Here is a 115,343-nt window from a genome sequence, read left to right on the forward strand (position 1 = left end):
ATTATAAATTTTTAGTTGTGGGGATGCAATATAGAAGTAGTGATCTTGAACTTATAGCTAAAAAATTTTCCGAAATTTCACCAACTCATATAATATTAACAAAGATGGATGAGACGTCTTCTTTAGGACATTTTCTAAACACAAGTCATTTTATAAACAAACCTATAATTTATATTACAAATGGACAACGTGTACCAGATGACATAATCGAAGCAAGTAACAAAGAACTCTCCATTTTATTGTCTAGAGAGGTGCTAAAATATGTTAAATCAAGCTAGAAATCTGTTAAATCTTGGAAATGTTATCCTTGTTGGTAGTGGAAAGGGCGGAGTAGGTAAAACACTAATAACTGTTAATTTGTCTATTATACTTAAAACTTTGGGATTTAAAGTATTAATTTTTGACTTAGATGTAGGATTTACAAATTCAGATGTTTTACTAAATGTTCATCCAAAATTTTCATTAAGTGACCTTATAATGAAAAAATGCGAAAAAAAAGATGTAATTTATCCAACAGAGTATGGTGTTGATCTTGTAAATGTTGGAAATGACCTTGAAACTATCTTCTTATTTAACGAAAATAATGTAAAAGAATTTTATATAAATTTTGCTCAAATTGCGCAGAATTATGATTTTATTTTAATTGATCTACCACCAGGTTATAACGACAATTTTGCTCCATTTTTTAATTGTGCAAATAGTACGTTAGTTATTACAACAACTCAACCAACATCATTGGTTAATTCGTATACGTTTGTAAAAATATTAATTCACAAAGGTGTTTCATCAAACAACATACATCTTGTGGGAAATCTTATTGAACAATACAGAGATTCACTTCAAAATCTGAATAGATTTTCTGCAGTACTTGAGAAGTTTACAGGGGAAAAAATAGGTTCATTAACACTAATAAAGAAACATCCAACTGTGGAAAAAAGTGTATACGATAGAAAACCATTTGTAATAGATAGTCCCAAAATACAACCCACCTTTGCTTTATACAGAATTGCTTCGATATTGACAAAAAAAGAAATCCCTCAAAAAGAAACAATATTAGAAAAATTATTATCATTCTTTAAGGGAGTGAAACAAAGTTGACAATAATAGAATATATAAATAAAAATTTAAGTGGTATATATTTGATTGTTAAAGATAGTGAAAAACGAGAATATCAAGTAAGATTGATAGCTATCAAAAAGAATGGAATAATAGAAATAGAAAGTATTGAATTGTTTACTATAGGTAAGAGATTGTTGTTAAATATTCCAGTTAAGGAAGCGCTATTAGCACTAGTAGGTGAAATAATAGATAATGAAGAAAAAAGATATTTTTTAAAAACAGATGAAAAAATAGGTGTGATTCAAAGAAGAAAAGAAAAAAGATTTCCCTTTTTCAAACGTGGGAAGTGTAATAATGAAAAACTTGTGATTGTAGATGTCTCAAAATCTGGACTTCAATTTTTTTCAGAAAATGATTTGGAATTGGAGAAAGAAGTTGAAATACTAATTGATGAATATAAAATTAAAATTACTCCCATATGGAAAATTTTCGAAGAAGAAATATACAGAATAGGAGGGAAGGTTTCAAAAGAATCTATTAATAACTGGCAAACAATAATCAAAAATAACGAAAGGGTGTAGATATGTCATACGTAACAAAGACTCCTTCTACTAAGGTTTTAAGAATAGGACTACCTGGTATAATAGAAATTACAATGGTTAAAGAATTGGAAGGAACATATAAAACTTCAATTTCTGATATTGATTTTAGTAAAAATTTAATTTTTTTTTCTATCCCTACTTACAAGGGACGTTTTATACCAATTCCTAAAGGAACAAGAATGAATGTAAAAGTATTTGATAGAAGTTCTATGTATTCTTTTTCTACTGTATCATTAGGTGTTCTGAAAAAAGATAATTTGTATTTTATCCCTGCACCAATTCCAGAATATGTAAACAAAACTGAAAGAAGAAGATTCAAGAGAATTCCGTTATTTTTGTATGGAACATTTAAAATGTCGCCTGAGCAAGATACAGAATCTATTCAATTTATGACAAAAGACTTTAGCGCCGGAGGAATAAAATTAATAACAAATGTAATTTTAAAATTAAGTGATATAATATATATAAACTTAAAATTAGATGAAAATCTTAAACTTGAAAACCAAAAATCTAAAGTAGTGAGAATAGATAAAAAAACAGAAGATGGATTTCAGTATGGTGCAGAATTTATAGATGTGCCTGTTAACCTTGAAAACAAACTTGTAAGGTTTGTTTTTCAAAGAGAATTAAAAACGAAGAAATAGGAGGGAAGAAAAATGCTTGAAAAATTAAGTGAAAAACAATTGGATCTTTTAAACGAAATAGGTAATATTGGCACAGGTAATGCAGCTACTGCACTTTCTATGATGGTTGGAAGAAAGGTTGAAATTTCTGTACCTGCTACAAGAGTATTACCTATTTCCAATATTCCATTTATTTTTGAAAAGCCTGAGGAAATTGTTTGTGCTGTGAAAATGAGAATGAAAGAAGATGTTGAAGGTGAGATTTTATTAATTCTTAATTCTACAACTGTAAAAGAAATCGCAAGACTTTTAACAGGCATGGAAATAGAGGACATTACAACATTAAATGAATTTTCAATATCCATGTTAAAAGAAATAGGAAATATAATGTGCGGTTCCTATGTAACCGCATTGTCTGGTTTTACTAATTTTTTCATCAATCCTGAACCACCTGAAATAGCGGTGGATATGATTAGTGCTATACTATCAGAAGTATCCATTTCTGTTACACAAACAGAAGATTATATACTATTGATAGAAACTACTATTGAAATAGAAGGGATAGATAAGAAACTAACAGGTTATTTATTATTATTACCTAATGAAGAATCGTTAAAAAAGATACTTGAAAAATTGGGGATGTGGAATTAATGTCACAAAAGTCCAAAAAAATAATTGGTATTGGTGAATATGCAGTAGGAGATAAAAATACAATACTTGTTACTCTGGGCTTAGGTTCATGTGTTGGAGTTTGTATAAGAGACAAGTCAAAACTAGTAGGTGGTATGGTGCATGTAATGTTACCTGATAGTGGAGGAAAAGAAGTTGCAAAACCCGGAAAATATGCTGACACAGGTATAAAGATTGTAGTTGAAGAACTTAAAAAAATTGGTGGAAGAAATTTTGAAGCTAAAATTGCAGGTGGAGCTGCAATGTTTAACAATTCAGCAATGAATGTTGGTCAAAGAAATGTTGAAGCGGTAAAAAGTATGTTAAGAAAATTGGGAATTAAAATTGTTTCCGAAGATACCGGTGGAAATAGGGCAAGAAGTATAGAATACGATGTTGAATCTGGGAAACTAATGATTAGAAAGGTAAAAACAGGAGAAAGTGTGGAGGTAATAGAAATTTGATAGATAAAGATAAAATAGTTTTAGAATACCTGCCATATGTAAGGAGAATAGCTTACGATTTAAAAAAAAATTTACCCCATAACGTTGAAGTAGATGATTTAATACAAGAAGGTCTTATAGGCTTGCTTCAAGCAGTGGAAAGGTTTGATCCAAAAAAAGGGTCAAAATTAAGATCATATTTATTAACAAGGGTAAAAGGTGCTATGTACGACTATCTTAGAAAAATTGACTGGATGCCCAAAAATTTAAGACATGAAGTTAAAATTGTCGAAAATGCAATTTCAAAAACTGAGAATTCTGGAAGTAAAATTGATTTTGAAGAACTTTCAAAACTTACTAATCTCCCATTGGAAAATGTGAGAAGAGCATATAACGAAATGGTAAGAAAGCAATTTTTAATGCTTGATGATTATTTGATTGAAGATATTGAAATAAAAGAAACTATTTCTTCTGATGACAATCCTGAAGAAAATGCATTAAAAGAGATTATAAAGGAGGAATTAATAAAGGCGATAAGTAAATTGAGCGAAAAAGAACAATTGGTATTAAGCTTAAGGTATGAACAAGAACTTTCACTCAAAGAAATAGGGAAAGTCCTTGATTTGACTGAATCAAGAGTTTCTCAGATACTCAGTTCAACGATTTTGAAGCTAAAGAAGATGTTGGGGGGATAAATAATGGAACCTATTGAGCTTCATCCAATTTATTTAAGAAGTAGCTTAGAAAAGTCAAATCAATTTAGTCATCTACAAAACTATTCTAACTTAGCTTCTGAAATATCTGCTCAACAACTAAATGAGAGGATAAAGAGAGAACGTTCATCCCCAAAAAGTATAGAAAAATCATCCGGAAAACAAATTAAAGATTCAATGGAAAGTAAAAGTGACAATAAAAGAAACTTTTATAATAAAAAAGGAAATAAAAAGAAAAATCAAATCGTTGTGGAAAATAGTTCGCATATATTGGATGTGAGAATTTGATAGGATATTTTTCTGTAAAAAAAATTAATGAAAAATATTTAGGGGGAATTCTTGTAGTTGATGAAAGAGGTATACCAGTTGAATTTAAATATACCGAGCCTATAACCCCCACACCTTTACAAAAAATTATCTATGGTTCTTCTTTAGAAGAATATCTGAGTGTGGAAATTATTGGAAAAAATCTTGTGGAGAAGCTTGAAAACAAACCAGAGCTTATTCTTGTTAATGATCCTTCTCTTACATTTAAGGAAAATATTGTGTTGCTTCTTGAAACAAAATCATCCTTTAATGTAGAGTTGAATAATAGATATTTCAAAGTTACACCTTTTAATGAAACAATTAAGGATAAATTATTGCAAATTTCTGAAAAAATAGATATTACCGAACCTTTTTCAAGACTTGAAAAGGCGCTGAATTACATATGCGAATCATAAAAAATATAGTAGAAACCTTAAAACAAGAATTGGGATTTATTAAAATTTACAAAGTAGAGAATAATATTAAAGTGCTGGTAAAATCGGAGAAATCTAGTTTACAAACAAATACTTTTGATGAAACATTGAAAATAAAAATAAATAACAAGGAATTTAATATAGCACCCAATGTTGTATCACTTTTTGATTTAAATGAGATTACAATGGTAAAAAACACTCTTATTGAAGCTAGTGAGGTAAACATTAAAAGCTTATTCCCAAAAGCAATTGAAATTAAAGAAAACCCAGTTTTCTTAAATTTAGGTGACAAAAAAGTTAAGAACCAAAGACTTAAAATCACGACAAGAGTAAAAAAAGTAGAAAGAATAGTTCCGAAGGTACACTCAAAAATTTTACCTTCCTTATTGAAATTGACAATTTATCCATCAAAAGTTGTTGAAAAAGATAAGATCTTAAATATACTAAAAAAATATATTCAAACTTATAAAACAAGTGAAATAAGGTTTATAGGTTTTTTTAAAAATGTTCCTTTAGGGAAAGCAGAAAAAATTTTTATTTCAGATGAGAAAATTAGTGTGCTTATAAACAGTAAAAGAAAAGATTTTTTTGCAGATATTGTAATCTTTAAAATAAATGATATGTATAAAATGGAGGTAATCAAATGATATACGATCCAGAAATATATACAAGACTAATCGAACTTAAAGGAAAGAGAAAAGTAATATTTGGAATTTTAAAATCTATTGAAAAAATTAGTGAAAGCAAATATAAAATACTAATTAGAAATCTTGAAAATAAAGGTTTAAAAAAAAATTAAAAAATACAGATCTTGATTTGTTTTCACAATATACATATCAACTTATCCACGGAAAAGGAAGTCTTTTCAAGAGAATTAAACTTTTTGAAGAATTAGGAATTAAAAGTAATGAAATTGCAGAAATTCTGTTTTGGGCAAATCCTTATAAGTTCCCATTTCCAATGTTAAATGAAGAATACACAAAAGATTTTGTCGAAAAAAGGAAAAAAATATTATCTAAGTTAAAACTTAAAGATTTTTTAGAATTATATGCATATGAAACAGTTAAAGAACAAACCTTTTTAAAAGATATAGTATTTGAAATAAATGAAATAACGTTTTTTGATTTAAAAAAAATTAATTGGATAAAAGATTTAGTGCGTGAACTTGATCCAATATCTAAAGAAAAAATTAAAGAACTTTCAAAAATACATCCTTATTTACTAAGGGCTCTTTTTGTTAAACCAGAGTGTCCTGTAATACTAGATGGGAATAACATTGCGCATTGGACTTTTCCGGCGAATATAAATAATATTATTGATGTTTTTGATAAGCTTTCAACAACTAAAAAATTTTATTTTCCGTTTTACATAGTTTTCGATAGAAATGCCAAATATATGTTTAAAAATAATGAAATTTTAAAATTTCAAAATGTATATTTTTATTCTCCAGCGGATGAAATGATTCTGACGCTTGCAAAAAAATTAAAAGCCAAGATTATTTCAAAAGACAAATTTAGAGATTGGGATAAGAATATAAAAAAACATATTTTAAAAATCTAATTTTTTTACAAATATATCGGGTTCTTCATTATCTTTATATACAGAGAAAAACAATAATCCATCTGCGACTGTCGGATAGAAAACGTCGTAATTTATATCTTTAGTTAAACACGTAATACTAGATGTTTTTAAGTCTTTCATCCAAATTCTGTAAGTTCCATCACGATTGGAGGTAAAAATTAACTTTTCTTTATAAATAACTGGATCATGTTCGTTGTAAAATGTATCCTCTACTTTTTCATTTTTTCCATTTACATATTTATATATTCCAAAATTAGCTCCATTAAGAGAAGTATAATAAATTTCTGTTCCACTTGCAAATGGTGTAAAAACCATATCTCCATATGTTTTTAGCTCTTTGTATTTTGCTTTTTTTAAATCATATATCATCATTAAATTTCCCTTTTCTAAGTCCTGAATATATATAATTTTGTCATTACCGTACCATACAGGTGTATAAGAAGACAACTTACCAGATGAGATTTTCTTGATTTTTTTTGAATAATCAGAAGAAAACGGCATTATATATATATTCCAATTTCCATGTAACGAACCTTGAAAAATTATTTGTTTTAAATCATTTGAAAACTTAGGATAGTATTCGCTACTTCCCCAAATGGGGAGTATATTCATCTGTTCATTTAAAATGTCGATATACGCAATATTTCTATTTCCTCCTAGCCTATCAGTTATAAATAAAAACTTTCCATCTTTAAAATCTCCATACTCATCTACTCCTGGATGAAATGTTAAATGAAGATAATTATTAAATTCCCTTGTTCTTAGTTTGTGAAAAGAAATTTTTTCTAAAGGATAATAGATAATTTCCTTTAAAAATGTATTATAACTTTTATAACCTTTGAATGAGAAGCGACTACTTATTTTATAATTTCCGTCTTCGTAAGTAGCTATATAAATATCATTTGTTGCATCATATGTTAAATATAAATTTACAAAATAATCTGCAGAAGCATAATTATCCAAAAAAAGTACTTTGTAATCTTTATAATTATTTAAAAGATTACTTGCGTCCAATAAAATTTGATAAGTTTCTGTGCTATAATGGGTGATTACTCCAACTGTATAGGAAAAAAGATTTGTAGTTATTATCAAAATTAATAACAATAATTTTTTCATTCAATTGTCCCTCCCAGTAGTTCCTTTAATTTCTCCATTTCATTAATATTTGGATTATCTAATTTATAACAAAAAATACTGTTCATAATTTTACCAATTTCTGGACTAGATTTAATATTAAATTTGTCTTTTAAAATGTTTCCTTTGATGTTGAGTTTAGTACTAAAAACCCTTTCAAGATATTTTTTAAAATATTCCCTTGAATTATTATCATCCAAATAAGCCATAATATGTGCTGCTGTTTCAAAAATTGGCTTTCCAATAACTTTATAGATATCAGAAAATTTAATCCTTGTTTTTATCATTTCAATAACAGGTATTAACCTTCTTTCAGTTTTTTTTAGCTCGTCGACGAATTTTTTTGGAATTCCATATCTTTCCTCAACATTTTTTAAAGATTCCATATCGTAAAACTCAAGTAGTATTCTTAAAAATGCGTAAAAAATATTTCTTTTGGTGTAAATATTTTTTAATAAATCAAAAGATACAAGCATGTTTTTCAATTTTTTTTCCATAGTTGTTGTAAAATATGTTTTTGGAAAAATATGCATTAAAATTTTTAATTCAGCTAGCCTTTTTATACCTTTTACTGGATCTTTTTCTTTAATGATTTTTTCCAGTTCTTGCCTTATGCGTTGGCCTGTTACTTTTTCTAAATAGTTTCCTTCTAACGTCTCTTTCAAAATTTCCAATGTTTCATCTTCAATTTTAAAATCAAATCTTTGTTCAAATCTTACTGCTCTTATTATCCTAGTCGGATCTTCAATAAAACTCAATTTGTGTAAAACTCTGATAATTTTATTTTCTAAATCTTTTCTAGAACCAAAAAAATCATATAATGTGCCAAACTCGCCGGAATTTAATTTTATTGCCATGGCATTTATCGTGAAATCTCTTCTGTATAAATCTTTCTTTATAGTACTTACATCTACTTTTGGTAATTCTGCAGGTTTATCATAATATTCTGTTCGTGCAGTTGCAATATCTATTCTAAACCCATCTTTAAAAAATAACGAAGCAGTCAAAAATTTTTCATGTTCTACCATCTTTACACCTAGTTGTTTACTAGCATAACGTGCAAATTCTATACCATTTCCTTCAACTACTAAATCTATATCAAAATTTTTTATTCCTAGGAATAGATCCCTTACAAAACCGCCAACAACATACACGGGTGTTTTATTATCATCTCCATATGTTCCTAGAAGTCTCAAGAGATTTAAAACTTTATTTGGAATATTTTTGATCATAATGGATTTAGCATCTTCAAAAAAGTCTATATTTACTTTTTTATTTTTTGCTTTTTCTATATCTGCATTCAATAAATCTGTTCTAGTAATTATTCCTACTAAAATATTATTTTTATTTAAAACTGGAATTCTTCCAATATCATTTTCTAACATTATCTTTTTTACCTTTAATATGGACTCATCTTCATACACAGTAATCAATTTTGTGTTCATTATTGATTTTACTGGTCTATTTGAAAGCCCATGTCTTATTGCTTTATCAACTGCCTTCCTAGTTACTATTCCAACTAATTTATTTCCTTCAATTATTGGAAATCCACCATGGCCTGTTAAATTCATTAATTCGTTAACCTTGCCAATAGTTTCATGGCTAAGTACAGTTCTCACTGGTGAAGTCATTATGTCTTTTGCTTTTCTGGAACTTTCAATTGCTTGAGAAAGTACATGTTTTAATTTATAAATAACTTCATCAATAGAAACATTTTGTAAAGTTGCAGAACCAGCTTTAAAATGTCCTCCACCACCAAAAACTTCCATTAATTTCTTTATATTTACTTCTTCACTTTTAGTTCTACCAACAATGAATATTTTTTTCCCCATTCTGACAACGGATATTAAGGTATCATAATTTTCAAATTCCCAAAGTTTCGTAGTTATTATATTTAAACCGCCAATGAACTTTTCTATTTCAGCACTGGCTATTGATATTTCATTATTATCTAATTTAATTATTTCAATATTTTCACCTAACATGTGCATTAAATTTTTTTGTTCTGTATTAATTTCCAAACTGGTAAATTCTTGTATATATTCCAACATTGCGCCTTTTTCTAGTAAAAATTTTGCAGCTTCTAAGTCTTCTGGTTTAGTGGTATCATACAAGAAATTTCCCGTATCTTCATATATTGCAATGGCAAATAATGTTGCTTCATTTTCATTTATTTCTATATTTTTTTTCTTAATCTTTAGTACAAAATAAGTAGTTATAGAACCTATCTCGAAAACATCAATATCCAATTTTTTCTCATGAATTTTAATTGCAGGGTGGTGATCATAAACTTTTATTTTTGAGGATAATTTAAGTTTTTCTTTAATTTTATTCCCAACTCTATCTAAAGTTCCTGTATCTACCACTACCAATTTTTCAATATCTTCGTCAATTGATTTTTCATTAATATACTCAAAGTCAAATAAGCGTAAAAATTCTTCCAAATTTTGTTGGAATCTTCCACTAACAACTAACTTAAAATCTGGATTTAATTTTTTAAATGCATATGCTGCGGCAAATCCATCAAAATCCGGTGATTTGTGTGGTGTAACAACTTTCAAAATATCACTTCCCGACTTTTTAGCATATTTACAGTGGAAGTAATTATCTCAATATCTTTTCCCACATTCAAAACAGCGTAAAATAGTTCATTTTTTTTATGAAATACTCTACCTTTTATTTTTTCCACAACAGGTTTCCAAGAACCGCAATTAATGTAAAATTTAGGAGAATTTGACGCAGTAAAAACCTTGAAATTATGTTTGTGAATGTGTCCCATTACTATTCCATCAACCTTTCCAATATCATTTTGAAAGTCATATCCCACCATATATTTACCTAAATCCAATTTTTCACTTAGAATTTTTTTTGCTTTTTTAGATAAATAATCTGTCTTTTTTAAAGTTCTAAAATGCATCACCATACGGATAATAAACTCTCCAAATTTTATTCCTCCAAAATCATTTAAAAACACCTTTGAAAATTTACTCCAAAATGGATAGTTTACTTTCATCCATTTTTTTGCCTCTGATGTTTTCATCATATCCAAAAATTCATCGATCCAAAATTTTAGTAAATCTATTCCTAAATCGTATTTTTTGGAGATAACGTTAAACCAATCAAATAAATCAAGCGTTGGTCTTACGTTGTCATAATCTTTTACTATTTGTTTTGGAAGATCAATTTTTGAATCAAAATTTTTCATCATGTACTTTACAATATATTCACCAAGCGGTGGAACCAACTCCCCAGTATTAGAATTTACTGAAAATCTATTTACTGGATCAAATTGATTTCCATGAATAACAAGTAGTTTCAACCTTTCATCGTAATAATAAGGTTTAATGTATAAATTGGGAATTTTTTCCAATAATCTTTCGGATAATTTTTTGTTTTTCAATAAATAGTAATCATGATTACCAACAATATAATATATCTTTCCATTTTTTCCTATCTTTCTTAATGCAGAAAAAACAAAAGGATGATTTTTTTCATATTCATCGATTATATTCTCTGGAATTGATTTTATAGCTTTTTCGTAATTAGATAAATCTATTTCTAAAGTTAATTTACTTTCAACAAATTCAAAAACATCTCCTACAATAAAAAGGGAAATGTTAGAATTATCTGAAAAATCTTTTAACAGTTTTTCAAAATAATAATCTTGCTCAAAATCGTCTTTTTCTTTACCATCACCAACGTGCAAATCACTTAAAAACAAATATTTTTCCATATATACACCTTCATAATCTAAATATTTTTTCGGGTTTTACAAGATAAATTTCCATATTTAAATTATTTACATACTCTTCCAAATACTTTTCCGGTCTTCTACCGTATCTTCCTGAAATGTGGTATAAAATTAATTTTTTTACATTGGTGTCTTTCACAAGTTCTAAAACATCTTCTAAAACAGCATGATTTTTATACTTTCTATCTTCTTTTTTGAGAAAAGTACATTCGTGAAATAGTATCTCCGTATCTTTTATATCTTCTTTTTTCAGAAGATATGTGTCTCCAGAAACTGTTAATATTTTCTTTTCAAAATTTTCCGAAATATAATCTCCACCATATTTTTTTGCAAGTTCTGCTAATTTAGATTGTTCCAATTCTTGAAATTCTCTTTTTAATTTTTTTCTTACTTCAAAGATATGATATCCGAAACTTTTTTCACTATATGTATGTGTCACTCTAAATGGTACTATATATTTTTTAGGGCTCTTTTCCCTTAAAATTATTTTTTTACCTTCTTCTAAAGGAAATATACCCAATTTAAATTTTAAGTCAGAGTTCATCTTTTTAATAAATTCTAAATATTCTTTTATTCCTTTATTTCCCTTTGGATAATAAATATTTAATTCCTTTTCTCTATCTCCCATTGCATTATTTCTTGTGTTAATCAAAGACCATAATCCGGATATATGATCCACATGACCATGGGTCAAAAAAATGTGTTTTATAGCATAGATTTTATTATTTAGGAGCGTAGAAACAGACTCTCCTGAATCAAAAAGTATCCGTTCAGGAGAATAATAAATCCAAGTTGTATATAAAGCTTTGGAATAAGCGATTATATTCAATTTTTACCCTCCTGAACAACTTCAACTTTAATTTTTCCAGAAACCCCTTCTGGAAATTTTATTAAAATATCGTAAATTCCAACATTTTTTATAGGTTTGTCTAATATTATATGCTTTTTATCTATTTTTATACCCGAAAATTTTAAAATAGCATCCGCAATATCTGAACTAGTTAAAGCGCCAAATAACTTACCACTTTCCCCTGCTTTTACCAGAATTTTATAGAAATACTTTTGTAAATTTTTTAAAATTTCTTCATTTTCTTTCTTTTTCCTTGCTTTTTCTTCTTCTGCTTTTTTTCTTTCGTCTTCTAATCTTTTTAAAACTTTTGGAGTTGCTTCAAGAGCCAATCCCTTTGGTATAAGAAAATTTCTTGCATATCCATCTGAAACATTTTTAATTTCTCCCTTTTTCCCAATTTTTGGAACATCTCTTAACAAGACTACTTTCATAAAATTTCACCTCCGAAAATCTTTCATTACTATTCTGTCGTTCCCCGAATAATCTTTTATAACAGTCCAATCTTTTTTCCTGAAAAATTCTCCTTGATCATGACCTATTTCCATTACTACAATTTTATCAGAAAAATCATACAAATCTAAGAATTTTCTGTAAAAATCTAGTCCATCTTCACCTGAAAACAAAGCTTCTTTTGGTTCATAGTGGACTTCCGAAGAAAGAATTGCGTCTTTTCTTACATAAGGTGGATTAGATACAATAAGTTCAATTTCACTAAATTTTTTGTTGAAAGGCTCAAGATATTTTCCCTTTTGTATTTTTAACCTTTTTTCAAGGTTGTACCTTTTTAAGTTTATGGTTGCTACTTTTATTGCCTTATCAGATATGTCAGTTGCATAACCAATACAATTTGTGTTTAAAAGAATTGAAATAATTAACGCACCACTTCCAACACCAACTTCTGCAATCTTTTTTATTTTATTTTTTTCTATTATATCGATTGCAATCTCTGCTAAAAGTTCAGTTTCGGGTCTTGGAATTAAAACTCCTTCTTCAATATAAAATTTGTATTTGAAAAATTCCTTTTCTTTAACTATATAAGCTAAGGGATAACCTTTTAATCTCAAATTTATCCATTTTTCAAATTCAGTTCCATCAAATTCATACTCTGGATGTGCGATAAGATATTCTTTTGATTTTTTGGTAAAATATTTCAATAGAATATAGGCTTCCAATTCTGGAAGCCTTTTTTTTCTAAAGATATCAATTACGTCTAAAACCTTCATATACCAAGTTGTGACCTGACGTTTGGATCTACCCTTTCAGGTGTCCAAGGTGGGTCAAAGGTCAATTCCACTTTTACATCATTTACCCCATCTAATTCTCTTAATTTTGCTTCTGCATCTTGCAAAATCATACCGGCGAGTGGACACATTGGTGTTGTCATAGTCATCAATACAAATATATTGTTTTTGTCATCCACTTTAACTTCATATACTAATCCCAAAGAAACAACGTCTAAACCTATTTCAAAATCAATAACCTCTTTAAGCTTATTCCAAACCATTTCTTCAGTTATATTTGCCATGCTTTTCACTCCTTATCCAATTTTTCAATTAAATTTGAAAATTCATTTGCTACATGGTTAATTTCATCGAATTCAGGACCTTCAACTAAAATCCTAATAACTGGTTCTGTACCAGATGGTCTAATAATAACTCTACAATTCTTTGTTTCTTTCATAAGATCAAAAACGCTCTTGTTTTTATAAACTTCTTTATTTTTTACTTCTACGTTTATCATAACTTGTGGATAATCAGGCACCAATTTTGATAACTCAGATAAAGTACTTTGTTGCCATACAAGATGAGACAAAACCTCCAATGTTGTTATTAATCCGTCACCAGTTGTGTTTCTATCTTTATAAATTATATGCCCACTTCTTTCTCCGCCTAAAACGTAATTATTTTTTAACATTTCTTCTAAGACATATCTATCTCCAACTTTGGTTCTTACAGTATTAATTTTATTGTTTTTTAAAAATTCTTCAACTCCCATATTTGAAAGTATTGTTAACACAACTGTGTTATTTGCCAATCTTTGTTCGCTTTTCAATTTGAGTGCTGTAACGCCTAAAATTTTATCGCCGTGAAATTCATTTCCATTTTCATCTACAAATATACATCTATCTCCATCACCATCATACAAAACCGAAATTTTACCACCTGTAATATATTTTTTAACCGCTTCAGGATGTGTAGAACCACATTCTTTGTTTATGTTAAACCCATCTGGTTTATCATTAATTACTTCTACTTTTGCTCCAAAAAATTCTAAAATTTTAGGATTTAAATCATATGTGGCACCATTTGCTACATCAACTATTAATTTTATCCCTCGTAAATCTAAACCTTCGTATGTCTTTTTTATGTATTCAAAATATTCTTCATGCGCAAAACTGTAGTTTATTACTCTTCCAATATTTTTATAATTACAATATTTTATATTTTCCATTTCAAATTCTATTCTTTCTTCAATTTCATCTGGAAGCTTATAACCTTTCATTAAAACTTTTAAACCATTGTACTTTGGTGGATTATGTGAAGCGGAGATCATAACACCAGCGGCATTTTCTATTCTAGTAATAAGTGCAAGAGCAGGAGTTGGCAAAATTCCGCATTTATACGCATCTACACCAGCAGATGTAATTCCTGCAACCAAAGCTTCTTCTAACATATCACCAGATGCCCTTGTATCTTTTGCGATAAATATTTTTTTATCTACCATATTTCCCAATACATTTCCTAATTTGAATGCAAGTTCTGGAGTCAAGAATTCATTTACAACTCCTCTGATTCCATCGGTCCCAAAAAGTTTCACCATTACGCCTCCTTATTGAAAATATATACTGCATCTTCGTCGTCAATTTCTTTTATTTTTACTTTTACTATTTCCTTATCCTTCGAGCTAGGAATGTTTTTTCCTACATAATCAGGTCTTATTGGAAATTCTCTATGTCCTCTATCTACAAGAACGGATAATTGTATAAGTTTTGGTCTTCCTCTATGTGTTACTGCATCCATAGCTGCTCTTGCTGTTCTACCGGTAAATAACACATCATCTACTAGTATAACTATTTTATCTTTTACATCAAAGTTTATTTCACTTTTATCTATGTTTGTTTTTTTATCATCATCCCTAAATGGTCCTACATCTAATCCTCCTACATTTACCTCAACATTTTCTATTTTCTTTATATTCTCAGCTATTCTTTTAGCTAAATAATATCCTCTTGTAAATATACCAATCAAAACAATATCCTTTGCGCCTTTATTTTTTTCAAGTATTTCATGCGAAATTCTCATTAGGGACCTTCTAATATCGTCTTTTTCCAAAATTTTTTTCATTTAAAACCCCACCTCAAAAGATAGATTGTAACCGTACAGTGTGTTTTCATAGTGCATTGGTAAATCAGAAACTGTATTTCTGTCAATTGCATAAAATGCATCAAGTAATACCATAAGTTTTTCTATTCTTAATGCAAAATAACCACTGATTTTATTGAAAAACGATTTGTTAATAGTATATCCTGGATTCCAAAAAGCACCTAATTCCAATGTTTTAAAGTTAAGTACAGGACCTACATTAAACTGAAAGTACTCTTGTTTTATAAATTGAAAATTTGCAACAAGACTATATGTTTCATTCCCAATTATCAAATCTACACCAACATCTGGTTTAAAAAATTCAAATGGACTTTGGGCAAAAAGTGTTAGTTCTTCAACAAAAGCTCCCAACTTTACGTAATCTATGATTTTACTCATAAAACCTACGCCTAAGCAAAAAGAATATCCCTCATTTGTGCTATTAGTATATTTTTTAACGAGAAAGTTTATACCCCATTGAAATTCATCGCCCACTGATTTCAAGATATAACCAACCCTATTGAGATTTTCTGGGCTTGCATTTTCGGTAAAAAGATATAATTTGCCGATTAAATTATCCTCTTTTTCACTATAAAACAATCCAAATTTAGTGATCCATATATCTGAAAAATAAGTAGAATATGAAAACCCCAAGCTTGTATAAGTTTCTCTAAAATTTGCAGGATTTTCAATATTTCTCATGGAAAATAAAAAAACACTTAGAATACTTAATAAAATTACTAAAATTTTTTTAAGCATAATATTTTAAAACCTCCCCCCTTAGATCCTCAAAGGTGTTGTTATCAATACTTTCACGAATCCTTTTACTTAAATCCATCATAAAATGCAAATTATGTATCGTTAGAAGTATTTGCCCTAAAGCTTCACCTCTATCAAAAAGATGTCTCAAATAAGATCTAGAATAATTTCTACATGTATAGCACTTACATTCTTTGTCAATAGGTGTCTTGTCGAATTTATGTTTTGCAGCTCTTATATTTATTTTCCCTTTCCACGTCAAAGCCTGACCATGCCTTGCCACCCTTGTTGGTAGTACACTATCAAAAACATCCACACCAAGATTAACTAGATCAACTATTAATTTTGGTGCTCCTGCTCCCATAAAATACCTAGGTTTATTTTCAGGCAAAAGAGGAACTGTAAATTCAGTCATTTCTAAAGTTAAGTTATATTCTTCCCCCACGCTTAATCCGCCTATGGCAAATCCATCAAAATTCATACTGGTAATTTCTTTTGCACTTCTTTCCCTCAAATCTTTAAAAAATGCTCCTTGAACTATACCAAATATTGCTTGATCCGACAAACTTCTTATTTTTTTTAAACTTCTTTCAGCCCACTGAGTTGTAAGTTCCAGTGCATATACTGCTTCTTGATGAGTAATTCCAGGTTCAGCACAATAATCAAAGGCCATAACTATATCTGAACCAATGGCATTTTGAATTTCCATAGAGAGTTCTGGGGTAATCATATGCATACTTCCATCTAGTGGAGACTTTATTAATACTCCATCTTTTGTTATCTTTCTACCCTTTCTTAAACTAAATACTTGAAACCCTCCACTATCAGTTAAAACCGGTCTATCCCAATTCATAAAATTGTGTATTCCATCATGATGTTTTAAAACTTCTATACCTGGTTTTAAATACAAATGGAATGCGTTGGCAAGTATAATTTGTGCACCTACATTCTTTAAGTTTTCAGGTGTCATTAATTTTACATTTGCATTAGTGCCCACTGGCATAAAAGTTGGAGTTTCTACAACTCCGTGTGGTAGATATATTCTACCTCTTCTGGCGTTTTTAGTTGTTTTTAAAAGCTCAAATTTCAAACCCATTTTCCTTTATCAACTCCCTAATATTTTTGTATAATCCATCGACTTCATTCTTTAGATCTTCCAGTTCTTCTTTATATTCTTTTACAAAATCCTCATCCTTTATACTTGAAAGATTAATTAACACGTTGTACATAGCTATTCTGAAAGAAGAATAGGCAAGTTCTGCTGAAGAATATGCATCTGATATAGCATTTTTATTTCCAAATTTACTTGTGATTTGTGAATATTTTAATATATTCCTAGTTTCCCTTGCAAGCTCAAATGGAACATCAGCTGCTTTTTTTAATGCTTCTTGTAAAATTTTTCCTCTTTCTGGATTGTCTTTTGGAATTTTAATTGCTTTCATAACTTCGTTGAATGCTTCCATATCTTTTGTGGCTATATCTTGTAATTTATTTCTTGAATATTCCATGTGTTCTAAAACTTCTTCCATGCTTTCTTCATATTCAGCATATTTTTTCTTACCGATGGTTAAATTTGCAACCATTTGATTTAGTGCAGCAGAAAAAGCTGCAACAATCGCCCCCACTGCTCCTCCACCAGGTACTGGTGATTTATCAGAAACCATATCACAAAATTCCTTTAATGTGGTTTTTTCAACGTTCATAAGAAACTCCCCCTTTTTTAATTTTTATTTGAAATTATAATGTTTTTTTACTGGAACTTTTACTCTCCAGATGCAAGATAATCCCTTTGGAAATTCAACGAGATCACCTTTTCCAATTTTGTAAACTTTGCCATCTTTTGTTTCAACTTCAACTTCCCCTTCTAAAAAATAACAAATTTCTGTTTCATCATAGTACCAATCAAATTCAGAAATCTCCTTTGTCCAAATAGGCCATTGGAAAACATTTAACTCTTCTAATTCTTTTTTGGAAAGCCTTTTTATTTTTACTTCCATCTATCTCACCTCCGAAAATATTATATCATATGTAGCCTAATTTTCTTGACAAAAATGAATAAAAATGAAAGTGTTAAAAAATAAAATGGGAGACGATAAAATTTAAGTCATTACCATGTGGAGCTCTATTTTAAAGTAGATATCTTATTGATGAAATTACTATCATTACAAATACTATTAACCTTACAAATTTTGTACTACTTTTTAGTGCAGTAGTTGTTCCAAGCTTTGCACCAATCATTGTTCCAAATGCTAGAATTGTGCCCTTTAATATATCTATCTTTCCATTTAGTAAAAATATGAGAAATGAGAAAGAAGTATAACATAAGACTATAAATACTTTTAGAGCATTTGCTTTTTTAATATTATTCCCTTCTATGAAGATTAGACTTGTAATTAGAAAGAAACCAACACCTGCTTGTATAAATCCACCATAAAAGCCTATTATTAGAAAGATTAAAAAACTTAAAGGATAGTTTTTTTTAACTTTTTTTCCTTCCTCCCAAACTTTTGGTTTGTATAAGATAAAAACACTTATTATAAGAAAAATAATTCCAATTATTTTTTCTAGAATGTATTTATCTATATTTAACACGGTGAAAGTTCCAAAGATAGCACCTATTGTAGTTGGGATGGAAAGTAACAAGCCTTCTTTAACTGAAAAGGCCTTGTTTTTCTTAAAATTTGTAGTTGCAATTATATTCTGCAAAAGTATGCCTATTCTGTTTGTGCCATTAGCTACTGAAATATCTAGCCCAAGAAGTGTAAGGATAGGTAGTGTTAGCATAGAGCCACCACCTGCAAGAACATTTACAAAACCTGCACCAATACCTGACAAAAAAAGTAGTATATACAGCATTATAATCCCTCCTTTGATAGATCCACGAATAAAATTCTTCAAAAAGCTGCTTTTATTCTTTTCAAATCCAAGTGATGCAGATTGAATAGGAGTAATGTGTTTTGTATAATTTTTTTGGATTCAAAATTAACAAATCAGTGCCTGAATTGTCGAAAGATCTGATTATTGTTCTTTTTTCGTGTTTGATCTATTGGGGGTAATATAACCAATATTTAAAAAAGTTGTTGTCAATTACTCTTTTTTCTTGTACTGTTGAAAGTTTGATAGTTAAAATTTGGGAAATAACTTTTTCAAGAACAAACCCTCTAAATCTGTCGTCTAAAGAACGACCAAAAATATGATTATTGATAACACTAAATTCTTTTTGGAAAATGGTATGTTATTTCATTTTCATTTTTTCTAAATCTGTATCAACTTTAAGGTAATTATACGATATTTTGTTTGCAATACAAAATATTTTTTGAATTCTTCATATTTTATTTCATGGTATAATTATTTGAGAGAAAAAAAGGAGGAATAAATATGGGATTAGTTGCAGAAGTATATGGTGTGGAATTGATGCCTATTGGTCCGATAATTTATTATACAGATAATGGGGAAGATATAAAGCTTGGTGACAAAGTAGTTGTAATGAGTGAATTTGGTTTAGATTATGGAATTGTGCGAATTGGCAAAAGACAAATGAGTATAGATGAAATAGGATACGACTTAAAACCAATATTTAGAAAGGCAACTTCTGAAGATTTGGTAAAAATAGAGGAAAACAGAAAAATTGCCGATGAAGCTATTAATGTTACTAAGAAATTGGTAAAAAAGCATGGATTAAATATGAAAATACTTGATGCAAGATTGATGCTGGATGATTCAAGATTGGTTATTTATTTTAGTTCAAAAAATAGGGTAGACTTTAGAGAACTTGTAAAGGATATTGCAAAAGAGTTTAAGACGAGAATTGAGTTGAGGCAAGTAGGTGCGAGAGATGAAATGAAATTTGTTAAAGGACTTGGATTGTGTGGAAAAAAAGCTTGTTGTACGTACTGGTTGAGGAATTTTGATAGTATTACGTTAAAACATGCCAAAAAACAACAAATGATGATTAATACTGCCAAAATAACAGGTCCTTGTGGTAGATTACTATGTTGTTTGAAATTTGAATATGATTTTTATATCGATGCATTGAAAAATATACCAGATGAAGGAAGTACTATTAAGTATGAAGGAAAAGATGCAAAAGTAATAACGGTTAATGTATTTTTATCGAGGGTGACTATATATACAAGGGATGGAGAAACTGTTGCTTTACCTTTTGAATATTTTAGAGGTGATAAAGATGTGGAAAGTACTAATTTGGATGGGAACTCTTCTGATAATGATTGGAATAATAGCAATGATTTTAGAGAAGATTAAAATATTTCCATTACCTGGAGATATTGTTATAAAGAAAGGTAATTTTGTGATAATTATTCCTATAACTTCTATGATTTTATTTAGTTTAGTGCTGACTCTTATGTTAAATCTTATCTTTAAAAGGTGATATTGTGAAGATAGAAAATGTATCATTAGAGGATTTAAAAAGTTTAACTAAAATAATTTCCAAAAATATTGATGATTTAAATTTTATATATTTAAATGGAGATTTGGGTTCAGGAAAAACCACTTTTACGAAGTATTTATGTTACTATCTTGGAGTGGATTGGTTACAAGTGAGTAGTCCTACATTTTCTATAATTAACGTTTATGAAGGAAAAAGAACAATTTATCATGTGGATCTTTATAGAATATCTGATTTTGACGAAGTTTTTTACGTATTAGAAGAGAATTTTGAAGATAAAGAAGGAATTTTTATAATAGAATGGAGTGATTTATTTAAGGATTATTTTACTGAAGAAGGGCTTAAAATAAACTTTTATCATAGGGATGAAAAGACAAGAGATCTTGAATTTTTTACTGACTTGGAGAAACTAACTATTAGTTTAAGGAGGTGGATGAATGAAAGAAAAAAAGTTTGAGAAGTTAGAACAGAAGGTTGCAAAATTAAATGAGGAAGAAATAGAAATTCCGGGAGAGTTACCCGTCATTGCAATGAGAAGTAATGTTGTTGTATATCCAAATACTGTTGTACCATTTTATGTAGGGCGTGAAAAGTCGTTATATGCTTTAGAGGATTCAATGGAAAATTACAATCAATTGTTGTTTGTAGTTAATCAGAAAGATCCAAAGATTGAAGAACCCAAAGAGATTGATTTATTTAAAATTGGAACAGTTGTAAAAATAATGCAAATTGGTAAACTTCCAGATGGAACTTTTAAGGTTTTGGTAGAGGGAATTTCGCGGGCGGAATGGATTAAATCAATTGAAAAAAAATACTTTAAATTTAAGATAAAGCTTTTAAAATCAAAATATCGGAAGACAAAAAAATTAATTGCTTTAATGAGAGTTGTGAGAGATGAAATGCAAAAATACATACAATATTCTAGAAAGCTCCCCACAGAAGCTTTAATGTTTTTGGAGGATATGGAAGATCCCGATGTATTTGCAGATTTAGCTGCATCAATTTGCCCTGGAAGTTTAGAAGAAAAGCAAGAATTACTTGAAATATTACATCCTGCAAGACGTTTAGAGAAAATTTTGGAATTAATATCTAAAGAAACGGAATTACTTGAAATAGAACACCAATTAGATCAAAAGGTAAAGAAAAGAATTGAAAAATCGCAAAAAGAATACTTTTTAAGAGAAAAACTAAGGGTTATTAGAGAAGAGCTTGGTGGAGAAGAAGATGCTGAAATTAGGGAATTAGAAGAAAAAATAGAAAATGATGATTTGCCGGATTATGTTAAAGAAAAAGCAAGATTTGAATTGAAAAGACTTGAAAAGATGTCTCCCTATTCACCTGAAGCAAATGTTATAAGGAATTATTTAGATTGGATTTTAAATTTACCTTGGAATAAAAAGACAGAGGAATTATCTGATTTGAAGATTGCTAAAAATGTTTTGGAAAAGCATCATTTTGGTCTTGAAGAACCCAAGCAAAGAATTTTGGAATTTTTGGCTACACGTAGTGTTTCAAAGTCGATGAAAGCACCTATTATTTGTTTTGTTGGACCACCAGGTGTGGGGAAAACTTCTTTGGGACGTTCTATTGCAGAGGCTTTGGGAAGGAAATTTTTAAGGATGTCTTTAGGAGGTTTAAGAGATGAAGCAGAAATTAGAGGCCACAGACGGACTTATGTTGGGGCATTACCTGGGAGAATTATTCAACTTATTAGAAAAGCAGGTGTTAAAAATCCGGTATTGTTATTAGATGAAATTGATAAAATGGGAATAAGTTTTCAAGGTGATCCTGCATCTGCATTGCTTGAGGTCTTGGATCCAGAGCAGAATAAAGATTTTGTTGATCTATATCTGGAGTTACCTTTTGATTTGTCAGAGGTTTTATTCATTACTACAGCAAATACTTTATACAATATACCAGAACCACTAAAAGATAGAATGGAAATTATTGAAATTCCAAGTTATACTAACGTTGAAAAATTTCATATAGCAAAAGATTATATTCTCCCTAAAATATTCAATGAGTTAAATTTTGAAAGAAAAAAGATAGTATTTAGGAATGATTCAATTAAGCAAATTATTTTAGAATATACGCTTGAACCTGGAGTTAGGGAACTTGAACGAAAGTTGAGGACTATTGTTAGAAAATCTATTTTGGAAATTGTGGAAGGGAAAGAAAAAGTAATCATAACTACCAAAAAAGTAAAGGATTACCTTGGGGCTCCAAGGATAAAAGAAGAAAACAGATTAAAAAAACCAACAATTGGTGTATCAACTGGACTTGCTTGGACGGCATATGGCGGGACGACTTTGTTTATAGAAAGCATATTATTTCCGGGAAAGGGAAGATTAATATTAACAGGTAAATTGGGAGAAGTGATGAAAGAATCTGCACAAATTGCCTTTAGTTTAGTGAAAAAGCTTTGTGGAGAGGAGTTTACAGAATTTTTTGAAAAGAATGATATACATATCCATGTTCCAGAAGGTGCAGTGCCAAAAGATGGACCAAGTGCAGGCGTTACTTTGGTAACTAGTTTGTTCTCATCTGTTAAGAAAGTTCCTGTTGATAACAATATTGCAATGACGGGTGAAATAACATTGAGGGGAAGAGTTTTGCCCGTTGGAGGAATAAAGGAAAAAGTTTTAGCTGCGTATAGAAAAGGAATAAAGAAAATTATTTTACCATATCAAAATAGATATGATATTGAAAAAATACCAGGAGAAGTTAGAAAAGATATCAAATTTGTTTTCGTAAATACAATTGACGAAGTGTTAAGGGAGGCATTGATTTGTGAAGATAAAGAGTGTTGAATTGGTAAAAACTATATATAGTAAAAAAGAAAGATATCCTGAGCCGTTAAATGGTGAGTTTGTTTTTGTTGGAAGATCGAATGTTGGAAAGTCAACTTTATTGAATACATTAACAGAGAGAAACATTGCAAAGACAAGTAAAAAGCCAGGAAAAACTGCTTCTGTTAATTTTTATAAAATAAATGATTTACTTTATTTTGTAGATTTACCTGGTTATGGTTTTGCCAAAGTTTCTGAAAAAGAAAGGCTTAGGTGGAAGCAAATAATAGAATTTTATTTTGAAAGTAGATTTTGGAATATAAAGATGATTTTTTTGCTTGTTGATGGAAGACATGAATTGCAAAAAAACGATGAAATGATGATTGATTGGTTAAAAGAAATGGATTTACCTTTTTCCATTGTTTTAACTAAAATAGACAAGTTAAAGATGTCTGAAAAATCTAAAATGATTAGGTATTACAGAAATTTATTTGGTGAAAACTATATTGTTATACCTTATTCAGCTGTGACTAAAGAAGGGGTATCGGAAATTTTAAAATTAGTTGAGGATCTTGGAGGTGCAAAGGTTTGATACGAGATATAATTGATGAAAAAATAAAAAGTATACTTTTGGAAGAAGGTTTTGATTATTCTTATAACATAGAAATTCCAGATGAACGATTTGGGGATTTTTCAACGAATGTAGCTTTAATTGGAGCTAAGTATTTCAGGAAACCTCCTCTTGAGATAGCAAAGATATTCGTTGCAAAATTGGAAAGTGACCCTTTATTCTTAGAAGTTAATATTGCTGGGCCGGGTTTTATAAATTTTAGAATTTCAAAGGCATTTTATATCAGTATTTTGGAAGAAATGTTAAAAAAGGGTGCAAATTATTGGAGACCAAAACCGAAACAATTGAAAGTACAGCTGGAATATGGTAGTGCAAATCCTACAGGTCCTTTTACAGTAGGACACGGAAGACAGCTAGTGATAGGTGATGTTCTAGGTAATGTTTTGGAGTTTTTGGGGTATGATGTTGAAAAAGAAATGTATTTAAACGATGCAGGAAGACAAATAAGACTTTTGGCGCGTTCTTTATGGGTGAGGTACAATGAGTTATTCGGAAAAGAATATGATTTACCTGAGGATGGTTATAAAGGTACGTATTTAATGGATATTGCAAGAAGTTTGAGTGAAAGGGAAGGAAATAAGTTTGTAGATAAATGGGATGAGAAAGTGGAGAAGTTTTTCATGAAGGAAGCCGTATCTAGTATATTAGATAATATGGAGGGGACACTTAGCAAAATAGGTTGTAAATTTGATAGTAAAATAAGGGAAAGTTTTGTAATAGAAAAAGGATATGTTGACAGGGTATTGGAAATTTTTAAAGTGAAAAATTTAGTATATGAAAAGGATAACGCGCTTTGGTTTAAAGTGTCAAAGTTTCTCAACGAAGACGATAAAGTTTTAATTAGGAGTGATGGTACTTATACTTATTTTTTGACGGATATTGCGTATCATTTGTATAAATTTGAGAGAGAATATAACAAAGTTTATGATATTTTTGGCAGTGACCATCATGGGCATATTCCTAGAATGAAAGCTGCTATGAGCGCTCTTGATATTTCTAATGAATTTTTAAATTTCATACTCCATCAATTTGTTACTTTAAAACGTGGAAAAGAAGTTGTAAAAATGAGTACGAGGGCAGGTAATTTTGTAACTTTGGAAGAACTTTTAGATGAAGCAGGAAAAGATGCAACAAGATATTTCTTTGTTATGAATGATGTAAATACACATTTAGTTTTCGATTTAGAACTTGCAAAGTCTAAAACTAATGAAAATCCTGTGTATTATGTACAATATGCATATGCGAGGATAAATAGCATTTTTGAGAAAGCCTCTGAAAAAGGGATAAAAGGCGATTATTTGGATAATATAGAACTTTTGGAAAATCCGGAAGAAATGAGTATAATTAAATTGTTGGATGAATTTGTTAATTCCCTTAAACAAGTTGAAGAAAAATTATCACCTCACTTTTTAACAAATTATATTTATTTAGTTTCCGAAAAATTCCACAGTTATTATTCAAAATATAAAATAGTTGATGAAACAAATATTTCTCTAAGTTTGGCAAGATTAGGTTTATTGAGTGTTATTAAAAATGTTTATGAGATAGTGTTCAATCTTTTGGGAGTTAAAGCACCAGAAAGAATGTAGAAGGTGAGAATTTGAATATTGATACGTTATTTTCTAGTTTTATTCATGAAATAGGTAAAGCAAAAACTGAGGAAGAAGTTTATAGAACACTTTTAAAATCATTGAAGGCAATGTTAAAGTATAACGGTGCTTTGGTTTTAAAGCAAAATAAAGTGGTTTTTTTTGATCCAGAAGTGTTTGATATTTCAAAATATTCTGATTATATGGCCTGGATTGAAGAAAGATTATTGCCTTCGTTTTTTTTGGAATCAGATGAATTTATTGGAATAATTCCCATAGTTAAACAAGGGAAAATGTTGGGAAGTATAATTGTAAGAACTAATAAAGAACCTAATAACGAATTAATGGTTTTTTTACAAATTTTTTCTTTTTTAACGGGAATTACTTTAGAAAATTTGGTATTAATTGAAAAAATAAAGAATTCTGAAAAGTTTATGTTTGAGGTTTTAAATTCTATTAGCGAAGGTATTTTTGTTTTGGATGAAAAAGGTGAACTAGAGTTTTCAAACAAGTTTGGTAAAGAAATAATAGAGAAGTATGATATAAAGGATTATTTTAAATTTTTAATTTTAGATGATGCAAATATACATTCTAAGGAATTTGGTGAAAATTATTTTACTATTGTAAAAACAAAATTTGATTTTTTAGGTAGTACCAAGTATATTATCACTTTCAACAATGTTACATATGAAATGGAATTGGAAAAACTAAAACAATTAGATAAGATGAAGACGGAATTTGTTGCAAATATTTCTCACGAGCTTCGAACTCCTCTATCTGCTGTAAAGGCATATACCGAGACCTTATTGAATATGGAGGTTGATCCTGAAAGTCAAAGAGAATTCCTTTCTATTATATACGAACAAAGCGAGAGACTAGAAGCTCTATTAAATGACTTGTTGGACTTTACATTAATAGAATCAGGTACAATGGAGTTAGAATATAGTGAGTTTAATATTTGTGAGGTTTTACAAAGTGTTTTGGAGAAAGTATCTCCATTTGCGGAAAAATTTGGGGTAAAATTAGAACATAGTTGTAGTGAAGTTACTATATTTGCGGATAGAAAAAGGATTTTTCAGGTGGTGTACAATTTACTCGATAATGCGATAAAGTTCAACGATAAAGAGAAAGATGAAAGATTTGCGAAGGTTAACATAAAAAATGAAGACAATGAATTAATTATTGAAGTGGAGGATAACGGTATAGGAATTTCTGAAGAAGAGAAAAATAAAATTTTTGAGAAGTTTTACAAAGGGGATAGAAGTTTAACTTATGAAGTTTCTGGTACCGGGTTAGGCCTTGCAATTGTAAAAGAAATTGTAAGATTGCACGGAGGAAATATTGATGTAGAATCTGAAGTAAAGAAGGGGACAAGATTTATAGTGAGAATTCCATTGGGGAAGTGAGTAAATGTTGGTAAAATTTATAAAAGAAATAGAAGAAATTCCAACGCCAGATTTTCAAGTTCAGCAGATAATAAATATAGCATCTAATCCGGATTCGTCTATAAAAGATCTTGAAAAGGCTATTTCAATGGATGCTTCATTATCTCTAAAGGTTTTAAAATTGGTAAATTCCGCGTATTATGGGCTTCCAAGAAAAATAACAAAGATAAGTGAAGCTGTAATGATTTTAGGATTTAAAACTGTAAGAAATTTGGCGTTGTCGATTTTTACGTATTCTTCTTTAAATAAAGGGGCTTCAAATGTTGATAAGAAGAAGCTTTGGCAACATTTTATGTCAACTGCTATAATTTCAGAGGTGGTTTCAAAAATTATCGGTTATCCTGAACAGGAAGAAGCGTTTATGGCGGGGCTTTTGCATGATATTGGAAAAATTGTATTGGATATTGCGTTTCCAAAGTATATTACTAGTTTGGTTGAAAAATCAAAGTCTAATAAGGTGTGTTTTTACACTTTGGAAAAGAAGTTAGGTGAAGAGACTCATGGTGAACTTGGGGCGTTTTTAATTGAGCAATGGAAGCTTCCAGAACTGTTTCAAATAGTTTCTCTTTACCATGATGAACCAGAAAATAACGATCAAGAAGCTTTTGATACGATTTTATACATTGTACATCTTGCAAATTATTTTTCGAATTTGATGTACAATGGATATTCTGGTTCATATTGTGAACCTACATTATCTGCCAAAACATTTAAAGTTTTAGGTATAAAACCGTCGGATTTGATTGATATCTCAATTAAAATAAGAAACGCTTTGGCAAAAGCGAAAGCTCTTTTAGAAGGAGGAGAAGAAAATGAATCCTGAGTATAGAAATATGAAAATAGAAAATCGTATAAGAGAACTTATTTCTGAAGGGTTACGAAAAATTAAGGTTCCGGAGTTTGATGCAATAAGAAGTTACATAGTAATCTCAAGGGTTATTATTTCAAAAGATAAAAAATATGCAGATGTTTATGTAAGTTATATTGGTAATGCAGAAGATAGAAAAAAGGCAGTTGAGCTTTTGGTAAAATATAAAGGTTTCTTTAGAAAATATATTGCAAAAAATCTAAGAATCTATACTACACCAGAGCTTAGATTCAAAGAAGATATAGGGATAGAAGAAAGTGTAAAAATAAATAAACTTTTAGATGAAATTTCATCTAAAAATAATGAAAATACTTCCGATAATTAATATAGGTAGCTTTTTTTAGGAGGGATAACCATGGATGGTGTTAAAGGGGTGAGTAATGGCAAAATAGAAATTTTTGAAAATAACCTAAAAAATCCAAATTTAGATCAAAAAAAAGAGATAGATCAACAAAATAGAAATGTTGATTTGAATGTCGTTGCGAAAGAGTTTAAAGAAAATTTAGAAAAATTAAAGAAAATTTTTAGAGGTGAAGCGGAATTTAATATTGACAAGGATACAGGGATGATAGTTGTGAAAATAAAAGATAAGGATACAGGAGAAATTATTAGACAAATTCCTCCAGAGGTTGCTTTGAGACTTGCAAAAAATCTTGAAGAATTGATTGGTGTTATATTTGATGAAAGAGCTTAAGGAGGTAATATTATGGATTATAGTTCTATTGCTCAGAATATCAACTATAGATATACCTCCAATGCTCCAATGTTTCAATTTGGTGGTTTATCTTCTGGGTTAGATACAGCTTCTATAATTGATAAAATAATGGAAGTAGAATCCCGGCCTTTAAATAGGCTTAATGAGAAGTTTAAGATTTTAGATTATCAACAGAAAGCATATAATAACGTTTCTGATAAGTTGCGAGATTTTATGAATTATTTAACAGATTTTAAGTTACAATCTAATCTAATTCCAAAGAGTGCAACGGTTTCTGATGCAACGGTTTTAACTGCCAATGCTAGTGCTACTGTTTTGGATGGTAATTATTCGATTTCTATCGATAAATTGGCTTCAAGAAGCATTTATAATGGTGGAAAAGTTGGTGTTGATATAACTTCTACAGATACATATTCTAGTTTGAACCATAAATATGTACCACAAGATTCGACATTAGTTTTAACTGTTAATAATACAGATGTAAATATTAGTATATCTTCAACGGATACGATCAATGATATTGTAAATAAAATTTCAAGTGCTTTTACAACTGCGGGTGCTTCTGCCACCGTTACTTTTGATGATGTAGAAAATAAATTGGTGATACAATCTTCTGATATTTTTTCAATTTCACAATCAAGTGGTAATTTTTTAAGTATTTTTAGGTTAGATGATGCAAATTTGATAAACAATTCAGGAACTTATACGTTGCAAAGTTCGGGAGATATTGGTGCATATTCAACAAGCAAAACTTTAGCAGATTTAGGAATATCGGGAAGTGGAACTTTTACAATAAATGATGTTTCAATCTCTTATTCAGATACTGACACAATTTTTGATCTAATTTCAAGAATTAACAATAATGTTAGTGATGTTACAGCATCGTATGATGAGAATAATAACAAAATAGTTATAACAGCAAATGAAATGGGTGATGTTATTATAAATATATCTGGAGCACCTTCTGGGCTTGGACTTGATACTGGGACATTTACATTGGGAGATGTAGCCCATGCAACATTAACAACTGATTCTGGTCTAACTTATGATCTTTATTCTGATAATAATACATTTACTTACAATGGTTTAGAATTTACTGCATACAATTTAGGAAATGTAACTATAAGTGTTAATACTGATACTGATGCTATAGTGGAAAAAGTTAAAGAATTTGTCGATAAATGGAATGAAATGACCGATTATCTATACACTAAATTAACTGAAGATAAGGTTAAAGGTAAAGATGAAAGTGAAATGTCTGAAGAAGAAAAGATACAAGGTTATTTAAAAAATGATCAATATTTAAGAAGAATTTTTGACAAAATGAGAGGATTTTTATATGATTCGTACAATGGTAATTATTTATGGGAACTTGGAATAACTTCAGGAGATAGCGGTATAGGTTTTGAAAATACGATGAAAGGTCATATTGAATTAGATGAAGATAAATTAAAAGAGTATATTTCGAAAAATGGTGTAGATTCTGTTTGGAAATTTTTTGGAGGTTCTGAAACAAGTTTTGCAAGTCAAGTGAAAGATTATCTTTATGATTTAACAAAATTCAATGGAGAAATAGATCAAGTTGCAGGAGTAAGTGGAAGGTTAGGGAGAGAAAAGAGAGTCCTTGCAAAAGAAATGGCAAATTGGATTGATATTTTGCAGAAAAAAGAACAAGATTTGTGGGCGAAATTTTCTGCAATGGAAGAAGCACTTGCAAAATTAAATTCTCAAGGTATGTATATTGCACAGGCACTTTCAAAAAGATGAAAAAGCAGGTGAAATAGGCTTGCTTTTTGGTGTGTGACAAACAAAAAAATTAATTTATTAATTTTTTTTGAATGCATGGCTTTGGTAAAATACCAAAGCCATGTTATTTAGTCTTTTTTGTATCTCTTGAGCATAGTCAAAAGAGTATTTCTCTTTTTTTGTGTTCTTGAATAGTTATTTTCCTATTTAATTTCTTCAAGCTTTGCCTTTTGGCAGTAATTCCTGTACGAACAATGTCTCATACACTCATTAATATAAATAATTGATATCTTATTAATGTAAATAAATTCAAAAGTACACATAATACTCCGGGGTCACTTAATACTATTCCGCGGTATATAACAAAGAGATAAAATATTATTGAAATTAAGTAGTGGAACATAAAACTAAGGATAAAATCGTTAAAATATAATCTCTTTTTGTATTTTCAAAATGAATCAGTCTCTTTTCTATAAAGATTTATTTCAAAGTTATGAACCTCAAACAATTGTATTTACTCTATACCCTTTCTAAAAAATTATATTCAACTATTTTTGAGTAATAATTTTGCAAGTACTATTCTTGTTTTCTCATTGCCAGAAATATTGTTTCCATTACTCACGAGAAATGTATCTAGATTTCTTTTATAAATTTTTTCAAACCGGCCAAAATTTTCCGTTGTGTAGTGATATATACTTAAAAACAAGTCTTATAAAAGCTTCCCCCATTCTTTAATTGAACTTATAGTGGTCACTTTTTCATCACGCGTTACTGCAAGATTAAAATTGTCTAATATGTTTTTTCTTTAAAATGAGCAAATACTCCATATTTATAAAGTTTCAAAGACAAGTTCTTTATAAATTTTGAGTGTTTTAGAAACTGCTCTAGCTGTACTTTCATCAAATGGCATATTTTCTTTTTCTGACCTTTATTTACCTAAAACACCCCCTGTTGGTTTTATTTTACCACTTAGGGGGTGCCTTTTTATTGTTTCATTTTTGAGGTTCACTGCAAGCCGAAGATTTCTTTAATAACTAACATTTTCAAGTTTTTTGTAACCTTTTAGGCTTTCATGATCTATAAATACTTCTATTGTATGCGTTGCATTTGGAGAGTCACTTTCAAATGCAATTATCCAACTTGAAGAAATGTATTCTAAAAGACCTATATTTGTCAAATTAACATTGCCAGATGAATCAGTATAATTTACAATTCCTCCTGTTTTTTCTATAATTTCTCTTGGATCTTCAGGGTTGCTAAAATCAGTATCAGTGATATTGTAGTAATATAATGGTACAAAAGCACCATGTATTGTCACGTATCCTGTTATAGCGCTAATTACTTCACTTTTATCATATAAAGTTTCACCTTCGGCATCTCCAGGATATGATTCTGATTTATAATGTGCAGATGCATCTGTAATGAGTATCATAATTTTTTGTGAAGAAGTTCTCCAAGATGCGTTATTAAATGCATACATGATACCTGCGTATGGATTTTCAGGGAAATCTCCTCCACCGTATGCAGATAAACTAGAAACAAAATTTTTAGCGCTACTTGCATCTGAAAGATCCAACCAGGCGGGTGATACCGTTATATTTTTAGAAGGTGCAGCATCATCAAATGGAACAATTCCTATTCTTGCATCTAAGCCACTTGCTTCTAGAGTGATAATCAAATTTTGAATGCTGTTTTTAACCCCTTCAATTGCGTTATACATGCTTCCTGTTGTGTCTAATACAATCATTATATCAATTTGTGTTCTTTTTTCAGCTTCTTTAAATAAAAGAAATCCTTGAGCGTTATTGTCTTCGAAGACTTTTATTTTGCTATCAGAAAGATTTGAAATATCGGGAACATTTAATTTTAACCTTACATAATCTGGAACGGAAAGTGGTACTAAAAACGGTGTTTTATCAGTTGTAAGGTATAACGTAAGATCAGTGTACAAACTTGTTGAAGGTTTAAGCACTCCTTCTGGATCTTTTGGAATTAATTTGGGCAACGTTGGAATGTTAACACATCCGAATATAAATATTAAGACTATAAATGATAAAAGTATAATTTTTTTCATAATTATCCCTCCTTTAGAATGTAAGACCTATACCAAGATTTAGGGTATAGATTCCGGTGCTTAAAAATTGAAGATTAAATGTAGTAATTGCTTCGAGTGATAGCGTTATTGGTGCTCCAGTTTTTAATCCCAATTTTCCATGGAATATTTCTTGCGAATAAAGTCCAATTTCTGTGTTTTGTAGATTTACAATAAGAATTGGTGCAACTCCAACGTAAATAGAAGTGCTAGAGATTTTTAGATTAAAAAGTAAGTATGGATCAAATTCAACTAATTTTATTTCTGAGAAATTGGTGTTTTCTAAATCCAAATTAGTTCCTGAGATTGGATAGTAAATGTTTAAGGAAAAACCTATAATGCTTGAGTAAGTACCTAATTCTGCTCCTAAAACAAATCGGTTTTTTCCACTCATTTCTTTTCCAATGCTTGCTCCTAAAAACATGGAAAAATAAATACTCGAAAACAAGAAAAGAAGTATCAATAATGTTATTCTTTTCATTTTAATCACCTCCTAAATATATCATATCACTTTACTATATAAAAATAATATAACATTAATTGGTTATATTAAGTTGTTTAGTGTAATAATACTATGTTAAATTAATAATTCTTTGTTTTTCAAAGTATAGTATTAATTTTTGGACATTTGTGTTAGAATAATATTAGAAAAAATTTGGAGGGGAATAATATGAAGAATATTTTGGACTTTAAGTATGATAAATTGGTTGGAGAATTTAAAAAAATAAATTTAGAAAGATATAGGGTGGATCAAGTTTTGGATTGGATCTATAAGAAAAAAATTTTTGATTTTAACGATATGACAAATCTTTCTAATGAACACCGAAGGATACTTTCAGAAAGATTTACAATAGATATTCCAGAACTATTAGATATGCAGGTTTCTAAAATTGATAAAACTACAAAGTTTCTGTGGAAATTAAAAGATGGTAACACAATTGAGTCTGTTGCGTTATTTCATTCAGGTAGGGTTACTTCTTGTATATCTACGCAAGTAGGATGTCCGGTAAAATGTAGTTTTTGTGCAACGGGACAAAGTGGTTTTGTGAGAAATTTAACTGTTGGTGAAATTGTAGGTCAAATTTTGGCTATTGAATTGAATAGAAAAGTTAAAGTGGGAAATGTAGTTTATATGGGAATGGGTGAACCACTATTAAATTTTGGAAATGTGCTGGATAGTATTAAAATATTAAATCACAAAAAGATGTTGAATATAGGGATTAGAAGAATTACTATTTCTACCGTTGGAATTCCAGAAAAAATCGTAGAACTTGCAAAATCAGGTTTAGATGTGAAATTGGCATTATCTTTACATGCCCCCACAGATTTTAAAAGAGATCAGATAATTCCGTTAAATAAAAAATACAGTGTTGAAGAGTTAATATATGCATTAAAAAAGTATCAAGAAATCACAGGTAATAGAATTACAATTGAGTATATTTTAATAAGAGAGTTTAATGATTATCCAGATGATGCTGTTAAATTAGCAGAATTATTAAGAAGATTGAGTGTATTTGTCAATCTCATTCCGGTTAATCCAGTAAATCCTGAATTTCATAGGCCAAGCAAATGGGCAATTGAGAGATTTAAAGAGGTATTAGAGAAAAATGGTATAGAGTGTGAAATTAGGCAAGAAAAAGGTACGGATATAGATGCTGCTTGTGGGCAACTAAGAAGGAGGAATATAAAATAAGGTTTTTAAAATCTTTGATAATATTTTTATTTGGAATATATTTTGGGGCGTTGGCATTTATAGGTATAAATTATTATTTCCAAAGAACAAATTTCTTGACGTTTTCAATTGATGAGTTGAAGGGTAAAAAAATTGAAGATATAGAAAAAGATCTAAGTAGTTCTGGATTTAAGGTGGAGTTTTTTAACAAAGGACAAATTGTTGATGTTATTCCAAAGTTTAGTGTGTTAAAAAAGGGAAGAACTATAAAAATAATATTGAGAGATGAAAAATTTAAATTACCTAATTTGTATGGTGTTTTTTATCTTGAAGGTATAAGCTTTTTGAAAAAACGTGAATTTGATGTTGAAATAGTAAAAATAAAATTTCCCGGCCCAGATGGAAGGATATTGGCATCTTATCCAAGTTTTGGAAGTGAGATTTCTAAGAATTCCAAAATAAGATTATTAGTTGATTTTGGTGAAACAGGAGGTATGGAATGAGAAAAAAAGGTTTGGTATTAAAATTTATGTCAAATATGGCGTTGGTTGAAGATATAGAAACAGGGAAAGTATTCATTTGTAAGCTTAGGGGAAAATTTAAGGAACAAGGAATTAGGCCAATAGTTGGTGATTTTGTAGAATATCGCCATATAGTAGGTAATGAAGGAGTTATAGAAAACATTTTAAATAGGAAGAACGAATTAAAACGTCCGAGGATTGCAAATATTGATCAAGTAGTGATTGTTACTTCTTTAAAAAGACCTGAAGTGCCTCTAAAAATATTGGATAGGTATTTAGTTTTGGTAGAAAATGTAAAAATACCCGCTGTCATCGTTTTAAATAAATGTGATTTGTTAAGTAGAGAGGAAATTGATGTGTTTTTAAGTATTTATAGTAAAATGTATCCTGTTTTTTTGGTGAGTGCTAAAAATAGAATGGGAATTGATAAGCTTGTAGAAGTCTTTAAAGACAAAGTGTCTACTATGGCAGGTATGTCTGGAGTAGGAAAGAGTAGTATATTAAACGCTATTAATCCTGGTTTATCGTTAAAAGTAGGTGAAATTTCAAAAAAGTTAGATAGAGGTAAACATACAACTACTGTTATTGAATTGTTGAAATTTGATTTTGGTGGATGGATTGCTGATACACCTGGATTTGCCAGTTTAGATATTAGTGAAGTTGAAAGTGAAGAACTTAAAAATTATTTCCCGGAATTTAGTAATTTTTTATGTTTGTATCCTGGTTGTAATCATATACACGAACCAGAATGTGGAATCAAAAGAGCGGTTGAAGATGGATTAATTGCAAAGTCACGATATGAAAGTTATTTTGAAATGTTTCATGAGCTTTTGGAGGGAAATTAGATGTTTTTACCTACTACAAGATATGATATGGAAAAATTAGGGTGGAAATATTTAGATATAATATTAATTACAGGGGATGCTTATATTGACCATCCCTCAATAGGTGTTTCTTTGTTGGGGCATTATCTTGTTTCAAAAGGATTTAAAGTAGGGATTATTGGACAACCTGATGTAAGGAATGGAAAAGATGTAACGAGGTTGGGAAGACCTCGTTTATTTTTTGGAATAACCGGCGGAAATGTTGATTCAATGGTTGCAAATTATACAGCATCTATGAAGAAAAGAAAAAAAGATGATTATACTCCGGAAAAACTTGGCAATAAAAGACCAGATAGGGCAGTAATAGTGTATTCAAATTTAGTTAGAAGATTTTTTAAGGGTGTGCCAATTGTAATTGGTGGTATTGAAGCAAGTTTAAGAAGATTTGCACATTATGACTGGTGGTCTGATAAACTTAGAAAATCTATATTGTTAGATGCAAAAGCGGATCTTTTGGTATACGGAATGGGCGAAAAAGCGATTTTGGAGATTGCAAAGTGTTTGCAAAAATATGGAGATACAAGTAAATGTAATGATATCAGGGGTGTAGTTTGGTGGACGTCAAAAAGGGTTGAAAAAGCAATTGAAATTCCCTCTTATGAGGAAATATTGAATGATAAATTGAAATATAATGAGGCATTTAAAAAGGTTAGTTTTTTAACTGATCCAAATAGGGATATTTTAATTGTTCAAAAGCAAGACAATAGATATGTTGTGCAAAATCCACCTCAGTTTCCTTTAGATAGAAATGAATTTGATAATTTGTATTTGTTACCTTTTGAAAGGGAAGTTCATCCTTTTTATTTAAAGAATGGGAAGGTCAAAGCTATTGAAACAGTTAGATTTTCCATTACTACTGTTAGAGGTTGTTATGGTATGTGTGCATTTTGCGCACTAACCCAGCATCAAACAACGCATGTTATTTCTAGAAGTAAAGAGTCAATTTTGGAAGAGGTGAAGATTTTAAAAAAAATGAAAAATTTTAGGGGAACAATTTTTGATGTTGGTGGTCCTACAGCAAATATGTATGGAGCTCAGTGTAATATTCGTGCCTTAAAAGGACAGTGTAATAGATTTTGTCTTTTTAAAGAACCTTGTAAAAACTCATTAGTTGATCATAGTAAATTGTTGGATTTGTTATATACTATAAAAGAGGTAGATGGAGTGAAAAATGTTTTTATTTCATCTGGAATAAGGCATGATTTGGTTTTGGAAGATAAAAAATACGGTGAAATTTTTATTAGAGAGCTTCCAAAATTCACCCCCGGGCAATTGAAGCTGGCACCGGAACACTCTCATGAAAATGTTTTAAAGATTATGAGAAAACCGAATATTAATAAGTTTTTGGAATTTAAAAGGAAATATGAAAGTAACTCCAAGAAAAAATATGTAGTTGCTTATTTTATTGTTGGTCATCCTGGAGAATCTTTTAAAGAAAATAGTCATTTGAAAAGATTTATTAGAGAAAAATTGGGATATAGACCTCAGCAAATTCAAATCTTTACACCTACACCTGGTACCTTAAGCACGGCTATATATTTTACTGGTGTTGATCCGTATACAAATGAAAAAATATTTGTTGAAAGGAAATTGAGTAAACGTAATCAGATGAAGAAAAATATTATTCACATGTGATATAATCTTTTGTGGAGGTGGGTTATAGAATGGAAGATCCTTTAAGTTACTTTTGGTCATTTATATTTTTGATATTTTTGTTGTATTTGTCATCTGTTTTTTCGGCTTCAGAAACAGCTTTAACATCTGTAAGTAGATTGAAATTAAGAGAGTCTTTGAGAAAAGGTGATATGAAAGAGGAAGAAAATGAATTACATCTTTTTAATAAGTTACTTACCGTTATTTTGATTATGAATAATTTGGTAAATATTTTGGCTTCATCCGTTGCAACTTTGTTGGTTGTTGGTCTATTTGAAAATATACTTCCGAGTAGTGTTTCTGCACTTTTAAGTACTTTAGTCTTAACCTTTTTTATACTTATCTTTGGTGAAATTACTCCTAAGATATACGCACGACAAAACAATGAGAAAATTTTTAATAAGATGATCAAAGTACTTTTATTCCTTTCAAAAGTTTTTTCTCCTATAATTAAAATGTTAGTGGGAATTTCAAATTTTGTTATAAAGTTAATTGGTGGAAAATTGGTAGAAGAAGCGCCATTTATTACTACTGAAGATATTTTAATGTATGTGGAAGTTGGAATGGAAGAAGGAACTTTACGCCATGAGGAAAGTTTTATGTTAAAAAGGACTTTGGAAATGGAAGAATCAATGGTTAAAGAAATTATGATTCCCCGAGTGGATATCATAGCAATTGAGGAATCTGAGACATTGGATAAAGTAATGGAGATTATAAAGGAAGAAGAATATTCAAGAATTCCTGTTTATAAAGAAACTATAGATAATATTGTAGGAATTTGTTATGCAAAGGATGTTCTTGTTTTTATTAGTGAGAGAGGAACGGATGTTTCAACCAAAGTAAAGGCAAAAGAGCTTATGAGGGAACCTTTGTTTGTTCCAGAAACAATGAAAGTTTCTGAACTTTTGAAAATTTTTAAGGAACAGAAAATACATATGGCAATAGTGGTAGATGAGTATGGAGGAACAGCAGGTCTTGTAACAATGGAAGATATATTAGAAGAGATTTTTGGTGAAATAATGGATGAATATGATCAAAATGAAAATATTGGTATAAAAAGGCTTGAAAATGGGGCGTATATAGTTGATGCGACAGTGCCAATAAATGATTTGGAAAGGGAATTGGGTGTTGACTTTCCTGAAACGGATTACGAAACACTGGCCGGTTATATATTAGAGCATCTTCAAAGAATTCCAAAGGTTGGTGAAGAAATTCTTATCGATGGTTTTTCGTTTAAGATTATTGCAGCATCTAAGAACCGAATTGAAAAAGTTTTAGTAAAGGTGGTGGAAAAAAATGAGTAATAAGTTAATTACATTGGCAAAAGATGCAATGAAAAGAGCTTATGCACCTTATTCCAATTTTAAGGTAGGAGCGGCACTATTGACAAAAACTGGTAAAGTCTTTACAGGTTCAAATGTGGAAAACGCTTCTTATGGATTAACGTGTTGCGCTGAACGTATAGCCATTTTTAAAGCTGTGAGTGAAGGTGAAAAAGAATTTGATACATTAGTTGTAGTTGGAGATACAGAAGATCCAATATCACCATGTGGTGCTTGTAGACAGGTTATGGCTGAATTTGGAGACTTCAAAGTTATTTTAGTTGGAAAAAATGGTGCAGTAAAGGAAACAACTGTGGGGGAATTGTTACCCGATTATTTTAAAAAGGAGCATTTGAACAAATGAACAGGGCGCAGATTGTCTCCGTGCATTTACATGATTATTTGTATTTTAGAGATATTGATATATTTTTTGATTCGGGACTGAATGTTATAACTGGGGAGACTGGTGTTGGAAAAAGTTTAATATTAGATGTATTTGGGATTTTGTTGGGGATTTCTAATGGAAGAGTGGATAATTATAACGCAGAGATGGTAATGGATATTCCTGTAGATTATCCTGAATATGACGTTTTTTCCGGAGAGAATGTTTTTTCTATAACAAAGAAAGGGAATAGAACTGTTTTTAAAATTAATGGAAAAGTTTTTCCAAAGAAGGTTGTAAGTAAATTACTCTCAGAATTTATAACTTTGCACAGGCAAAATTCACATATAAAGATTTTAGAACCAAATTTTATTTTAAATTTTCTAGATGAAACTTCAGATAATTTTGAAGATTTGAAGAAATATAGAGAGTATTTTGAAAGATATAAAAAAATTAGAAAATTATTAACCGAAGAATCGTTAAGTGATTTAAGGGAAAACTTGGCGGAATTAGAAGAAAAAATAATTGAAATTGAAAAGATTAGTCCTTCAATAGAAGAAGAAGAGAAGTTGAAGAGAGAATATGATATTGCTTTGAAAGCACAAGAAACTATTGAAAAGTATAATTATATATTAAATTCAAGTGAGGAAATTACGGAAAAGCTCTGGGAAATAAAAAAGATGTTGAGTGAAAAACATGAAGAATCTTTGAATACCGCGTTAGATATAATAGAAACTTTAAAGTTGGATTTGCAGAAAGAAATTGATGAAATAGAAAGCTACGATATAAAGGAACTGGAAGAAAGAATATGGGATTATAACCTTTTAAAGAGAAAGTATGGACCTACAATAGAAGATGTAATAGATAATTATGAGAACTTTATAAAAGATTCTAAAAAATTAAAAGAAAGAATTAAAATTTTAGAAAATTCAAATAATGAACTTGAGCAAGTTTTGAATAAAATGAGGAAATATGCAAGTTTGTTGTCGGAAAGTAGAAAAAATGCTGCAAAGAAAGTTTTGGAAAGGTTTTATAGACATTCAAGAGATTTGAATTTGTCTTTTGAATTGAAATTTCAATTTGAAGCCGTGGATTTTAATTATTTTGGAATGGATAAAGTAGAATTACTTGGTAATGCAATAAAGGGAGAAAAATTAAAACCGGTAAAGAGTATAGCATCGGGTGGAGAGTTATCGAGACTTATGCTTGCTTTGGAACTTTCTGTTGTTTCAGAGGGAATTTTGATTTTTGACGAAATTGATGCGGGAATTAGTGGTATTACTGGGAATAAACTTGCAGAAAAGTTGAAAGAAGTTTCTAAAAATTATCAAGTAATTGTAGTGACACACTTACCACAAGTTGCAATTAAGGCTGATAAACACTTTGTTGTGAATAAAACAGATAACGGAGGGAAAGTTTGTGAATTGGATGAAGAAAAAAGAGCACAAGAGATAAAAAGAATGTTAGGTTCCGATACTGTTTTAAAGTTTATTGAGGAGTGATGTTCGTGAAAAAAGTATTTATTTTATTTTTTCTACTTTTATTGTTTTTTGGGTGTAATAATACCGATGAAAATTGTATTTTTATTGGAAAAAATAAAATTTGTCTACAACCTAATGATGAAATTATCAGTATAAATACGGGATATTATAATGTTTTACTTAAGAATAGTGACTTGTTATATTTTGAAGGAATTTCTCAAACTGGTGGGATTGATTTGGAAAAAGCATTAATTTTGGCTAGAATAGATGCAGCTTTAAAAATGAAAGATTTTTTAGGAATAGATATTAAGTCGGAAAACGGAGAAATCACCTTAAATTATGGTGATATAAAGCATCTATCGTATGACTTGATCTATCTTTTGAATAGATCTTTGGAATATATTGTTTTTAGAAGAAATCGCGGAAATTTTTATGAAATACATACAATTTTATTTTTTATTCCATCTTTAAAGAGATTTGTCCCTATATATGAGGATGATTTTTCAAGAAAGATTTGGAAATTAAGTAATCATTTTTAGAAAGTCTTCTTCCGATAGAATTTTTACACCTAATTGTTGTGCTTTTTTTAACTTTGAGCCTGGATTTTCACCGACTATCAGGTAATTTGTTTTGGTACTTACGGAATTTGATACTTTGCCACCGTTTAATTCTATTAGTTCTATAGCTTTATCCCTTGAGAGAGAGTTTAATTTACCTGTAATTACAAATGTTAGTCCTTTTAATATATCCGATTTTTTCATTTCCTTTTCTTCAAGATTTACTCCAGCCTTTTTCAATTTTTCAATAATTTCTTTTGTTTTTTCGTTTTTGAAATAATTTATTATACTTTTGGCAATTTCAGGACCTATATTTTCAATTTCAACTAGTTCTTCATAGGAAGCATTGGATAGGTTTTCTAAGCTTTTAAATCTTTTTGCTAGTATTTTTGCAGTTTTTTCACCAACTAATGGTATGCCAAGACCAATAATGACTCTGTTTAGTGGAGTATGTTTTGCTTTATTTGTTTGTTCTAGAATTTTTGCGATGGATTTTTGACCTAATCCGCTTATTTGTGCTAGCTCAAAGGGAGTTAGGTAAAATATATCGGCTACATCATCTACCAATTTTGCGTCAACTATTTTATCGATAATTTTTTCACCGATACCAGAAATATCAAAAGCAGATTTAGATACAAATATTTCTAAATGTCTTTTAAGTTTCTGAGGACAATGTGGATTGAGACATCTAATGGCGGTTTCATCATCAGATAATTTTCCAATTTCGCCATTGCAAATGGGACATTTTTTTGGAATTTCAATATCTTTTTCGGAACCTGTTCTTTTTTCTTTGATTATGTTTACAACTTGTGGAATTATACCTCCCGCTTTTTCAACGAGGACGTGATCACCGATTTTAATGTCTTTTTCTTTTATGTAATCAAAGTTATGTAATGATGCACGTTTTACGATACTGCCATCTAAATCTATTGGTTCAAAGATTGCAACAGGAGTAATAACTCCGCTTCTTCCAACATTTAATTCTACGTCTAATATTTTTGTTTCTTTTTGAATAGCAGGGAATTTAAAAGCAATAGCCCATCTTGGTGATTTTGTGGTTTCTCCCAAAATTTTTTGATACTCAAAGTTATTAACCTTTATTACCAATCCATCGATCCAATAATCTAATTTTTTCCTACCATCGGTCCATTTTTTCCAAAAATTTACAACACATTCTATATCTTGGCACAGTTTTGAGTGCGGATTAACTTTAAACCCTATTTCTTTCAAGAAGTTTAAAGCTTCCCATTGAGTAGTTAATCCGTATTTTTCAGGATTTACTATATGATAAATAAATGAATCAAGGTTTCTTCTTGCAACAATTGAAGAATTCAATTGGCGAATTGTCCCAGCTGCTGCATTACGTGGATTTGCAAAAGGTTGTAAGCCTTCTTTTTCGGCTAATTTGTTGTATTTTTCAAATTCTTTAATAGGCATATAAATCTCGCCTCGAACTTCTATATCAATATTTTTGAATAATCGCAAAGGTATTGATTTTATTTTTTTTACATTTTCTGAAATGTCATCGCCAATTATTCCATTGCCACGACTGATTGCAGTTTTAAAATATCCATTTTCATACCTTATTGCAACGGAGATACCATCTATTTTTAATTCACATACATATTGTACTATGTTTGTCTTTAACATTTTTTTTATTCTATTATCAAATTCTCTCATTTCTAGTTCGTTGTATGTATTGTCTAAACTTAGCATGGGAATTGAATGTTCCACTTTTTTAAATCCTTGAATTAATCCTCCTCCCACTTTTTGTGTTGGAGAATTTGATGAATAGTATTCCGGATATTTTTTTTCCAGATCTATTAATTTTTTTAAAAGTTTATCGTATTCTTCATCACTTATTACCGGATCAGCCAAAACATAATATCTGTAATTATGATATTCAATTTCTTTTCGTAATTTTTCAATTTCATCTTTGATTTTATCCATATTACTTTCCTCCAAATTATTTTTGTAAATTTGCAAAAAATTTGATTGTATGATAAAATATTTTTCGGTAATTAATATATTTTTTTGGGGGAGGTATAAATATGATAAACTTTCTTGCTATTTTAGGTGTTATATTTTTAATAATTTTAGGGATTTTATTTTTTCCGTTTTTATCCCCTATTTTATCTATAGTTCTTGGGGTTCTTTTAATTGTTTTGATTTTTATTGGATTAGTAACAATAGTACTTCCAGTAGTTCTTGTCTTAATAGCAATCGCTCTTATTGTAAAAGGTGTCAGATATTTAACAAACAAAAGGTGAGGCTTATGCCTCACTTATTTCAAAATCAATCTGCATTCTAGTTTTGTTAGCATTTACAACTTTTGCCCTTAATTTATCTCCTATTTTGTACACTTTTCCTGTATGTTGACCAATTAAGATACTTTTTTCGGGATCATATAAGAAATAATCATCCAGTGTAGAAACATGAATTAATCCTGATATGTTTTTATCTATTATTTCTACGAACATTCCAAATTTTGTGACGGAAGTTACAACTACATCGAAAACTTCACCAATGTGATTTGATATATAGTCAATTTTTTTCAAGGCAATATAATCCCACTCAGCTTCATCTGCTATTCTTTCTCTTTTACTTGAATGTATGGCAACTTTTGATAGCTTCTCATTTAATTTTTTGAGTTGCTTTTTTGATATTTTTTTGTTGTCAGTTAAGAATTTTTTAATAAGTCTGTGGACAATAAGATCTGGATATCTCCTTATCGGAGAGGTAAAATGTGTGTATGCATATGAGGCAAGTCCAAAATGTCCAATGTTTGTAGCTGAATAGATTGCACGTTTCATTGAACGGACAAGGAGTTTTTCTATACTCCCCCTTAATGGATGTCCTTCGGTTTTTTCGAGTAATGTTTGTAATACTTTGGGTTGTATCTTTTTTGGAACTTTAAATTCTATCCCTAAAGCTGCTAAATAATTTTTTAATTGGATAATTGTATCTGGATCAGGTTGTTCATGTACTCTATATACAAATGGCAAATCAAGATGATGAAAAATTTCTGCGATGGTTTCATTTGCTTTTATCATAAATTCTTCTATGATAACTTCTGCTTCTCCCCTTTTCCTTGGGATAATATCAACTGCGTGCCCTTTTTCATCTAGAATAATCTTAACTTCTCCACCTTCTATGTCTAAAATTGCCCCTCTTTCTTTTCGAGCTTTTCTTAAAATATCTTTTAATTCTTTCATTAGCAATAATTCTTTTCTTAAGTCTCCAATTTTTTTTATTGCTTCTTCTTTTCCTTCGAAAAGAGCGTTTACATCGTCGTATACAAGTCTTCTATTGCTTCTTATTACTCCTTTTGTAACTTCAAAATCAACTACTTTACCATCTTTGTTGATTTCCATTGTTAACGACATTACCAAACGATCTTCGCCTTGGACCAAACTACAAATTCCATGTGATAATTTAAAAGGTAACATTGGAATGACTCTATCGATTAAATAAATACTTGTTCCGCGTTTAAACGCTTCTTTGTCTAGAAAGCTATCTTCTTTTACATAGTGTGAAACATCTGCAATATGTACTCCAAGTAGGTAGTTTCCATTTTTTAATTTTTTTACACTTACAGCATCATCAAAATCCTTTGCATCTGGTCCATCAATTGTTACTACTAATTCATTTCTAAAATCTTTTCTATTTTTAATGTCTCTTGAAAAGACTTTATCAGGAATTTTTGATGCTTCTTGCATAACTTCGTTTGGAAAAGATATATTTATGTCATGTTTTACGATTACAGTTGGAAAATCAGTTGCAGGATCATCGGCATAACCTAATACTTCTACAATTTTTGCAACGGGATTTTTCGTAGGGGTAGGATATTTTAAAATCTTTCCTACTACTTTTTGACCAGGTTTTGCATTATTAAAAAATTCTATGGGGATATAAAAATCATATTGAATTTTTGGATCATCTGGGATTAAAAATGCAGCTCTTCCAATAGGTTGAAATGTTCCCACTACCTTTTTTAACCCGTGATCAATTATTTTTATTACTCTTCCTTCAGGTATGTCATACCATTTTCCCTCTATTTCTACTATTACCTTGTCTTTATGTATAGCTCTCCCTGCTTTTTCGGCGGGAATAGCAATTTCTTCTCCAGATTCTGTCCAAACAAATGCCATTGTACCATTTCTTGTGAATTCTATAGTACCAATAACCATATTTTTGCTTATTGGTTTGTATCTTCCTTTACTGTCTTTGAATAATTTTCCTTCGTATAAAAGATCATTTAGTATTTTTCTTAGTTCTTTTTTTTCGGTTTTATTTTTTAAGCCTAGTGCTTTATATAATTCTTTTTGAAGCATAGGTTTATAATTTTTTGAATTGATAAAATTTAATACTTTTCTTTTGGTAATCATTTCTTCACTCCTTTATTTTTCTAATGATTGAAACATAAAATGGTGTTAGAGTTTCATCTGGATAAAATAGCGCTCCATAGCCATCCCATATATATTTTATACCAAATTGTTCTAATTGGTTTCTTATATCCAAAAATTCACCGAGAGATTTTAGTTGATTTACAGTGTTTTTGTTTTCCTCGATAGTTACTGTACATGTAGAATAAACCATTAATCCATGTTTTTTTAGATTTTTCCATAAATTTGATATGATCTTTTGTTGAATTTTGGAAAGTTTCTGGAAATTTTCCTTAGATTGTCTTCTTAAAACCTCTGGATTTCTTCTTGCTGTTCCTAGACTGCTGCAGGGTACATCAACAAAGATTTTATCAAAAAAGTCATTTAATTTTATTTTTTGAGCATCGTAATTTAAGATTTTTTTTGGTTTTAAATTTAATCTTTTGAATTGTTCTTCTAGGATTTTTATCCTTTCTTTTTCGATATCGTTTACATATAAGTTTACATCTTGCAGTTCTAAAATATGTGTGGCTTTTCCACCTGGAGCAGCACATGCATCTAAAACATATTCATCTTTTTTGAAGTCTACAAGTAAAGGTATTATCTGTGATGATTCACTTTGATATGTAATTAGACCTTTTTTGTATTCTTCAAATTCCCATGGATTTTTTTCAATTTTTTCAAAGACTATTCCTACAGGAGAATGGGAGGTAAATAATGAATTGCTTATTTTTATATTGTCTCTTTCTATCTTTCTAATATTTACCCTTGCAGTAGTTTTGAGGGGGGTTTGATTTAATTCTAACATTTTAATTATATAATCTGTTGGCAAAAAGCTTTTCCAATATTCAACTAACCATTTTGGATGGGAGAATTTTAAGTGTATTTCTTTTGGTTCTATATATCCAATTTTTGATATTTTTCTTAAAACAGCGTTGACAAGTCCTTTGAATGACTTTTTTTCAACTAAATCCACCATTTCATTTACAATTAAATAATTTGGTTTATTTGTGAATAATATTTGAAAAGTTCCCATTCTTAAGATAGTTCGAATTGACGGAGGTATCTCTTTGTTTTTCAAAAAAGAATTTATTATCCAATCTAGATAATCTTGATATCTTAAAACGCCAAATATCAAGTTTTTAAAAAAAGCTTTCTCCTCCACATAGGAGAAAGCACTATAAAATTCAGTGGAGAATATTCCGGACTTAAACTTTTTTCTTAATAGTCTGTATGCAATGATTAAATCACTTTTCAATCTCTGTTTCCTCCTAGAAATCCTGCAATTAGCAACATTCTTAAAAGTTGTAAGAATGCCATTAGCGTACTTGCAACATAAGTCATAGCTGCTGCACCTAGTACACTTTTTACACCAGATAGTTCATTTTTTGGCATCATTAAGTTGTTTTCCAAAATCTTAACGGCCCTTCTGCTTGCGTCAAATTCTACAGGAAGAGTAATTAATGAGAATATAACCGCTAATGAGAATAAAAGAATTCCAATTCTTACCAATGCCATATTCATAAAGATAAATCCAAGTATAAATAAGATCCATGAAAGATTTGAAGAAAAGGATACAACTGGAGCAATACTATTTCTCAAAATTAATGGCACATATTTTCTTGCGTGTTGGATTGCATGACCAATTTCATGTGCAACTACTCCGAGTGCAGCTACAGAATTTGAATTGTATGTAGCATCGGATAGTCTAACAACTTTTTTTATTGGATCATAGTGATCTGTTAAATTTCCAGGAACTCTTTCTACTTTTACATTATAAATCCCTGAAGATTCCAACATAAATTTTGCAAGTTCAGCACCTGTCATATTTAGGCTAGATGGAATTCTAGAGTATTTTGAAAATCTTTCTTGAACGTACATTTGCGCAATAAGTGCTAAAAGGATACCAGGTATTAGAATTATAAAGGTTGGGTCAAAGAAAAACACCTTTTCACCTCCAATTTATTGTATAGCCCACTCCTCTAATAGTTTTTATTAAATCCGGTGAGATTTTTTTTCTTAGATAGTTTATATATACTTCAACTATATTTTCAGAACCTTCATACGAAATTCCCCAAACTGCGTTTAAAATTTCTTCTTTTGAAACTGTCCTATTTGAATTTTTAACAAGATAAAAAAGTAAATCAAACTCTGTTTTAGAAAGATTTACAGGTTTTGATTTGTGTAATACTTCTCGTTTTTGTAAGTTTATTTTTAGTTCTCCTATTTTAATTTCTTTTTCAAAAGTTATTCCTTTTCTCCTTGCAAGTGCTTTGGTTCTTGCAAACAATTCTTCAAAATCGAAAGGTTTTACTACATAATCGTCTGCACCACTTTCAAATCCTTCTAATTTATCTTTTTTTTGAGAAAGAGCTGTTAGCATTATTATACCAGCTGTTGGATCCATTTTTCTTATTTTTTTGGCAACTTCTGTACCATCTATATCTGGCAGCATAACATCCAAAATTACGACATCAGGTTTGAATTTATCATACAAAAGTATGGCATCTTCACCAAATTCACAAGTTTCAACTGTACAATTTTCGTGTTTATATTCTAATTCTAATAATCTTCTTAATTTCTCATCATCTTCAACTATTAATATCTTCATTTTTTCTAAACACCTCGTATAATAATATTCCAGCACTTACAGATACATTTAAAGATTCTACTTTATTTTTCATGGGAATTGAAATTAAATCGTCGCATTTATTTTTTACATTTTCTCTAATGCCACTTCCTTCGTTTCCCAATACTAAAGCTACGGGTTTTTTTAGATCTACTTTATGATACGCTTTTCCTTCCATTGCAGCACCATATACCCATACACCTAACTTTTTTATTTTTTCTATAAATCTTGAAAGGTTTGTTACTTGAACTATATTTGTTTTAAATATTGTTCCTACAGAAACTTTCACAACAGCTGGTGTTACCTTTACTGAGTTGTTTTTTGGTATTACTATTGCATCAACACCACTTGCAACAGAAGTCCTAATGATTGCACCAAAATTATGTGGATCTTGTATTTGATCTAGAATAACAATAAATGGGTTGGTTATTTCTTCGATTATTAATTCATCTTTATATTCAAACTTCCCAATGTCGATTACAACCCCTTGGTGTTTTTTTTCATTTGAAATCCTTTCTAGTATTTTATCATTAGCTATTGTATATGGCATGTTTCTTTGTTTGACACTTTCGATTAATTTTTCTAAATCTCTTGATTTTGAATTTGAAAAGTAAACCATTTTTACAGATACATCATTTTCCAATATTTCTTTTAGAACATTTCTACCATACACTTTCACTTTTTTGACTCCTTCCAATATTGTTCTAGTTCGTTAATTGATAGATCTTCCATTCTTCCTCCATCCTTTTCGATTAATTCTTCCATCTTTTTAAACCTATTTACAAATTTTTGTGTTGCGTTTCTTAATGAGACTTCTGGATCAACTTTTAAAAATCTTGAAAGATTTACTATTGAAAATAATAAATCACCAAATTCTTCTTCTATTTCATTTGCGTTTTTGGAGTTTTTAAGTTCTTCAAGTTCTTCGTATACTTTTTCGTATACATCTTCTATGTTATCCCAGTCAAAACCAACGTTTGCAGCGTTTTCTTGTATTCTTCTTGCAAGCGAAAGGGCAGGAAGTGATTTGTTTACTTTTCCAATTTTTGAGAAGTGTTTTTCTCCCTTTTCAAGTGCTTTTATTTTTTCCCAGCGTTCATATGAAAAATCTTTTTCGTTTCCAAAGACATGTGGATGTCTTCTAATTAATTTGTTAATCAAAGTGTTGATTATATCTTCGATTGTAAATTCTTTTTTTTCTTTTCCAATTTGTGCATGAAAGATTACTTGTAAGAGAATATCCCCTAATTCCTCAACCATATTTTTGTAATTTTGATTTTTAACTTCTTCAACAAATTCATAGGTTTCTTCGATTAAATACGGAATTAGCGATTCATGAGTCTGTTTTCTATCCCACGAACAACCATTTTCTCCCCTAAGGGTTTCCATAATTTGGAGTAATTCTTCAAACTTTTCACCTATTTTTCCCATAATTACCTCCCAAAATGTATTCAAGCCAATATCTTTTTATAAACAAAAGAGAAGGAATAGCTATTAGGATTCCTATGAATCCAAGTATATCCCCAAAAATGAGCAGAGAAATTATTAATATAAACCAATGTATGTTAAAATTCTCGCTTTGGATTTTTGGGGCAAATACCCAACTTTCCAATTGATTTGCCAATGCCAAAATTAAGATACTAATTATTATACCTTTTATACCTAATGATGAATATCCAAGCATTAACATGGGAATTGATACAATTACAACTCCTAGAAACGGTATAAAATCCGTTATAAATGAAATTACTCCAAGAAAAAACGCTCCCTTAATTTTAAAGACCCATGCAAGAATTCCAACTATAAGTCCTACAAGCATTGCAATAATTACCTGTCCACTTACAAATTTTTCAAAGTCTTTGTAAAATTTCTTTATAAAATTGTATCCTTTTTCTGGATCTTTTATGAAAAAATTTTTTACGCGTTTTTTTAAATATTCTTTTAAATTTGCAACTGCAACTGTGGTGGTTGTTATTAAAATTACCATTGTTATTAAAGATGGAGTAAAACTGATGATTTTATTAAAAATATTTAACGCGAAATTTGAAATTTGTCGATTAGAGTTGTTTATAAAATCTAGGAGCCATTTCGGAAGTGTTGTATTGTTTGGAATAGAAAGTTTGGTTAATTCTGAAAATATTTTTTTCCCTTCTAAGAAGATTATTGGAAAAAAATTTATAGAAGAGTAAAAAATCAAAGATAAGAGTAATGAGTATGAGATAACCTTTGAAAGTTTTGGATTTAACTTTCTTGAAAGATATTTTGCAGGAACGTCAAGTACAATAGAAATATAAAAACCAATTACTACTGCTCCTAAAACAAATGGTGAAATTTTTAATATGATTAGGAATATAACAAAATAAAATAAGAGTATAAAACTATCTAACATCTTTTTCACCATCTTTTTTTTTGAATTTGTTAAGAAATTTATTGATAATTGATTCTTTTTGATTTATTTTAGAGACATGTGTAAATTTATTTTGCTTATCTTTTAAAAATTTGACAAATAGGTTTAAGATTGCTCGATTAGCATCTACTTCTGGATAAAGTATTCTTCCAATACCTTCGATTGCATTTTCTAAAGTAGTGTCAATGTTAGATAAAATTTCTTTTTTTAATACAAGAGTTCTGTTTTTGACATGATACTTTTTATTCTTTGTTTCCAACATATTTGTTGATATTTTTATTTCTAATTCTACTGCTAAGTCTTTGAGTAGGTTTTCGACTATTTTTAAGTTTTCTTTTTCTACATCGGTTAGCTGATCTTTATTTATGTAAGCAAATTCAAAATTTTTTGAGTATTTTTCAAGAAAAACATTAATAGTGTTTATATTTTTTCCTAAAAAATCTTTTTCACTTTCTACTATATCTTTTATATTTTGCGAAATATAAACTGGTTTATAGCCACTTTCAATTGCCGTATCTATTAAGTAATAATATTTTACATAGTCACTCTTTGTTATAAACAAGTATTTGTTGAGGGCATTAAGCAATTTTACCGCGTGTAATTGTACATCTTTCCAGTTTATCTCATCATGTGCTTGCCCTCCATCAAGTTTTTCCAAATCTTTTGCAAGATACATTGCAATTTCCGCTTTTTCACAATTTAATAAGATAGTCTTTATCTTATGAACATACGCTGTTCTTTTAAATGGCAATTCTAATTTTTCGATTTTTTTTATAATAGTTTTTGTTGGTTTTTTTATATTATAGCTAAATAGAAAATTCTTTTCTGTGGCAACTAAAAAGCCGTTTATATAAATTTTTGAATTGTTATTTTCGTTTAGAAAGACTTCACCTTCGTTGTTTGACTCTAGTACCGTTACGTTATTTAAAAACATAGATTTTAACTTGTCGAGCGATTCATCTGGAATATTATAAAATAAAATTGTTGCATTTTCAATTACAGGAGAATCAATCTTATTATCTGCTTTTAATATTTTAAAATCGACATCTTTAAGAAATTTAGTAACTATGCGATCTGCAGAGAATAGTATTTCATTTTTGTTAAATTTAATTTTGTATTTTGAGATTATAGCAAGGTTTGCAAGTGAGAATACAAGCGACTTTTCTGTTTTGGAAAAATCAAACATAAAATCCCCCCTAGATTCAAAATAAATTATACCATAACTGTGGTATAATAAAATTACGAAGAATTATGTGGAGGTGATATTATGAGAAAATTTTTAATTACGTTATTAATTTTTACGTTTACATTGTTTGTATTTTCAAATATTCCCCTTAGTATTGGTACAATTGAAAAAAATAATGAAAAGTATTTTGTGTATGAATTAACCCCTGAATTTTCTTTTGGACCTTTAACTTTGGGAATTGGATTTACAGCTTATGCCACTGATGTAGTTTATGGAGAGCTTTATTATGGAATTCCTTCTTCTACACCGAGTACTAACATAATTAATGCATTTGTTTTAAATACTCTGGGAATAAAAACGGATAATTTTGAGTTTAGGTACGGTTTAGTTAAACCTACTACTTTGGCTTTAGGATTTAATATGAGGAAGTACATTAACAGAAATACTAGGGCATTTGATTTAAAATTTAATTTATCTAATTTTGGGCTTTATACACATATACCATACGAGATTACTAAATTTGTACCTTTTGAAGTTTTACAATCTGATAGTGTATTTTTTGGTGACTTTGTGTATAAAGCAGGATTTGTGGAATTACAAGTATATGGTATAACTGACCCTGAAGCAACGGATACTTTTGTAATTGACAATTCTACACCTGTTAAATATGCGGGTGGTGTTGCAATATACGTACCATTAGTTAATGTTGTAAAATTGGGAGTTGAATTTGCTTTACAATCAGATGAAAGCTTTTCTTCTATAGGAAATGGTGTCTTTGTAGGAGTTTATGGAGATTTTGGAGTTTTAGAACCAGTTGGTGGAGTATATTATTTTAGAAATGGCTATGTTCCATTTTTGTTTGATAGAAACTATAACTATTTAAAATCAAATCAAAGTTTAAATGGTTTAGAAAACGTTGAGGATAAATCTGGATATTTGGTAGGGATGTCAGTGGATTTGATGCCGTATGGTAATGGTGAGTTTTACGTTTATGGTGCTTTAGATGGTGTTACACCAGTTGCTGAGGGAAATGTAAGAATTATATTACCGGAAATAGCTAGCTTTCCAGGATTGTTTATTGATGGATATTATTACGATTCCACACCATTTGAGAATGGTTTCTTAGATGAAAATACAGAAGTGTATTTAAAAATTTCATATCCTATACTCGGTGAAAGTTTCGTTGCAGGGATTGTTTATAGCTGGGAAGAAAACCAATGGGCAAAGAGTTTGTTTATAGGTGGATTGACAACGTTTTAAGAAAAAGACCTCTCTGATAAATCAGAGAGGTCTTTTTTTATTTTTTGTGAAATTTAATAGAAATGGCTGTATTATCAGTGTAAAGTAAAGACCGGTAGATATACCAAGTATTAACAATAACGCTATTGATTTGAAGAGTTTTAAAGAAGAGAAAAGTAGAACAGAAAATCCCAGTATCAATCCTATACCATTTGCAAGAATTGGAGGACCGACGTTTATTATCGATTGTTTTGAAGATTTTGTTAAACTTCTGTCATTTGCAAGATGTATCGAATAGTCTATAACTAAGCCCATTAAAATACTAGAGGTTATGGATGTTGAAATATCTAGGTTAATTTTAAAAATTGCCATAAAGATAAAATTGAAAATTGTGGTAAAGCTTATTGGGATTATTACACTTAAGGTTATTTTGATTGATTTAAAAGTAATTAAAACCATGAGAAAGATTATGATACTTGCAAATAAGATAGTCTGTAATTGTGCATTTAATATACTGTTATTTATATCATGCCATATTAAAGAAGAACCGGCCACATAGAAGTTATCATAAGGTATGTATTTTTTTATTAATTTGACTACTTTGTCGACGTTGTTATAACCATCTTGAGTTAAGTAGATTAATAATCTGATCTTATTTTTATTGGCAATGTAATATTTTAAAACGGGATTTGTCTTTGAAAAATTGTATAATAGTGGTATAGGAATATTGAGTGGAAAATTGGCATTGGAGATAAGTTCAGACTTTTCAAGTTCTCTTGTAAATTTCTTTAATTTTGTATTATCAGAGGCAAGGAATACTTTTTCATTTTCTATGACCAATGATATAGGTTCTCTAAAGTTAAAAACATTTTGCATAATTTTTGTTGCTTTTCCAAGTTGCGAGTTTTCTGAAAAATACGATAACATGTCAGATTTTATTGAGATATTTTTAAGAATTAATGGGGAAAATATTATTAAAACAACAAAAGTTATTAGAGAGAAAATAGCAACTTTGTCTCCTAAGTATTTTATACCAAATTTTTCAGGTTCTTTTTTTCCGAGTGATAGAATTAATGGTGAAAGTTCAAAAATTATTATTACATTTATTGCAAGCCCTATAGAGACCAAAACACCTAGTTCCTTAAAAGATTCAATCTTTACAAAAATGAAAGATAAGAATCCAGCAGCGGTTGTTAACATTGAAAACAGAATAGGAGCTAAAATATGAGATTTTGTCTTTTTGAAATCCTTGTTTTTGTAAAAAGAATTATAATAGTGTAAACCATACCCGGAACCTATTATTAAAAGAAATGAAAAAATCATTACGGTTAACGTATTTAAAGGTCTTCCCGTGAGGAAGAGCATAGCAATTGTTATTAACGTAGAAAGTATGGGAGATAAAAGTATAAATAGTGAAGATTTAAATGATTTTGTTTGGTAGTAAAAAAACAATAGTATTAAAGAGAACATTATAACAGGATAGAAATACATTTGTTTTAGTAATTCTTTAAAGAGATAGCTATCAATAACTGGTTCCCCAAATAAATAAAAGTTTTTAAAGTAATTTGTTACTATGTTTTCAATTTTTGAGATATCTTTTCTTGAATCTACATTTGGTCTGAAAATTACGTTAATTATGCAGTATTTTCCATCTTTGCTTATTAAATTTTGTGCCATTTTGTCTTTTAGAATATCTTTTTGTAGAGTGTTATTTTTTACATAGTTTTGTGATAAAAAATTTGCTTTTGGAATATTTGTAGGACTTAAGATTGTAGTTATGTTTTTCATTTTTAAGAGAGCTTTTTCTAACTTTATTAATTTTGTTGTTTGTTCACTGTTAAAAAATGTTTTTTCAGAATAAAGTATAACAAAGATTGTGTTGCCATCGTTAAAGTCTTTGCCAAGTCTTATAAAATTTTTAATGTTTACATTGTTTATTTCTTCTATATTTTGTCCATGTTTAAAACCAGGAAGAAATACTTCTGGACCTGTATATACCTTTCCTTTAGAGATTATTATTAAGATAGATAGTAAAATAACGATAGAAAAAATTATAAGTTTTTTCATAATTTATCACCTTCAAATTTTTCCGCTTCAACAGCAGCATTAATTAAAATATCATGAAATTTTTTCCATTCATTTATGACTTTTTGTTTTTTTAGATGTTGGACACATTTTTCATTTTCCTTTGGTTCTAAAAGTAAACATCCACTGGGGCGTTTTTCTTTTGTAAGTTTACATCCTCTTTCCGTTAAAAAAGTGCATTCGCCTGATATGGAATGATCAAAAACTTGAAATTCTTTTCCTTTTATAGAAGGCCTTACAAAATATTCATCTTTTTTCTCCCAATCTATGCACCAATTTCCGGATTTGAAAGCATCGATTAGATTTTTGTAAATTTCTTCTTTTGTATTACCAAAATCATTTGGAAGGGTAAGTCCTGGATAATTCTTGCAACATTTACCTTTGCATTTACTACAAATTTCAAAATTAATATACATCTCTTTCACCTTCTATCATTATTTTATAATCGTCAAAGAGAGGTCTTGCACCTTTTATTTTTAGATTATTATTTTTAACGTAGAGGTATTCATTGGTGTTTCCTTTTTCTAAAAAGTTTTTTGGTGGGAGATTGTTTACACTGTAAGTTACTTTTCTATAACCTGGAATTATTTTTAATTCTCTATCATATATCAACGTGTAAATTCCATCGGGAATATTTATTTTAATTGTAGAAATACCATCACTTGCATATCCGGCGATTGATTTAACATTAATTGCTAATTTTTGATCCCTTGAAAAAGCTATTGAAAGCGGGGCAAGTTGGTTTTCTAATTCGTTATCTGTAAATGGTTTTGAAATACAAAATCCCAAAGTATTGTATTCCATATCGCAGCGTTCCCATGCTTTTTCTTCTTTTATTTCTTCACTAATCTTTTTACCAAATAGTTTATTAGATAATTCCAAAATTTTTTCATTTATTCCATTCCTAATTTCTTTTAATTTAAATAAAAGTTCCCTTCTATTATTTGAAAGATAATCAAAACTTCCAACTTTGATTAAGGATTCAATTACCGAGTAATTTAAATTTGGATTTTTTTGAATAAACTCTTCTAAGGAATTGTATGGAGAGTTTTCAAGTATTTTTCTTTCAAGATTTTCGTTTATACCTTTTATTAAAAATAGAGGGATATAAAAAGTATTTTCATCTTTTCTATTTTCGATATTAGGGGAAGAAATTTTGAATCCCCTTGATTGAATTTCAAAAATTATCTTTTCTATTTTTGAAGTATCGTATTTTAAAAATATTGTATAAAATTCTTTTGGATAGTGTTTTTTGAAATATGAAAGATAATACGATATATGAGAATATGCAACGGCGTGAGATTTGTTAAATGCATATTCTGAAAATTCTAAAATAATTTCAACTAATTCGTTTACTTCATTTTCGGAGAATTTTTTTAGAAGGTTATTTCTAAATTTTTCCATTAAAGGTTTCATTATGTTTTTATCTTTTTTTGAAACTGCTTTTCTCAAAATATCTGCTTCTTCGTCGGAAAATTCCGCGTAGTTTTTTGCAATTTTCATTATTTGTTCTTGAAATATCAATATTCCATATGTTTCATCAAGTATATCTAATTTGCCTTTTTGATTTTTCCATTTGGCACTTGCCAATTTTTTATCTAGATTAGATTTTAAAGGTCCGGGCCTGTTAAGGGAAATAACTATTGAAAGTTCGTTTATGGATTTTGGTTTAATCAATCTAATAATTTTTTTTGCGATATTACTTTCAAGTTGAAAAATTCCGTTGGTATAGCCTTTAGATATGAATTTGAACGTTTCACTATCCAATTTTGGCTTTCCAAGTACATTTTCAAGTTCAGAAAGAATTGTCAAAGTTTTTAAGCCTAGAATATCAAATTTTATATATCCAATTTTTTGTAAAGAGTCCATATCCCATTCAATTATATTATCTTTTATTGGAAGTTTTAAAGGTGATGTAGATATAATTATGCCTGCAGCGTGAATACTTTTATGAATAGGTAACCCCAAAAGATCATTTAGTTCTAAATAAGATACATTGGTTTCGAATGCAATTTTTTTTAGTGTTTTTAATCCGATATTAGAGAATGTACTTATGTGGTACACATATTTGAATTCTTCTTTAAGTAGTTCTATAAGTTTTTTCCGTTTTTCATCTTCAACATCTAAATCTATATCCGGTGGTTCTTTTCTTCCTATGTTTAGAAATCTTTCAAATAACAGATTGTATTTTAGAGGGTCAATTTTTGTTATTCCGAGCATGTACGACAGCAAAGAGCCTACAGCACTTCCCCTTCCAGGACCAATTTTAATGTTATTTTTTTTTGCAATATTTGTTATTTTGTGGACTGTGTAGAAGTAATCTAAGAAATTTTTGGCTTTTATGATTTCTAACTCATATTTTAACCTTTCTTTATATGCGGGATTGTTGATTTTTTCCAGGTTTATAAAATTTGATGGTGCTTTTGGAAGTGTTTGAAAAGATGTAATTTTATAATCTGAAACATCTAAATTGCAATAAATTTTTTTTAATACACCTTTTTCAACGGGTGAGATACCCAAGAATTTAGAAAATGTTTCATAGACCTTTCTTTTTCCGGGCAAGTAATATGCAAAGTAAACTTGATCTTTATCTATGTAATTAAGATCTAATTTTTGAAAAGAATTGTTGGAATATGCATTAAATAACGAATACAACTCATCCGTGTTTTTCGCATAAAATACCTTGTCATTGTATGGATATGCAATTATAGGTTTAATGTGGTATTTTTTGCAAGTTTCTATAAATTTTACAGTTGCATGAAAGTTATTATCACACAATACCAAAACCTTTGCCTCTTGACTTGAAGCATATCTTACAGTGTCTTCAATTTTCAGGATAGATCCTTTAAAAGAATAAGGAGAAACTATTGCGGTGATCATTTTCCCCTTAATTGGCTGCTCAGATTTTCAAGATCAGGATTTTTGAAAATACCATATCCCATTATTAAAATATTCGCACCAGCGGATACTACAACATCGGCATTTGAGGAATTTACCCCACCATCTACTGCAATTGAATAGTTCATTCCGTATTTTTGTTTCCAGTTGTTTAGAGTTTTAATTTTTTCAATAGATTTTGCTATAAATTTTTGACCGGAAAACCCTGGGTTTACACTCATTACCAGTACGCCATCCACATAAGGAATAACTTCTTCTATTAATACAAGGGGAGTTCCTGGATTTAGTGTGACAAAGGCCTCTATGTTATTTTCTTTTATTTTTGTAATTGCCCTATGGATGTGTACAGTGCTTTCAATGTGGACTGTGATTCTTTGAATATCGAAATCTAATAGTTTATCAATGTGAAATTCTGGATTTGTAACCATTAAATGTACGTCTATGGGTAAATTCGTAATATTTTTAACTGCTTTGATCAATGGAAAACCAAAGGTTAAATTTGGAACAAAATGACCGTCCATAACGTCTATATGGAGTTCGTCAATGTAATTTTCCACTCTTTTTATTTCAGACTTCAAATTTGAAAAATCTGCCGCAAGGATTGAACCACTTAATTTAGTCATTTTTCATTCCCCCTAACAAATTTATGTTATAATAATTATAACATGAGGAGGTGGAAATAGTGAAGGAAAAAATTTTGCAAACAGTTGAATATATTAGAGCAAAAGTTGATTTTAAACCGGATATAGGATTAATTTTAGGATCCGGTCTTGGTTTTTTAGCGGATAAAATAGAAGATTCAAATGAAATAGCATATGAAGAAATTCCGAATTTTCCACATTCTACGGTTGCAGGTCATGAAGGAAAATTGGTTTTTGGTAAATTATCCGGGAAACGTGTAGTTGTACTAAAGGGAAGGTTCCATTTGTATGAAGGATGGTCTCCTGAAGTGATAAAATTTGTGATTTATGTTTTAAACAAATTAGGTGTAAAAAAATTAATAATTACAAACGCAGCAGGAGGAATAAATAAGTTATTAAAACCTGGAGATATTGTTTTGGTAAAAGATATTATTAATTTCCAATTTAAAAATCCGTTGCGTGGTCCAAATTACGAAGAGTTTGGACCGAGATTTCCAGATATGTCGACTATTTTAGATAAAGAATGGACTGAAAGGTTAAAAGAAAGTTTTGATTTACCACAAAGAGTTTATATGGCCGTTTTAGGCCCAAGCTATGAAACACCCGCCGAGATAAGGGCGTTTAGAAAATTAGGGGCTGATGTAGTGGGAATGTCAACGGTTCCTGAAATAATTGCTGCAAAGCACTGTGGAATAGATTGTCTTGTGTTGTCTTGTGTAACAAATATGGCAGCAGGTGTTTTGGATCAGCCATTATCACATAAAGAAGTTGTAGAAGTTGCAAATAGAGTAAAAGATAAATTCTCAAAAATAGTTTTAAAGTCTTTGGAGGTGGCTTGATTGGTTGCAAATGAGTTTTTGAATATTGTTGGAACCTTAAATGAAACAAAAAAAATAGTTGTAATTGGTCATATAATGCCAGATGGTGATGATATAAGCTCAGTGTTATCTCTTTCATTAGGGCTAAAAAAATTAGGGAAAGAAATTCTATCTTCAATTGATTGGAAAATTCCAGGTTATTTTCACGAGATTGATGAAGTAAAACATATTAGAAATTATGATGAAATAGATGTATATGGGTTTAATCCAGATGTTATAGTAGTAGTTGATGCCTCTAGTCCAGATAGAGTTGGAAGATTTTCAGAAGTGTTAAAAGATTTTAAAGTCATAGTTATTGATCATCATGCTACTAACACTTATTTTGGAGATATAAATTGGGTGGATCCTACTTTTGGAGCTACAGCCCAAATGGTTTTAAGGATTAACAAAGAACTTCAAGTTGAATATGATGAAAGACTTGCATTAGTAAATTTAATGGGAATAGAAACTGATACGGGATTTTTTAAATATTCAAATGCAGATGAAAGAGTTTTTAATGATGCGGCATATTTGATCTCACTAGGTGCAAGACCAGATGTTATTGCAAGAATGATATTGGAAAACAAAAGGCTTGAACAGTTTAAATTATTATCTAGAATGATTGATAATTTAAAATTAGAATGTGATGGGAAAATTGCATATTCATTTTTATCAAAAGAAGATTATGAAGAGTTTAATTGTACAGATGAAGATAGTGGAGGATTTGTAAGCGAGATTAGAGCTATTAAAGGAGTAGAAATTGCCATATTTTTCTATGAATATGTAAAGGGAGAAGTTCATATAAGTTTTCGGTCGAAAGAGTGGTTTGATGTAAGCAAGATTGCGTTTTCTCTGGGGGGAGGAGGCCATCCAAGGGCGGCTGGTGTGACCATAAATGGGAATATAGAAGATATAATTAAGGAGGTAATTAAGTTAACTAAGGCTACTTTTTCAGCGCAAAGGTAGCCAAGTAAGTTTCAAGGGGGAAATATATGAAAATTTTAAAATTTTTTAGGAAGACTTATAATGGAGAGGAATATATCATTGAAGAAGAAGGAAATATAAAAAGAATGAAAGTTATAGACAAAGATTTAGTTGGAAATTTTATGGAATTTTCCAACTATTTGAGTTTGTTAAATTATGTAATGGGTTTTTTAAAGCCTGAAAGATACGAAATAGAAAATGAAAAGGTAGTTTTGTATTTTGCATATAACAACGAGCAACCTGTTGAAATTGAAAAACTCTCTTTAAGCTCTAAGAGAGCACTTTTTTTGATTTTGCTAAATTTGCTTCAAGAAATTTATCATGTACCAAATTTATTTTTTCCAATTTTTTCTGTTGACGATATTTTGTTACAGGAAAATACTTTTGTTGTACAGCCACCAATTTGGTTATCCAGAAACATGGTTCCTGAGATAAAAGATAGAGTTTTTGTTGCGCCTGAATTTTTGAAAAAACAGCAAATTGTTGAAAAATCTACGGTTTACGTTATTGGAAAATTTTTAGAAAAACTAAACTTGGAAAATGACGAGATAAATAAAGTAATAAAAGAAATGGTAAGAGAGGATGTTACCAAAAGAAATTTTCATTTTGGAATGCCAAGTGTTTATAAGAGTTTTTTGGAAATGAATTTTGTTGTTCCTACTATCCAAAGACCTGAACTTGATATTATTTTAAAAGTTGTAGATTATCCTGAAAGATTTATTGGAGTTGTAGGAGAACAAAGAATGGGTAAAACCACCTTAATTAATATATTGCAAGACAGGTTTATGGTAGAAGGGAAAAATGTTATCCGTGCAAATAGTATTAAACAATTTGCATTGCAACTTTTACAATTGGCAGCAGATAAAGGTTCAGAAAATGTACTGAGTGAGATCAGTGATATTATAAAAAATGGCGGGAAAGTAGATACGCTTGTACCTTTAGTTGGAAGTGTAATGGAGGAATTTGATCAGATTATAATATTAGTTGATGATTATCAAGAAAAATTCGATAATTTTAAAGTTTTTTTGAAAGAATTATCTAAGTTGAGTTTTTCTGGAAATCATAAGATTATAGCTTTTTCAACGGAAGAATTTGAGGATTTTGAAAAAGTAATAACGTTGAATCCTTTTAGTGTAGAAAAGGTAAGAGAATTAGTGGAAAAATCATTTGGTAAAATTGAGAAATTAGATATTTTGGTTGATTTTTTGCATAAGGTAAGTAGTGGACTTCCTGGAATCTTAGTTGAAGTTTTGGGTTCCCTTGTTGAGAAAAAAATATTAAGAAAAGATATAGAAAAAAATTGTTGGATTTGCGATTTTGAAAGACTAGAAAATTTTAGTTTTGAAAATATTTTTGATGTTCTATCTACGCTAAATGCAGAAGATGTATATTCTTTGAGGTGTTTATCTGTTTTGGGACAGAAGTTTACTGTAGAAGAAATAAAATTACTTGAAAAAATATTAAATAAAGATTTTTCAAAAATTATAGAGTTATCTGAAAAAAGGGGAATTTTATATAGAGAGTATTCTATTTGGAGATTTACACTGAAACAATATTGGCAGAAGTTATATTCTCAAGCGGAAAGAAAAAAAGAAATTCATCAAAAACTTATCTGTGAGTATTTGAAGTTTGATTTTTTTGGAGTTTACCAAAAAGTAGCGTGGCATTTTAAAATGTTAGGAGAGGAAAGAAAAGCCGTAATTTTTTACTTAAAAGCAATAAGAAGGGGACTTGAAAAATACTATTCACCTAATATATTACTTAAAATTATTTCTGAAGCGGAAGATCTTGCCCCTGGAAAGGTTTTGTATTCGTTGATTAGATTTAAAATAGAAGTATATTACCGTACATTTAAAAAGATTAACTTTGAAGTTTCAGATAAGGAAATCTTTTTGTATTGGAGGATGGTTTCAAAATTTGTTAATCAAAAAAATAGAGAAGTTGTGGAATTTTTTGAGGAAAATAAAGAAAAATTACAAGGATTTGGAAAGATAGGGACTTATAGGAGGATATTGTTATATTATTCGGCACTTTATAATTTAGGATTATACGATAGAATAGATATTTCCGTTTTAAAAGAAATCTCATCAATTAAAGATGTAGATTCGAAATTTGTCGTGGATTTAAAAATAAGGGCTCTTATTTTATTGGGAAATCTCTTATCTAGTAGAGATAAGCTTTCTTCGGATTATTTTTATAATACAGCAGAGATGATAGCAAAAGAAAAGGAATTATACCACTTTTTACCCACTATATATAACAATAAATCGTTTAACATTGGTAATTTTGTCATATTAAGACAATTGCTTGATAAGTCTATTTATTATGCAGAAAAGGTTGGACTGACTAATCTTTCTATAGTTTCCAAGATAAATAAGATTTATACAATGCTATATATAGGAAATATTAGAGAGTTTTTTATGGAACTTTCAAAATTAAGGAAGATAATTAAATTAAAAAATATGGATTATGAACTTGCTGAGACTTATAAATTGGAAGTGTTATATCATATCTACAATAGAGAATTTGAAGAAGGGTACAAAGATTTGATGATAATAAATAAGATTTCACAAAAGTTTGAAATTAGTGATTCTTATCTTAAATCTTTGTTTATGTTATATATTTTTACTGGAAAAGTTGAACTTGCAAGAGCACTATACGAAGAACATAAAAATGAAAAGTCATTTTTGGAATGGGGATTTAACTATTTTGTTAAATTAAGTCTTGCAGAAGATGAAGATAAATTTAAAAGAGTTTGGAATGAGTATAAAGATTCAGACGTGTTTTTGTGGAGGGAGGAAATTTTCTCATTATTTGGCGAGAAAATAGCCAAAGTTGATCCTGAAGGTTTCTTTGAACAATTGAGATTTTTTGAAAAAGATTATGCAAGTCAAGATTTGAAGTTGTCATTGGCGCTTTTGTATGAAGGATTTGCCAAATATTACAAGGTTTTAGGAAAGAGTTATAGGTATAGCCTGTATATTTCAAAAGCATATTCATTGTATAGAGAAATTGGGTTGGAGAATTACGTGAGAATTTTGGAGAAAAACGAAAGTGCAGGTATAAATTCTTATTTTAAGAAGGGGCAAAATATTTCCGATATGCTTCAAAAACAAAATATTTCTAAGGGATTGAAAGATTACTTTTTAAAATCTAATTTTGCATTGGAAGTTTTAGAAGAACTAAAGGCTATAGAAGAAATAGAAGAACCGCAAAATATCATAAATTATTTTGCAAGTAAAATTATTCAAATATTGCCTGTTAATGAAGTTGCTATTTATGTTGAAGATAAGCAAATTGAAGAAAAGTTTGAATTTTCTAACGCAGATGATATATTGAAAGAAGATTCTATAGAAAAATCACCACTGAGAATTAGAATTTCAGATAAGATTGATAAATACTTAGAATATTATATATACATTTCAAATAAAAATTTGAGGATTAGTGACGAGGAATTATTATATATCTTAGATTTATTAAAGATTGTAGAATATGGTTTTGTTACTGCACTTAAGTCATCTATATTAAGAATTAGAAGTCTTTTAGATCCTTTGACAAAATTGTATACAAGATATTACTTTGCAGAAAAGATAGAACAATATTTTATAAGGGCCAAAAAATTTAGAGAAAAAATGTCGATAATAATGTGTGATTTGGATTACTTCAAACAGATAAATGATAAATATGGACATTTAGTAGGGGATAGAGTTCTAAAGGAAGTGGCTCATATCTTAAAAGGTGGGTTACGACATAAAAATGATATAGTTGGAAGATATGGTGGTGAAGAATTTATAATTTTGCTTTCAAATACTTCTTCCAAAGAGGCTGAACAAATTGCAGAGAGATTGAGAAGTGAAATTGAATTGATTGATAAATTTCCATTTAAAATAACGATGAGTTTTGGGGTAGCGTGCTATCCTGAAGTGGAAGTAAATACTTCCGACGAGCTTGTTGGTTATGCCGATGATGCATTGTATAAGGCAAAAGATTTAGGAAGAAATAGGGTGGTAGTATTTGAAGTATTTAAAGAAAATAATTAATATATTATTGGAATTGGGAAATGATGTATATACCAATGAAAAATTAAAATGCCATGTAAGTTTTAGAATAGGTGGGCCAGTTAGGTTATTTGTAGTTCCCTATTCATTGGAATCATTTGTTAAAACAGTAGAACTATTTAAAGGTAATGTTAGAATTCTTGGAAATGGTACTAATGTTTTACCCAAAGATGAGTTTATGGATTATAACGTTCTTTCTACAGAAAATTTGACGGGGATTATTTTTGAAAAAGATTTGCTGGTATGTGAAAGTGGTTTGAATTTAAAGAGATTGTGTCTTTATGCATTACAACATGGTTTTTCTGGATTTGAAAAAGCATATGGGATACCGGGAAGTGTTGGTGGAGCTGTATATATGAATGCAGGAGCTTTTGGTTGGGAAACAGCAAATTTGGTTGAATTTGTCGATGTATATGATGGAAATAAGATCAGAAGATTAAGTAAATCAGAATTGGATTTTTCATACAGAAATAGTATTTTCAAAAAAAACAAAGGATTATTTATTTTGAGAGTGGGATTTAAAATATTTGAAGGAGATAAGCAAAAAATATTTTTGGAAATGAACAATATTATAAAAAAAAGAGTTGAAAAGCAACCATTAGAGTTCCCAAGCGCAGGTAGTGTATTTAAAAGACCAAAGGAGAACTTTTATGTTGGTAGCGCTATAGAAAAAATTGGATTGAAAGGTTTTAAGATAGGAGGAGCTATGATATCTGAGAAACATGCAGGGTTTATAATAAATTACAACAATGCAACATCAAAAGATGTAAAAGATATTATTAATCACGTAAAAAATAAAGTTTATGAAGCATATAAAGTTAATTTGGAAACTGAAATAGAAATTTGGTAAAGGAGGAAAAGTTATGAAAAATCTTTGGAAATTGAGGGATATTAACGAGGTAGAAAGTTTTGGAAAAAGTTATAGAGAATTTATAGATACTGCTGTAACCGAAAGACTTGCGGTGGAATTTTTTGAAAAAATGCTTCTTAAAAATGGATTTATACCATTGGAAAAATATACTGGAAATGAAGAAAAAATATACTATATCAATGCAAACAAGTCTTTGGTTGCCGCAAGAATTGTCGGTGAACCAAGGGATGGATTTAACATTATAGCTGCTCATATTGATGCGCCGCGTTTTGATCTTAAACCTAATCCATTATTTGAGGACGAATCTATTGCAATGTTAAAGACACATTACTATGGAGGAGTAAAGCTTTACCAATGGTACAATATTCCTTTAGCACTTGTTGGAGTGGTTTATAAATTAGATGGTACAAAAATTGATATAAATATAGGTTTAAGTGAAGAAGATCCTGTGTTTTTATTTGCTGACTTATTACCACATTTAGATAAGGAAGATAAAAAAGTAAGTGAAAAATTTCAGGGAGAAAAAATGAATTTAATCGTTGGATCTATTCCTTTAGATGGTTCTGAGAAAGATGCAATAAAGAAAAATATATTAAAGATTTTAAAGGAAAAGTACGATATTGAGGAAGAAGATTTTGTAAGCGCTGATATTGAAGTTGTTCCTGCAATTAAGTCAAGAGAAGTGGGATTTGATAGAAGTATGATTGCGGCATATGGGCAAGATGATAGAATTTGTTCATATCAAGCTATTATGGCATTGATTGACGCAAAAAAATTGGAAAAATCTGCAGCGGTTATTTTATTTGATAGGGAAGAAATTGGAAGTGAGGGTAATGCAGGTGCCAAAGCAAGGTTTTACAAGAAATTTTTTAGAAGTATTTTAAAAGCCAAGGGAGAAAGCGATGTAGAATTTGCATTAGATGAATTATTTGAAAATTCTTTTGTTGTTTCTGCAGATGTTGCCGCATTAATAAATCCCAACTTTAAAGACGTACATGATAAATTCAACGCTCCAAAGATTGGGAATGGAGTTGTTGTAGTAAAGTATACTGGAGTACGCGGTAAAGCTGGTGCAAGTGAAGCACATGCGGAAACATTGTTGCACGTAAGAAGAGTATTAAACAGTGCAAAAATAAGGTGGCAAGTTGGAACTTTGGGAAGAATTGGAGTAGGTGGTGGAGGAACAGTTGCAAAATTTTTGGCTCAAGAAGGTTTTAATGTTATTGATATGGGTCCAGGATTATTAAGTATGCATTCACCGTATGAAATTGTGTCAAAGATTGATTTATTTGAAACATATCTAGCGTACAAAGAATTAGTTTCAAAGAGGTGAAATTGTGTCGAAAAATGTTGAAAATCTTTTGAGGGAGATTTGTTTTAGAATTAAAATAAAAGGAAGAGAAGTATTAAAGGATTTTCCTATAACTCCTGCGCAATTTGATTTGATGCAAAAGCTTTATTTTACCGGTGAAAAAACAATGACAGATTTAAGTAAAATGTTAGGAATAGCTAAAAGTACAACTACAGGTTTAGTCTCAAGATTGGAAGCTGAAGGTTTTGCAGAAAGAAAGAGAAAAAATGATGATAAAAGGGTTATTACTGTGGACTTAACAGAAAAAGGTAAAGCGGTAATTGATAAGGTTATTTTAAAAAGGATAGAATTTGTGGAAAAAGTAATAGAGGATTTTGATGATAAGTCCAAGAAACAGCTTATTGTTCTTTTGGTGAAATTGAATGAATCAATGAAAGATTACGGGTGATAGTTATGAGAAAAACTTTTGTTATTTTGATTTTACTTTTTACAAGTATGTTTTTTTCTGAGTTGGTAATTATAACTGAGCCAAGCGCAATGGTGTATTGGAATGATAAATTAATTGATGTTGTTCCGTTAAATGGTGTTTTAAAGATTTCCAATTTGACGTATCCAGGAAAATTAAAGATTGTTAAACCCGGTTATTCAATATATGAAACACTGGTTTCAACAGAAAGCACTTTAAATGTTTCATTATCATTGCCTTCTTACGTTGAAATAACCACAGATCCTGAAAATGTCAAGGTTTATATCAACGGTAAATTTTACGGTTTATCACCTTCTGTTTTTGAAGTTCCGGCTGGTTTTTTGGAAATTCACTTGGAAAAGGAAGGGTTTATTTCGAAAACTTTAAATTTGCATGTGGGAGCTTCAAAAATTGAGAAAATAAACGTAAAACTTAAAAGATTTGTCAAATTGAGGATTAATGCTTCTGAAAAGTTAAATGTGATTTTTAATGGAAAATATTTAACTATTCCTACAGAATTGGAAATTTTACCTGGAAAATATGTTTTAGAATTACTAGATCCCGAATTTGTTAAATTGAAACAAGAAATAGATGTTCCAAATGCAGAAGAATATGAGTTTAACGTAGATGAGACGAAATTTTCCAAGCTTTACGTTTATGGTTTTCCAGAAAATGCCGAAATTATTTTTAACAGCATTTCAAAGGTAAGCCCAGCAAATTTTAAAGTAATGCCAGGAGATTATGAAATTACAATTAGAAGCGAAGGTTATAAGGAGTTAAAAAAGAAAATAAATTTAAAGTCTGGAAATAATACTTATGTTTATAATTTAAAGAGAAATGTAATTTCAAAAATAAACGAAAATTTATTGGTATTTCTTGACGGTATAAAAGCATCTAATCTTTTTGTTGCAAAAAGGTTGTATTTTACAAAGATAGTAGGAAAAAACAGGGAGTGGTATGGTTTTACAGATGGATCTATTGAAAAGATGCCAGAAAGTTATAGTATAATTTTAGGTAGAGAGGGTGCAGTAGAATATAAGGGGATAAGGTATAACTCTCCAGCGATTATAAATGCAAGATTTGGTGAGATTTTAACCTTTATTTCAGATGATGATTCTACAAATTTTACAGTTGTAAATAACTTGATTATTGATGATGAAGAACATTGTGTAGTAAATGTCTATTCTAAGGATAAATTAGATGTTTATGTTGATGATAAGTTTATTGGTAGAACTCCCATTTATTTTTTGGTTTTGCCAAAGGGGATGCATAAGTTTAGATTTCAAAAAGAAGGTATTATTGTGTCTGAAAATAAAGTGATAATTCAAAATGGCATATTAAATGAGGTGTTTGGAGGGGATTAAATGAAAAAATTAGTATTAGGTTTAATATTATTTCTCAGTATAGCGTTTTCTGCTGAGATAACTATAACGGATTTGTCTCCAATTGTGCCAGAATATTCTGCAGTTGAATTTTTGGTTAGAAACCAAATAATGGAATTAGATATTAATGGTAATTTTAAACCTTCATTGCTTATTACAAGACTTGATATTGCAAAAATATTGTATACCGTTATACAAAAATACAGTTTGGATAAGTTATCTGAATTAGAAAATGTTCTTTTAAATATTAACGAAGATTTAAAAACATATAAAGCAGCTTTAAATGGAGTAGATAAAAGGATGTCGCTACTTGAAGATTCTTTTTCCAAAACAAAGATGAGGTTTGAAGAGATAGAACGTTTTGTAAAAAAAGCATCTGAAACTGTTTTATCCGAAGGAGCAATTGAAAAAATTTATGAAAAGTTAAATAATTTAGATAAAGAATATGCAAAAAAGGAAGATTTAAACACACTTTCTGCACAAATTTCTATGATATCTGAAATATTCAATACTCAGATAAAAAAGTTTGATGAAAAAATTGCGTCTATTGAAAAAATTGGAGAACTTGAAAAAAAAGTAAATATTTTGAATACCGAACTAGATGAGTTAAAGACTAATTTTTTAGAAGAACAGGCGAGAAATTTGGCAAAGTTTTCAAAATTAAACGAGCAATTGGGGAATATACCTTCTGATGTAACTAATTTGAATCTAATGGTTTCGCAGCTTTCAAAAAAAATAACGGCTATTGAAGATTTGTATAATAAATTAGGAGATTTAAAACCTAGTGATTTTGAAAAACTATCTAAGATTTCGGAAATGGAAACAAAAATTAATGAATTATACACTATGTTATCTGATTTAAAGTCTTTTTCTGGTGATTTGGATACTTTAAGACAAAGGTTGGAAGGTATAGATATTTTAACGGTTAGAAATGTGGTAAATAAATTTGGGATTATTGAAAATAGGTACCAACAATTGGAAGTAAGGATACAAAATTTGGAGGATTCTTTCGGGAAATTTGATGTATATGATCAGAAAATCAAAGAATTTGAGGCGAAATTATCTGAAATAGAAAATAAAAAGATTGCTTTAGACAATATTTCAAAGATTTCCAATGATGTGGAAGACTTAAAAAAATACAAAGGTGAATCTGAAAAAGTTTTAAACGTAATGACGGATAAGATCCTAGAAGCGGAAAATAAAATTAATACTCTTCAAATTGTTTCCATTGTTTCTGTGGTTATTTCCGTTTTATCATTGGTAGTGGTATTTACAAAGTAAGAGGGGGGGATTTATGTTAATAAATGTGAAGATTTCTGAAGATAAAATGAGTGCTAGTGTTATACTTGAAGAAACTTCAGATAATGAAAAAGTTAATCAAAAAGATATAATGGATGCATTAAAGGAAAATGGGGTAGTTTTTGGAATTGATACTGATGTAATAAATAGAATATGTGAAAATCCAGAATTTAATGTACCTATAAAAGTTGCCTTTGGAAAACCAGCTGGTATTGGATTAGATGGAAGTATAGAATTTGTAGATTTCGAAAAAGGTGTGGAAAATAAAAGTGATAAAGTGGATTTTAGGGAGTTTCCAACACACAGAAGGATTATTGTTAAGAAGGGGCAAAAAATAGCTTCAATTTTCCCACCTACTAAAGGGGAAGATGGAATAAATGTTTTAGGAGAACCTGTTTTGGGAAAAAATGGAAAAGAAATTGAGCTTAAGTTAGGGAAAAATGTTGAAAAAATTGATGATGAAATATATGCAAAAGTTGATGGGATTTTAAAAGTAGACAATGATACGAATTTTATAGATGTTGAAGAGACTTTGGAAATAGATGGTAATGTGGATTATTCCGTTGGAAATATTGATTTTCCCGGAACTGTTATAGTTAAAGGAGATGTTAAATCAGGATTTGTTGTAAGGGCAAAAGGAGATATTGAAGTTGGAGGATTAATCGAAGCAGCTACTGTAATTTCGTTAGAAGGGAATATTACTGCGACAGGTATTAAAGGACGTGAAAAAGGTATTGTAAAATGTAAAGGTACTTTGAAGATAAAATTTGCGGAAAATGCCACTATTGAAGCTGGAGTGGTTGTCTTTAATGAACAATTGAGTAATTGTAAAGTGAAAGCCAGAAAATCGATTACTTCAGAAAATGGAAAAGGGGTAATAGTTGGAGGAGATTATGTAGCTGAATTTGAAATTGTAGTTGAAGAAGCAGGTTCAGAAATTGCAACTCCTACACATCTTGAGGTGGGAATTTTACCTGAACTTATCGAAGAAAGAAATTTATTAAAAACTCAAATAATGCTTGATAAACAAAATGCAGAAAAATTATTGCAAATATTAAAGCAGTATAAAATACTAAAGGAAAAAGGTGTAAAAATACCTGAAGATAAAAAGAAATTATTTTTGAAGACCTCTAATACTTTGATGGTAATCAAAGAGCAACTTGAAAAAAACACAAAAAGGTTTCATGAAATAGAAGAAAAAATAAACAAAACTAAGGTAAATGCTAGGATAGTTATAAAAAGGATTGTACATCCAGGTGTAGAAGTTTCTATACAAGGAATAAAGTATTATATTAATAAAGGAATGCCTAAGGTTATTTTGAAACTTTCAGAAGGAAAAGTGGTTGTAGGAGGTTATAGTGAATGATAAAAGTTAGACCGCAATTTAGAAACCAGATTTGGGGAAATAAAAAGATAAATGAGATCTTTGGAATAAAAGAAGGAAAAATTGGTGAAATTTGGTTAGTTTCCGGGCATCCACTTTTTACAACGTTAGTAGATGGAAAAGATATTAATGAGATTTCAGAGAGTTTGTGTGGAGAAAGATTTGAAAGATTCCCACTTTTGGTAAAACTTATTTCCACTTCTGATTGGCTTTCTCTTCAAGTTCATCCCGACGATGAATATGCAAAGATTGTGGAAAATGAACCTTGGGGAAAAAATGAAGCGTGGTATTTTTTAAGTGATGGAGAAATAGCAATTTGTGAAGAACCATCACTTATACCAAGAGCCGTAAAAGAAGGAAATTGGCAGGGCATTTTAAAAATTTTAAAAGTAAAAAAAGGGACTTTTGTTAATATCCCAGCAGGGATAATCCATGCACTTGGTCCCAACTCAACGGTGATTGAAGTTCAACAATCATCAGACCTTACATATAGAATATACGATTGGGGTAGACCTAGAGAGACACACTTAAAAAAAGCTTTAGAAGTTGCAAAATCTGTTAAATTTAAAGATTTATTTTTTGATAGGATTGATACAAAATATTTTAAAATGGATGTAGTTAAGAATTGTAAAATAGATGGGTTTAGTATAGTTGTGCCAGAAAAAATAGATAAAAACTTCGGAGCCTCAATAATTCCAAGAGGCTCCAAAGAAGATATATATGATTCTATAGTAATCAGACTTGGTGAATTCTTTTTGAATTCATAAATATTTTAGAGCCTTTTTCTACTCCTATGTAATCGGATATAACTTGGCATTTTGCAACGAGGGCAAAATAAAGGTTTTTTCTGGAAACTTCAGACAAACCTTCAAAATTTCCTTGTCCTTTTGCAATTACAATATCGTGCATGAAAAATGCTTCCCTAAACAATTGTGAGGATTTTTCTAGACAAGTTCCTGCTGTTTTTAATTCGGTATTTATTAATGTAGCAAACTTATTTAACCCAATGGCATAACCGTCCTCGACAGTTGCGTCGTTAATAATAGGATGTCCTTTTAGCGCAACTGATATGTTTAATTTAGGATGAAATTCTTTTAAAATTTCAATAAATAACATATCAAAAACTATTTCTCCTGTATTATCAGCGATATAAAGCAATGTATTAGAATTTGAGATATTGCTTTTAAAGAGTTCGAAATCATCAATCGAGAATGGTTGTTGCCAAATTTCGTTAATTCTATCAAATAGTTCCTCGGGAGAGTTACTTAAAGCGCCAAAATCGATTAAATTTCCGGATACTGCAAGCTTGGCTGCTTCATACAATGGATCCGCACAATCAAGTACTTTAAACTTAAAATTTTCGTACAAGGATAGCGCAATTTTATTTGACTTTTCCTTTTCTGTTTTGTATAAATCTTCTTTATCTAATAACTCTTCAAGTTTTTTGTATAAAAATTCCGCAATTTCAATAGGCTTTAATCCAAACCTTGTTTTGGAGAGCTCTTTTAGAATTTCTTTTAGAAATTCAAATTTTTCTTGTTCTGAAGAAACAAATTTATCAAGTATCCTTTGTGCTTGCTCGACATGGCAAGTTAAACATTTACTAATTGATTTCATGTTAATCCTCTCTGTCTTTTAATTTGGGTTCAAGAATATTTAAAAGGTCTTCGATTGTGACAATTCTTTCAAGTTCATCGTCTTCTATCTTTACGCCATACTCATCTTCTAAAATCATTACAAGGTCGACTACATCAAGTGAATCTGCACCCAGATCGTCGATTATATTAGAAGATTCATCTATATCTTCAATGGGAACGTCAAGCTTTTCGGCTAAAATTTTACTTACTTGTCTTAAAAGTTCTTCTCTCTTCATTTTATCCCTCCTTAACAGATTAATTACATTAAAGATTAAACACAATTTTTTTAACTTGTCAAGTATATTATATACCAAAATGGTATTTGTTAATACAAATTTTTATGGTATCATTTCAATAAGGAGGTGTGATTATTTCTGAAAGGATAATTGATCCGGAAAAGATGCCAAATGATGTACAAACAATACGACCACAAAAATTAAATGAGTATATTGGGCAAGAAAATATAAAAAAAAGACTAGGACTTGCGATAAAAGCATCAAAGATGAGAAGTGAGGCACTTGACCACGTTTTGTTAGTGGGACCTCCTGGGCTTGGAAAGACTACATTAGCACATATAATTTCAAATGAACTTGGAACTAATATACATGTTACAAGTGGACCAATACTTGAAAAACAAGGGGATGTGGCTGCAATACTTACTAATTTAGAATATAGTGATGTTTTGTTTATTGATGAAATACACAGAATGAATAAATCTGTCGAAGAAATTTTGTATACGGCAATGGAGGATTTTCAGATTGATATTTTAATAGGGAAGGGTCCTTCTGCTAGGTCAATACGGATAGATTTACAACCTTTTACTTTGGTTGGTGCAACAACGCGTAGTGGTTTGTTAAGTGCCCCTTTGCGTAATAGATTTGGTTTAATAATGGAATTGGATTTTTATTCAATAGAGGAATTAAGCAAGATAATTGAAAGAGCGGCTTCAGTGTTAAATGTTGAGATTAAAAAAGATGCTGCAATTTTGCTTGCAAGAAGATCAAGGGGAACTCCTAGAATAGCTCTAAGACTTTTAAGAAGGGTCAGAGATATGAGTACAATACGTGGAAAAGTTACAATAGATATGCATATGGTTGGAGAAATAATGGAACTTTTGGGAATAGATGAAGAAGGATTAGATGAGCTTGATAGAAGAATTTTAAAAACAATAATAGAGGTGTATAATGGAGGACCAGTTGGTGTGAAATCACTAGCTGCATCTGTTGGTATCTCAGAAGATAGTATTTCAGAAGTTTATGAACCTTACCTTTTGCAAAGTGGATTTATTGCACGTACTCACAGGGGAAGAATAGCTACACAAAAAGCGTATAAACATCTGGGAATAAATGTAAAAAGGGGGCTTTTTGATGAGTAATGAATTAAAGGAAAGATATGAGGTAGTAGTAAATAGCATAAATAGTAAAATGTTGGAAGTTGGAAGAAAGGATGAAATAAAACTTGTTGCGGTGAGCAAGACTTTTCCAGTAGATGTAATTAAAAATGCGTATGAAATTGGAGTTAGGATATTTGGTGAAAACTACGCGCAAGAATTACGCGATAAATCGAAAATTTTGAAAGATTATGATATAGAGTGGCATTTTATTGGAAGAATACAGTTAAATAAATTAAAATACATAGTCCCGATAGCAGAATTAATCCATTCTGTTACAAGATTAGAGGAAATAAAAGAAATCAATAAATTAAGCACGAAATTTAACAAGGTTCAAAAGGTTTTAGTACAGGTGAATTTATCAGGTGAAACAACCAAAGCAGGATTAAGAAGTGAAGAAGTAGAAGATTTTATAAAAAAGGCATATGAATTTGAAAATGTAAAGATTATTGGTTTAATGACTATGGCCCCTTTTACTAATGATGTTGAGGCTATAAGGCGTGTATTTAGGAGTGCAAAGTTTTTAAAAGAAAAACTCCTTAAAAAATTTCCAGAGATTAAGGAACTTTCAATGGGGATGTCAAATGATTATCTAATTGCCATTGAAGAAGGTGCGACTATATTAAGAATTGGTAGTAAGATTTTTGGAGAAAGAAATGGGAGGTTGAAATAATGTTTATTTTAGGTAATTTTTTGATAGGATTGGGGGTAGCTTTGCGAATTTTAATAGATATTGAGATGTTTTTTGTTATTATCTCTGCTATTTTAAGTTGGTTTCCATTACCTTCAAGGATATATTATTATTTTCAAGCAATTGCCGATATTGTGGAAAAACCTGTAAGAAGATTAATTCCAAGAATTGGACCTGTGGATATTTCGCCGTTAATAAGTATAGTAATATTGGTGTTTTTGGATAGATTTTTAATACAGAGTATTATAGATTTGGGGTATATGTTGAAATGAAAACTATAGGAATATTTTATAAACCTACGTTAAAGGATATTGCCGAAAAATTTAAGAAAGATCTTCTTTTTGAAGGATTTGATGTTGTTTATTGTAATGAGAAATTGCTAAATATTGAAGTGGATTTGACGTTGGTCTTAGGTGGAGATGGAACATTTTTGAAAGCGGCGCATAAAGTAAAAAATCCATTAGTAGGATTTAAAGGTGGGCGATTGGGATTTTTATCCAGTTATACGTTGGAAGATTTTGAAAAATTTTTGTTTGATTTAAAGGAAAATAATTTTGTAAAGGATAGAAGATTTTTTTTGAAAGTTGAAAAGTTTTACAGTTTAAATGAACTTTTGTTGATAAAGGATCCTACTCAAAAGATGTTGGATATACAAGTTTTTTTTCAAGATGGTAGCTTTTACTTTCACGCGGATGGGCTTATAGTTAGTACTCCAACCGGTTCAACTGGGTATTCATTATCATTGGGAGGACCTATTTTGCTCCCAAATGTGAGTTCTTTTGTAATTACACCAGTTGCTCCACAATTTTTGGCATCACGAAGTATTATTATACCAGATAGTGAGGAAGTGTTAATTAAGTTAAATCAGAAGTCAAATCTTGTTTTAGATGGAATGGGATTTGGTAAAGTAAGTGAAGTTAAGATAAAAAAGTCGAAGAAAAAGATAATAATTTTAAGACCAAAGGATTATGATTTTTCAAAATCTATAAAGGAAAAGTTGGGGTACGGTAAAAAATTTTTGTAGGGTGGTTGGTATGGATTGGATATTAAAAGAACATGTGGAAGATTTGAAGAAAATGGTTTTGAAAGAAGGATGGTTAATTGAGTCTTTGTTAAATCAAGTGTTGAATGCTTTGAAGGAAAGGGATAAAGATGCAGCATTTAGTGCTTTAAAAAATGAGAATGATATCAATGTAATGGATATGAAAATAAGGGAGAAGGCTTTAATAATATTATCTACCATGATGCCTATGTCTAGAGAGCTGAGAATGGTTACGGGAAGCTTTGTTATTTCAAGCTATTTTCAAGAGATTGCGGAAAAAACACTTGATATTGCAAAAAAAGTTTTAGAACTTATTAAAGAACCGCAGTTAAAACCGTTGATCACGATTCCAGAAATGACTAAAATTTCTTTAATTATGTTAAGAGAGAGTATGAGAATGTTTGCAGATCAAAATGTATCTGGAGCAGAATCGATTTGTGAAAAGGATGCGGAAATAGATAATTTCTTTGAAGATATTAGAAAAGAATTAATGGTTTATATGATGGAAGATTCAAAATATGTAAAAAGGGCATTGATATTATTAGAGATATCACAAAGAATAGAAGAAATAGCGGATCTTGCTACAAAAATTGTAGAAACAACATCGTATATAATTACCGGTAGACAATATAAATGTTACGAGGATAAATTGCATACTATCGAGTCTTTGGAGGATAAAGCTTGAAGGTTTTAACAAAGTATGTTTCAAAACTTTCAATAGGTCCTTTTTTAATGGGAGTTGGGGCTTTTGTTTTGTTTGCAAGTGTTGAGCTTTTGTATCAACTCTCTGATATTATTGTTAGACATAGAGTTAGTATATTAAAGCTTTTTGAGCTTGTATATTATAACTTGCCGTATTTTGTCTCTATGGGAATTCCAGTAGGGGTTTTATTTTCCATTTTCTGGGTTTTATCTCAGTTATACAATTCTAAGGAGATTACAGCGCTACTTGTTCATGGTATTCCCTCTCGAAAATTAGTATATCCTTTTTTCATGTTATCAATTTTATTTGGTATTTTTGCATTTTATTTAAATGATCAAGTAGTTCCATCTTTTAATCATAAGGCTATGGAAACTATATCTAGGTATGTTTACAAAAAGCCAGAAATTTCCATTAGGGAAAATGTCTTAACTAAGATAGATGATTCTCAATATTTTTTTGTTAAGAGATATGATCAGTCTAACGGCATTTTATACAATGTTGTTCTTTTTCAAAATGTAAAAAATGAAGAGAGAATAATTACCGCGCAAAAAGTTATAAAGGAAGACTCAAAGTGGTTTTTAATCAATGGTAGAATGTATATTACCGATAATGATGGTTTTTTGAAATTAGATGTTAATTTTTCAAAGATAAAGTTGAATTTAAAAGAAGATTTGGAAAGTCTTATGAGGTTTGGAAAGTCGCCTAGAGATATGACAGGTGAAGAATTAAAAAATAAAATAAGAACTTTTAAAAAGTTGGGTATTGATCCTGCTCCGTGGATTGTGGAATTACATAGTAGGTATGCAAATTCAATTGGCCCTTTTATAATAGCCATCCTTGGTGTTCCGTTGTCTTTATTGTTTGGATTAAAAAGTAAGTCTTGGAGTGTTATTTTTACCTTTTCTATTGTTGTGTTGTACCAAGGTTCTGGTGCTTGGATTTCCGCAATGGGGAAGGAAAATCTAATGGAGCCCGTTTTAGCAGCTTGGTTCCCGAATTTAATTTTTGCAACTGTTGGTGTATTTTTGTTTTTTTTGCTTGACACACCTTTTGCTTACAAAATTAGAGAATTATTCTCAAAGTTCTTGGTGTTGTTTTTCGTAGCATTTATTTCTGGAAATATGTTTTCAGAAACTGTGAATATGGAAGCTTCTAGTTTGATTTATAATGAAGGATCAGTTTATGCAATGGGTAATGTGCATATAAGTTGGGATGAGAATCTTTTAATATCTGATGAAGCAACTATTTTTGTGGAAAATTTAAAGGCAAAGGTAATAGAAGCATATGGAAATGTGCAATATGTTAAGGAAGGAAAAAAGTATAACGCACGGTATGTAAAGTATTTTTTTTCTGAAAAAAATTCCTATGCTTTAAAGGTAAGAGGAATAGAAAAGTATAAATCAAAAGAAAAGAAAATAGATTTATATTTTGGTGCGGAAAATTTTACGGATAATTCAAGTATGGTTTTGTTAAATGAAGCGTATGTAACAACTTGTGAGCTTAAAGAACCACATTACAAGGTGGAATCGTTGGACGTTTATATTTACGAGGGAAAATATTTAGTTGCGGAAAATTCTGTTTTGTTAATATTAAATTTTCCCGTTTTCCCATATCCAATTTATTTTTGGAATTTGGATAAAAATTATAAATCACCTTTTTCTTTTTCCTTTTCTTTAGATAATGGTTTTAATTTATCTACTAAGCAAGAATATAATATGTATGTTGATAATTATCTTTTGAGTACAAAATTAGAGACGGGTGAAAGCTCAAATTTGATTTTCGAGATACAAGATGAGAAAAGAAGCATTTTATATGTGGACTATAAGAAACAATATCTGACTTTAAATTTTAGAAATTTTAATTATATTACCAGATGGGATGAAAAATATACTAACCTAAAGTTCCAGTTTTATCCCTTTTATTACAATGGACTTTTAAATTATAATACATGGAGTAAAAAGTTTGGTTTGAATTTTAAAGGAAAAAGTTTTTGGTATGATATAGGTTTAATCTTAAACGTTAATAGTATAGTACTTAATAATTTTTTTTCAGTCAAAAATATAGATGAAAAGTTATATTTTTTTAATTTTCATATCAATAATGTGAATTTTAATACGCAAATGAAAAAGGAAATTGCAAATTCGACTTTTACAATTTCAGAAACGGGAATTTTCGATTTTTATTTTAAAGATAAATTGTACACTACAAGGTTTAGTGGAAGTTTAAGAGACGATAATTATATAAGCAGGGTTAGTCATTCTTTTAAATTACCATTTGAGTACAAGAGTGAGTTTTTGGATTCAAAGTTTAAATATTCTTTTGAGTTAAATTACTATAATGCACTTACTGATAAATATTATTTAAATTTAGAATTAAGTGATATATATGAATTAAGTTCAAAGCTAAAATTAAAAGTTTTAGAGATCCAACCAAAATATTCGTACAAAAAAAGTTTCAGGTCAGAAAGAGAAGGGTACAACAAATTTAATTTGGATATATCTGTTAAGGGAAATTATATGACTTTTTCATTAATTCAAGGATATGATTTTTTAGAAAAAAGGAGTTTGAATGATAAAATTTCATTAAAGTATTTTTTAGGAAAGTATTTTTCTATGAGTTTTAGTTCCGAATACGACTTTGGGACACAAAAGCTTTTACCTACTACTGTGAAAGTTAATTACTTTAATTCTAAATTTTCATTAAAGTATAGCCTTATTTTTAAATATTATCACAATGATAACGTTCCAATTAAGGAAATAACACATTTTATCACTTTTCAAAAGTTAAAGGGTCGTTTATTACAATCTGTAGAAGAAAATTATATAAAAAATGCATATTTTAAGGGGAGTTTTAAATTAAATGATATGTTAAATATCTTGGAATTTAATTACGTAAAAAATGATATTACAAAACATTCTGTTTATTCTATAAAGTATAATTTAAAGAAGGGAAAGGATTCATTTGGAATAACCTACAAGTTGGATAATTTGTACTTAAATTTAGCTTTAAAATCTTTTGATCCAGGTTTGAAATTTGAGGTAAATTATGATTTTAACGAAGAAAGGGTTAAAGATTTAAAATTAACCTTTTTAAAAAAGTTACACCATTGGATGTTTGAATTTTCATCATGTTTTAATTTTAATAATGATGGGAACTTTGATTTTGAAGATGTAGAAAAGTTTTCTGTATTGTTTTATATCGTAGAATTTGATGAAAAATTCTTGGGATGGGATTTTAAAGAAAATGCCCCGAGTATTGGAATATTTTGATTTTGGAGGTTTTAATTATGGGAGAAATGGTATATATTGAAAAAATGGCATATGGTGGAAGTGGAATTGGAAAATTGCCAGGTGGGAAGGTTGTGTTTGTTGAAAATGCGTATCCGGGTGAACTTGTTGAGGTTAAGGTGTTAAAGGATAAAAATGACTATGCGATTGCCAGGGTATTAAATGTTTTAGAACGTGTTCCTGAAAGAAGAGCTGTAAAATGTCCATATTTTAAAAGATGTGGTGGTTGTAACTTTTTGGATTTAAGATATGAAAAACAAATAGAATTAAAAAAACAGGTTTTTCTTGAACAGCTTTTTAGAATTTCAAAAGTAGAGTTGGATGATATTGGTGTTGAACAAAGCAATCAGGAGTACGGATACAGGTTAAAGATGGAGTTTTCTATTACAAAGGATAGAAAACTTGGTTTGAAAATGAAAAATTCGAATAGAATAATAGAGATAAAAAGTTGTTTAATTGCTCCAAAGCCAGTCAATGATTTGTTAAAGCTTATTCCTGAAGTTTTGGAAATGTTTAAGGTTGATGTATATGATGGCAAAAGAGGTACATTGAAAAATGTGGTTATAAGATATTCTCCTAATGGTGAATTGATGGTAATTTTCGTGACTAAAACGGAATTTTTTAAAGATGGTAAAAAAATCGCGGCAATTTTAGCTAAAAAAGTACCTTTGCTGAAATCAGTGGTACATGTGATGAACAGCAACGATAAAGTCGTGTTGAGAGGACCTTACCGTATTTTAAAAGGTGAGGGAGTAATTACATACGATTTTAGTTGGGAAAAATTTCAGATCCCACCTACCGCTTTTTTTCAAAATAATTACTATATAACGGAAAAAATGATGGAGTATTTAACAAAACAATTAGATTTAAAAGATAATGAGGTAGTTTTAGATCTCTTTAGTGGTCTTGGAACTTTTTCGATAAGGTTAGCTCTTTTATCAAAATTTGTAATTTCTGTAGAATCAAATCATGTTTCGGTAAAGGCAGGAAGGGCAAACGCTAATATAAATAATGTCAGAAATATAAGATTTGTTGAATCAGATGCCTATGAATTTTTGAAGGAATATAACAGAAATTTTGATGTTTTGGTTTTAGATCCACCAAGGAGTGGGTTGGAAAAGGGCTTGGTATTGGAAATTTTAAAACGTAATCCTGAAAAAATTGCTTACATTTCCTGTAACCCCACTACCTTTTCAAGGGATTTAAGTATTTTATTAGAAAAGTACAAGTTAAAAAGTATAAGGTTATTTGATATGTTCCCACAAACATATCATACAGAATCAGTTGCTATATTAGTTAGAAAGTAAAAATATGTTAAAATAAAAAGGGGGAGTGTAGAAAATGAATATTAAAAGGGCTTTAATTAGTGTTTCAGACAAGAGAGGGATTGTCGAATTTTCAAAAAAATTAAGGGAGTTTGGTGTTGAAATAATAAGTACTGGTGGAACTGCAAAGCTTTTGGAAGAAAATGGCATATCTGTTAAAAAAGTTTCTGAAATAACCGGTTTTCCAGAGATTTTGGGGGGGAGGGTAAAAACTCTTCATCCAAAGATTTTTGGTGCTATTTTGGCGAGGTTTGATAACAAAGAACATTTGAATGATTTGGCAAAGAATGATATTATGCCTATTGATATGGTAGTAGTGAACTTATATCCTTTTGAGGAAGTTGCAAAGAGAACTAGAAATGAAGAAAAGCTAATTGAAAATATAGATATAGGAGGAGTTGCATTATTAAGAGCATCTGCGAAGAATTATAGAGATGTTGTTGTAATTTCTGATCCTGATGATTATGGGAAAGTTATAAAAAGTCTTGAAGAATGTGGGGATGTACCACTTCAAAAGAGAAGGATATTTGCATTGAAAGCTTTTTATAGAACAATGAGGTATGATTCTGAAATTCACAGTGTGCTTTCTGAGCTCTTTGCCTCTGGGAATTTTTAAGGTGAAAAGTAATGTACGGAATAGTTTCAGATTCTTACAAAAATTTGGTAAAATTAAAAACCAAAAAGGGTGAGTTAGTATTAAAATCAAATAAAAAGATTCCAAAAGGATTGAGAATTGAAGTAAAAAAAATAGGACAAGGGGATTATGAAGGAAAGATTTTATTAGGTCCTAAGAGTTGTTTACCACCTATAAAGTATATATTTTTAGCAAATAGAATCACAGATGATCCTAGATTTATCGAAAGACTTTCCGTTATATTTGAAGAATTGGAAAGAAGGATAAAAATTAATAGGAATTTTTTGGAGAGGTTTGAAAAGTATTTTAAAAGTAATATGAAGGATGAAGAAAATTTGGAATTTGAGGTGTATTTAAACGCACTGTCAGGAAGATATGGATTACGCTCTTTTGGCGATATTAAGGTATTTTTTGATAGGGTGTCTGAAAAATTTGAAATTTTTTACGAAAAAGAAGTGATAGTTGGATATGTAAATGGTGAGCAAATTTCTTTGAGTACATCTTCGGTGATAGAAAATGTAGAAGAATTAAAGAGTAGATTGAGTAAATATTTTAAGAATGTTTTTATTAAATTTGAAGGATTTAAAGGAGGAGTTTACGTTTAGGAAAAAGATTGCCGTTGCACTGAAGTATAATCCAGATACGGATTATATACCTTTTGTTATTGCAAAGGGAAAGGAAGAGATAGCACAAAGAATTATAGATATTGCAGAAAAAAGTGGAGTCGCTATTGTTAAATCTCCGAAGCTTGTTAGTGAATTGTATAAATTAGAAGTGTTACATGAAATCCCAGAAAAATTGTATGTTGCAGTTGCGGAAATAATAGCTTTTATTGAAACTCAGAAAGGAAGCGATTGAAATGAGAAAGACTTTAATTTGTGTTTTTCTAGTATTTGGTTTAATGATATTTTCAGAGTTTTCTATAAATTTTGGGATAATGTTTGGAAATTATGATGTTGAACCTTACACATTGATTTTAATTACCGAACCATTTTTAGATGTGTATATAGATGGTGACTATATTGGACAAACGGATGTTTTTGGACAGTTGGAAATATCTTTTGGACGTGAAGGTTATCATTTTGTTGAAATTAAATCGGATAGTTATATGGTAGTATCAAAAAATGTGTTTATTAGTGCAAATGGGGTAATTTTAAAAATTCGTCCCCAAAAAGCGGGAAGTATTGTGATTTTTTCAAATGTTTATCCGGTAAATGTTTATCTTGATAATGCTTTTTATGGAGTATTTAAAGACAAGAAAGATGAACTTAAAATTCCAATTGGTGCACATAAATTGAAGTTTTTATCACCAGGATACAAGGTTATTGAAAAGGATATTTTGATTAGTTTTAAAGAAAAAGTGCCTGTTGAATTAAATTTTCACAAGAAAAATTTAGATTTGTATCTGAGAAATAGTTATGATGAATTTTCACCTAATGGTGATTGGTACAGAGATAAATGGGATTTGGAGATTTTTTTAACAACATTTGCAACTATTACCATTGATATTTTCAGCGAAAATGAAAAGGTGGAGAGTTATAGGTTTTCTGGAGTACCTGGTGAGAATATTTTCAAATGGAACGGAATTAAGAAGACAGGTGAATATTTGGTTGTGGTAACTGCATATAATGAAAGTGAAAAAGTAATGAAGGATACTAATGTAAAAATAAATATGGAAAAATACACTTATCTAAAAGAAATTACTATTTTAAGTCTTTTTGTGATATTTTCCGGAATAGTTTATGTGATTTTAAAATAGAGGAGGGTTTATATGATCGATTATGAATTAAAACAAAGAATAGATGAAGTTAAGAAAAAATACGAAGATATTGTAAAGGTATTTCACCCACAAGATAAATTGGAAGAACTTAAAGAATTGGAAAGTTTAATGGGAGCTTCGGATTTTTGGAGTGATCAAAAAAAAGCAAAGGAAATTTCTCAAAAAGCGCAAAGAATAAGAAAGATAATAGAAGATATGAAAGATATAGAAAATAAAATGGAAGATTTAGAAGCCGGATTGGAACTTGTAGAAGAAGATGTAACTTTTTGGGAGACTGTAAAACAATTGATTGAGGAAATAGAAAAGAAGGTTAAAATTTTTGAACTTGAGTTGATATTAAACGAAAAATTTGATGCAAGTAATGCGTATTTGACAATTCATCCTGGTGCGGGTGGAACGGAGTCTCAAGACTGGGCATCTATGTTGCTTAGAATGTATATGAGGTGGGCAGAAAGAAGAGGATTTAATGTGCAGGTTGTTGATTATCAACCAGGTGAAGAGGCGGGGATAAAAAGTGCAACACTTTACATAAAGGGTGAGTATGCTTATGGTTATTTAAAGTATGAAAGAGGAGTTCATAGATTGGTGAGAATTTCCCCATTTGATGCAAACAAAAGACGTCATACGTCTTTTGCATCTGTGAATGTAATGCCGGAGATAGAAGATGATATTGACATTGATATTAATCCAGAAGATTTGAGAATAGATACGTATAGGGCATCAGGTGCAGGTGGACAGTATGTAAATAAGACGGAATCTGCTGTGAGAATTACCCATATACCAACGGGAATTGTCGTGACTTGTCAGACAGAGAGATCTCAATTGCAGAATAAAGAAACGGCAATGAAAGTGTTAAAAGCTAGACTATATCAATTAGAACTTGAAAAAAGGCAAAAACAACTTGAGGAAATACAAGGTGAGTTAAAAGATATTTCATGGGGAAATCAAATTAGATCATATGTCTTTCAACCTTATACTATGGTAAAGGATCACAGAACAAATATTGAAACTGGAAATATAGATGCTGTTATGGATGGAGATATCGATTTATTTATTGAAAGTGAGTTAATTTATTTTGCAAAAAACCGGAATAAGAAGTAGAGGTGGTTTTATGGCAAAAGTTTATGTGTTAACTTCGGGAAAGGGTGGGGTTGGAAAAACAACGGTAACGGCAAATTTAGGATGTGCATTGGCAAAAGATGGAAATAGAGTATGTCTTATAGATGCAGATGTAGGTTTAAAAAATTTAGATGTCGTGTTAGGACTTGAAAATAGGATAATATATACCATTTTAGATGTGGTAAATGGTAATGTTTCACCTAAGGATGCTTTAGTAAGACACAAAAATTTGAAAAATCTTTTTTTACTTCCAGCTTCACAAATTGCAACAAAAGAGATGATTACACCTGAGGATATGATAAAGATAGTTGAAGAATTAAATGGAGATTTTGATTACATATTGATTGATTCGCCTGCTGGAATCGAAAGGGGATTTAGAAATGCAATTGCCCCGGCAAATTTTGCGATAATTGTTACAACACCAGAATTGCCGGCTATTTCAGATGCCGATAGGGTGATAGGATTATTGGAAAACAACGGTTTTGATGACAAGAATATAATACTAATATTAAATAAGTTTAAAGTTAATATGGCTCGTAAAGGAGAAATGTTATCTGAAATGGATGTCCAAAAAGCACTTGCAATTGAGTTAATTGGTGTTATTCCTGAATCTGATGATGTTATTATTTCAACAAATAGGGGAATGCCAGTTGTGTTGGAAAGTGAATATGGTATTTCTAAGAATTTTGTAAACATAGTAAGACGGTTAAAGGGAGAAGAAATTCCATTAGAAAGTGATCTTCCTTCTGCAAGTAATTTTTTAGCAAAGTTTTTTTCTTTCTTTAAAAAGAGGTGAAGTCTATGTGGATACTGGATATTTTTAAAAAACATGAAAAGAAGAATTCGAGAGAAGAGGCATTAAAAAGATTGGATAATATGATGAGTAGGAGAAGGGAAATTATTCAAAAGATTCCACAAGATGTTTTTGAAAAAAACTCTGAGGAAATAAAAAAAGAGGTTATTAGGGTTATTTCGGCTAAATTTAATGTACCTGTTGAAAGGGTGAAGGTAGATTGTCAAGAGGAAGATGGATACGTGGTAATAGTTACAAATATAAATTTCAAATAGTTTTAGTAATTATGTTTTTTCTTTTATCAAGTTGTGCGTTGACGTTGGATAAGATATTGCCTAATACTACAAATAAGCAAATTATTAATTTGAATGCTTATTTTCAGGCATTTTATTCAGATAATTTAAAACGTATTTTTTTAGAAAAACTTGGTATTTCCGAAGATGATTTTGTGTTGGATAATATAAAGAGTGTTAATGTAAAAATTACATTAAATGGCGAAGAGATGGAAAAAAATGTGATTTCTTCAGGAATTTTAATAAAACCAATGGTTACCGTTGAAAAGAACATTTCAAGTATTAATATGGACGTTGAAGTTATCTATACTTTAATCGATGGAATCTATGAAAAAACTTATACTTTAACTGCACAATTTAACGAGAATTTGGATTTATCAAAAACAAACAATTTGTATTTTATAATTTATTTAGAAGATGAAGGTACTGGTGTAAAGTTAAATATAGATCCTGCGTTTGAAATTAAATTTGTTGAGACAGATGAAAAAGAAAAAATTTATTATGTAACACCTGATAATAAGAAGTATTATTCTATATTAAAAAATGAAAATATTGAAAATAAAATTATATTAAAAGACGTTTACGATGAGGTCCAAGTTTTTTCTTTTCCATAAGGGGTGGTCTTAGTGAAAAAAAATAGAAAAAAAGATTTTTTTAAATATTTTTACATAAGCTTTGTGGGATTTTTATTGCTTTTTTTAATTGTGAATGTTGTTACTTCTATAATAAGGTATAATGTTAATTTCAAAGAGTATAAGAAGGTAAAATCTGAGTATGAAGAAACAAAGAAAAAATACGAAAAGATGTTGAATTTGTACGATAATCTGAAAAATTTAAAAGAGGGCAGGGAAAAGGAATGAATTTTGTAGTGACAACGTCGTATAATCCAAGTAAGGAGCTTATAGAAATTGCAAAAAAACTTGCCACAGAATACGATGTAAGGTATTTAAATAGAAATCATTTGCCGAAATATTTAAAAAAAGGTTTGATTGATTTTTATTATGTTATAGATAAAAAAAAGATGTTGAGTATAAAATGGAGGGATGGGGAGTTTTTTTTTCATCAAGGAATTGCAAAAATTAGAATGGAAAATATAAGGCATGGAGAAAGAGATTACTTAATAGAATCTATTAATCCAAGTGAAAATGATGTAGTATATGATGCAACTTGTGGTTTGGGATCGGATGCGCTTCTAATTGCAAATTATGCAAAAAAAGTAATTGCAACGGAAGGATCAGTGCATATATATAGAGTAGTAAAGTGGGGACTTTCAAATTATGTTTCTGAGGAAGAATGGATAAATAAGTCAAAAGAAAAAATAGAATTATTAAACGAAAATTATAAAGATTTTATTCGAAAAGTAGAAGATCGAGCGTTTGATGTGGTATACTGTGATCCTATGTTTGAAAATCCAATATATGAGAGTAATTCGTTAAATCCTTTGCGCTCCTTTGCTTTGTATGAGCCTCTGACAAAGGATGATTTAGAAGAAATGTTGAGGATTTCAAAGAAAAAAGTGGTAATTAAGACTCTAAAAAAAGATAATTTGTACAAGGAAATAAGGAAATATTTTGATGAAGAGTATGTTTCTAGAAAAAGTGGAGTAGTATATGGAGTAATAAATAAGGTGGAGGTGTAGTATGGGATTTTTTGAGAAATTTAGGAAAGGTCTTCAAAAAACAAGAGAAACTTTTTTTGGAAAGATAAAAAATATTTTAAAAGGTAAAAAGTTGAATGAGGAAACAAAAGAGGAAATAGAAGAACTTTTAATCTTGTCAGATGTCGGATATGAGGCAACTGAATATATTTTAGAAAGGATAGAGGAAGCCGATGAAGATGATGCATATGAGGCATTGAAAAAAGTATTAATTGATATTTTGAGAGGAAATAATGATCTTATAATAAGCGATTTGCCATTTGTTATAAGCATGGTTGGAGTTAATGGTTCTGGAAAAACAACAACTGCGGGGAAGCTAGCTTCATACTTTTCAAAAAATGGCAAGTCTGTTGTTTTGGCTGCTTGTGATACTTTTAGGGCTGCAGCAATTGATCAATTAAAGGTGTGGGGAGATAAGACAAATGCAACAATTATTGCACATCAAGAAGGTGCAGATTCTGCCGCAGTAGCTTTTGATGCAGTAAATCATGCAATTTCCAAGAAAAAAGATGTTGTAATACTGGACACTGCAGGAAGGTTGCACACAAAGAAGAATTTGATGGAAGAGTTGAGAAAGATTAACAGGGTTATTAAGAAAAAGATTGAAAATGCGCCACATGAAGTTTTATTGGTAATTGATGCGGTTACAGGTCAAAATGGATTGCAACAGGCAAAGGTCTTTAAAGAATTTGTGGATATTACTGGAATAGTTTTGACCAAATTGGATGGTACAGCAAAAGGTGGAATCGCAATTGCTATTGCAAAGGAACTTGGTATTCCAATAAAGTTTGTAGGTTTAGGGGAAGGAATTGATGATTTAAAACCGTTTGATGCAGAAGATTTTGTTAATGCACTTTTGGAAGGTGAATAATATGAATAGTTTATGGGATAAGGATTATAAGTGCCCTGTATGTGGTAAAGAATTTAAAAGTAAAAAGGTAAGGATAGATTCAGTGAAAATCTCAAGTTATGATGAAGACTTGAAACCTAACTTTTTGGAAGTTAATCCCTTTTTATATGAAGTTGTTGTATGTCCGTATTGTCTTTACGCAGAGTATGAACCAAAATTTGAAAATACTGTAACTGTTGTTGAAAAAGATAAGATAATTGAAGCATTGGATAAATTAAAAGAGAAACTTTCAGAAATGAAAAGTAAGTTTGTAGAGAAGAGAAATATAGATATTGCCTTAAAGGCATATGGGATAGTTATAATTTTATCAACTGTTACTAAAAAATATTGTAAATTAGCAGATGCATATTTAAAGGTTGCGTGGTTACTTAGAGAAAAAGGTGATAAAAATCAAGAAGATATAGCGCTTGCGCATGCGCTAAAAAATTTTGAAGATTGTTATATGAAATCTGATATTCCAGAAGGAAAACCCGAAGAGAAAGTTTTATTTTATCTTGGAGAGTTAAATAGGTATTTTAACAAAAAAGATGAATCTATAAAGTGGTTTTCTGTACTTATTAAAAAGTATGGAAGAAGCTCTTCGTATTATGCAAAGGTGGGAAGAGATAGATGGCAAAGTATGCGGCAATAGTAGTTCTTTTATTATTCTTGTTTTCTTGTAATTATGTAACATATGAACAGTTTAATCAATTGGAAAATAGAGTATTTACTATGGAAAATGTTGTGGAAAAACATGAAAAACAGATAGAAGAGCTTGAGAAAAATTATATTAGTCTTTCAAAGAGTTTGAAAAAGGATATTGAAAGATTAGATAAAGAATTAAAAAGCATTAATTTAAAAAATAAAGTAGATTATCTTGAGGATTTTACCCATAAATTAGCGTTTCAAATTTCTAGTATGGAAAATCAATTGAATAAAGTAACTGCTGATTTAACATCGTATAATATTCGTGGAATTATTTACAGGATAAACGAGGTAGAAGGCTTGGTCCAAAGTTTAGATTTGAATTCTGTAAATACGCTTTTAAATGATGCCATTGAGAAATATAACAATGGATATGCGGAAATTTATAATTTAGCAGATAAGGTAAGGAAGTTAGAGTTGGAAATTCAGGCTCTAAGTGAAACATTGTCGGAGATAGATAATGTAAAAAGCAAAAATGACGAGAAGAGTATACCCGCAATTCAAATAATAAATCAGGTTGAAAAGATAAACAAATTGGAAAGTGTGGTTAATGATTTGATACTAAAAGTTGATAAGTTTTCATCTAAGGAAGGATTGGAAAAGGAATTGGCATTGGTGAAACAGATTAGTTCTGAAATTAGTTTTTTAAGGAAAAATTTTAGTCGAGAAGATATTATTGATATATTGAAGTTGAGGCAGGGGTATATTTCTTATATTGTAAGAAGTGGAGATTCATTGTACAGTATAAGTAAAAGATTTAATCTGGGAAATGGGGGAATTGAAAAGCTAATATCATTTAATGCAATAGTGAATCCGAGGAAGATTATTCCAGGTCAAATAATAAAAATTCCGGTGGATGATTTTAAGAAATTTTTGAGAATTCCGATAGATGTGAATCCTGAGAGTATTTTGAGTTATTTTGGAGAATCAAGAGATGGAATTACCAATTTGGGAATAGACGTTGATGCTGCGGGTAATGAAGTTTATCCAATTTTAGTGGGAAGAGTTACAATCAAGGGTGAGGATGTTTTGTATATAGATCATGGAAATGGTATTTTAGGAATTTACAAGGGAATAGAAACTAATTTAGAGGAAAATGACTGGGTGGATATTAACAAACCGCTGGGAAAGGTTAAAAAAATCTTTCATTTTGAATTGTGGGTTGATGGTGAACCTAAGGATCCTTTGAAATTATTATTTGAGTACAAAGGAAAATTTATGGTAACGTTTTATACCCCGTGGGATGATGGAAAAATACCTTTACATCCTACTTTTAGATTAACAAGATCTGGTAAAGTGGCAAGAGAGTGGATTACAGCTGCAATTGATCCCACATTGATCCCTTTGGGTAGTTATATATATATTCCGCAGTTGAAAAAACTACTAGTCGCGGAGGATACTGGGAGTTTGATACAAGGAAAGAGGATAGATATATATATTGAAGATGTAAATGTTGCAAGAAAAAATAGTGTTAAAGATTTTGATGTGTTTATACTAAAAAATGGAGGTATTTAAATATGGCAGTTACGATGAAAAGTGAATATGCGTTGAGGTTATTGCTTCTTTTGTCTGTTGAGAATAAGCAACTTAGTACAAAAGGATTGATTGAAAGGTGTAAAAATAAAATACCATATGAATTTGCACAAAAAATTTTGTCCAAATTGGTATCAGCCGGGATTTTATCATCATCTAGGGGAAAGTTTGGAGGTTACAAGCTTATTAAAAATCCCGATGAAATAACCATTTACGATATTGTGACAGCTGTGGATGATATAACTTCTGTGATTACGTGTTTTGTAGAACCGGGGAAAATTAAGACTTCACCTGAAATTTGCACTGTAAATGAAGTATGGCAAATAGTTATGGATAGGTTTTCACAGTCATTGAGATCTGTAACTTTGGAAGATTTACGAAAGTCTTATACAAAAAAGTGTGAGAAGTATGAAAGGAGGAGCAAATTATAAAGGTAGGTGTTGCATTAAGTGGAGGAGTTGATAGTGCAGTTGCTTTATACCTTTTAAAGCAAAAAGGGTATGATGTTACTGCTTATCATATTAAAACAATTCCAGATTCGGTTTACTTGACAAAAGAAATAAAACATAAAGTTTGTTGTAGTCCATCAGATACTTTTGATGCAATGAAAGTAGCAAAAAAATTCGATGTAGAAATGAAAATAGTACATGTTGAAGATGTATTTAAGGAAACGATAGTTAAATATTTTTTAGATGAATATAGAAAGGGAAGAACTCCCAACCCTTGTTTTTTTTGTAATGATTGGATTAAATTTGGGTTTTTACTTGATGAAATCTTAGAAGATGGTAATGACTATGTTGCTTCAGGTCATTATGCAATTGTAAAAAACGGTAAGTTGTACAAGGCAAAGAGTAAAGAGAAGGATCAGTCCTATTTTTTAGCTTCTATAAAACGTGGAAAATTGGGACATTTGTTATTTCCAAATGGTGAATATGAAAAAGAAGAAATTAGAGAAATTGCGAAAAAATTGGATATTCATGTGCATTCAAAGGAAGACTCTCAAGATTTGTGTTTTATACCTGATAACGATATTTATAACTTTTTAAGTGAGAATGGTGTGAATTTTAATCCAGGATTGATAATAGATACTAAAGGAAATATTTTGGGGACTCATAAAGGATTACCAAATTACACAATTGGACAACGGAAAATAGGAATTGCAACTGGGAAAAGATTGTATGTGTTAAAAAAAGATTTTGAAAATAATTTGTTGATTGTAGGCGAAAAGGATGAAGTGTTTAACAAAAAGTTTACCGTTTCGAAATTAAATTTTTTACAAGATGTATCTAACTCTCTACTAGGATATGTTAAAGTTAGAAAAAAGTTCAAAGAAGTTAAATGTAAGGCATATTTTTTAGATGGAAGATTGTTTGTGAAGACTGAAGAACCGGTATTTGCTATTACTCCTGGCCAAATAGCGGTAATTTATGACGATGATGGAGCGGTAGTGGTATCAGGAATTATTGAAGAGGAGGGATGGAATGGATTTAAAGGTTTTGATTGATCAAGAAAAATTGAAAAATCGTATTAGAGAATTAGGAGCTGAAATTACGAATTATTATAAAGAAAAAACGGACACAATTCATGCTGTTTGTGTTCTGAAAGGTGCTATACACTTTTTTACGGATTTGGTTGAGAATATTGATTTAAATGTTGAATATTCTTTTATTCATGTTTCAAGTTATAGTGGGATGGAATCTACTGGAAGAATTAGGGTAAAAAGTTGGATAGATGAACCTATTGAAAGTAAATATGTCTTAGTGGTTGAAGATATTTTGGATACTGGGCAAACGTTATCGTATATTTTAGGATACTTGAATAGATATAATCCTAAAGATTTGAAGGTAGCTACTTTGCTTAAAAAACCTTCAAAGAAGCCAATTGTTAGTGCAGATTTTATTGGTTTTGATATTGAAGATAAGTTTGTAGTTGGATATGGTTTGGATTTTGATGAAAAATATAGAAATATTCCTTATATAGGTTATATGGAATGAGAAAAAGTTTATTAATTACAGTTGGGATTATTATTACATTGTTTTCATTAGGAATAGTTTTAATTCCTTGGTTTAGGATAATATTATATGTGATATATTCTCCTCTTAAGGAGGAAACAAATTTTTTAGTGTTAGGTTTAGATAAAGATATTCAAGGTACTAGAAGAACAGATGTAATAATGTTTTTAAGCGTAAATGCTAAGACAAAAAATATAAAAATTTCCAGTATTCCAAGAGATCTAATAATAGATGGAAAAAAAATAAACTCATATTATCAAAGAAATGGTTTAGATGCTTTGATAAAATTGGTAGAAGGATTTTTGAATAAGAAAATAGATAGATATGCAATAGTTGATTATGATGTAATAAAGATCATTGGTGATGAAATAGGTCCAGTTGAGGTTTATATAGATCAACCTATGAAATATACTGATTATTCTCAAAATTTGATAATTAATTTTGAACCAGGATTACACAATTTATATGGTGAAGAGCTCCTTGCTTTTATGAGATTTAGAAAGGATTTTAGAGGTGATCTTGGAAGAATAGAAAGACAAAAATATATTATTGAACAGCTTTTAAAAACAGCACTTAAAAAAGATATCTTTACTTTATCTAAAACGTTTAAAAAGGTTTTTGATATGATAGAGACAAATGTTAAAACTTCAGAACTTGTTTATTTAGCAGTAAATTTTAGAAATGGATTTAATTTGAAAAATATATCTTTTCCCGTAAAGTATGATGTGGATGGAAATATCTATCCAGGTGATTTGAAAAATTATAGAGAAGCTTTTAATGGAGAAAAAAAAGAGGAGAATAGTTTCAATTTTTATATATTAAACAATACGAAAACTCAAACAAGAACATATAACGTGAATTTATATTATATGTGGAAGGCGGCAGGTTTCATTCCAGAAAAAATATATAACTTGCCCAAATTATCTTTAAAAGAAGATACGGTGTATGTTTTAGATGAAAGTATAAATATTCAAACTGTCAGTAACATAGTAAAAGTAGTACATCCAAAAAGAAGGTTTGCTATAAAATATGCAAAAGATCACTTAGAGGAATATTATTTGATAATTGAAACGTTATCTTCTGAAAGAAGCTATATAAACTTTCCAATTGATTTTATAGTTATTTTAACAGGATAGAAATTTTTTCTTTATTTTTTGTGTGTAAATGTGAGCTAGTCTTGTTGGTTCTGGAAGTTTGTATTTTCCGATAAATAATTTTGTTATTTTGAGACTAGATCCTATATCTATTAAATATCCAGGTGATATAAAAATGGGCTTGACATTATCTTTGCTTCTGTATACTATACCTAGTCTTTCGCCGCTGTATTCCAGATATGAAAAACTCCCATGTTTTTTTTCGGGTTCTTTGTAATTTCCTACCAATTTACTTTTTGCGATTCCAATTGTTGGTTTTTCAATCCAAAGCCCCATATGACTAGCTATTCCTAGTTTTCTTGGGTGTGCAATACCATGTCCATCAAAAAAAACAATATCTACATTTGTTTTTAATTTTTCCCAAGCTTTTAAAAATATAGGGCCTTCTCTAAAAGCGAGTAATCCAGGGATGTAAGGAAATTTTACTTTTTCAATGTGATGTACAATTTCTTTGATGTTAAATTTTTGATCTAGAACTACAATTACTGCCAATCCGTATTTATTTGGAAATGAAAGATCAACCCCCGCAACTAGAAAGGTTTCTTTTTCAAACTTTTTAAATTTTAATAATTTTTTCAATTCATTTTGAATGTTTATAGCTTCTTTTGGAGTTATGTTCCAATTGTGTAATTTTTTGTATATCATAATTTCACCCTTTTGAGTTTTGTATGCTAATTTTCTTTTTGTCTTCTTGTTTGAGTTTGATAATTCTATCGTACATATATTCGAAAAATTTAATATTTATTTTTCTTATAACTTCATTTGGTATTTTTTCAATTGTATCTTTTAAAATTTCAGTTAACATTATTACACCTTTGGGTAAATAAGATGGGCCTAAAAAATCCATCGCCTTGTGTAATTTTTTATACAAGTTTTTGTCTAAATTTTTGTATAACCTTTTAAATCCTAGTTTTGAATTGTTTCTATCGTAAATATATCTTAAAATTACAGCTAAATCTCCACATAAATGACTTCCAAGTCTTGAAGCCCATATTAAATCATTTCTTTTGTAAGCTGATACAAATTCTAACATAGTAAAGGAAAAAGAATTGAAATATCTTATAAAATCTTCCTCAGTTATAGAAAGTTTTTCTGCTTTATAATTATTTAAAAGACCTTCAGGATCGTGGATTATTTTTATTTGGTCAGTTTTTGGTAAATTACTAACAGTGACAGTATAAAAATCAAAATGTAGCCCGTTGTCAAAAACAGCAACAATTTGAGGTCCAACAAAATTTACTTCGGACCAGTAAAGTAATGGCCTGTATTGTTTCAGATAATGTAAACGCCTATTTAAAAATTCTTCTAATTTGTCGTTTTTCACAAGACAGTAAAAATCAACATCTGAATAAATATCCATTTCACCACGTGCAACTGAACCTTTAACAAATATTGCACGTACAGCCGGATCCTTTTTAACTAATCTAGAAATTGTGTTGATTGCATTTAATTGTTTCATTTTTCAACACCCCATAATATTTTAATGAAATCTAAATATTTTTTTATTAAGATTTTTAGTTATTTTTAATTTTTTGTATTTGTTATTTGTTCAATATTTGTTTTGAATAATAAATTGGAAATACTTATCATTAGCTAAGTACTTATTATAACAAAAGAATACATTGTTAAAAAAATATTATTGATCTATTCTCTTATTATAAGTAATATGAAAAAAACAAACATAAACTTATCAAAAAATTTCACAACAATATTCTACCACAACATCATCAAAAATTTATCTTCAAAAGTATAACTAAAAATACATAGATGTTTTAATTTTTTCCTTAGCAGTTTTAAAAGAACTATTTGTTCTTTCATTTAAAGAGACATTAGAAATTGGAACACTTTACTTTAAGAAAGTAGCTTAGAAAATTCATTCACAAAGTGTTATTTTGAATGTTTCTGGATGAGATGTATGTGTGTAAGATAAGTAAAAAATCATGTAAGGCGCAAAGTAATTCTGAAAAAAAGGATTATTTGGTAATATAAAAACAAAATTTGGTGAATATGTATATTCATACAGAGAAGATTTGGCAGGAATATTAGCTTTATTAAAGTTCCTATTCTACAACTTATATGTAACAATTTTTTTGTTTATTGCTAGAATAGGTATTTTGTGCTTTTTAATTTATTTATTGTTTATTTTTTAAACAGCCTCATTTTTCTCGTAGTATTATAATTTTATAGTTAAATACTTAAAATAAAAATCCCCCAAGACGGGGGATTTTTATAACTTTACATTTTCAAATTCTCTAAAATGTTTTATATTTATTCTTTCTCTTTTTAGCATATTTAATAATACATTCTTTGGCCCTATTTCAATAAACTCGGTTACACCTAAAGCTAACATATATTTTATTGATTGATACCAATACACCGGGCCAGCTATTTGCTCCAATAAATAATATTTTAACTCTTCTGGATCAGTTGATGCTTTTCCTGTACTATTTAAGACAATAGGAACTTTTGGTTTATTAAATTTAACATGTTCTATTTCACCAATCAATTTTTCCCTTGCACTTTTTAAAAAAGGAGTATGAAATGGGCCTGAAACTACTAATTCTGCAACTCTAATTCCTTTTTCTTTGCAATCATTTATAAACTTGTCTATAGATATTTTTAATCCACTTATCACAGTTTGAGTTGACGAATTATAATTTGCAACATAAAGTCCTTCATAATTTTTCACTAATTCTTCAACTTGTGATGGGGAAATTCTCAAGACAGCTGCCATACTACCTTTACCTGGTTCTATTGCTTCTGAAATATACTCTCCTCTCTTTCTTACCAAGTATATTCCAAAATCAAAATCATAAACCCCTGCGGCAGCAAATGCTGTATATTCTCCCAAACTATGTCCAGCTGTAATATGATAGGTTACACCATTTTTCTCTAAAAATTTATATCCAACATAACTTGCCAAATATATTGCAGGTTGTGCATTCTCTGTAAGTTTCAATACTTCTTCATTACCATTCATTATATCAATCAAATTTAAGTTCAAAACTTCTTCTGCCCTTTTACTATAATAATTCCAATCTGGTAACACGGAAAAATCTTCAGCCATTCCGGAATATTGCGAACCTTGTCCTGGAAACAAAAACGCCCTCATGCTTCCACCACCTTCAAAACTCTTTTTGAAATAACAACTGCTAAAACCATCTTTACAAAATCAATTCCAATAAATGGAAGTACACCGACAAAAAACGCTTTTGAAAAACTTTTCAAATGATATGCTAACACAGAAAAACCAAATAAATAAATTATAGCAAGTCCCAAAATTCCATAGATGAGCATAGAAAAATAATCTTTTTTAGAAAAACCAACAATTAACGCCGCAACCGGAAAAGCCATTAAGTACCCTCCAGTAGGACCAAAAAGATGAACTATTCCTCCGGAAAATCCGGCGAAAACTGGTAATCCAATTATACCTAAAGCCAAATATATTACCTGGACTAAAAATGCATAAAATGGTTTTAAAAAATATCCTGTTATAAAAATCATTAAAACCTGCAAAGTAATTGGTACTGTACCAATTGGAATACTTATTTGAGCCCCCACAATAGTTAGAGTAACAAAAAATGCAACTAGTGCCAACTCTTTTGTTTTCATTAAAATCCCCCCTTTAACCCTAAAATTACCTCCTTATATTCACTTACAATTTCTCGAATAATTTCATCAACAGTCTTTACATCATCTATCAATCCTACAGATTGACCCGCCATAAAAGAACCTTCATCTGTATTACCATCAATAACTGCTTTTCTCAAACTACCCACAAGAATACTTTCTGCCTCTTGTGGACTTGAAACTTCCAATTTACGAACTACCTTTGAAAATTTTGTCTTTACAACTCTCGCAGAATGTCCTAACGCAGCACCAGTTATTACGGTATCTCTAATTCCAGATTTTAATATTAATTTTTTGAAATTTTCATGTACTTCTGCTTCTTTGGAAGCTATAAATCTTGTACCCATTTGTATTCCTTCTGCACCTAACGCGAATGCTGCAGCCATTCCTCTGCCATCAGATATCCCACCGGCAGCAATAACGGGAATTTTTACCTTTCTTGAAACTGCATTTATAAGAACAAAGGTCGTAACTTCACCAATATGCCCGCCTGATTCCATACCCTCAGCAATTACTGCATCTGCTCCACTTCTTTCTACCATTCTTGCAAGACTATCAGAAGCAACTACTGGAATTACTTTAATATTATTCTCTTTTAATCTTTTTATGTATTTTGTAGGATTTCCTGCACCAAATGTAACAACTGGAACTTTCTTTTCAATAACTACATCTATTAATTCTTCCACATATGGAGAAACCAAAATAATATTAATGCCGAAAGGTTTATCCGTTAAATTTCTTACTCTTTCAATTTCATTTTCCAAATCATCTGCCTTCATTGGACCTGCACCAATAATTCCCAATCCACCAGCATTTGAAACAGCCGCAGCTAATTTTGCAGTTCCCGCCCAAGACATACCACCCATGAGGATGGGATATTTTATATCTAATAGCTTACATATTCTATTCATTAAATCACCTCTTCATTCCCAACATTAGTATTGCTTTAGCCACAACTTTGTTTTCCACGTATGCTTTTCCTTCAACAAATACGATATTTGATTTAATATTCTTCAATTCAACTTCGTACCTCAATATACAATCCGGTCTTACTTCTTTTTTGAATCTTGCATTATCAATTCCAAGAAATAAAGGAATATCATCACCTTTTAAAAGCATAATTCCAGCCGCCTGTGCCATCCCTTCTATTATATACACGCCAGGATATATCGGATAATCAGGAAAATGACCTTTAAATACTTCAAGGGTTGATATAATATCTTTCTCTGCAATAATCTTTTTTTCTTCTTTTTTTAACACTCTATCAACTAAAAGAATTGGTTCTCTATGCGGAAGTATTTTCATTATTTCGTTTTTATCCATATTAATACCTCCCTACAACAATACACGCATTGTGTCCACCAAAACCAAAAGAATTTTTCAAAAAGTTATTTACCCTATAATTTACACTTTCCTTTACAATATTAATTTTTGATGAATTTTCATCTGGGTTTTCCAAATTTGGCATTCCATGAATAAATCCTTCTTTCATTTCAATCAAAGCAGCTATTGTTTCAACAGCTCCTGCCGCCCCCAAAAGATGACCTGTTAAAGCTTTAGTCGAATTAACAAATACATCTTTATCACCAAAAATATCCAGAATTGCTTTGGCTTCGAGTTCATCACCTACAGGAGTACTTGTCGCATGGCAATTTACCAAGTCTATGTTACTCGGCTCCATTTTTGCATCGTTTAAAGCCATTTTCATTACAGCTTTTGAACCTGTTGCCTCAGGATGCGGCGCACTAAAATGATACGCATCGTCATTCATACCAAAACCTTTAACCTCCGCTAAAACTTCCGCATTCCTCTTTCTTGCAAAATCTTCAGATTCTAACACTAAGACTCCTGCACCCTCTGACATTACAAATCCGTCCCTGTCCTTGTCAAAAGGTCTTGAAGCTTTTTTGGGGTCATTATTTCTTGTTGAAAGAGCTTTCATTGCAGCAAATCCTGCTATTGGCAGTGGAGCAATTGTAGCTTCTGCACCTCCTACTATAGCAACATCCACATATCCATGTCTTATTAACATCGTCCCTAAAGCAATTGCATGAATTGAACTTGCACATGCACTTACCACGGAAAAATTCGGACCTTTCAAACCATATACCATCGACACAACTCCACTGGCCATATTGGAAAGCAACATCGGTATCATAAATGGGCTTACTCTATTTGCTCCTCTTTTCTTAAACACTTCATTTTGATTATCTAAAGTTAAAAATCCTCCCATTCCACTTGCAATGATTACCGCAACTCTATCCTCTATCCCTTCAAAATTTATTCTAGACGATTCAATCGCTTCTTTTGCTGCAACTAACGCAAATTGTGAATATCTATCAATTCTTTTGGATAATTTTCTGTCAATATATTCTTCTGGTTTGAAATTTTTTACTTCACCAGCAATTTGTACAGGCAAATCACTAGGATCAAAGCTAGAGATCTTATCTATTCCTACAACTGTATTTTTTAAGCTATTGGAAAATTCCTCTACGTTTTTTCCCAGCGGATTAATGGTCCCCATACCTGTAATTAAAACTCTTCTCACATTATCACCCTCCTTTAAATCATCTGATAAAATTATATCAATTTAACTTTTTTAAGTCAAGCAAACTTATAATTACTTTTAAATATTATGCTTTTCACATATTCACAATTTTGTTTGTTGCAATAATTTAAATTTAAAATAAAAAAATCCGGAGGGAATTCTCCGGATTTTTAAAAATTTATTTACTAGCAAATTTCCATTGAAATATCAATGTATTTTATTTCGCTTGTTAACCTTCCAATTGAAATTACATCAACTCCATTTATCAAATAATCTTTCAGATTTTCTTCACAAATTCCACCTGAAACTTCTACTATTATGTTCTTTTTATTTTTTATTAATTCTACAGCCTTTTTTGCATCTTTTGGATTAAAATTATCCAACATGACAATATCCACATCTAAATCTAATACTTCTTCCAATTCTTTAAAGTTTTCAATTTCTACTTCTATTTTAGAGGTAAAGGGCTTTATCTTTGAAATCTGATTAACTGCTTTCTTTATTGATCCGTATATTTTTTTGTGGTTATCTTTAATCATAACAGTATCAGAAAGATTTAATCTGTGTGTGTTTCCTCCACCGTCTAATACTGCTAATTTTTCAAGATCTCCAATTAAAGGAATTATTTTTCTTGTAGCAGATATTGTAATCCCAAAATCTTTAGCAATATCCACAAACTTTCTCACCTTTGTAGCTATTCCACTCATTAGTGATAAAATATTTAGAACAGTTCTCTCTATTACTAAAATGTTGTATGCATTGCCGTTTAAAGTTAATAAAATGCTATCTTTTTTTACAAAATCGCCATCATAAAAATTTATTTTATATTCCAAATTATAATGCTTAAAAATATGCTTTACAATCTTTATTCCCGATAACACCGCATCTTGTTTTAAAACTATTTCAGCCTCTACATATTTATTTTTCAAAGGATACGATGCAAAATCAATCAACCCTTCATCCTTTTCGATCCATTCAATAATTTTATTTATCATTTTATGCCTCCATAAGTTTAAACATATTTTTTATTGGAATCTTTGCCTTTTCAGAGACTTCCAAAGGAACTTCTATTTCAAATTGTTCTTTTTCCAATGCCAATAAAATATTCTTTAAATTATTCTTTTTCATGTTATTACAAATTGCACCATCAATTTGTATAAACATCTTTTTTGGATAGATTTTTCTCAACTTAACAACCATATCTTTTTCTGTTACAACTATATATTCATTTCCTTTATCTAATTTAGGAAACTTTTCCATTTGTGATGTACTTCCAATATAATCAGATATTTCTCTTATTTCTTTAGAAACCTCTGGATGCGATATAACTTTTGCCTTGGGATACTTCTTTTTTAACTCCAAAACATCTTCTTTAGTTATATAGTTATGAACATAACAATAACCTGTTTCACCAGGAACGGGAATAACTTTCTTTCCAGTTTTTTCTGCTACATAACTTGCAAGATTCTTATCAGGTCCGAAAAGAACTGTATCACTATCTATTTTTTTAACTATTTCTACTGCGTTTGCTGAAGTACATGCAAAATCTGCATACATTTTTGATTGTGCTGTGCTATTAACATATATGACAAATGGAACATTATACTTTTTTTTCGCATCTATTATAAGCTCTGATGTAAGGGAATTAGCCATCGGACAAGTAGCTGATCTCGCGGGAACTATAACTTTTTTATTAGGATTTAAAATCTTTATAGTTTCTGCCATAAAATCTACGCCTAAAAATAAGATTTTTTCGTCTTTAATTCTTGTAGTAAGCCTTGCAAGTTGCAAAGAATCCCCCAAATAATCCGCTATTTCCTGTATATCTCTACTTTGATAATTATGTGCAAGAATTATATATCCTTTTTCCTTTGCTAATTTTTTTATCTTTTTTTTCAAGAGTTCCATAAATATTAACCTCCTATCTTTATTTTTTCAAAATTTTTTCTCAAAACCGCCGCTAAAGTTAATGGAGCTAACAAACTTGTTTTAGGATTGGGAGATTGATTATTTTCAAAGGTAAATGTGTAATTTCCCACACTTGAAATTGCTTCAATTTTATGTATATTCTTCTCAACATTTGGATCTGAATAAATTTCCACCAATACTTTTTCAAAACTTCCAACTGCTAGCGACAAAGTGACGGAAACATTGGTATTTTTTGGAAATCTATTTATGGCATCTATTGCATTTCCACTAAAAATTAACTCCCTTTTTTTATCATTTCTTCCAAAAGAAATTGGTGGTTTGAAAGTTTTCAAAAATACTTTATCAATATATTTTCTAATTGAATAAATAACATCTAATCCTCCAATAGCCCCAGATGATATATAAATGTTAGATTTAGAATCTACAATTTTTTTCATAAAATTATTCCTAAAAGTTGAATCTGCAAATGCACCTGTACTTAAAATATAAAAATCTTTTCCTGAATCTAAAATTTCTCTGTAATATTTTTTTACCGCTTCAACAGATGCACATTCTATTACCATATCACAATCTTCTGGAATAGAAAAATTTTCTAATCTAATCCCTAAGTCGCTTGTTATTTTTTTCTCATCATAGTAATAAAAATCATCAATAATATCTTTTAATTCTTTTAAAATTATCTTCGTTGAATTTCCAAATCCCAAAAACATTGGTTTCATCTGTCTTCACCTCCGAAAATATTTTACATCTGATAATTACATTTGTCAACTAAGTAACCAAAAAAAACAAGGGGAAAGATTACCCTTGTTTTTATAACTTTCTCAATGCAAAAAATATATGCTCTGCTTCTTTTATTAAATACGAGTTTTTTAATTCCTCAGATAATACCTTTGAAAGACCACATCCCCTTATATCAATAACTTCAAATCCATACCTTTTGAGATTTAAAATATCCTCAATAGTAAAGCACCTAGATTTAAAAGTTCCATACTGTGATCCAACAGTGGTAATATGTGTTCTATCAAAGTCTCTTAGTTCTTTTAAATTTCCATATTTTATTATCTGCCTTCTCATAAAATAGAAACTATCTACAGTTGCAAATATATATCCTTTATTCTTAACTAAATTTTTCATTTTTTTCATTACAAAATCTAAATCTTCAATATAACTTAAAACGTCTCCTTGCAAGTTTAAGATGTCAAATCTGTCTTCAAATTCAAACTCTTCAATTTTCGTGTTGAAAAAGTTTGCCTTGTCTTTATACTTTCTTTTAGCTATTTCTAACATTTTTTTTGAAGGTTCAATGGCATACACTTGAAAATTCTTTTTCAAAAAAAAAATTCAGCCAATATCCTGTCCCAGTTCCCACATCCAATACTTTGCCACTTAATGAACCAATTACATTTTCTATATAAATTTGTACGGCCTGTCTTAAAATTTTCCATTCCTCATCTTCATACATTTGATCGTATAAGTGAGCTATTTTTTCATAATATTCATACGATTTCACAACTAACCTCCTAACTTATTCTTTTATATTGATCATAGTTATTTACTATGGTATTTTTCAATTTTAAAATTCCAAAAGAGCGTGGTAACATCCTTATCTGCAATGTTCCACCTTTAACATAGTATTTTTCATCATTAAATAAATCAACATATTCAGTTCCGCTCAAGATTCTATTATCGGGTAAATTTACAATTAATTCATATGGTTTATCGTAGATATTTCCATATACAATCAGATTATCCAAAACCATAGGGGTTTTTCTCATAAATACGATTGGGTCATTATTTAACAATTCAAACCCTCCATAACGCAAAGCTGGTTCTTTTCTTCTTAATTTAATAATTCTTTTATAAAAATCCCTTAATTCTATATCCCAATTATTTTCATTCCAATCCATTGTCTTTCTACACTCTGGATCAGGACCACCATCCATACCAATTTCTGTCCCATAATATATTACAGGTACACCGGGATAAGTAAACTGAAGAAATATTGCAAACATCCTCAAAAATTTATCCTCAATTATTGTGGCAAGTCTTTCCGTATCATGACTATCTAACATATTCCAGCATGTTAAAATATTACTTGTTTCTTTATACATTCTTTCAAGATAAAGTCCAAAATTTTTATTAGTCCCTTTAACGTAGGATATTATATTTTCTCTAAAATGGTAGTTCATTACTCCGTCAACCATATCCCATCCTGCAGGATACGTCCAAAGTTCACTTACCACATACTTTTCTGAAGAAAAACCTTTCACTTTTGAAGTTATATATCTACTAAACTCTGGGCCAAGATCCTGGCCACAATCTAATCTCCAACCATCAATTCCCAATTCAAGATATTTAATCAAAACATTGGTAATGTATTCTTTGACAGATATTTCTTCCAAAACAAGTTCTGGTAAACTCTTTGTTCCCCACCAACCCCTATAATGCTTCTCATAAAAAACAAACATATTTTTAAAAGACTTATTACCCTTTAAGGCCTTTTTAAAATATACATTCTCTTTTCCAACATGATTAAAAACTCCATCTAAAATCAATTTCATGTTTCCCTTATGCAATTTTTTTAAAAGCTTCTTTAATGCTTTTATTCCTCCAAATTGAGGATCAACTTTAAAATAATCGATGGCATCATACTTGTGATTGGAATTTGATAAAAATATCGGTGTTAAATAAATAACATTTACTCCCAATTCCTTTAAGTAACTAATTTTATCGGCAACCCCCCATAAATCTCCTCCGTAAAATACCTTTACGTGCTCGCTTCTCTCCTTTTTTTTTGGAGGAACATCCCAATTTTCTATTCTTCCTCCTCTTTTTTCGTAAAGATTTCTTTTCAACTCAACATTTGAACCGTTTCCAATAAAAAACCTATCTGGAAATATTTGATATATTACAGAATCGAATGCCCAAGATGGTATAGGAAATCTCATCAAAACACCTCCTGTTTCTGAAAAAAAGTATATCACAAAAAACTGCACTGGAAAACCAGTGCAGTTTCTTTATTAAAATACACCTAAAATCTGAAACTATTTACTATTTTGTTTAAAACAGTAACTACTTTCTTTAAATCATTACTCATCGTATTTAATTTTGTTATTCCCTTTTCAAGATCATCAAGCATATCCTTATTTAATTCAATCCTATGTACTTGTTCTGAGAGCGTTCTAGTTGTACTATCAACTGCACTAGACATTTCCTCTGCTGCTGCACTTTGCTCCTGAGCGGATGCAGCTGTATTATTAATCATATTCGTAATCCCAAATATTTCTTCTTCAATTTTTTCAAGTTTTACCTTAACATCTTTTGAAAAATCTGCCGCATCTTTTATGCTTGTAACTGTATTTTTTGTATTTTCATTAACTATATTGGCATTTTCCCTTATTTTTTCTAAAATATTTGCAATATTATTTGTCGCTTTTTTGCTTTCTTCCGCAAGTTTTCTAATTTCATCAGCAACCACTGCAAAGCCTTTACCAGCTTCTCCTGCTCTTGCAGCCTCAATCGCAGCATTTAGTGCAAGTAAATTTGTTTGTTCAGAAATTCCATTAATTGTTTCTAATATTTCTTTAATATTTGCAGCAGACAAAGATAATTCGTCAACCATTTTAGCAGTATACAAAATTTCGTTATATCCTTTCTCGATTATTTCATATACTCTACTTACAGAGTTTGCTCCATCTTTTACGCTTTCAGAAATTTCATTAGAACGTTCTGCTAATTCCATCGAAGCTTTAGAAACAGCTTGTGCACTTGCCGCAACTTCCTCAATGCTTGAATTTATCTCTTCAAGCGATGCCGAAATATTTTGCGAATCTGAAACAACTTTTCCAAATGTCTTCACTAAATTTTCGGCTACATCTTTTTCCTTATTTGAAATTTCATATAAACTTTGCGATGACTCCTCTAAGTTTTTCGAATTTTTAGTAAGAGAAGAAACTATTGTTCTTAAACCATCAATCATATTGTTTAATGAATTTGCTATTTTACCTATTTCATCTTTCCTATCTACTTGTACTTTCTCAGATAAAACTCCTTTAGAAACATTTTCAACAACTAAAGCAACTTTTTTTACATCTCTCTTTATACCTTTTCCTATATAAAGTACAACTATGAAAGTAATTCCGAGAACTATTAATATTGTAATCAAATTTTTAATGAAAAAACTATTTACTATTTTATTAATATCATCAATATAAACTCCTGCTCCAATTATAAATTTGTATGGGGCAAACCACTTTGCATATGAAATTTTACCTACATCTTTTCCCAACGATGGTTTATTCCAAACATATTCATATATAAACTCACCGTTTCTTTTTGCACCATCTACTAAATCAACAAGTATTAACCTTCCTTTTGGATCTCTTATATTATTTGCTTTTTTGTTTTCCAAAGTCGGATGTACAATTCCAACATATTTTTCATTAAAAATAAATACGTAATTACTCCCATCAAATTTCATTGAAGAAATATATCTTTTCACAAAATCTATTGCCTTATTATGATCTATAATTCCATTTTTCTCCATTTTGTAGATATTTTCCACAATACCATATGCACTTTCAACCACACTTTTTACCTTATCTATTTTTTCATACCTTAACTCTTTATAAAAATTAACATAACTGAACCACAAGAAAAAAATAGAAACAAATATCACAGTACCAATAGTCAAAAACATTATCAAACTCGATAAACTTTTCAACTTCATATTCTCTCACCTACTTCATATATTTTTTATATCCTTAATTTAGATTGTACTACATATAAATTACAATGGTTATCTTTGATTTAACAATGTTACTAATTAATTAAAACAAATGTATAAACATTTAATTAAAAATACAAAATAAATCCGGTATTAAATACCGGATTTATTATTCAACCTATACACTTTTAGACCAATAATTAGGTGGTTCTTTAGTTATTATTATATCATGAGGATGACTTTCTTTAACCGATGCGGCGGTAATTTTTATAAAATTAGCTTTTTTATGTAATTCTTTTATAGTTGCTGCTCCGACATACCCCATTCCTGAGCGAAGTCCGCCTATCAATTGATATACAACATCTTTAACATCACCTTTATATGGTACCATTCCTTCAACACCTTCAGGTATAAATTTTTGGTTTTTACTTTGAAAATATCTATCTGCACTTCCTCTGCTCATAGCACCTAGCGATCCCATTCCTCTATATGACTTATATTTTCTTCCTTGATATAAAATTGTTTCTCCTGGTGCTTCTTCAGTTCCTGCAAAGATACTACCCAACATTACCGCTTCAGCACCTGCAGCTAGAGCTTTAACTATATCACCAGAGAATCTAATCCCACCATCAGCTATTATTGGTACATCGTATTTCTTTGCCACGTTAACGCAATCAAATATTGCTGTTAATTGGGGGACTCCAATACCTGCAACGACCCTTGTAGTACAAATCGAACCAGGCCCAATTCCTACTTTTACAGCATCAGCGCCTGATTTTATTAACATTTCCGTTGCTTCTGCCGTTGCCACATTCCCGGCAATAATTGAAATATGAGGAAAATTTTCTCTTATTTTCACCAGAGTTTCTATAACTTTTTTTGAATGTCCGTGTGCTGTATCAACAACTATAACATCTACTCCTGCGGAAATTAATTTTTCCACCCTTAGTAAAGTATCTTCACTTGTTCCAACTGCTGCGCCAACTAAAAGTCTTCCTTTCTTATCTCTCGATGCGTTTGGATGCTCTACAACGCTCCTTATGTCTTTGATAGTAATAAGTCCCGAAAGAGTACCATCGGATCTTACAATAGGTAGTTTTTCTATTTTGTTTTCGTGTAAAATATCTCTTGCTTCCTCAAGAGAAATTCCCTCATTAGCAACTATTAAATCACTAACAGGAGTCATCAATTTTTTTACAGGTTTCTTTAAATTCCTTTCAAATCTTATATCTCTATTTGTAATCAATCCCAATAATTTATTGGATTCATCGACAACTGGAAGTCCTCCTATCTTATACTCTGCCATTATTTTTTCTGCTTCTTCTACGCTAATATCTGGAGAAATTGTAACAGGATCATCTATTATACCATTTTCAGTCCTTTTAACAATCTTAACTTGATGCGCTTGTTCTTCAATAGATAAATTTTTATGGATTATTCCTATACCACCTTCTCTTGCTATAGCTTTTGCAAGTTCCGCTTCAGTAACTGTATCCATAGCAGCACTTACAAGTGGTATATTTAAACTAATTTGCCGTGTTAATCTTGTCTTTACTTCTACATCTGCAGGTAAAACTTCACTATACCCTGGAATAAGAAGCACATCATCGAAAGTTAATGCCTCTCTCATAACTACACCCCCCTATTTTCTTAAAATGATTTGATATATGTAAATTATATAGATAGTTAAAAATACTATACCTTCTAATTTTCCTATCTTTTTCCTAAAAATCGCAAACAAGAATAACAAAATAGATAATAAATTCATTATAATAAGGTCTAAAGTAAAGCTTTTAACATCAATTCCCAAAGTGCCTATCAAAGAACTAACCCCTAAAATAAATAAAATATTAAAAATATTACTTCCGACTATGTTTCCAACTAATATATCTTGTTCTCTTTTTAAAGCTGAAATTAAACTTACAACTATTTCTGGTAATGAAGTCCCTATAGCAACGATTGTCAATCCCACAAACGTTTCACTAAGATGAAAATATTTTGCTATTTTCACTACATTATCTATTGTGAGCTCTCCACCTAACCAAATACCTAAAACACCTACACCTACAAGAAGAAAAGCTATATTTGTTTTGTAAACTTTTGCTTCAGATTCAAATTCTTTTTCTACCATTTCTTTGTCACTTTTAATTAAATAATAAAGATAAATAATTAAAAGTGAAACAAAAACTACTCCGTAATTCCACATTAAAATTTTTTCTCTTAAAAAAAGTACCGTAAAAACTACTGTAGAGATAATCATAAAAGGTATTTCAACCATAGATGTATTTTTTTCTATCTTAATATTTGAAATTAAAGCTGCCAAAGCTAGAGCAATTGCAATATTGGCTATATTACTCCCCACGACGTTAGATATGGATACGCTACTATGTCCTTTTACAACAGAAACCAACGAAGCAACCAATTCAGGCAGTGAAGTTCCAAATGCTACAACTGAAAGTCCTACGACAATTTTCGAAATTCCCAAACCCAGAGCAATTGAAACTGCCCCATCAACTAACCAATCTGCTCCCTTTATTAATAAAACAAATCCAATTATAAGGCCTAAAAGGTTTAAAATCATACATGCCACTCCCTTTAAAAATATCTAATTTCTATATAAACGATAGAAACAATCAAAGAGACCAAAGAAGGAATAACTGAAAACTTAAAAAAATCTTTGAATGAAACGTTTTTCTTGGAATATCTTACAAGCATAGTAATTGCAACAATATTTGCAGATGCACCAATTGGAGTAAAGTTTCCACCATAGCAAACTCCCAATGATAGTGCCCACCAATACGGCATCAAATTTGAAAAAGATGAGTTTATTGATGGCAACATTTTTATTACCGGAATCATAGTTGCCGTAAACGGAATATTATCAAAAAATCCACTCACAAAGAATGACATAACTATCAAACCCAAACCAAATAATCTGGGTGAATTCCCAAAATTTTCACTCAAAACCAAGGCAACTTGTTTTAAAATTCCCGTATCTTCTAAAGCACCTGTAATAATAAACAAACCTATAAAGAAAAATATAGTACTCCACTCAATTTCTGCAAAATGTTTTTCCAAGTTTTTTGGATCAATAACTAAAATAGAAACAAATCCCATACCAAAAGCTATAATAGAGCTGTGAATCTGTAATTTTTCTTGAAGGGCAAAAAGCAATATTACAACTGAAAGCAAAATAAACGATTTTATTAAATTTTTCTTTGATATCGAAAGTTCATTAAAATTAAATTCTATTTTATTAGATAGAAACTTTTTGTATTTAATCAAAAATATAATTAACACGATTAATAGCGTTATAATTGTTGGGAATGCAGTATTTAAAATAAAATCGTTAAATGTTAAACGTGCAGCATTACCTATTAAAATATTAGGTGGGTCTCCAATTAGTGTTGCAGTTCCTCCAATGTTTGAACTAAAAACCTCTGAAAGTACAAAAAAGGTAGGATCGATGTTGGCTGCATCGGCAATTGCCAAAGTAATAGGTATAAAAATCATTACAGTAGTGACATTATCAATAAAAGCTGAAAACAGTGCAACAAAAAAATTAATAAGCAAAAAAATCTTTAGTAAAGAATTCTTTGAAAATTTTATTATCCAAAATGCAACGTATTCAAAAAATCCAACACTTTTAATTGTAGAAACTAAAAGCATCATTCCAATCAATAAAAATATAGTATCGAAATCCACATAATTTTTAAACAAATAATCTGGGTCTTCAAAAACTCCAAAAAATGTTAAAATAAAAGCCCCTAAAACAACAGCAATAGACCTATGTATCTTTTCTGAAATAATTAAGTAGTATACGATAACAAATATTATTAAAGCAATAATTGCATCTACACTCAATTATTCCACCCCTGTTTTTAAATTAAAAAAAAAGGGCACATATGGCCCTGGAGCGGGCGACGGGATTCGAACCCGCGACCCTCAGCTTGGGAAGCTGATGCTCTACCAACTGAGCTACACCCGCTAATCTCATTAAATATTATATCAAAGGATAATAAAGTTTTCAAGTTCATATTTTTATCATACCTTGGAATCCCATAAAAGCCAGAGATAAGAGTGAAGCAGTTATTAGAGCCAAAGGTAATCCTTCAAAAGGTTTTGGAACATCGTATAACTCAAGCTTTTCCCTTATTGCGCTAAAAACAATTAACGCAAGCAAAAATCCCAAACCTGCTCCCAGTGCATTGAATATTGCCTCAAGTAAATTGTAATTACTCATACTGTTAATAAGAGCTACACCAAGAATTATACAATTTGTAGTGATAAGAGGAAGAAAAATTCCCAAAGCATCATATAAATTTGGATTATTTTTCTTCAAAAATAACTCAACAAATTGTACAAATGATGCTATTACAAGAATAAAAACAATTGTTCTCAAAAATTCAAGTCCCAAACTTATTAACAATCTATCCAAAAACCAAGAAATCGTTGATGACATAACAAGCACAAAGGTGGCAGCAAGCCCCATTCCAAATGCTGTATCCATTTTTTTAGAAACACCTAAAAACGGACATATACCCAAAAATCTTATAAAAACATAATTATTAACAAGCATTGCAGAAAGTAAAATTAAAAATACCTTCATTTAACCTTCCCCCTTTCTTTTCTTTTCATGCCAATAAAGGCAAATAAAGCTGCTAATAATCCCAATGTTAAATATGCACCAGGGGGAAGTATCATTATAAACACATTAAACGCTTTACCCCAAATTTTTATATCGAATATCGTACCATTTCCCAATAATTCTCTTATAGCACCTAATAAAGTTAAACTTGCAGTAAAACCCAAACCCATTCCCAAACCATCAATTAATGAATACCAAACATTATTTTTTGATGCAAAAGCTTCAGCTCTTCCCATTATCAAACAATTAACAACTATTAATGGAATAAAAAGCCCCAATGTTTTCCAAAGATCATATACATATGCGTGCATCAACAAATCAACCATTGTCACAAATGATGCTATTATAGTTATAAAAATAGGTATTCTAATCTTTTCGGGCACTGCCTTTCTAAGAAGAGAAATGACTATATTGGATAAAACTAGAACTACAGTAGCAGCTATTCCCATTCCAAGTCCATTTTTTGCACTTGTAGTAGTTGCAAGAGTAGGACACATGCCTAAAGCTTGTACAAATGTGGGATTTTCAACAACAAATCCTTTAGAAAATTCCTTCCAAGTTCTACTGGCCATTTCTTAGCACCTCCTTTTGCAAATACTCAAACATAGCGTTCAAAGTTGCTGCTACAGCTCGTGGAGTAATAGTTGCCCCAGTCATAACATCACTAATTTTTACTATTCCTATCTTTTTTGCATCTTCAGGTGAGAGATTACTTTTACCCGCATCTTTATCAACTTTTACACCATTTTTCAAACCCTCGTATGGTATTGGATAAAACCTCTTTTGCGAAACCTCTTCTGCTATCTTTGCACCTAATCCCGGTGTTTCCTGTGAATAATCTATTACCTTTATTGCCATCAAATCTATTCTATTTTCTTTTACTAAAAATGAAGCAACTGAAATTACTTTACCACCATATCCTATTCCGTATCCTTTTAAAACGTAAACATTTCCTTTATTTGTTCTAAACTTAAAAACAGGAGAAACAACAACACTTGTTTCTGCCTTGAATAATTCTTCTTCTGGGTTATTTGAAGCGGATACAACAGCATCTTTTATTTTATTTTTATCTACAATTAATTTTCCATCTTCTGTCAAAACAAATTTTACTGCATCAATAGTATTTTTTAATTCTGCAATTTTTATTGCATCTTGCGTATAAACATAGACATATCCTAGTATTAACCCTGCAATCAGTGTATAAACCATTAAAATTATTCCCGTTTTAAACATTTCTTTCATGATTCCACCTCACCAAATATTCGTGGCATCGTATATTTATCAATTAACGGAACAAAAGCATTCATTAATAAAATAGAAAGCGAAACTCCTTCTGGATATCCCGCAAAGTACCTTATAAGTAATGTCATAACACCAATACCAACTCCAAAAATTGCCTGGCCTTTGATTGTCATGGGACTTGTAACCATATCTGTAGCCATAAACAAAGCACCAAGCATTAACCCACCACTTAAAATATGAAATAAAGGAGTTCCAAAAGAAGGATTTACAAAATAAAATACACTAGACATAACAAAAACTGTAGAAATATACGAAATTGGGATCATAATCTTTATTCTCTTTCTTATCACAAGATATATAAATCCAACCAAAAGTAGTAAGACACTTGTTTCACCAATTGAACCTCCACGATTTCCAATAAACAAATCCCAATAACCCACATTAACATTTCCAGTTTCTTTTAAAATTGCAAGTGGAGTTGCTGATGTTTGCACATCAATCCATTTTGTAAAAGAAAGCACAGGTTTGTACCAAGTAGTCATTGCCACGGGAAATGAAACAAGCAAAAACGCCCTTCCAGCAAGTGCTGGATTAAAAATATTCATTCCAAGTCCACCAAATGCATGTTTGGCAATCCCTAATGCAAAAGCTAATCCTATCAAAAACACCCACCAAGGAGTTGCAGAACTTACATTCATTGCAAGCAAAATTCCCGTTATGGCTGCACTTCCATTTGGAGTAAAACTTTTATCATTTCTAAGCACTCTCATTATAAACAATTCAAACAATTCACCAGTAACTGCCCCAAGTAAAATTAAAAATAGTGCGTAACCACCAAAAAAGTACCATGCTCCAATAATGGCAGGAATCAATGCTATAATGACATCCATCATAACTTTTGAAGTAGTGTCATTTGCTCTTACGTGTGGTGCATTTCCCGTTATTAACTTCATTATTTCTTCCCCCCTCTCAGGGCCTTGTATACTTTTTTGGCCAATTTGATTGTTTTTACATGTTCTATTTTTGCAGGACAGATATATGTACAAGAACCACATTCAATACAATCTAACAAACCAATTTCGACTGCTTCATCATATCTTTTTTTCTTTCCTAATAAATCAAGTAAATAAGGTTGCAATCCCATTGGACAAACGTTAACACAGTATGAACATCTTATGCAAAATGTGCTTTTTTGTTCTTTATGTATTAAAGTTGTAATACCATTGTTACCTTTTACCAAAGGCGTATCAATATTGTTTATAGGGATTCCCATCATTGGTCCACCCATTAGTACTTTTACATTCTCAACGTTTTCTTTAAAACCTCCTCCAAGGTTTTCGATTACCCAAGAAATAGGAGTGCCTATCCTAACCCACCAATTTCCTGGTTTATTAACTGCTTCGCCGGTAACAGTTAATCCTCTTTCGACTAAAGGTTTTCCATCTATTACCGCTTCTTTTATCGCATATAAAGTGCTTACGTTCAACACTACAACCCCTACATCCATTGGAAGTTTTCCACGGGGTACTTTCTTACCAGTAGTTGCGTAGATAAGTTGTTTTTCTGCACCTTGGGGATATTTTGTTTTTAATGGAATAACATCAACTTTTCCTTTCCATTTATTTTGAAGTAAATTTATTACATCCATCTTATTATCTTCAATACCAATTGCCACATTTTTTATTCCCAATATTTTTTTCACTATCTCAATTCCAATCAAAATATCTTCTTGTCTTTCTAACATCATCCTATGATCAATTGTAAGATAAGGTTCACATTCTGCACCATTTATAACAAGATAATCTATCTTCTTGTCTTTTGGAGGCATTAATTTAACATAAGTTGGGAACATGGCACCACCAAGCCCTACAATTCCAGCTTTCTTTATAATCTCAACTAACTCCTCGTTTGAAAAATCCTCATAATTACCATGTGGTAGTAACTCCCACTCATCTTCTCCCTCTCTTTGAATTTCCACTACTTCTACCGCTTTTCCAAAAATAACATTTGTAACCTTTTTAACATCAACTACAGTACCCGTAACAGGCGAATGGACATAAGAGGATATAAAACCCGTTGGTTCACCAATAACCTGCCCTGTTTTAACTTTATCACCCTTGTTTACAACTGGTTTTGCGGGGCTTCCAGCATGTTGCTGCATAAAAACCAATACCTTTTCAGGTAGAGGTGCTTTCTTAATTGGATAATCTTTTGATAAATGCTTATTTTCAGGAGGATGAACACCTCCCAAAAAGGTTGATAACTTCAAGACACCACACCTCCCAGAATAGACTTTTATACCATCACCGAGAATGATTATAACACAGTTTTTTTAGTTTTCACAAACAAATTTTATATGATATAATAAAAAAAAACGGGAGGAAAAAGTATGGAATACCTATTAAATCTTTTTAATGGAAATTGGGTTGATGAAACTACAAGATTACCTAATAAAGACTTTTTTAACCATATCTATCCGCTAATTAAAGAATCAAAAACACTGTTTTATCTAATATATTTAGATTTAGAATTTGAATCAACTGATATCAATGAAATTAACTTTGTTATAGCAAGAATTGCATCGATAATAAAACACAGCGTTAGAATACCAAAAGATTTTGTATGTCGTTCATCTGAAAAAAGCTTTGTATTAATCTTACACGGTATTAATGAAATAGTTGCCAAACAAATAGCAAATAGAATAAAAGATTCTCTAGATTATTTACTCTTAAATTATGGAAATAAAAATATCAAAGTAGAGACAAAAATAAAAATCGAAGCTGTAGGAGGTGCTCCTAGTGAATAATGAGATAGGCACAAGATACGCTCCAAATAAAATTGAAAAAAAATTG

At 29.9% G+C, this 115,343-nt stretch carries 123 protein-coding genes and 1 tRNA gene (2 of these 124 running past the window's edge); 69 read left to right on the plus strand and 55 right to left on the minus strand.

Annotation, left to right across the window (positions count from 1 at the left end; genetic code table 11):
* The 12 genes in view from flhF to XO08_RS08030 are tightly spaced (at most 17 nt apart) and all read left to right on the plus strand, a layout consistent with a single transcriptional unit that may run on beyond the window.
* On the plus strand, positions 1 to 278 hold the final stretch of the coding sequence (gene flhF / locus XO08_RS07980) for a flagellar biosynthesis protein FlhF (protein WP_075666420.1). It extends 844 nt beyond the left edge of the window; 278 of the gene's 1,122 nt are visible here — the last part of the coding sequence; its start codon lies off the left edge, out of view; it ends in the stop codon at positions 276 to 278.
* Positions 262 to 1,098 (plus strand): P-loop NTPase, encoded by an 837-nt coding sequence (locus XO08_RS07985; protein ID WP_075666421.1) that lies wholly within the window; start codon positions 262 to 264, stop codon positions 1,096 to 1,098. The genes flhF and XO08_RS07985 overlap by 17 nt, the downstream gene beginning before the upstream one ends.
* Positions 1,095 to 1,640 carry a PilZ domain-containing protein gene (locus tag XO08_RS07990; protein ID WP_075666422.1) on the plus strand — a complete coding sequence of 182 codons (546 nt, stop codon included), beginning with the start codon at positions 1,095 to 1,097 and terminating at the stop codon, positions 1,638 to 1,640. Before XO08_RS07985 ends, XO08_RS07990 begins: the two co-directional genes overlap by 4 nt.
* A 2-nt stretch (positions 1,641 to 1,642) precedes the next feature.
* On the plus strand, positions 1,643 to 2,305 hold the full coding sequence (locus XO08_RS07995) for a flagellar brake protein (RefSeq protein ID WP_077287970.1): 663 nt from the start codon (positions 1,643 to 1,645) through the stop codon (positions 2,303 to 2,305).
* A gap of 12 nt (positions 2,306 to 2,317) precedes the next feature.
* Positions 2,318 to 2,935, plus strand: coding sequence for a CheY-P phosphatase CheC (cheC, locus tag XO08_RS08000; protein ID WP_075666424.1), 618 nt, complete (start codon positions 2,318 to 2,320; stop codon positions 2,933 to 2,935).
* Positions 2,935 to 3,417 carry a chemoreceptor glutamine deamidase/glutamate methylesterase CheD gene (gene cheD / locus XO08_RS08005; protein WP_075666425.1) on the plus strand — a complete coding sequence of 161 codons (483 nt, stop codon included), beginning with the start codon at positions 2,935 to 2,937 and terminating at the stop codon, positions 3,415 to 3,417. Before cheC ends, cheD begins: the two co-directional genes overlap by 1 nt.
* Positions 3,414 to 4,091 carry a sigma-70 family RNA polymerase sigma factor gene (locus tag XO08_RS08010; protein ID WP_075666426.1) on the plus strand — a complete coding sequence of 226 codons (678 nt, stop codon included), beginning with the start codon at positions 3,414 to 3,416 and terminating at the stop codon, positions 4,089 to 4,091. Before cheD ends, XO08_RS08010 begins: the two co-directional genes overlap by 4 nt.
* A 3-nt stretch (positions 4,092 to 4,094) precedes the next feature.
* A complete protein-coding gene (locus XO08_RS08015; protein WP_075666427.1) occupies positions 4,095 to 4,397 on the plus strand; it encodes a hypothetical protein in 303 nt (100 codons plus the stop codon).
* Positions 4,394 to 4,831, plus strand: a complete 438-nt coding sequence (locus tag XO08_RS08020; RefSeq protein WP_075666428.1) for a hypothetical protein — start codon at positions 4,394 to 4,396, stop codon at positions 4,829 to 4,831. Before XO08_RS08015 ends, XO08_RS08020 begins: the two co-directional genes overlap by 4 nt.
* Positions 4,819 to 5,496, plus strand: a complete 678-nt coding sequence (locus XO08_RS08025) for a hypothetical protein (protein ID WP_077287971.1) — start codon at positions 4,819 to 4,821, stop codon at positions 5,494 to 5,496. The genes XO08_RS08020 and XO08_RS08025 overlap by 13 nt, the downstream gene beginning before the upstream one ends.
* Positions 5,493 to 5,648, plus strand: coding sequence for a hypothetical protein (locus tag XO08_RS09405; protein ID WP_233120246.1), 156 nt, complete (start codon positions 5,493 to 5,495; stop codon positions 5,646 to 5,648). The genes XO08_RS08025 and XO08_RS09405 overlap by 4 nt, the downstream gene beginning before the upstream one ends.
* A gap of 17 nt (positions 5,649 to 5,665) precedes the next feature.
* Positions 5,666 to 6,409 carry a hypothetical protein gene (locus XO08_RS08030; RefSeq protein ID WP_233120247.1) on the plus strand — a complete coding sequence of 248 codons (744 nt, stop codon included), beginning with the start codon at positions 5,666 to 5,668 and terminating at the stop codon, positions 6,407 to 6,409.
* Here XO08_RS08030 and XO08_RS08035 read toward each other — a convergent pair.
* The 14 genes from XO08_RS08035 to XO08_RS08100 form a co-directional block, all read right to left on the minus strand.
* The gene (locus XO08_RS08035; protein WP_077287972.1) at positions 6,398 to 7,546 is read right to left on the minus strand and encodes a hypothetical protein; all 1,149 of its coding nucleotides are present in this window, start codon (positions 7,544 to 7,546) and stop codon (positions 6,398 to 6,400) included. The two genes, XO08_RS08030 and XO08_RS08035, sit on opposite strands and share 12 nt — an antisense overlap.
* Positions 7,543 to 10,125 carry a CBS domain-containing protein gene (locus XO08_RS08040; RefSeq protein ID WP_077287973.1) on the minus strand — a complete coding sequence of 861 codons (2,583 nt, stop codon included), beginning with the start codon at positions 10,123 to 10,125 and terminating at the stop codon, positions 7,543 to 7,545. Before XO08_RS08040 ends, XO08_RS08035 begins: the two co-directional genes overlap by 4 nt.
* Positions 10,122 to 11,297: a metallophosphoesterase gene (locus XO08_RS08045; RefSeq protein WP_077287974.1), complete on the minus strand. Its 1,176-nt coding sequence runs from the start codon at positions 11,295 to 11,297 to the stop codon at positions 10,122 to 10,124. Before XO08_RS08045 ends, XO08_RS08040 begins: the two co-directional genes overlap by 4 nt.
* Before the next feature lie 10 nt (positions 11,298 to 11,307).
* Positions 11,308 to 12,144 (minus strand): MBL fold metallo-hydrolase, encoded by an 837-nt coding sequence (locus tag XO08_RS08050; RefSeq protein WP_075666432.1) that lies wholly within the window; start codon positions 12,142 to 12,144, stop codon positions 11,308 to 11,310.
* Positions 12,141 to 12,596, minus strand: coding sequence for a 50S ribosomal protein L9 (rplI, locus tag XO08_RS08055; protein WP_075666433.1), 456 nt, complete (start codon positions 12,594 to 12,596; stop codon positions 12,141 to 12,143). The genes XO08_RS08050 and rplI overlap by 4 nt, the downstream gene beginning before the upstream one ends.
* Positions 12,597 to 12,602: 6 nt before the next feature.
* The gene (gene prmC / locus XO08_RS08060; protein WP_075666434.1) at positions 12,603 to 13,388 is read right to left on the minus strand and encodes a peptide chain release factor N(5)-glutamine methyltransferase; all 786 of its coding nucleotides are present in this window, start codon (positions 13,386 to 13,388) and stop codon (positions 12,603 to 12,605) included.
* Positions 13,385 to 13,690, minus strand: coding sequence for a metal-sulfur cluster assembly factor (locus tag XO08_RS08065; RefSeq protein ID WP_075666435.1), 306 nt, complete (start codon positions 13,688 to 13,690; stop codon positions 13,385 to 13,387). The genes prmC and XO08_RS08065 overlap by 4 nt, the downstream gene beginning before the upstream one ends.
* Before the next feature lie 5 nt (positions 13,691 to 13,695).
* Entirely contained in the window at positions 13,696 to 14,982 is a 1,287-nt protein-coding gene (glmM, locus tag XO08_RS08070) for a phosphoglucosamine mutase (protein WP_077287975.1), read from the minus strand.
* Between the two features lie 2 nt (positions 14,983 to 14,984).
* Positions 14,985 to 15,509 carry a bifunctional pyr operon transcriptional regulator/uracil phosphoribosyltransferase PyrR gene (pyrR, locus tag XO08_RS08075; protein ID WP_075666437.1) on the minus strand — a complete coding sequence of 175 codons (525 nt, stop codon included), beginning with the start codon at positions 15,507 to 15,509 and terminating at the stop codon, positions 14,985 to 14,987.
* Positions 15,510 to 16,286 carry a hypothetical protein gene (locus tag XO08_RS08080; RefSeq protein WP_075666438.1) on the minus strand — a complete coding sequence of 259 codons (777 nt, stop codon included), beginning with the start codon at positions 16,284 to 16,286 and terminating at the stop codon, positions 15,510 to 15,512.
* Positions 16,279 to 17,382, minus strand: a complete 1,104-nt coding sequence (gene tgt, locus XO08_RS08085) for a tRNA guanosine(34) transglycosylase Tgt (RefSeq protein ID WP_075666439.1) — start codon at positions 17,380 to 17,382, stop codon at positions 16,279 to 16,281. The genes XO08_RS08080 and tgt overlap by 8 nt, the downstream gene beginning before the upstream one ends.
* Entirely contained in the window at positions 17,366 to 17,989 is a 624-nt protein-coding gene (locus tag XO08_RS08090) for a cyclodeaminase/cyclohydrolase family protein (protein WP_075666440.1), read from the minus strand. Before XO08_RS08090 ends, tgt begins: the two co-directional genes overlap by 17 nt.
* A 24-nt stretch (positions 17,990 to 18,013) precedes the next feature.
* Positions 18,014 to 18,283 (minus strand): cupin domain-containing protein, encoded by a 270-nt coding sequence (locus XO08_RS08095; protein ID WP_077287976.1) that lies wholly within the window; start codon positions 18,281 to 18,283, stop codon positions 18,014 to 18,016.
* A 130-nt stretch (positions 18,284 to 18,413) separates the two neighbouring features.
* Positions 18,414 to 19,142 carry a sulfite exporter TauE/SafE family protein gene (locus XO08_RS08100; protein WP_143609952.1) on the minus strand — a complete coding sequence of 243 codons (729 nt, stop codon included), beginning with the start codon at positions 19,140 to 19,142 and terminating at the stop codon, positions 18,414 to 18,416.
* A gap of 522 nt (positions 19,143 to 19,664) precedes the next feature.
* Here XO08_RS08100 and XO08_RS08105 point away from each other — a divergent pair.
* Genes XO08_RS08105 through fliD form a run of 11 tightly spaced genes read left to right on the plus strand, consistent with a single transcriptional unit; the run spans position 19,665 to position 30,498 of the window.
* Positions 19,665 to 20,549 (plus strand): regulatory iron-sulfur-containing complex subunit RicT, encoded by an 885-nt coding sequence (locus XO08_RS08105; RefSeq protein WP_075666442.1) that lies wholly within the window; start codon positions 19,665 to 19,667, stop codon positions 20,547 to 20,549.
* Positions 20,530 to 20,676, plus strand: coding sequence for a DUF2905 domain-containing protein (locus tag XO08_RS09505; protein WP_369819179.1), 147 nt, complete (start codon positions 20,530 to 20,532; stop codon positions 20,674 to 20,676). The genes XO08_RS08105 and XO08_RS09505 overlap by 20 nt, the downstream gene beginning before the upstream one ends.
* 4 nt (positions 20,677 to 20,680) lie before the next feature.
* Complete coding sequence (tsaE, locus tag XO08_RS08115) at positions 20,681 to 21,151, plus strand: tRNA (adenosine(37)-N6)-threonylcarbamoyltransferase complex ATPase subunit type 1 TsaE (RefSeq protein WP_075666444.1); 471 nt, start codon at positions 20,681 to 20,683, stop codon at positions 21,149 to 21,151.
* A complete protein-coding gene (lon, locus tag XO08_RS08120) occupies positions 21,132 to 23,504 on the plus strand; it encodes an endopeptidase La (RefSeq protein WP_075666445.1) in 2,373 nt (790 codons plus the stop codon). Before tsaE ends, lon begins: the two co-directional genes overlap by 20 nt.
* Complete coding sequence (gene yihA, locus XO08_RS08125; protein WP_075666446.1) at positions 23,485 to 24,075, plus strand: ribosome biogenesis GTP-binding protein YihA/YsxC; 591 nt, start codon at positions 23,485 to 23,487, stop codon at positions 24,073 to 24,075. The genes lon and yihA overlap by 20 nt, the downstream gene beginning before the upstream one ends.
* Complete coding sequence (gene argS / locus XO08_RS08130) at positions 24,072 to 25,703, plus strand: arginine--tRNA ligase (RefSeq protein ID WP_077287978.1); 1,632 nt, start codon at positions 24,072 to 24,074, stop codon at positions 25,701 to 25,703. The genes yihA and argS overlap by 4 nt, the downstream gene beginning before the upstream one ends.
* Before the next feature lie 11 nt (positions 25,704 to 25,714).
* Positions 25,715 to 27,109, plus strand: coding sequence for a cell wall metabolism sensor histidine kinase WalK (locus XO08_RS08135; protein ID WP_077287979.1), 1,395 nt, complete (start codon positions 25,715 to 25,717; stop codon positions 27,107 to 27,109).
* Between the two features lie 4 nt (positions 27,110 to 27,113).
* A complete protein-coding gene (locus XO08_RS08140; protein WP_077198646.1) occupies positions 27,114 to 27,971 on the plus strand; it encodes an HDOD domain-containing protein in 858 nt (285 codons plus the stop codon).
* Complete coding sequence (rbfA, locus tag XO08_RS08145; RefSeq protein WP_077287980.1) at positions 27,961 to 28,341, plus strand: 30S ribosome-binding factor RbfA; 381 nt, start codon at positions 27,961 to 27,963, stop codon at positions 28,339 to 28,341. Before XO08_RS08140 ends, rbfA begins: the two co-directional genes overlap by 11 nt.
* Before the next feature lie 30 nt (positions 28,342 to 28,371).
* Positions 28,372 to 28,710 (plus strand): flagellar protein FlaG, encoded by a 339-nt coding sequence (locus tag XO08_RS08150; RefSeq protein ID WP_077287981.1) that lies wholly within the window; start codon positions 28,372 to 28,374, stop codon positions 28,708 to 28,710.
* 12 nt (positions 28,711 to 28,722) lie between these two features.
* Positions 28,723 to 30,498 carry a flagellar filament capping protein FliD gene (gene fliD, locus XO08_RS08155; protein ID WP_077287982.1) on the plus strand — a complete coding sequence of 592 codons (1,776 nt, stop codon included), beginning with the start codon at positions 28,723 to 28,725 and terminating at the stop codon, positions 30,496 to 30,498.
* 523 nt (positions 30,499 to 31,021) lie between these two features.
* On the opposite strand, the gene XO08_RS09305 is transcribed toward fliD, so the two are convergent.
* The 3 genes from XO08_RS09305 to XO08_RS08165 form a co-directional block, all read right to left on the minus strand.
* A complete protein-coding gene (locus XO08_RS09305) occupies positions 31,022 to 31,183 on the minus strand; it encodes a hypothetical protein (RefSeq protein WP_158074258.1) in 162 nt (53 codons plus the stop codon).
* 321 nt (positions 31,184 to 31,504) lie between these two features.
* Positions 31,505 to 32,551 carry a vWA domain-containing protein gene (locus XO08_RS08160; RefSeq protein WP_077287983.1) on the minus strand — a complete coding sequence of 349 codons (1,047 nt, stop codon included), beginning with the start codon at positions 32,549 to 32,551 and terminating at the stop codon, positions 31,505 to 31,507.
* 13 nt (positions 32,552 to 32,564) lie between these two features.
* Positions 32,565 to 33,050, minus strand: coding sequence for a hypothetical protein (locus XO08_RS08165; protein WP_077287984.1), 486 nt, complete (start codon positions 33,048 to 33,050; stop codon positions 32,565 to 32,567).
* 189 nt (positions 33,051 to 33,239) lie between these two features.
* Here XO08_RS08165 and rlmN point away from each other — a divergent pair, with 189 nt between their 5' ends.
* The 8 genes from rlmN to XO08_RS08205 are packed head-to-tail and all read left to right on the plus strand — an operon-like array spanning position 33,240 to position 41,023.
* A complete protein-coding gene (gene rlmN, locus XO08_RS08170; protein WP_077287985.1) occupies positions 33,240 to 34,262 on the plus strand; it encodes a 23S rRNA (adenine(2503)-C(2))-methyltransferase RlmN in 1,023 nt (340 codons plus the stop codon).
* Between the two features lie 50 nt (positions 34,263 to 34,312).
* The gene (locus XO08_RS08175; protein ID WP_158074259.1) at positions 34,313 to 34,744 is read left to right on the plus strand and encodes a PASTA domain-containing protein; all 432 of its coding nucleotides are present in this window, start codon (positions 34,313 to 34,315) and stop codon (positions 34,742 to 34,744) included.
* Complete coding sequence (gene rsgA / locus XO08_RS08180; RefSeq protein WP_077287987.1) at positions 34,741 to 35,607, plus strand: ribosome small subunit-dependent GTPase A; 867 nt, start codon at positions 34,741 to 34,743, stop codon at positions 35,605 to 35,607. Before XO08_RS08175 ends, rsgA begins: the two co-directional genes overlap by 4 nt.
* Entirely contained in the window at positions 35,608 to 37,281 is a 1,674-nt protein-coding gene (locus XO08_RS08185) for a YgiQ family radical SAM protein (protein WP_077287988.1), read from the plus strand.
* A gap of 29 nt (positions 37,282 to 37,310) precedes the next feature.
* Positions 37,311 to 38,603, plus strand: a complete 1,293-nt coding sequence (locus XO08_RS08190) for a hemolysin family protein (protein WP_077287989.1) — start codon at positions 37,311 to 37,313, stop codon at positions 38,601 to 38,603.
* The gene (gene cdd, locus XO08_RS08195) at positions 38,596 to 38,985 is read left to right on the plus strand and encodes a cytidine deaminase (RefSeq protein ID WP_077287990.1); all 390 of its coding nucleotides are present in this window, start codon (positions 38,596 to 38,598) and stop codon (positions 38,983 to 38,985) included. Before XO08_RS08190 ends, cdd begins: the two co-directional genes overlap by 8 nt.
* Positions 38,982 to 40,505, plus strand: coding sequence for an AAA family ATPase (locus XO08_RS08200; protein ID WP_077287991.1), 1,524 nt, complete (start codon positions 38,982 to 38,984; stop codon positions 40,503 to 40,505). Before cdd ends, XO08_RS08200 begins: the two co-directional genes overlap by 4 nt.
* A 5-nt stretch (positions 40,506 to 40,510) precedes the next feature.
* Positions 40,511 to 41,023, plus strand: a complete 513-nt coding sequence (locus XO08_RS08205) for a hypothetical protein (protein ID WP_077287992.1) — start codon at positions 40,511 to 40,513, stop codon at positions 41,021 to 41,023.
* Here XO08_RS08205 and ligA read toward each other — a convergent pair.
* Positions 41,006 to 42,991 carry an NAD-dependent DNA ligase LigA gene (ligA, locus tag XO08_RS08210; RefSeq protein WP_077287993.1) on the minus strand — a complete coding sequence of 662 codons (1,986 nt, stop codon included), beginning with the start codon at positions 42,989 to 42,991 and terminating at the stop codon, positions 41,006 to 41,008. The two genes, XO08_RS08205 and ligA, sit on opposite strands and share 18 nt — an antisense overlap.
* A 101-nt stretch (positions 42,992 to 43,092) precedes the next feature.
* Here ligA and XO08_RS08215 point away from each other — a divergent pair, with 101 nt between their 5' ends.
* The gene (locus XO08_RS08215) at positions 43,093 to 43,311 is read left to right on the plus strand and encodes a hypothetical protein (RefSeq protein WP_075666464.1); all 219 of its coding nucleotides are present in this window, start codon (positions 43,093 to 43,095) and stop codon (positions 43,309 to 43,311) included.
* A 3-nt stretch (positions 43,312 to 43,314) separates the two neighbouring features.
* Here the strand turns inward: XO08_RS08215 and rnr are convergent, their stop codons facing one another.
* From rnr to XO08_RS08255, 8 genes are read right to left on the minus strand one after another with little or no spacing between them, the layout of a single operon-like run.
* The gene (gene rnr, locus XO08_RS08220; RefSeq protein WP_075666465.1) at positions 43,315 to 45,429 is read right to left on the minus strand and encodes a ribonuclease R; all 2,115 of its coding nucleotides are present in this window, start codon (positions 45,427 to 45,429) and stop codon (positions 43,315 to 43,317) included.
* Positions 45,430 to 45,433: 4 nt separating this feature from the next.
* Complete coding sequence (locus XO08_RS08225) at positions 45,434 to 46,684, minus strand: 16S rRNA (cytosine(967)-C(5))-methyltransferase (protein WP_077287994.1); 1,251 nt, start codon at positions 46,682 to 46,684, stop codon at positions 45,434 to 45,436.
* Positions 46,681 to 47,373: a zinc metallopeptidase gene (locus XO08_RS08230; RefSeq protein ID WP_075666467.1), complete on the minus strand. Its 693-nt coding sequence runs from the start codon at positions 47,371 to 47,373 to the stop codon at positions 46,681 to 46,683. The genes XO08_RS08225 and XO08_RS08230 overlap by 4 nt, the downstream gene beginning before the upstream one ends.
* 4 nt (positions 47,374 to 47,377) lie before the next feature.
* Entirely contained in the window at positions 47,378 to 48,037 is a 660-nt protein-coding gene (locus XO08_RS08235) for a response regulator transcription factor (protein WP_077287995.1), read from the minus strand.
* On the minus strand, positions 48,018 to 48,734 hold the full coding sequence (rlmB, locus tag XO08_RS08240) for a 23S rRNA (guanosine(2251)-2'-O)-methyltransferase RlmB (protein WP_077287996.1): 717 nt from the start codon (positions 48,732 to 48,734) through the stop codon (positions 48,018 to 48,020). The genes XO08_RS08235 and rlmB overlap by 20 nt, the downstream gene beginning before the upstream one ends.
* Complete coding sequence (mazG, locus tag XO08_RS08245; RefSeq protein WP_075666470.1) at positions 48,731 to 49,486, minus strand: nucleoside triphosphate pyrophosphohydrolase; 756 nt, start codon at positions 49,484 to 49,486, stop codon at positions 48,731 to 48,733. Before mazG ends, rlmB begins: the two co-directional genes overlap by 4 nt.
* Complete coding sequence (locus XO08_RS08250) at positions 49,470 to 50,444, minus strand: AI-2E family transporter (protein WP_075666471.1); 975 nt, start codon at positions 50,442 to 50,444, stop codon at positions 49,470 to 49,472. Before XO08_RS08250 ends, mazG begins: the two co-directional genes overlap by 17 nt.
* Positions 50,434 to 51,648 carry a hypothetical protein gene (locus XO08_RS08255; RefSeq protein WP_075666472.1) on the minus strand — a complete coding sequence of 405 codons (1,215 nt, stop codon included), beginning with the start codon at positions 51,646 to 51,648 and terminating at the stop codon, positions 50,434 to 50,436. The genes XO08_RS08250 and XO08_RS08255 overlap by 11 nt, the downstream gene beginning before the upstream one ends.
* 81 nt (positions 51,649 to 51,729) lie before the next feature.
* Between XO08_RS08255 and XO08_RS08260 the strand changes: the two genes are divergently transcribed.
* Entirely contained in the window at positions 51,730 to 52,908 is a 1,179-nt protein-coding gene (locus tag XO08_RS08260) for a hypothetical protein (RefSeq protein ID WP_075666473.1), read from the plus strand.
* 21 nt (positions 52,909 to 52,929) lie between these two features.
* Here the strand turns inward: XO08_RS08260 and XO08_RS08265 are convergent, their stop codons facing one another.
* From XO08_RS08265 to rpe, 4 genes are read right to left on the minus strand one after another with little or no spacing between them, the layout of a single operon-like run.
* Positions 52,930 to 54,954 (minus strand): RND family transporter, encoded by a 2,025-nt coding sequence (locus XO08_RS08265; RefSeq protein WP_077287997.1) that lies wholly within the window; start codon positions 54,952 to 54,954, stop codon positions 52,930 to 52,932.
* Positions 54,951 to 55,388: a hypothetical protein gene (locus XO08_RS08270; RefSeq protein WP_075666475.1), complete on the minus strand. Its 438-nt coding sequence runs from the start codon at positions 55,386 to 55,388 to the stop codon at positions 54,951 to 54,953. The genes XO08_RS08265 and XO08_RS08270 overlap by 4 nt, the downstream gene beginning before the upstream one ends.
* Positions 55,378 to 57,852 (minus strand): DNA polymerase III subunit alpha, encoded by a 2,475-nt coding sequence (locus XO08_RS08275; protein ID WP_077287998.1) that lies wholly within the window; start codon positions 57,850 to 57,852, stop codon positions 55,378 to 55,380. The genes XO08_RS08270 and XO08_RS08275 overlap by 11 nt, the downstream gene beginning before the upstream one ends.
* Entirely contained in the window at positions 57,849 to 58,493 is a 645-nt protein-coding gene (gene rpe / locus XO08_RS08280) for a ribulose-phosphate 3-epimerase (RefSeq protein ID WP_075666477.1), read from the minus strand. Before rpe ends, XO08_RS08275 begins: the two co-directional genes overlap by 4 nt.
* 59 nt (positions 58,494 to 58,552) lie before the next feature.
* Here rpe and XO08_RS08285 point away from each other — a divergent pair, with 59 nt between their 5' ends.
* Genes XO08_RS08285 through XO08_RS08330 form a run of 10 tightly spaced genes read left to right on the plus strand, consistent with a single transcriptional unit; the run spans position 58,553 to position 71,891 of the window.
* Positions 58,553 to 59,350, plus strand: a complete 798-nt coding sequence (locus XO08_RS08285) for a purine-nucleoside phosphorylase (RefSeq protein WP_077287999.1) — start codon at positions 58,553 to 58,555, stop codon at positions 59,348 to 59,350.
* Positions 59,351 to 60,334, plus strand: a complete 984-nt coding sequence (locus XO08_RS08290) for a bifunctional oligoribonuclease/PAP phosphatase NrnA (RefSeq protein ID WP_077288000.1) — start codon at positions 59,351 to 59,353, stop codon at positions 60,332 to 60,334. It begins immediately after the preceding gene.
* Between the two features lie 26 nt (positions 60,335 to 60,360).
* Positions 60,361 to 64,392 carry a GGDEF domain-containing protein gene (locus XO08_RS08295; protein ID WP_077288001.1) on the plus strand — a complete coding sequence of 1,344 codons (4,032 nt, stop codon included), beginning with the start codon at positions 60,361 to 60,363 and terminating at the stop codon, positions 64,390 to 64,392.
* A complete protein-coding gene (gene murB / locus XO08_RS08300; RefSeq protein WP_143609956.1) occupies positions 64,367 to 65,260 on the plus strand; it encodes a UDP-N-acetylmuramate dehydrogenase in 894 nt (297 codons plus the stop codon). Before XO08_RS08295 ends, murB begins: the two co-directional genes overlap by 26 nt.
* 13 nt (positions 65,261 to 65,273) lie before the next feature.
* Positions 65,274 to 66,614 carry an aminopeptidase gene (locus XO08_RS08305; RefSeq protein ID WP_077288002.1) on the plus strand — a complete coding sequence of 447 codons (1,341 nt, stop codon included), beginning with the start codon at positions 65,274 to 65,276 and terminating at the stop codon, positions 66,612 to 66,614.
* A gap of 4 nt (positions 66,615 to 66,618) precedes the next feature.
* Positions 66,619 to 67,041, plus strand: coding sequence for a MarR family winged helix-turn-helix transcriptional regulator (locus XO08_RS08310; protein WP_077288003.1), 423 nt, complete (start codon positions 66,619 to 66,621; stop codon positions 67,039 to 67,041).
* Between the two features lie 5 nt (positions 67,042 to 67,046).
* Positions 67,047 to 68,423 (plus strand): PEGA domain-containing protein, encoded by a 1,377-nt coding sequence (locus XO08_RS08315; protein WP_077288004.1) that lies wholly within the window; start codon positions 67,047 to 67,049, stop codon positions 68,421 to 68,423.
* The gene (locus XO08_RS08320) at positions 68,424 to 69,722 is read left to right on the plus strand and encodes an S-layer homology domain-containing protein (RefSeq protein WP_075666485.1); all 1,299 of its coding nucleotides are present in this window, start codon (positions 68,424 to 68,426) and stop codon (positions 69,720 to 69,722) included.
* 13 nt (positions 69,723 to 69,735) lie between these two features.
* Complete coding sequence (locus tag XO08_RS08325) at positions 69,736 to 71,106, plus strand: DUF342 domain-containing protein (RefSeq protein ID WP_077288005.1); 1,371 nt, start codon at positions 69,736 to 69,738, stop codon at positions 71,104 to 71,106.
* The gene (locus XO08_RS08330) at positions 71,103 to 71,891 is read left to right on the plus strand and encodes a type I phosphomannose isomerase catalytic subunit (protein WP_075666487.1); all 789 of its coding nucleotides are present in this window, start codon (positions 71,103 to 71,105) and stop codon (positions 71,889 to 71,891) included. Before XO08_RS08325 ends, XO08_RS08330 begins: the two co-directional genes overlap by 4 nt.
* On the opposite strand, the gene XO08_RS08335 is transcribed toward XO08_RS08330, so the two are convergent.
* Entirely contained in the window at positions 71,860 to 72,741 is an 882-nt protein-coding gene (locus XO08_RS08335) for a DUF89 domain-containing protein (RefSeq protein ID WP_075666488.1), read from the minus strand. The two genes, XO08_RS08330 and XO08_RS08335, sit on opposite strands and share 32 nt — an antisense overlap.
* A 1-nt stretch (position 72,742) precedes the next feature.
* Entirely contained in the window at positions 72,743 to 72,997 is a 255-nt protein-coding gene (locus XO08_RS08340; RefSeq protein ID WP_075666489.1) for an acyl carrier protein, read from the minus strand.
* A gap of 164 nt (positions 72,998 to 73,161) precedes the next feature.
* Here XO08_RS08340 and ruvB point away from each other — a divergent pair, with 164 nt between their 5' ends.
* The 24 genes from ruvB to XO08_RS08460 are packed head-to-tail and all read left to right on the plus strand — an operon-like array spanning position 73,162 to position 93,750.
* Positions 73,162 to 74,136 (plus strand): Holliday junction branch migration DNA helicase RuvB, encoded by a 975-nt coding sequence (gene ruvB, locus XO08_RS08345; protein WP_075666749.1) that lies wholly within the window; start codon positions 73,162 to 73,164, stop codon positions 74,134 to 74,136.
* Positions 74,129 to 74,824 (plus strand): YggS family pyridoxal phosphate-dependent enzyme, encoded by a 696-nt coding sequence (locus XO08_RS08350; RefSeq protein WP_075666490.1) that lies wholly within the window; start codon positions 74,129 to 74,131, stop codon positions 74,822 to 74,824. Before ruvB ends, XO08_RS08350 begins: the two co-directional genes overlap by 8 nt.
* Positions 74,824 to 75,114, plus strand: a complete 291-nt coding sequence (locus XO08_RS08355) for a YggT family protein (protein WP_075666491.1) — start codon at positions 74,824 to 74,826, stop codon at positions 75,112 to 75,114. The genes XO08_RS08350 and XO08_RS08355 overlap by 1 nt, the downstream gene beginning before the upstream one ends.
* Entirely contained in the window at positions 75,111 to 75,866 is a 756-nt protein-coding gene (locus XO08_RS08360) for an NAD(+) kinase (RefSeq protein ID WP_075666492.1), read from the plus strand. Before XO08_RS08355 ends, XO08_RS08360 begins: the two co-directional genes overlap by 4 nt.
* A 10-nt stretch (positions 75,867 to 75,876) precedes the next feature.
* Entirely contained in the window at positions 75,877 to 76,569 is a 693-nt protein-coding gene (locus XO08_RS08365; RefSeq protein WP_075666493.1) for a PhoU domain-containing protein, read from the plus strand.
* Positions 76,566 to 79,856, plus strand: coding sequence for a YjgP/YjgQ family permease (locus XO08_RS08370; protein WP_077288007.1), 3,291 nt, complete (start codon positions 76,566 to 76,568; stop codon positions 79,854 to 79,856). Before XO08_RS08365 ends, XO08_RS08370 begins: the two co-directional genes overlap by 4 nt.
* Positions 79,857 to 79,873: 17 nt before the next feature.
* A complete protein-coding gene (rlmD, locus tag XO08_RS08375) occupies positions 79,874 to 81,181 on the plus strand; it encodes a 23S rRNA (uracil(1939)-C(5))-methyltransferase RlmD (RefSeq protein ID WP_077288008.1) in 1,308 nt (435 codons plus the stop codon).
* 34 nt (positions 81,182 to 81,215) lie between these two features.
* Positions 81,216 to 81,815: an IMP cyclohydrolase gene (locus tag XO08_RS08380; RefSeq protein ID WP_075666496.1), complete on the plus strand. Its 600-nt coding sequence runs from the start codon at positions 81,216 to 81,218 to the stop codon at positions 81,813 to 81,815.
* 11 nt (positions 81,816 to 81,826) lie between these two features.
* The gene (locus XO08_RS08385; protein WP_075666497.1) at positions 81,827 to 82,438 is read left to right on the plus strand and encodes a hypothetical protein; all 612 of its coding nucleotides are present in this window, start codon (positions 81,827 to 81,829) and stop codon (positions 82,436 to 82,438) included.
* Positions 82,407 to 82,691 carry an EscU/YscU/HrcU family type III secretion system export apparatus switch protein gene (locus tag XO08_RS08390; RefSeq protein WP_232218184.1) on the plus strand — a complete coding sequence of 95 codons (285 nt, stop codon included), beginning with the start codon at positions 82,407 to 82,409 and terminating at the stop codon, positions 82,689 to 82,691. Before XO08_RS08385 ends, XO08_RS08390 begins: the two co-directional genes overlap by 32 nt.
* A gap of 1 nt (position 82,692) precedes the next feature.
* Positions 82,693 to 83,592 (plus strand): PEGA domain-containing protein, encoded by a 900-nt coding sequence (locus XO08_RS08395; RefSeq protein ID WP_075666499.1) that lies wholly within the window; start codon positions 82,693 to 82,695, stop codon positions 83,590 to 83,592.
* Between the two features lie 12 nt (positions 83,593 to 83,604).
* The gene (prfB, locus tag XO08_RS08400) at positions 83,605 to 84,714 is read left to right on the plus strand and encodes a peptide chain release factor 2 (RefSeq protein WP_077198682.1); all 1,110 of its coding nucleotides are present in this window, start codon (positions 83,605 to 83,607) and stop codon (positions 84,712 to 84,714) included.
* A gap of 10 nt (positions 84,715 to 84,724) precedes the next feature.
* Positions 84,725 to 85,528 carry a septum site-determining protein MinD gene (minD, locus tag XO08_RS08405; RefSeq protein WP_077288009.1) on the plus strand — a complete coding sequence of 268 codons (804 nt, stop codon included), beginning with the start codon at positions 84,725 to 84,727 and terminating at the stop codon, positions 85,526 to 85,528.
* Positions 85,529 to 85,533: 5 nt separating this feature from the next.
* Positions 85,534 to 85,800, plus strand: a complete 267-nt coding sequence (locus XO08_RS08410; RefSeq protein ID WP_077288010.1) for a trigger factor — start codon at positions 85,534 to 85,536, stop codon at positions 85,798 to 85,800.
* Complete coding sequence (locus tag XO08_RS08415) at positions 85,746 to 86,432, plus strand: hypothetical protein (RefSeq protein WP_077288011.1); 687 nt, start codon at positions 85,746 to 85,748, stop codon at positions 86,430 to 86,432. Before XO08_RS08410 ends, XO08_RS08415 begins: the two co-directional genes overlap by 55 nt.
* A 12-nt stretch (positions 86,433 to 86,444) precedes the next feature.
* On the plus strand, positions 86,445 to 86,678 hold the full coding sequence (locus XO08_RS08420) for a hypothetical protein (RefSeq protein WP_075666504.1): 234 nt from the start codon (positions 86,445 to 86,447) through the stop codon (positions 86,676 to 86,678).
* Positions 86,675 to 87,457 carry a class I SAM-dependent methyltransferase gene (locus XO08_RS08425; protein WP_077288012.1) on the plus strand — a complete coding sequence of 261 codons (783 nt, stop codon included), beginning with the start codon at positions 86,675 to 86,677 and terminating at the stop codon, positions 87,455 to 87,457. The genes XO08_RS08420 and XO08_RS08425 overlap by 4 nt, the downstream gene beginning before the upstream one ends.
* A gap of 1 nt (position 87,458) precedes the next feature.
* Positions 87,459 to 88,346 (plus strand): signal recognition particle-docking protein FtsY, encoded by an 888-nt coding sequence (gene ftsY / locus XO08_RS08430; RefSeq protein ID WP_077288013.1) that lies wholly within the window; start codon positions 87,459 to 87,461, stop codon positions 88,344 to 88,346.
* A gap of 1 nt (position 88,347) precedes the next feature.
* Positions 88,348 to 89,016: a DUF2225 domain-containing protein gene (locus XO08_RS08435; RefSeq protein WP_075666507.1), complete on the plus strand. Its 669-nt coding sequence runs from the start codon at positions 88,348 to 88,350 to the stop codon at positions 89,014 to 89,016.
* Complete coding sequence (locus XO08_RS08440) at positions 88,995 to 90,584, plus strand: 3D domain-containing protein (RefSeq protein ID WP_077288014.1); 1,590 nt, start codon at positions 88,995 to 88,997, stop codon at positions 90,582 to 90,584. The genes XO08_RS08435 and XO08_RS08440 overlap by 22 nt, the downstream gene beginning before the upstream one ends.
* Positions 90,585 to 90,586: 2 nt before the next feature.
* On the plus strand, positions 90,587 to 91,033 hold the full coding sequence (locus tag XO08_RS08445; RefSeq protein WP_075666509.1) for an Rrf2 family transcriptional regulator: 447 nt from the start codon (positions 90,587 to 90,589) through the stop codon (positions 91,031 to 91,033).
* Positions 91,030 to 92,106, plus strand: coding sequence for a tRNA 2-thiouridine(34) synthase MnmA (gene mnmA / locus XO08_RS08450; RefSeq protein WP_075666510.1), 1,077 nt, complete (start codon positions 91,030 to 91,032; stop codon positions 92,104 to 92,106). The genes XO08_RS08445 and mnmA overlap by 4 nt, the downstream gene beginning before the upstream one ends.
* Positions 92,084 to 92,596, plus strand: a complete 513-nt coding sequence (gene hpt, locus XO08_RS08455) for a hypoxanthine phosphoribosyltransferase (protein ID WP_075666511.1) — start codon at positions 92,084 to 92,086, stop codon at positions 92,594 to 92,596. The genes mnmA and hpt overlap by 23 nt, the downstream gene beginning before the upstream one ends.
* Positions 92,593 to 93,750, plus strand: coding sequence for an LCP family protein (locus XO08_RS08460; RefSeq protein ID WP_075666512.1), 1,158 nt, complete (start codon positions 92,593 to 92,595; stop codon positions 93,748 to 93,750). Before hpt ends, XO08_RS08460 begins: the two co-directional genes overlap by 4 nt.
* Here the strand turns inward: XO08_RS08460 and nfi are convergent.
* The 23 genes from nfi to rsxC form a co-directional block, all read right to left on the minus strand.
* Entirely contained in the window at positions 93,739 to 94,413 is a 675-nt protein-coding gene (gene nfi / locus XO08_RS08465) for an endonuclease V (protein WP_075666513.1), read from the minus strand. The genes XO08_RS08460 and nfi overlap by 12 nt on opposite strands.
* Positions 94,414 to 94,417: 4 nt before the next feature.
* Complete coding sequence (locus XO08_RS08470) at positions 94,418 to 95,227, minus strand: aminoglycoside 6-adenylyltransferase (protein WP_077288015.1); 810 nt, start codon at positions 95,225 to 95,227, stop codon at positions 94,418 to 94,420.
* A gap of 768 nt (positions 95,228 to 95,995) precedes the next feature.
* On the minus strand, positions 95,996 to 96,880 hold the full coding sequence (locus XO08_RS08475; RefSeq protein WP_075666515.1) for an ACP S-malonyltransferase: 885 nt from the start codon (positions 96,878 to 96,880) through the stop codon (positions 95,996 to 95,998).
* Positions 96,877 to 97,380, minus strand: a complete 504-nt coding sequence (locus tag XO08_RS08480; RefSeq protein WP_077288016.1) for a biotin transporter BioY — start codon at positions 97,378 to 97,380, stop codon at positions 96,877 to 96,879. Before XO08_RS08480 ends, XO08_RS08475 begins: the two co-directional genes overlap by 4 nt.
* Positions 97,380 to 98,309 carry an enoyl-[acyl-carrier-protein] reductase FabK gene (fabK, locus tag XO08_RS08485; RefSeq protein ID WP_075666517.1) on the minus strand — a complete coding sequence of 310 codons (930 nt, stop codon included), beginning with the start codon at positions 98,307 to 98,309 and terminating at the stop codon, positions 97,380 to 97,382. The genes XO08_RS08480 and fabK overlap by 1 nt, the downstream gene beginning before the upstream one ends.
* A 4-nt stretch (positions 98,310 to 98,313) precedes the next feature.
* A complete protein-coding gene (gene fabZ, locus XO08_RS08490; protein WP_077288017.1) occupies positions 98,314 to 98,721 on the minus strand; it encodes a 3-hydroxyacyl-ACP dehydratase FabZ in 408 nt (135 codons plus the stop codon).
* Between the two features lies 1 nt (position 98,722).
* On the minus strand, positions 98,723 to 99,946 hold the full coding sequence (gene fabF / locus XO08_RS08495) for a beta-ketoacyl-ACP synthase II (RefSeq protein WP_077288018.1): 1,224 nt from the start codon (positions 99,944 to 99,946) through the stop codon (positions 98,723 to 98,725).
* A gap of 185 nt (positions 99,947 to 100,131) precedes the next feature.
* Positions 100,132 to 100,941, minus strand: coding sequence for a carboxylating nicotinate-nucleotide diphosphorylase (gene nadC, locus XO08_RS08500; RefSeq protein ID WP_077288019.1), 810 nt, complete (start codon positions 100,939 to 100,941; stop codon positions 100,132 to 100,134).
* Between the two features lies 1 nt (position 100,942).
* Entirely contained in the window at positions 100,943 to 101,854 is a 912-nt protein-coding gene (gene nadA / locus XO08_RS08505; protein WP_077288020.1) for a quinolinate synthase NadA, read from the minus strand.
* Between the two features lie 5 nt (positions 101,855 to 101,859).
* Positions 101,860 to 102,594, minus strand: coding sequence for an aspartate dehydrogenase (nadX, locus tag XO08_RS08510; protein ID WP_077288021.1), 735 nt, complete (start codon positions 102,592 to 102,594; stop codon positions 101,860 to 101,862).
* A gap of 91 nt (positions 102,595 to 102,685) precedes the next feature.
* Positions 102,686 to 103,207 carry a bifunctional 2-polyprenyl-6-hydroxyphenol methylase/3-demethylubiquinol 3-O-methyltransferase UbiG gene (locus tag XO08_RS08515; RefSeq protein WP_233120248.1) on the minus strand — a complete coding sequence of 174 codons (522 nt, stop codon included), beginning with the start codon at positions 103,205 to 103,207 and terminating at the stop codon, positions 102,686 to 102,688.
* On the minus strand, positions 103,176 to 103,385 hold the full coding sequence (locus XO08_RS09410) for a hypothetical protein (RefSeq protein WP_233120249.1): 210 nt from the start codon (positions 103,383 to 103,385) through the stop codon (positions 103,176 to 103,178). The genes XO08_RS08515 and XO08_RS09410 overlap by 32 nt, the downstream gene beginning before the upstream one ends.
* 10 nt (positions 103,386 to 103,395) lie before the next feature.
* On the minus strand, positions 103,396 to 104,823 hold the full coding sequence (aglB, locus tag XO08_RS08520; protein WP_077288022.1) for a cyclomaltodextrinase: 1,428 nt from the start codon (positions 104,821 to 104,823) through the stop codon (positions 103,396 to 103,398).
* 83 nt (positions 104,824 to 104,906) lie between these two features.
* Positions 104,907 to 106,604, minus strand: a complete 1,698-nt coding sequence (locus XO08_RS08525) for a methyl-accepting chemotaxis protein (RefSeq protein ID WP_077198708.1) — start codon at positions 106,602 to 106,604, stop codon at positions 104,907 to 104,909.
* 175 nt (positions 106,605 to 106,779) lie between these two features.
* Positions 106,780 to 108,231, minus strand: a complete 1,452-nt coding sequence (guaB, locus tag XO08_RS08530; RefSeq protein ID WP_077288023.1) for an IMP dehydrogenase — start codon at positions 108,229 to 108,231, stop codon at positions 106,780 to 106,782.
* Positions 108,232 to 108,243: 12 nt separating this feature from the next.
* On the minus strand, positions 108,244 to 109,182 hold the full coding sequence (locus XO08_RS08535; protein WP_075666527.1) for a calcium/sodium antiporter: 939 nt from the start codon (positions 109,180 to 109,182) through the stop codon (positions 108,244 to 108,246).
* Positions 109,183 to 109,196: 14 nt separating this feature from the next.
* A complete protein-coding gene (locus XO08_RS08540; protein WP_075666528.1) occupies positions 109,197 to 110,465 on the minus strand; it encodes an SLC13 family permease in 1,269 nt (422 codons plus the stop codon).
* Positions 110,466 to 110,513: 48 nt separating this feature from the next.
* A tRNA-Gly gene (locus tag XO08_RS08545) sits at positions 110,514 to 110,589 on the minus strand.
* Positions 110,590 to 110,634: 45 nt separating this feature from the next.
* Complete coding sequence (gene rsxA, locus XO08_RS08550) at positions 110,635 to 111,210, minus strand: electron transport complex subunit RsxA (protein ID WP_075666529.1); 576 nt, start codon at positions 111,208 to 111,210, stop codon at positions 110,635 to 110,637.
* Positions 111,207 to 111,821, minus strand: coding sequence for an electron transport complex subunit RsxE (gene rsxE / locus XO08_RS08555; protein WP_075666530.1), 615 nt, complete (start codon positions 111,819 to 111,821; stop codon positions 111,207 to 111,209). The genes rsxA and rsxE overlap by 4 nt, the downstream gene beginning before the upstream one ends.
* Entirely contained in the window at positions 111,811 to 112,491 is a 681-nt protein-coding gene (locus tag XO08_RS08560; protein WP_075666531.1) for an RnfABCDGE type electron transport complex subunit G, read from the minus strand. The genes rsxE and XO08_RS08560 overlap by 11 nt, the downstream gene beginning before the upstream one ends.
* The gene (locus XO08_RS08565) at positions 112,488 to 113,444 is read right to left on the minus strand and encodes an RnfABCDGE type electron transport complex subunit D (protein WP_075666532.1); all 957 of its coding nucleotides are present in this window, start codon (positions 113,442 to 113,444) and stop codon (positions 112,488 to 112,490) included. The genes XO08_RS08560 and XO08_RS08565 overlap by 4 nt, the downstream gene beginning before the upstream one ends.
* Positions 113,444 to 114,760 carry an electron transport complex subunit RsxC gene (rsxC, locus tag XO08_RS08570; RefSeq protein WP_075666533.1) on the minus strand — a complete coding sequence of 439 codons (1,317 nt, stop codon included), beginning with the start codon at positions 114,758 to 114,760 and terminating at the stop codon, positions 113,444 to 113,446. Before rsxC ends, XO08_RS08565 begins: the two co-directional genes overlap by 1 nt.
* Before the next feature lie 120 nt (positions 114,761 to 114,880).
* Here rsxC and XO08_RS08575 point away from each other — a divergent pair, with 120 nt between their 5' ends.
* Together XO08_RS08575 and XO08_RS08580 are read left to right on the plus strand one after the other, a co-directional pair.
* Entirely contained in the window at positions 114,881 to 115,297 is a 417-nt protein-coding gene (locus XO08_RS08575) for a diguanylate cyclase domain-containing protein (RefSeq protein ID WP_075666534.1), read from the plus strand.
* Positions 115,290 to 115,343 carry the 5' portion of a valine--tRNA ligase gene (locus XO08_RS08580; protein WP_075666535.1) on the plus strand. Its footprint extends 2,541 nt past the window's final position, so only the first 54 of its 2,595 coding nucleotides appear in the window; the start codon lies at positions 115,290 to 115,292; the stop codon falls past the right edge of the window. Before XO08_RS08575 ends, XO08_RS08580 begins: the two co-directional genes overlap by 8 nt.

It is taken from the genome of Thermosipho sp. 1074 (assembly GCF_001999655.1).
Classification (GTDB): Bacteria; Thermotogota; Thermotogae; order Thermotogales; family Fervidobacteriaceae; genus Thermosipho; species Thermosipho affectus.

Excerpts from the sequence above, each read along its gene's own strand:
- rlmD (WP_077288008.1), top strand. The coding sequence starts at position 79,874 with ATGGGAGAAATGGTATATATTGAAAAAATGGCATATGGTGGAAGTGGA.
- XO08_RS08295 (WP_077288001.1), top strand. The coding sequence starts at position 60,361 with ATGAAAATTTTAAAATTTTTTAGGAAGACTTATAATGGAGAGGAATAT.
- XO08_RS07985 (WP_075666421.1), top strand. The coding sequence starts at position 262 with ATGTTAAATCAAGCTAGAAATCTGTTAAATCTTGGAAATGTTATCCTT.
- XO08_RS08140 (WP_077198646.1), top strand. The coding sequence starts at position 27,114 with ATGTTGGTAAAATTTATAAAAGAAATAGAAGAAATTCCAACGCCAGAT.
- XO08_RS08025 (WP_077287971.1), top strand. The coding sequence starts at position 4,819 with ATGCGAATCATAAAAAATATAGTAGAAACCTTAAAACAAGAATTGGGA.
- cdd (WP_077287990.1), top strand. The coding sequence starts at position 38,596 with ATGAGTAATAAGTTAATTACATTGGCAAAAGATGCAATGAAAAGAGCT.
- rpe (WP_075666477.1), bottom strand. The coding sequence starts at position 58,493 with ATGACTAAATTAAGTGGTTCAATCCTTGCGGCAGATTTTTCAAATTTG.
- XO08_RS08095 (WP_077287976.1), bottom strand. The coding sequence starts at position 18,283 with ATGGAAGTAAAAATAAAAAGGCTTTCCAAAAAAGAATTAGAAGAGTTA.
- XO08_RS08395 (WP_075666499.1), top strand. The coding sequence starts at position 82,693 with ATGAGAAAGACTTTAATTTGTGTTTTTCTAGTATTTGGTTTAATGATA.
- nfi (WP_075666513.1), bottom strand. The coding sequence starts at position 94,413 with ATGATATACAAAAAATTACACAATTGGAACATAACTCCAAAAGAAGCT.
- prfB (WP_077198682.1), top strand. The coding sequence starts at position 83,605 with ATGATCGATTATGAATTAAAACAAAGAATAGATGAAGTTAAGAAAAAA.
- fabK (WP_075666517.1), bottom strand. The coding sequence starts at position 98,309 with ATGAATAGAATATGTAAGCTATTAGATATAAAATATCCCATCCTCATG.
- rsxE (WP_075666530.1), bottom strand. The coding sequence starts at position 111,821 with ATGGCCAGTAGAACTTGGAAGGAATTTTCTAAAGGATTTGTTGTTGAA.
- XO08_RS08235 (WP_077287995.1), bottom strand. The coding sequence starts at position 48,037 with ATGAAGATATTAATAGTTGAAGATGATGAGAAATTAAGAAGATTATTA.
- XO08_RS08340 (WP_075666489.1), bottom strand. The coding sequence starts at position 72,997 with ATGAAGAGAGAAGAACTTTTAAGACAAGTAAGTAAAATTTTAGCCGAA.
- XO08_RS08560 (WP_075666531.1), bottom strand. The coding sequence starts at position 112,491 with ATGAAAGAAATGTTTAAAACGGGAATAATTTTAATGGTTTATACACTG.
- XO08_RS08435 (WP_075666507.1), top strand. The coding sequence starts at position 88,348 with ATGAATAGTTTATGGGATAAGGATTATAAGTGCCCTGTATGTGGTAAA.
- XO08_RS08255 (WP_075666472.1), bottom strand. The coding sequence starts at position 51,648 with ATGTTTGATTTTTCCAAAACAGAAAAGTCGCTTGTATTCTCACTTGCA.
- XO08_RS08190 (WP_077287989.1), top strand. The coding sequence starts at position 37,311 with ATGGAAGATCCTTTAAGTTACTTTTGGTCATTTATATTTTTGATATTT.
- XO08_RS08160 (WP_077287983.1), bottom strand. The coding sequence starts at position 32,551 with ATGAAAAAAATTATACTTTTATCATTTATAGTCTTAATATTTATATTC.
- XO08_RS08480 (WP_077288016.1), bottom strand. The coding sequence starts at position 97,380 with ATGAAAACAAAAGAGTTGGCACTAGTTGCATTTTTTGTTACTCTAACT.
- rsgA (WP_077287987.1), top strand. The coding sequence starts at position 34,741 with ATGAGAAAAAAAGGTTTGGTATTAAAATTTATGTCAAATATGGCGTTG.
- guaB (WP_077288023.1), bottom strand. The coding sequence starts at position 108,231 with ATGAGAGAGGCATTAACTTTCGATGATGTGCTTCTTATTCCAGGGTAT.
- XO08_RS08320 (WP_075666485.1), top strand. The coding sequence starts at position 68,424 with ATGAAAAAATTAGTATTAGGTTTAATATTATTTCTCAGTATAGCGTTT.
- rnr (WP_075666465.1), bottom strand. The coding sequence starts at position 45,429 with ATGATTACCAAAAGAAAAGTATTAAATTTTATCAATTCAAAAAATTAT.
- XO08_RS08355 (WP_075666491.1), top strand. The coding sequence starts at position 74,824 with ATGTTTATTTTAGGTAATTTTTTGATAGGATTGGGGGTAGCTTTGCGA.
- XO08_RS08410 (WP_077288010.1), top strand. The coding sequence starts at position 85,534 with ATGTGGATACTGGATATTTTTAAAAAACATGAAAAGAAGAATTCGAGA.
- XO08_RS08105 (WP_075666442.1), top strand. The coding sequence starts at position 19,665 with ATGGGATTAGTTGCAGAAGTATATGGTGTGGAATTGATGCCTATTGGT.
- XO08_RS07995 (WP_077287970.1), top strand. The coding sequence starts at position 1,643 with ATGTCATACGTAACAAAGACTCCTTCTACTAAGGTTTTAAGAATAGGA.
- XO08_RS08080 (WP_075666438.1), bottom strand. The coding sequence starts at position 16,286 with ATGCTTAAAAAAATTTTAGTAATTTTATTAAGTATTCTAAGTGTTTTT.
- rsxA (WP_075666529.1), bottom strand. The coding sequence starts at position 111,210 with ATGAAGGTATTTTTAATTTTACTTTCTGCAATGCTTGTTAATAATTAT.
- XO08_RS08325 (WP_077288005.1), top strand. The coding sequence starts at position 69,736 with ATGTTAATAAATGTGAAGATTTCTGAAGATAAAATGAGTGCTAGTGTT.
- XO08_RS08350 (WP_075666490.1), top strand. The coding sequence starts at position 74,129 with ATGAGTAATGAATTAAAGGAAAGATATGAGGTAGTAGTAAATAGCATA.
- XO08_RS08330 (WP_075666487.1), top strand. The coding sequence starts at position 71,103 with ATGATAAAAGTTAGACCGCAATTTAGAAACCAGATTTGGGGAAATAAA.
- XO08_RS08090 (WP_075666440.1), bottom strand. The coding sequence starts at position 17,989 with ATGAACGTTGAAAAAACCACATTAAAGGAATTTTGTGATATGGTTTCT.
- cheC (WP_075666424.1), top strand. The coding sequence starts at position 2,318 with ATGCTTGAAAAATTAAGTGAAAAACAATTGGATCTTTTAAACGAAATA.
- minD (WP_077288009.1), top strand. The coding sequence starts at position 84,725 with ATGGCAAAAGTTTATGTGTTAACTTCGGGAAAGGGTGGGGTTGGAAAA.
- pyrR (WP_075666437.1), bottom strand. The coding sequence starts at position 15,509 with ATGAAAAAAATTTTGGAAAAAGACGATATTAGAAGGTCCCTAATGAGA.
- XO08_RS08425 (WP_077288012.1), top strand. The coding sequence starts at position 86,675 with ATGAATTTTGTAGTGACAACGTCGTATAATCCAAGTAAGGAGCTTATA.
- nadX (WP_077288021.1), bottom strand. The coding sequence starts at position 102,594 with ATGAAACCAATGTTTTTGGGATTTGGAAATTCAACGAAGATAATTTTA.
- fliD (WP_077287982.1), top strand. The coding sequence starts at position 28,723 with ATGGATTATAGTTCTATTGCTCAGAATATCAACTATAGATATACCTCC.
- XO08_RS08275 (WP_077287998.1), bottom strand. The coding sequence starts at position 57,852 with ATGATCACCGCAATAGTTTCTCCTTATTCTTTTAAAGGATCTATCCTG.
- XO08_RS08385 (WP_075666497.1), top strand. The coding sequence starts at position 81,827 with ATGTACGGAATAGTTTCAGATTCTTACAAAAATTTGGTAAAATTAAAA.
- XO08_RS08215 (WP_075666464.1), top strand. The coding sequence starts at position 43,093 with ATGATAAACTTTCTTGCTATTTTAGGTGTTATATTTTTAATAATTTTA.
- XO08_RS08045 (WP_077287974.1), bottom strand. The coding sequence starts at position 11,297 with ATGGAAAAATATTTGTTTTTAAGTGATTTGCACGTTGGTGATGGTAAA.
- XO08_RS08575 (WP_075666534.1), top strand. The coding sequence starts at position 114,881 with ATGGAATACCTATTAAATCTTTTTAATGGAAATTGGGTTGATGAAACT.
- XO08_RS09505 (WP_369819179.1), top strand. The coding sequence starts at position 20,530 with ATGATTTTAGAGAAGATTAAAATATTTCCATTACCTGGAGATATTGTT.
- tgt (WP_075666439.1), bottom strand. The coding sequence starts at position 17,382 with ATGGGTTTGAAATTTGAGCTTTTAAAAACAACTAAAAACGCCAGAAGA.
- XO08_RS08200 (WP_077287991.1), top strand. The coding sequence starts at position 38,982 with ATGAACAGGGCGCAGATTGTCTCCGTGCATTTACATGATTATTTGTAT.
- XO08_RS08525 (WP_077198708.1), bottom strand. The coding sequence starts at position 106,604 with ATGAAGTTGAAAAGTTTATCGAGTTTGATAATGTTTTTGACTATTGGT.
- XO08_RS08100 (WP_143609952.1), bottom strand. The coding sequence starts at position 19,142 with ATGCTGTATATACTACTTTTTTTGTCAGGTATTGGTGCAGGTTTTGTA.
- XO08_RS08250 (WP_075666471.1), bottom strand. The coding sequence starts at position 50,444 with ATGTTAGATAGTTTTATACTCTTATTTTATTTTGTTATATTCCTAATC.
- XO08_RS08380 (WP_075666496.1), top strand. The coding sequence starts at position 81,216 with ATGAATATTAAAAGGGCTTTAATTAGTGTTTCAGACAAGAGAGGGATT.
- XO08_RS08065 (WP_075666435.1), bottom strand. The coding sequence starts at position 13,690 with ATGGCAAATATAACTGAAGAAATGGTTTGGAATAAGCTTAAAGAGGTT.
- hpt (WP_075666511.1), top strand. The coding sequence starts at position 92,084 with ATGGATTTAAAGGTTTTGATTGATCAAGAAAAATTGAAAAATCGTATT.
- rplI (WP_075666433.1), bottom strand. The coding sequence starts at position 12,596 with ATGAAAGTAGTCTTGTTAAGAGATGTTCCAAAAATTGGGAAAAAGGGA.
- XO08_RS08315 (WP_077288004.1), top strand. The coding sequence starts at position 67,047 with ATGAGAAAAACTTTTGTTATTTTGATTTTACTTTTTACAAGTATGTTT.
- mazG (WP_075666470.1), bottom strand. The coding sequence starts at position 49,486 with ATGGGAAAAATAGGTGAAAAGTTTGAAGAATTACTCCAAATTATGGAA.
- ftsY (WP_077288013.1), top strand. The coding sequence starts at position 87,459 with ATGGGATTTTTTGAGAAATTTAGGAAAGGTCTTCAAAAAACAAGAGAA.
- ligA (WP_077287993.1), bottom strand. The coding sequence starts at position 42,991 with ATGGATAAAATCAAAGATGAAATTGAAAAATTACGAAAAGAAATTGAA.
- XO08_RS08035 (WP_077287972.1), bottom strand. The coding sequence starts at position 7,546 with ATGAAAAAATTATTGTTATTAATTTTGATAATAACTACAAATCTTTTT.
- XO08_RS08165 (WP_077287984.1), bottom strand. The coding sequence starts at position 33,050 with ATGAAAAGAATAACATTATTGATACTTCTTTTCTTGTTTTCGAGTATT.
- XO08_RS08270 (WP_075666475.1), bottom strand. The coding sequence starts at position 55,388 with ATGTATATTAATTTTGAAATTTGTAGTAAATGCAAAGGTAAATGTTGC.
- XO08_RS08565 (WP_075666532.1), bottom strand. The coding sequence starts at position 113,444 with ATGAAGTTAATAACGGGAAATGCACCACACGTAAGAGCAAATGACACT.
- fabZ (WP_077288017.1), bottom strand. The coding sequence starts at position 98,721 with ATGGATAAAAACGAAATAATGAAAATACTTCCGCATAGAGAACCAATT.
- XO08_RS08265 (WP_077287997.1), bottom strand. The coding sequence starts at position 54,954 with ATGAAAAAACTTATAATTTTTTCTATCGTTATTTTACTATCTATCTTA.
- XO08_RS08360 (WP_075666492.1), top strand. The coding sequence starts at position 75,111 with ATGAAAACTATAGGAATATTTTATAAACCTACGTTAAAGGATATTGCC.
- aglB (WP_077288022.1), bottom strand. The coding sequence starts at position 104,823 with ATGAGATTTCCTATACCATCTTGGGCATTCGATTCTGTAATATATCAA.
- XO08_RS08535 (WP_075666527.1), bottom strand. The coding sequence starts at position 109,182 with ATGATTTTAAACCTTTTAGGCCTTATAATTGGATTTGTTTTATTAATA.
- XO08_RS08335 (WP_075666488.1), bottom strand. The coding sequence starts at position 72,741 with ATGAAATCAATTAGTAAATGTTTAACTTGCCATGTCGAGCAAGCACAA.
- cheD (WP_075666425.1), top strand. The coding sequence starts at position 2,935 with ATGTCACAAAAGTCCAAAAAAATAATTGGTATTGGTGAATATGCAGTA.
- lon (WP_075666445.1), top strand. The coding sequence starts at position 21,132 with ATGAAAGAAAAAAAGTTTGAGAAGTTAGAACAGAAGGTTGCAAAATTA.
- XO08_RS08305 (WP_077288002.1), top strand. The coding sequence starts at position 65,274 with ATGAAAAATCTTTGGAAATTGAGGGATATTAACGAGGTAGAAAGTTTT.
- XO08_RS08445 (WP_075666509.1), top strand. The coding sequence starts at position 90,587 with ATGGCAGTTACGATGAAAAGTGAATATGCGTTGAGGTTATTGCTTCTT.
- XO08_RS08260 (WP_075666473.1), top strand. The coding sequence starts at position 51,730 with ATGAGAAAATTTTTAATTACGTTATTAATTTTTACGTTTACATTGTTT.
- nadC (WP_077288019.1), bottom strand. The coding sequence starts at position 100,941 with ATGATAAATAAAATTATTGAATGGATCGAAAAGGATGAAGGGTTGATT.
- rlmN (WP_077287985.1), top strand. The coding sequence starts at position 33,240 with ATGAAGAATATTTTGGACTTTAAGTATGATAAATTGGTTGGAGAATTT.
- prmC (WP_075666434.1), bottom strand. The coding sequence starts at position 13,388 with ATGAAGGTTTTAGACGTAATTGATATCTTTAGAAAAAAAAGGCTTCCA.
- rbfA (WP_077287980.1), top strand. The coding sequence starts at position 27,961 with ATGAATCCTGAGTATAGAAATATGAAAATAGAAAATCGTATAAGAGAA.
- ruvB (WP_075666749.1), top strand. The coding sequence starts at position 73,162 with ATGCCAAATGATGTACAAACAATACGACCACAAAAATTAAATGAGTAT.
- XO08_RS08015 (WP_075666427.1), top strand. The coding sequence starts at position 4,095 with ATGGAACCTATTGAGCTTCATCCAATTTATTTAAGAAGTAGCTTAGAA.
- XO08_RS08460 (WP_075666512.1), top strand. The coding sequence starts at position 92,593 with ATGAGAAAAAGTTTATTAATTACAGTTGGGATTATTATTACATTGTTT.
- XO08_RS08470 (WP_077288015.1), bottom strand. The coding sequence starts at position 95,227 with ATGAAACAATTAAATGCAATCAACACAATTTCTAGATTAGTTAAAAAG.
- XO08_RS09405 (WP_233120246.1), top strand. The coding sequence starts at position 5,493 with ATGATATACGATCCAGAAATATATACAAGACTAATCGAACTTAAAGGA.
- nadA (WP_077288020.1), bottom strand. The coding sequence starts at position 101,854 with ATGGAACTCTTGAAAAAAAAGATAAAAAAATTAGCAAAGGAAAAAGGA.
- XO08_RS08440 (WP_077288014.1), top strand. The coding sequence starts at position 88,995 with ATGGCAAAGTATGCGGCAATAGTAGTTCTTTTATTATTCTTGTTTTCT.
- XO08_RS08185 (WP_077287988.1), top strand. The coding sequence starts at position 35,608 with ATGTTTTTACCTACTACAAGATATGATATGGAAAAATTAGGGTGGAAA.
- XO08_RS08475 (WP_075666515.1), bottom strand. The coding sequence starts at position 96,880 with ATGAGGGCGTTTTTGTTTCCAGGACAAGGTTCGCAATATTCCGGAATG.
- XO08_RS08150 (WP_077287981.1), top strand. The coding sequence starts at position 28,372 with ATGGATGGTGTTAAAGGGGTGAGTAATGGCAAAATAGAAATTTTTGAA.
- XO08_RS08365 (WP_075666493.1), top strand. The coding sequence starts at position 75,877 with ATGGATTGGATATTAAAAGAACATGTGGAAGATTTGAAGAAAATGGTT.